This is a genomic window from Janibacter melonis, assembly GCF_020567375.1.
Classification (GTDB): domain Bacteria; phylum Actinomycetota; class Actinomycetes; order Actinomycetales; family Dermatophilaceae; genus Marihabitans; species Marihabitans melonis.
In genome coordinates this window covers 555,798-671,140 of record NZ_JAJBZM010000001.1, presented here as the reverse complement: position 1 = coordinate 671,140, position 115,343 = coordinate 555,798, and the positions used below count along the sequence as shown (strand labels likewise).

The following is a 115,343-nucleotide window of genomic DNA, read 5'->3' as shown; positions in this document are numbered from 1 at the left end:
CGAGCGCCCCGGGCGCCTCCTACGGCAGCTCCGGTCCCGGCGCCCCGCAGGGCAACCCCTACGGCAGCGCGCCGAACCAGTACGGCGCCCCGAAGTCCGGCAGCGACTCGACGAAGATCCTCGCCCTCGTCTCGATGGGCTTCGGCATCGTCGGTGTCGTCCTGTGCTGCTGCTGGGCCCTGCCGATCTTCCCGATCGTCGCGCTCGTCACGGGCTTCATCGCCCGTAACCAGACCAAGACCCACCCGCGCCCGGACCTCAAGACCTTCATCACCGTCGGTCTGGCCACCGGTGCCCTCGGCCTGGTCATCGCGGTCCTGTACTGGATCCTCGTCGCCGCCGGGGTCATCGACCTCAACGCCACGTACAACTACTGAGCGGCTGCCGCCACCTGCGGCTGCTCGTCGACGCGCCCCGTCCGCTCCCGCGGGCGGGGCGCGTCGTCACCTGAGACGGGGGAGCACATGACGACACCACCGCCGCCACCGCCCGGGCCGGGAGAGCCCGGCGGGGTCCCGGGCGACGGCCGACCGGCGCGCCCGGACGTGCCGTACCCGGAGGTGCCTCCCCGTGCGGCCCACCCACCGGTCCCGTACGGGGCGCAGCACGTGCCCGGCACCCCCTACGCCCAAGCCGGCGGCGCGCAGAGCCCGGGCACCCCGGCCCCGCAGATCCTCGGCATCGTCTCGATCGTCTTCGGCATCGTCGGCATCCCCGCGTCCTGCTGCTGCTGGTTCATCGGCTGGATCTTCCCCGTCGCGGCGCTCGTCGCCGCCGTCGTCGGCCTCACCCAGGCACGCGGGGCCGAGGACTCGCGCCACCGCCCGCTCCTCGTCGCGGGGGCCGTGCTCGGCGGCACCGGGCTGCTCCTCGTGGCGGCCGCCTTCGTCGCCGGCCTGCTCGGCACCATCCCGGGCCTCTACGACGTCCCGGGCGACTACTGACCGGTGCCCGTGCGGGACGCGCGATCGCATACCGTGTCCTCGTCCTGTCCCGACTCACGGAGGTGCCCTCATGGCTGACCCGGCCCGCGCCCGCAAGATCGCCGACCGCATCAAGGAGGTCATCGCCGGCAACCTCGAGTCGATCGTCAAGGACCCCGACCTCGGCTTCGTGACGATCACCGACGTCCGTGTCACCGGCGACCTCCAGCACGCCTCGGTCTTCTACACCGTCTTCGGCGACGACGCCCAGCGCGAGCGCAGCGGACGTGTCCTCGAGGCCAACCAGGGCAAGCTGCGCTCCTTCGTCGGCCGCCAGCTGGGCATCCGGCTCACCCCGACCCTCGAGCTCATCCCCGACGCGCTGCCCGAGACCGCGTCGCACCTCGACGACGTGCTGCGCCAGACCCGCGAGCGCGACGAGCAGCTCGCGCAGAGCGCGACCGGCGCGCAGTACGCGGGCGAGCCCGACCCGTACAAGAAGCCCCGCGAGGACGCGGACCAGAGCGAAGGGTGAGCCGCCCCGCCTCGCGCCCGCGTCGCCCCTTCGCCGGCGACGGTCTCGTCGTCCTCGACAAGCCGGCGGGCTGGACCAGCCATGACGTCGTCGCCCGCTGCCGCGGGCTGTACGGCACCCGCAAGGTCGGACACGCCGGCACGCTCGACCCCATGGCCACCGGCGTGCTCGTCATCGGCGTCGGGCGCGGGACGAAGCTGCTGACCTTCCTCGTCGGGTGCGACAAGGAGTACACGGCGACGATCCGGCTCGGGCAGCGCACGGTCACCGACGACGCCGAGGGCGAGGTCACCGCGAGCGTCGACGCCGCCGCGGTGACCGACGACGCGGTCGCGCAGGGGGTCGCGGCCCTCACCGGCGACATCGAGCAGGTGCCGAGCTCCGTGAGCGCGATCAAGGTCGACGGCGAGCGGTCCTACGCCCGGGTGCGCTCCGGCGAGCAGGTCGACCTGCCGGCTCGCCCGGTGACGGTCTCCGAGCTCGTCGTCCTCGACCGCCGTGCTGCGACCGCCGACAACGGCACCGCCGTCGTCGACCTCGACGTGCGCGCCGTCGTCTCCTCGGGCACCTACATCCGTGCGCTGGCCCGCGACCTCGGCGAGGCGCTCGGGGTCGGGGGCCACCTCACCGCCCTCACCCGCACCCGCGTCGGCGGCTACCACCTCGACGACGCGGAGGACCTCGCCGAGCTCACCGCGCGTGCCGAGGACCTCGAGGCGAGCATGCCCCTCGTCCCGCTCGCCGACGCGGCGGCCGCCTCGCTCGCCGTGCGGCGGCTCGACGAGGCCCAGGCCCGGGCCCTCGGGTACGGCCAGCGGATCGACTCGGAGCAGCCCGGGCGCACCGAGCCGGTCGCGGCCATCGGGCCCGACGGCACCCTCGTCGCGGTGCTCGACGAGTCCGGCGCGAGGGTGCGGGCGCACGTCGTCCTCGCCCCGGCCGGCAGCTGAGGGCGGGCGGGCGCGGCGTGCTGCCCCTCGACTTCGTAGAGTGTGCTGCTGTGCAGCGATGGACCACTCCCGAGGCCACCCCGGACGCCCTGCGTCCGTGCGTGGCGACCTTCGGCAACTTCGACGGCGTCCACCGCGGCCACCGCGCGATCCTCGACCGGCTCCTCGCGGAGGGTCGTGAGCGCGGTCTGCCGACCGTCACGGTGACCTTCGACCCCCACCCCGTCGAGGTCCTGCACCCCGAGCGGGCGCCCGAGCTCATCGCCCCCGGGGCGCTGCGCGACGAGCTGCTCGGCGAGCTGGGCGTCGACGGCGTCCTCGTCGTGCCCTTCACCTGGGAGTACGCCCAGACCACCGCCGAGGACTTCGTCGTCTCCACCTTCGTCGAGGGTCTCGGGGCCACCTGCCTCGTCGTCGGCGCGGACACGAAGGGGTACGGCCGGGGCTACACCGGCGACGTCGACCTGCTGCGCACCCTGGGCGAGCAGCACGGCTTCGAGGTCGTCGTCATCGACGACGTCGGCGACGGCGAGCGCTGGAGCTCCTCCGCGGTGCGCCGGCTCCTCGCCGAGGGCGACGTCGCGGCCGCCGGCGAGATCCTCGGCCGCCCGCACCGGGTCGTCGGCGAGGTCGTCCACGGCGAGCACCGGGGGCGCGAGCTGGGCTACCCGACGGCGAACATGAGCCAGGACAGCCTGGGCATCCTGCCCGCCGACGGCGTCTACGCCGGCTGGCTCGTGCGTCGCGGGCTGCCCGAGGGGCACCCCGACCGGCGCCTGCCCGCCGCCGTCTCGGTCGGCACCAACCCCACCTTCGACGGGGTCCGTCGTGTCCTCGAGTCCTACGTCCTCGACCGCACCGACCTCGACCTCTACGGCGAGCAGGTCGGCGTCGAGCTCGTCGAGCGGATCCGCCCGACGCTGCGCTTCTCGTCCGTCGACGAGCTGCTCGACGCGATGAGCACCGACGTCGAGCGCACCCGCGCCGTCCTCGGCGTCACCGCGCCCTGATCGTCGCGGCCGCGTGATGAGCCCGACCGCGACCGACCGGCGCCCGGGCGGGCGGGTGCGCGAGCTGCTTCTGCGCGGCGACGTCGTCCTCGTCGTCACCGCGCTCGTGCTCAGCCTCGTCGGCGCCCTGCTCGTGGGCTCGGCGACGCGCGCCGACGCGGGCTCCACCGTCTTCGTCAAGCACCTCGTCAACCTCGCCGTCGGGCTCGTCATGGCCGGGGCCCTCCTGCGGCTCGACCGGCACACGCTGCGCGCGCTGGCGCCGGTGCTCTACCTGCTGAGCGTCGCCGCGCTCGTCGTCGTCCTCGGCCCGCTCGGCTCGACGGTCAACGGCTCGCGGTCCTGGGTCGAGCTGCCGGTGGGGCTCTCCGTCCAGCCCTCCGAGCTGGCGAAGGTGGCGCTGTGCGTCGCCCTGCCGATGGTCCTCGCCGACGCCGCCGAGCGCGGCCGGGCGCCGACGACGCGCGACGTCCTCGTCTCCGGTGCCGTCGTCGGCGTGCCGGTCCTGCTCGTCCTCGCCCAGCCCGACCTCGGCTCCGCCCTCGTCCTGCTCGCGCTGTCCGTCGGGGTGCTCGTCGCCTCGGGGGCGAGGTGGCCCTGGCTCGCCGGTCTCGCGCTCGTCGCCGGCGGGGCCGTGCTCGCGGCCTTCACCACCCCGGTGCTCAGCGGCTACCAGCGCGACCGCCTCACGACCTTCCTCGACCCGAGCGCGGACCCGCTCGGCATCGGCTACCAGACCCAGCAGGTGCGCGAGGCGATCGGCTCGGGCGGGCTGCTCGGGTCGGGCCTGGGGGCGGGCGAGCTCACGCAGTCGGGCCGGATCCCCTTCCAGGAGACCGACTTCGTCTTCTCCGTCGCGGGGGAGGAGCTCGGCTTCCTCGGCGGGGCGGTGATCATCGCCCTCTACGGCCTGCTCGTCGCGCGGATCGGGCTCGCCGCCGCGCGGGCCGACCACTTCGGGCGGCTCGTGTGCGTCGGCGTCGCGACGTGGTTCGGCGTGCAGGTCGTCGAGAACGTCGGGATGAACCTCGGGGTGATGCCGGTCACCGGGCTGCCGCTGCCCTTCCTCAGCTACGGGGGCAGCTCGATGTTCGCCTGCTGGCTCGCGGTCGCGCTCGTCGTGTCGGCCGCACCGCGCGAGCGCTGAGCCCCGATCCGGCTGTCCCGGAGGCGGATCGGGTCACCTCGCGACAACTTTCGACCCCGAACCCGTGACAGGGGCGCCTCCAGATGCGAAGGTCGTGCACCACAGACCCCCGTCGACGGCGCCGGGGGCCGACTGCTATCGAGGAGCCCCCGTTGAGCGCGACCCACGTCAACCTGCCCAGTGACGAGACGTACGACGCCGCTGTGCTGGCGAACCCGGCCCCGAGCGTGGGCCACCTGCTGCGCGAGCGGATCGCCGCCACCCCCGACCGCGCCGCCTACAGCTACCCCGAGGGCGTCGCCTGGGGCGAGATGACGTGGGCCCAGCTCGGCGACCGCGTGTGGCGCCTCGCCGCCGGTCTCGTCGACCTCGGGGTCGAGGCCGAGGAGCGGGTCGCGATCGCGTGCAGCACCCGCATCGAGTGGGTGCTCGGCGACCTCGCGATCATGGCCGCCGGTGCGGCGACGACGACGATCTACCCGACGACCATCGCCGACGACGTCGCGTACATCCTCGACAACTCCGGCTCCGTCGTCGTCATCGCCGAGGACGCCGAGCAGGTGGCCAAGCTGCGCGAGGTCCGCGAGGTCATCCCCGACGTGCGCACGGTCGTCGTCGTCGACCCCGAGGGCGTCGAGCGCGACGACTGGGTCGTGACCCTCGACGAGCTCGAGGAGCGCGGGCAGGCCGTGCTCGAGGCCACCCCCGGCGTCGTCGACGAGCGCATCGAGGGCACCGGCCCGGACTCGCTCGCGACGATCATCTACACCTCCGGCACGACCGGCCGTCCGAAGGGCGTGCGCCTGCTGCACTCGGCGTGGACCTACCAGGGTGCGGCGACGACCGCGACGGGGATGATGACGCAGGACGACGTGCAGTACCTGTGGCTGCCGCTCGCCCACGTCTTCGGCAAGCAGCTGCTCATGCTCACGCTTGCCACCGGCATGTCGACCGCCGTCGACGGGCGGATCGACAAGATCGTCGACAACCTCGCGGTCGTCCGGCCGACCTTCATGGCTGCCGCCCCGCGCATCTTCGAGAAGGTCTACGCCCGGGTGAGCCTGGGCATGGAGGCCGAAGGGGGAGCCAAGCTCAAGCTTTTCCGCTGGGCCTCCGACCTCGGCCGGGCCCGGGCCGACGCCGAGCAGGAGGGGCGCTCGCTCAGCCCGGTGCAGAAGGCCCAGCTGGCCGTGGCCGACAAGCTCGTCCTGTCGAAGGTGCGGGACCGCTTCGGCGGGCGCATCCGCTTCTTCATCTCCGGCTCGGCGGCGCTCAACACCGACATCGCGCAGTGGTTCAACGGCGCCGGCCTGACCATCCTCGAGGGCTACGGCATGACGGAGACGAGCTCTGCGGCCACGGTCAACCGCCCGTACGCCCAGCGCACCGGCACCGTCGGCTGGCCGCTCATCGGCACCGAGGTGCGCATCGCCGAGGACGGCGAGGTGCTCATGCGCGGCCCGGGCGTCATGCAGGGCTACCACGACAACCCCGAGGCGACCGCCGAGACGCTCGACGCCGACGGCTGGCTGCACAGCGGTGACATCGGCGAGATCGACGAGCGGGGTTTCGTGCGGATCACCGACCGCAAGAAGGACCTCTTCAAGACGAGCAACGGCAAGTACGTCGCCCCCTCGCAGGTCGAGTCGACCTTCAAGGGCCTGTGCCCCTACGTCGGGCAGCTGCTCGTGCACGGCGAGGGGCGTCACTTCGTCACCGCGCTGGTCACGCTCGACGAGGAGGCGATCAAGCCGTGGGCGCAGGCCAACGGCCTCGGCGACGCGTCGTACGAGGAGATCGTCTCCTCGGCCCAGGCCCGCGACATGGTCCAGGGGTACGTCGACGAGCTGAACTCTGGTCTCAACAAGTGGGAGCGGATCGGCAAGTTCACCATCCTCGGCCGCGACCTCTCCGTCGAGGAGGGCGAGCTCACCCCGAGCCTGAAGCTGCGCCGCCGCGTCGTCGCCGACAAGTTCAAGGGCGACATCGACGGCATGTACGCCGGCTGACGCCCGCCCTCGCTGGTTCGAAGAAGGATCGTCACCTCGAGGTGACGATCCTTCTTCGACTCACGGGGAGGGAGGTACCGCGCCACCCTCCCCGCTCCCCGCCGCGCGAAGGGGGGACGACACCCCTTCGTCGGCGGCCGTTTGGGCTGGTGGCGGGCGGGACCTACCCTGGAACCCATGTCTGGACAGTCTCGTTTCGCCGACCTCGAGCCGCTGCTCGAGCGGGTCAGCAAGCCCATCCAGTACGTCGGGGGCGAGCTGAACTCCACGGTCAAGGACTGGGACTGCGGCGGACGCGGCCCCGGCGGCGAGGACCTCACGACCCGGTGGTGCCTCATGTACCCCGACGCCTACGAGGTGGGCGTGCCCAACCAGGGCGTCATGATCCTCTACGAGGTGCTCAACGAGCGCGACGACGCCCTCGCCGAGCGCACCTACGCGGTGTGGCCGGACATGGAGGCCCTCATGCGCGAGCACGAGGTGCCCCAGCTGAGCGTCGACGGCCACCGCGCGGTGCGCGACTTCGACGTCTTCGGGCTGTCCTTCTCGACCGAGCTCGGCTACACGAACATGCTCACCGCGCTCGACCTCGCGGGCATCCCGCTGCACGCGGCCGACCGCACCGACGACGACCCGATCGTCCTCATCGGCGGTCACGCGTCCTTCAACCCCGAGCCCGTGGCCGACTTCATCGACGCCGCCATCGTCGGCGACGGCGAGGAGGCCGTGCTCGCGGCGACCGACATCATCGGCGCGTGGAAGGCCCAGGGCTCGCCCGGCGGCCGGATGGAGCTGCTGCGCCGTCTCGCCGAGACCGGTGGCGTGTACGTGCCGGCCTTCTACGACGTGTCCTACCTGCCCGACGGGCGCATCCAGCGCGTCGCGCCGGCCGAGAGCGGCATCCCGTGGCGGGTCGCCAAGCACACGGTCATGGACCTCGACGAGTGGCCCTACCCGAAGAAGCCGCTCGTCCCGCTCGCCGAGTCCGTCCACGAGCGGATGTCGGTCGAGATCTTCCGCGGCTGCACCCGCGGCTGCCGCTTCTGCCAGGCCGGGATGATCACCCGCCCGGTGCGCGAGCGCTCCATCACCGGCATCGGCGAGATGGTCGAGGCGGGCCTGCAGGCCACCGGCTTCGAGGAGGTGGGCCTGCTCTCGCTGAGCTCGGCCGACCACTCCGAGATCGCCGAGGTGACCAAGGGCCTGGCCGACCGCTACGAGGGCACGAACACCGGCCTGTCGCTGCCGTCGACCCGCGTCGACGCCTTCAACATCGACCTCGCCAACGAGCTGACCCGCAACGGTCGTCGCTCCGGGCTCACCTTCGCGCCCGAAGGGGGGTCCGAGCGGATCCGCAAGGTCATCAACAAGATGGTCACCGAGGACGACCTCATCGCGACCGTCTCCGCTGCCTACGGCGCGGGCTGGCGCCAGGTGAAGCTGTACTTCATGTGCGGCCTGCCGACGGAGACCGACGAGGACGTCCTGCAGATCGCCGAGGTCGCCAAGCGCGTCATCGAGACCGGTCGTCAGGTCGCCGGGCACAACGACATCCGCTGCACCGTCTCCATCGGCGGCTTCGTGCCCAAGCCGCACACCCCCTTCCAGTGGGCCAGCCAGCTCTCCGCCGAGGAGACCGACGCCCGCCTGGCCAAGCTGCGCGAGGCGATCCGCTCGGACAAGCGCTACGGGCGCTCCATCGGCTTCCGCTACCACGACGGCAAGCCCGGCATCGTCGAAGGCCTGCTGAGCCGCGGCGACCGCCGCATCGGCCGGGTCATCGAGGAGGTGTGGCGCGACGGCGGTCGTTTCGACGGCTGGAGCGAGCACTTCTCCTACGAGCGGTGGATGGCAGGCGCCGAGCGCGGCCTGGCCGGCACGGGCGTCGACGTCGACTGGTACACCACCCGCGAGCGCGGCGAGAGCGAGGTCCTGCCCTGGGACCACATCGACTCCGGGCTCGACAAGGAGTGGCTGTGGCAGGACTGGCTCGACGCGGTCGACGAGACCGAGGTCGAGGACTGCCGCTGGACCCCGTGCTTCGACTGCGGCGTGTGCCCGCAGATGGGCACCGACATCGAGGTCGGCCCGACCGGCAAGACCCTCCTGCCGCTCACCGTCCTCGGCTCGGGCAAGGAGTCGATGGTCCGCGGGGCGTGACCACGCTGCGGGACCGGCTGGGGCCGGCCCCGCGGTCCGGGAGAGGATGGCGCGCATGAGCGTGAGCCTGGACGACCTCGGGGCCGAGCTGCGCCGTGCTGGCATCGCCGACGTGCGGACCGACCCGCTGTCGATCGGCATGTACGCGGCCGACGCCTCGATCTACCGCGTGCCCCCGCGCGCGGTGGTGCTGCCCCGCGACACCGACGAGGTCGCCGCGGCGCTCGCCGTCGCCCGCAGCACCGGCGTGCCCCTCACGGCACGCGGTGCGGGCACCTCGTGCGCCGGCAACGCGATCGGCCCGGGCATCGTCGTCGACACCAGCCGTCACCTCGGGCGGGTGCTCGAGGTCGACCCGGAGAGCCGGACCGCGCTCGTCGAGCCCGGCACCGTGCACGCCACGCTGCAGGCGAGCGCGCGCCAGCACGGCCTGCGCTTCGGCCCGGACCCGAGCAGCCACACCCGCTGCGTCATCGGCGGGATGATCGGCAACAACGCCTGCGGCAACCGCGCGCTCGGCTACGGACGCACGTCCGACAACATCGCCGCGATGAGCCTGCTGCTCGCCGACGGCCGCGCCGTCGAGACGACGACGGGGGTTGGGGGTACCCCTTCGCTCACCGGCGCCGACGACCTCGTCTCCCGGCTCACCGCTCTCACCGACGACCACCTCGCGACGATCCGCACCGAGCTCGGCCGCTTCGGCCGGCAGGTGAGCGGGTACGCCCTGGAGCACCTCCTGCCCGAGCACGGCCGCGACGTCGGGCGGATGCTCGTCGGCTCCGAGGGGACCCTCGCCGTCGTCACCCAGGCCCGGGTCCGCCTCGTCACCGACCCGTCGGCGACCTGCCTCGTCGCGCTCGGCTTCGAGGACATCTACGCCGCCGGCGACGTCGCCCACCTGCTGCGCGGGCTCGGCGCCGTGGCCGCCGAGGGCATCGACCGCCGCATCGTCGAGGTCACCGCCCGCCGTCGCGGGCCGGCCGCTGTCCCCGACCTGCCGAAGGGGGCCGCCTGGCTCTTCGTCGAGGTCACCGGGGCCGACGAGGGCGAGGCGATGGCCGCGGCCCGCCGCGTCGTCGCCGAGATCCCGGCCGTCGAGGCACGGGTGGTCACCGACCCGGCCGAGGTGCGGGCGCTGTGGCGCATCCGCGAGGACGGCGCCGGGCTGTCGAGCCGCTCGCCGCGCGACCGGCCGGCGCACGCCGGGTGGGAGGACGCCGCGGTGCCGCCCGAGCGCATGGGCGAGTACCTGCGCCGGCTCGACGCGCTGCTCGCCGAGCACGACGTCACCGGGCTGCCGTACGGCCACTTCGGCGACGGCTGCCTGCACATCCGCCTCGACGTCGACCTCGCCTCGCCGGGCGCCCCGGCCCGCTACCGCTCGCTCGTCGAGGACGCCGCGGACCTCGTCGCCTCGCTCGGGGGCTCGCTGTCCGGCGAGCACGGCGACGGGCGCGCCCGCAGCGCCCTGCTGCCGCGGATGTACTCGCCCGAGGTCATCTCGCTCTTCGGCGCGGTCAAGCACGCCTTCGACGAGCACGGGCTGCTCAACCCCGGTGTCCTCGTCGACCCCGACCCGGCCGAGGCCTCGCTGCGCATCCCGCGCGCCCGCCCGGTGACCCGGTCGCGCGACGGGCTCGCCTTCGCCTACCCCGAGGACGACGGCGACCTCAGCCAGGCGCTGCACCGCTGCACCGGGGTCGGCAAGTGCCGGGCCGCCGGCACGTCGAGCACCGTCATGTGCCCGAGCTACCTCGCCACCCGCGAGGAGAAGGACTCGACCCGCGGCCGCGCCCGCGCGCTGCAGGAGATGCTCGACGGCGGCACGATCAGCGGCGGCTGGAGCGACGCGGCGGTGCACGAGACCCTCGACCTGTGCCTGTCGTGCAAGGGCTGCGCGAGCGACTGCCCGACCGGCGTCGACATGGCGACGTACAAGGCCGAGGTGCTCCACCAGACCTACCGCGGGCGGCTGCGCCCGCGCTCGCACTACTCGCTGGGCCGGCTGCCGGAGCTCTCGCGGATCGCCTCGCGCATGCCCCGGGTCGTCAACGCCCTCACGTCGCTGCCGGGGGCCAAGCGGCTCACCCTGCCGCTCGCGGGCGTCGACCCCCGCCGCAACCTGCCGACCTTCGCGCGCCAGACCTTCCGGGCCTGGGCCGACGGCGAGGGCCTCGTCCGTCCGGCCGGCGACGCCGCCGGCCTCGACCACCCCGTCGCGATCTTCGTCGACTCCTTCACCGACCACTTCTCGCCACGGGTCGGCCAGGCCGCGGTGACGCTGCTGCGGCAGGCGGGGTACACCCCCTTCGTCCCGGCGGAGCGGGGCTGCTGCGGGCTCACCCTCATCTCGACCGGACAGCTCGACCGGGCGGCGAGCACCCTCGCGCAGGCGAGCGAGGCGCTGGCGCCGGCGGTCGCGGCCGGGGTCCCGGTCGTCGGTCTCGAGCCGAGCTGCACCGCAGCGCTGCGCCACGACCTGCCGCGTCTCGTCGACACGGACACGGCCCGCTCGGTCGCCGAGGGCGTGCGCACCGTCGCCGAGCTGCTCGTCGTGGCGCAGGACGAGGGCCGCTGGAGCGCGCCCGACCTCACCGGCACGACCGTCGTCGCGCAGCCGCACTGCCACCACCACGCGGTGATGACGTGGCAGGCCGACGAGGCGCTGCTCGCCCGGACCGGCGCCACCGTGCAGCGGCTCGGCGGGTGCTGCGGGCTCGCGGGCAACTTCGGAGTCGAGCTCGGCCACTACGAGGTGTCCGTCGAGGTGGCGCGCCAGCAGCTGCTGCCGGCGATGGAGGCCGCGCCCGACGCGGTCGTCCTCGCCGACGGCTTCTCCTGCCAGACCCAGGTCGCCGACCTCTCCGACCGCGAGGCGATCCACCTCGTGGAGCTCCTCACCCGCTGACCCGCCCCCACCCTCGCGAGGGATGGCGATCGGTCGCCGCACGAGGGCGATGACGACCGTTTGCCATACCTCGGCGAAGGGCGGCGAAGGGGGGAGTCAGCCGCGCAGGGCGGCGGTCACCTCCGCGAAGACCGCGGTGTGACCGGCGACGTCGGCCTCGCTCGTCGTCGGGCACATGAGCGCCATGTTGTGGAAGGGCGTCATGAGGTAGCCGCGGTTGACGAGCGCGAGGTGGAGGTAGGCGTCGAGCTCGTCGTCCGCCGCGGCCGCCGACTCCGCGCCGGTGCGCGGGGCTGGGGAGGCGAAGCGGTACTCGGCGCGCGCCCCGAGCCGGCTCACCGACCACGGCAGGTCCTGGGCGTCGATCGCGTCCTGCACCCCGGCGGTGAAGTCGGTCGCGAGCCGCTCCATCCGCTCGAAGGCCTCCCGCGTGAGGACCTCGCCGAGGGTGGCCCGCGCCGCGGCGAGGCTGAGGGCGTTGCCCGCGAGGGTGCCACCGACCCCGCCGACGTCGACGATGTCGGCGTCGCCGCTCTCGGTGCGCCGCATGACGTCCGCGGCCAGCTCCTCGCTCAGCCCGTAGGCACCGATCGGCACCCCGCCGCCGATGGACTTGCCGATGACGACGACGTCGGGCTGCAGCCCCCACGCGGTCGTCGCCCCGCCCCACCCGGCGGAGAAGGTGTGGGTCTCGTCGATCATGAGCAGGGCGCCGTACCGGGTGGCGAGCTCGCGCAGCCCGCTCATGAAGTCGTCCTCCGGCAGGACGATGCCGATGTTCGTCAGCGCCGGCTCGGTGAGCACCGCGGCGACGTCGCCGTGGCGCAGCTGCTCCTCGACGCTCGCCAGGTCGTTCCACGTCGCCGCACGCGTCGTGAGGTCGAGCGGCACCGGGGGAGCGACGTTGCCGGGCCGGCTCACGGTCGTGCCGTCGGGGCCGGGCAGGGCGAAGGTCTCGTCGACGCTGCCGTGGTAGCAGTGCCCGAAGACGAGGATCTTGCTGCGGCCGGTGACGAGCCGGGCGAGGCGCACCGCCCACCGGTTGGCGTCGGTGGCGGAGAGGGTGAAGCTCCAGCGCGGCACGGTGAAGCGCCGGGTCAGCTCGGCGGCGACCCACTGCGCGTCGGCGGTCGGCAGCATCGTCGTCAGCCCGCCGAGGTCCTGGGCCCGGCGCCGGATCGCTGCGAGGGTGGCGTCGGGGGAGTGCCCGGCCATCGCTCCCGTGTCGCCGAGGGCGAGGTCGACGAGCTCGTGCCCGTCGAGATCGGTGACGCGGTTCCCCTTCGCCGCCTCGAAGCCGAGCGGGAACCCTCCGGCCCACATCCGCATCCACGTCATCGGGACCTGCCCGAAGAGGTTCGTCCCCTCCTCGTGCAGCGCGCGGCTGCGGGGGTTGGCGGCGGCGTAGGCGGCGGTCTCGGTCTGCAGCAGCTGGCGCAGCCGGGTGCGGTCGACGGGTGTCATGAGCACACCGTAGGAGCAGCGAAGGGGGCGCGCGGCCCCCTTCGTCAGGTCGGCCGTGCCACGCTGGTGCGATGGCGCGCGACCTCGTCGTCCCTCTCGCCCCCGGCGTGTGGCGCATCCCGCTGCTCGGCGACTTCGTCAACGGCTTCGTGCTGCGCGACGACGACGGTCAGGTGACCCTGCTCGACATGGGGGTGGCGCGGTCGGGGCCGAAGGTCATGGCGGCGCTCGGGGCGATCGGCGCGGGTCCCTCGGACGTCACCCGGCTGCTCCTCACCCACGCGCACCCGGACCACGCCGGGGGAGCGGCGCACGTCGCACTCGAGACGGGGCGGTCCTTCGAGATCCACGAGGACGACGTCGAGCACGCCCGCACCGGCACCTCGCCGCCGCGGGACCGGACGCTGCGTCTCGGGCGGCTTCTCGACCGCCTCGCGAAGGGGTCCTTCGACCCGGTCCCGGTCGAGCGGGGCCTCGTCGACGGCGAGGTCCTCGACGTCGCGGGCGGGCTGCGGGTCATCCACACCCCAGGGCACTCGCCGGGGCACGCGTCCTTCCTCCACGAGCCGACCGGGACGCTCGTCACCGGCGACGCGATCTTCAACGTGCGCGGGGTGCGGTGGCCGGTCGCGTCCTTCTGCACGAGCTACGCGATGACGAAGGCGACGGCGCACCGCCTCGTCGAGGTCGACTACGCGCTCGCGGCCTTCACCCACGGGCCCGAGCTGCGCGACCGGCCGCGGCAGACGATCACCGACTTCCTCCACCGCGAGGGCCACCTCGAGGGGTGACGGCCGCCCCCTTCGCCCGCTGAGCATGACTTCCCCCGGCTCGGCATGAGTCTCGGACTCGTGCTCACCGGGGGTTTATCGGGTCACCCGAGAAACCTGTGGCTGGTGTGGCGCCCCACCCCCCGACCGGGGCTCGCGGGCCCGCGGTGCCCCCCCCCCCCCTTCGCCCGCTGAGCATGACTTACCCCGGCTCAGCACGAGTTTCATACTCGTGCTGAGCGGGGGTTTATCGGGTGACCCGAGAAACTCGTGGCTGGTGGGGCGTCCCCGGAGCGCCCCGTACCCTTGGTGGCCATGTCACCGCAGCGCACCCCGGACGGACCGCCCCCGCCCCCACCGGTCCAGAAGCTGCGGGTGCAGTACGCCCGGCGCGGGCGGCTGCGCTTCTCCTCGACGCGTGACTTCGCCCGGGCGCTCGAGCGGGCGCTGCGTCGCTCGGGGGTGCCGATGGCCTTCTCCGCCGGCTTCCACCCGCACCCGAAGATCTCCTACGCCAACGGCGCCCCGACGGGGATGGCCAGCGAGGCCGAGTACTTCGAGATCTCGGTGACCGAGCACGTCGACCCGGAGTCGGTGCGAGTCGCCCTCGACGAGGCGCTGCCGGAGGGCATCGACGTCATCCAGGTCGTCGACGCCACGCCCGGGGCGCTCGCCGACCGGCTGCAGGCGAGCCGCTGGCGGATGGTCTTCGCCGGCGTCGAGGTCGAGGAGCTCCAGCGCGTCGTCGACGCCTTCCTCGCGCAGGAGCGGGTCGAGGTGTCGCGCATGTTCAAGCGCGGTCGCAAGAGCTTCGACGCCCGCGAGCCCGTCCGCGAGACCCGTGTCGAGGCCGGTCCCGATGCTCCCTGTGCGATACTGACGATGGTCGTACGGCACACCACACCGGCCGTGCGCCCCGACGACGTGCTCACCGCGCTGTCGCTCGTCACGCCCTTCGCACCGCCGAGGCCACCGATGGTCACCCGGCTCGAGCAGGGGGTCTGGGACGAGGCGGACGCGACGGTCATCGATCCGCTGATGACCGACGAGGACACCGTCGGCCCGATGGGGTGACGCGCTCGGCGCGAGCCTTCACCGGGCAGCACTGACTTCCCGGGCGTGGCACGACCGCCACGCCGAGCCGCGACACGCGGCCGGACGGCCCCTCATCGGGGTTGGTCGTGGCGTCCGGCGGTGCCGCAGGAGGTGCCACCATGGCGACCGACGAGACCAGCACGACCGACGAGACCCTCGAAGAAGGCGTCGCGACGAGCCAGACCCCCCAGGACCCCGCCCCCGAGGCGGTCCAGGACGAGCTCATCGCGGACGACACCGCCGAGGACGACACCGAGGCGGACGACGAGCAGGACGAGCCCGAGGAGCCGGCCGCCAGCGTGCCGAGCTTCGGTCTGCTCTTCCAGGCCCCCGAGCCCGTCGCTCCCCGCCGCGCCCGCCGCGCGGCCTCTGCCCCGCAGGCCGCGCCCGAGCCCCGCCCGCAGGACGACGAGCCCGAGCCCGTCGTCGAGCCGGAGAGCTCGCAGGACGACCGCGCCGCCGACACCGCGGACGACGACGAGCAGTCCGACCAGCCCCGGCGCCGCCGCCGGCGCGGCGGTCGTGGCCGCAACAAGTCTGAGGACAGCGCGTCCGAGGACGAGGGCACCGAGGACACGAAGGGGGAGGCCCAGGCCTCCTCGGACGACGACGCGGCCGAGGCCGACGACTCCGGCAAGGGCAGCGGCAATGCCTCCGGTGGTGGCTCCGGCCGCGGCCGTGGCGGCCGCGGTGGTCGCGGGGGCGACAAGGCCCGCCAGGACGCGCAGGACAAGACCTCCGGTGGCTCCGACGACGCCGACGACGCAGCCCAGGACCACGAGGACGACGACTCCGAGGGCGGCGGCTCGAGCCGGCGCCGGCGTCGTCGCCGCCGCGGCTCCGGCTCGGGCGAGGGTCAGGAGGACCCGCCCGGCACCGTGACGAAGGTCCGCGAGGCCCGCAAGGAGCGCGACGAGCCGCAGGCCGTCAAGGGCAGCACGCGTCTCGAGGCGAAGAAGCAGCGCCGCCGCGAGGGCCGCGAGGCCGGCCGCCGCCGCACGATCATCACCGAGGCCGAGTTCCTCGCCCGTCGCGAGAGCGTCGAGCGCGTCATGGTCGTGCGCTCCACCGGCGAGCGCACGCAGATCGGCGTCCTCGAGGACGACGTGCTCGTCGAGCACTACGTCTCGCGCGAGACGACCTCGACGATGGTGGGCAACGTCTACCTCGGCCGGGTGCAGAACGTCCTGCCGAGCATGGAGGCCGCCTTCGTCGACATCGGCAAGGGCCGCAACGCCGTCCTCTACGCCGGCGAGGTCAACTGGGACGCCCACGGCATCGGCAACGGCCAGCCCCGCCGCATCGAGCAGGCGCTGTCCTCCGGCGACGCCGTCCTCGTCCAGGTGACGAAGGACCCGATCGGCCACAAGGGCGCGCGCCTCACCTCGCAGATCTCGCTGCCCGGCCGCTACCTCGTGTACGTGCCCGAGGGCAGCATGACCGGCATCTCGCGCAAGCTCCCCGACAAGGAGCGCGCCCGCCTCAAGTCCATCCTCAAGCAGGTCGTCCCCGACCGCGCCGGCGTCATCGTGCGCACGGCCGCCGAGGGCGCGAGCGAGGAAGAGCTCACCAAGGACGTCGAGCGGCTCACCACCGCGTGGGAGCGCATCAGCGAGAAGGCCGAGTCGAAGAAGGGCAAGAAGGGCGGCGCCCCGACGGTCCTGCACGCCGAGCCCGACATGACCGTCCGCGTCATCCGCGACATCTTCAACGAGGACTTCTCGAAGATGGTCGTCTCCGGCGAGGACGCGTGGCGCGAGATCAAGGGCTACGTCGACGACGTCGCGCCCGACCTCTCCGACCGCCTCGAGCGCTGGACCGGCCAGCAGGACGTCTTCGCCGGCCACCGCATCGACGAGCAGATCGCCAAGGCGATGGACCGCAAGGTGTGGCTGCCCTCCGGCGGCTCGCTCGTCATCGACCGCACCGAGGCGATGACCGTCGTCGACGTCAACACCGGCAAGTTCGTCGGCTCCGGGGGCAACCTCGAGGAGACGGTGACGAAGAACAACATCGAGGCGGCCGAGGAGATCGTGCGCCAGCTGCGGCTGCGCGACATCGGCGGCATCATCGTCATCGACTTCATCGACATGGTCCTCGAGGCCAACCGCGACCTCGTCGTGCGCCGCCTGCTCGAGTGCCTCGGCCGCGACCGCACGAAGCACCAGGTCGCCGAGGTCACCTCGCTCGGCCTGGTCCAGATGACCCGCAAGCGGGTCGGCTCGGGGCTCATCGAGGTCTTCTCGCAGGAGTGCGAGCACTGCCACGGCCGCGGCATCATCGTCTCCTCCGAGCCGGTCTCCGGCGACGGCGGTCACGACCACGGTCACGGCGGCAACGGCGGGCGTGGCACCGGCGGCTCCAAGGACGACGACCAGGGCGGCTCCGGCTCCCGGTCGCGCCGGGGCAAGGGCCGCGGGTCGAAGGGGGAGGAGCAGCGCTCCTCCGCCGAGCCCGAGCGCGAGCCGCAGGACAAGAACGGCCGGACCGCGGCCCAGATCGCCGCGGCCGCCCACGCCGCCGCGATCAAGAACGTCTCCGGCGAGTCCGCCGAGGACGACGTCGCCGAGCTCGACCTCACCGCGGGCGAGGACGAGGTGGCCTCGGTCGAGGTGCGCGACGACGCGTCGACCTCCGTGCAGGACGCGCCGGCCGAGGAGCCCGCCCCCCAGGTTGCTCCCGAGCCCGAGCCCGAGCCGGCCCCGCGCCGGCGTGGCGGCCGCCGTGCCGCCACCAGCGGCGCCCCGGTCACGCTCCAGGCCGTCGACCTCACCGCCTCCGCGCCGAGCGAGCCGATCACGGCCGTCGCCGGTGCCGTGGGCGGCGCGGCCGAGCCCACCCCTTCGCCCGAGGCCGAGCAGACCTCGACGCCCGCGCCGCGCCGCAAGCGCAAGCGGGTCACCTCCGAGGCCGGCCCGCCGACCGCGGGGGAGTGACCCGGCAGTGACCAGGCCCGCCCTGCCGGGGGCGGGTTTGGCCGGTGGTAGCCCCGCCGGTACTCTTGACCCTTGGTGCGTCCACCGAGCGGACGCCATCGGCCCTTCGCGGGGCGGGTGGACTGTCGGCCGGTCAGACAGAGAGAGCGCGCCACGCACACCGAAAGTGAGTTCCCACTGATGTACGCGATCGTTCGCGCGGGTGGCCGCCAGGAGAAGATCTCCGTCGGCGACACCATCCTCATCAACCGCGTCAAGGGCGAGGCCGGCGACGCCGTCGACCTCCAGCCGCTGCTCCTCGTCGACGGCTCCACCATCACCAGCGACGCCGACAAGCTCGCGAAGGTGACGATCAAGGCCGAGGTCGTCGGTCCCGCGAAGGGCCCGAAGATCACGATCATGAAGTACAAGAACAAGACCGGGTACAAGAAGCGTCAGGGCCACCGCCAGCCGCTCACCCAGGTCAAGATCACCGACATCACGGCCTGAGCGCCACCGAGTAGCGAAGGACTTCCTGACATGGCACACAAGAAGGGTGCATCCTCGACCCGCAACGGTCGTGACTCCAACGCCCAGTACCTCGGCGTCAAGCGCTTCGGCGGCCAGGTCGTCGGCACCGGCGAGATCATCGTCCGCCAGCGCGGCACGCACTTCCACCCGGGCGACAACGTCGGCCGCGGTGGCGACGACACGCTGTTCGCCCTCGCGGACGGCACCGTCCACTTCGGCACCAAGCGCGGCCGCAAGGTCGTCAACATCGTCCTCGCGGACAGCGCCAGCTGATCGCCCGCAGGCACCACGTCGAAGGGGGTGGGTCAGCGCCACGCTGACCCACCCCCTTCGTCTACCCCCAGGAGAAGAAGCAGATGACGAACTTCGTCGACCGGGTCGTCCTCCACGTCGAGGCCGGCAAGGGAGGCCACGGCGTGGCCTCGGTCCACCGCGAGAAGTTCAAGCCGCTCGGCGGCCCGGACGGCGGCAACGGCGGCAACGGCGGTGACGTCGTGCTCGTCGTCGACACGCAGAGCACGACCCTGCTCGACTACCACCGCAGCCCCCACCGGCGCGCCAAGAACGGCGCCCCGGGGGCCGGTGACGAGAAGGACGGCGCGGCCGGCGAGGACCTCGTCCTGCCCGTGCCCGAGGGCACGGTCGTCAAGACCCGCGCCGGTGACGTGCTCGCCGACCTCGTCGGCGAGGGCACCCGCTACGTCGCCGCCCAGGGCGGGCGCGGCGGCCTGGGCAACCGCGCCCTGGCCTCGCAGCGTCGCAAGGCCCCCGGCTTCGCGCTGCTCGGCGAGCCCGGCGAGAGCGCCGAGATCGTCCTGGAGCTGAAGTCGCTCGCCGACGTCGCGCTCGTCGGCTTCCCCTCCGCCGGCAAGTCCTCGCTCGTGTCCGTCCTGTCGGCGGCGCGACCGAAGATCGCCGACTACCCCTTCACCACCCTCGTCCCGAACCTCGGCGTCGTCACGGCCGGCTCGATGCGCTACACCATCGCCGACGTGCCCGGTCTCATCCCCGGCGCGAGCGAGGGCAAGGGCCTGGGCCTGGAGTTCCTGCGCCACGTCGAGCGCTGCTCGGTGCTCGTCCACGTCGTCGACTGCGCGACCCTCGAGCCCGACCGCGACCCGATGAGCGACCTCGACCTCATCGAGGCCGAGCTCGCCGCCTACGTCGGCGACGACGCCCTCGGCGGCATCCCGCTCTCGGAGCGCACCCGGGTCGTCGTGCTCAACAAGGCCGACGTGCCCGAGGCCCACGAGCTCGCCGAGATGGTCACCCCGATGCTCCAGGAGCGCGGGCTCGAGGTCTTCACGGTCTCGGCCGTCGCCCACACCGGCCTCAAGGAGCTCTCCTTCGCGCTGGCCCGCCACGTGCAGCAGGCGCGTGCCGACATCGAGCGAGAGGTCGTCCCGCAGCGGGTCGTCCTGCGCCCGAAGGGGGTCGACGACTCCGGCTTCGTCGTGCGGCGCGAGCGCACCTCCGACGGCGAGGTCTTCCGCGTCATCGGCGAGCGCCCGACTCGGTGGGTGCGCCAGACCGACTTCAGCAACGAGGAGGCGGTGGGCTACCTCGCCGACCGGCTCTCGCGCGCCGGTGTCGAGGACCAGCTCGTCAAGGCCGGCGCCGTCGCCGGCTCGACCGTGCTCATCGGCCCCGAGGACGACGCCGTCGTCTTCGACTGGGAGCCCACCCTCGTCGGCGGTGCCGAGCTGCTCGGCGGTCGTGGCACCGACGCGCGTCTCGACCCCAGCGACCGGCGCACCAACGCCGAGCGGCGCGAGGAGTTCCACGCCCGCAAGGACGCCCAGAGCGCGGCCCGCGAGGAGCTCGCGGCCGAGCGCCGTGCCGGTCACTGGACCGACGAGGACTGACGCGGCCACAGGCCGCAGACTGGGGCGCGTCCCCGACGCCCGGACCCGAGGAGCACCGTGACGCCGCTGGAGGTCACCGACGAGCAGGCCCGTGAGCGGGTCGCGTCCTCGCGACGGGTCGTCGTCAAGGTCGGCTCGTCCTCGCTCACCTCGGCCGACGGCGGGCACCTCGACCTCGACCGGCTCCGAGGCGTCGTCGACGCCCTGGCCGGCCGCGTCGCGCTCGGCGCGCAGGTCGTCCTCGTCTCCTCCGGGGCGATCGCGGCCGGTCTCGGGCCGCTCGGCCTGCCGTCGCGCCCGCGCGACCTCGCGACCCAGCAGGCGGCGGCCAGCGTCGGCCAGGGGGCGCTCGTCGCCGCGTACGACCAGGCCTTCCGCCGGCACGGGCTGACCGTCGGGCAGGTGCTGCTGACGGCCGACGACACGACCCGGCGCACCCACTACACGAACGCGCGGCGCACCCTCGACCGGCTGCTCACGCTGGGGATCCTGCCGGTCATCAACGAGAACGACACCGTCGCGACGAGCGAGATCCGCTTCGGCGACAACGACCGGCTCGCCGCCCTCGTCGCCCATCTCGTCGGCGCCGACGCGCTGCTCTTGCTCACCGACGTCGACGCGCTCTACACCGACAAGCCCGGGCGTCCGGGCGCTCGCCGCATCCCCGTCGTGCGCGGCCGCGAGGAGCTCGACGCCGTCGACGTCAGCGCGCGCGGCTCACGCGTGGGCACCGGCGGCATGCAGACGAAGGTCGAGGCCGCCTCGATCGCGGGCGCAGCCGGCATCACCGCGATGCTCGCCTCGGCCGCCGACGTCGCACCGGCCCTGGCCGGCGAGGACGTCGGCACCGTCTTCGTGCCCGCGCAGCGGCGCCGGGCCCCGCGCACGTGGTGGCTGCAGCACGCGACGACCTCGCGCGGCGAGCTCGTCGTCGACGCCGGCGCCGTCACGGCCCTCACCCAGCGCGGCAAGTCGCTGCTGCCCGCGGGCATCGTCGAGGTGCGGGGCAGCTTCGTCGACGGCGACCCCGTCGACGTCGTCGGCCCCGACGGCACGGTCCTCGGTCGCGGCCTGAGCAACTACGGCTCGGTCGAGCTGCCGCTCATGCTCGGGCGCTCGACGAAGGAGATCGCCGCCGACCTCGGGCCCGAGTACGAGCGCGAGGTCATCCACCGCGACCACCTGGCGCTCCACCCCCGCTGACCGGCGCGGGCACCCCTTCGCCCGTCGTGGCCGGGCAACCGGCCGGCGACCGGGACACCCGGCTCTGACCGGGACACGTCCCGGTCACCCCGAGGTGTCCCGGTCGGCCCGGGGTATCCCGGTCCTGGCCGCATCCCCTGGCCGTCATCGACCCATGACGAAGGGGGAGCCGGTCGGCTCCCCCTTCGCGCTGTCCTGCGGTGCGTCTCGCGGCTCAGCGCACGCGGGTGACCTCGAACTGCATCCGGGGCGCGGCGAGGTGCTCCTGGGCCTGGACGAGCTGGAGCTCGCGGCGGCCGGAGTCGAGGGTGGTCTTGACGAGGTCCCACACGCTCGAGGCGGTGCGGCCGAGGGCGAGGGCCGGGTCACCGGTCTGCAGCAGGTGGGTGGTGAAGAGGGCGGCGGTGACGTCGCCGGAGCCGTTGCACTTGATCGGCAGGTGCTCGGTGCGCACGACCCAGGCCCCGTCGCCGTGCACCGCGAGCATCTCGATGGTGTCGTCGGGGCGGTCGGGCTGGAGCACCGAGGTGACGAGCACCGTCGAGGGGCCCATCGCGCGGGCGGCGTCGACGGAGGCGAGCGTGCTCTCCATGTCGTCGGGCTCGGTGCCGGTGAGGAAGCCGAGCTCGAACTGGTTGGGCGTGATGAGGTCGGCCTGCGGCACGACGCGCTCGCGCAGGAGCACGGGGATGTCGGGGTGGACGAAGCAGCCCGACTTCGCGTTGCCCATCACGGGGTCGCACGCGTAGATCGCGTCGGGGTTGGCCGCCTTGACCTGGGCGACGGCGTCGAGGACGACGTCACCGATCTGGGTGCCGCCCTGGTAGCCGGACAGCACCGCGTCGACCTCGGGGAAGGCCTCGCGCTCGCCGACGCCGGTGATGACCTCGCGCACGTCGTCGGCCGGCAGCATCGGGCCGCGCCACTGGCCGTACCCGGTGTGGTTGCTGAAGACCACCGTCGAGACCGGCCACACCTCGACGCCGAGGCGCTGCATGGGGAAGACGGCGGCGGAGTTGCCGACGTGGCCGTAGGCGACCGAGGACTGGATGGACAGGATCGTCGTGCTCACCGGCCCATCTTGGCACTGCGAGGGCGCACCATGGACACCGTCCGCCCACGCGACCGTCCCCGAGGAGCCCCGATGTCCGCAGCCCTCGTCCTGCCGCTCCTCGCCGGCCTGCTCGTCGTGCTCGTGGCGGTCGTGGCCCTCGTCGTCCTCGTCGTGCGCTCACGGCGGCGCGCGGAGGAGGCGCGCCGGCAGGAGCACCGACCGCTCGACCCGAGCGTCATCGAGTGCTTCCCGACGGGCTACCAGCCGCCCGCGCGACCCGGTGCGGGGGGAGCGGGCGAGGCCGCCCCGGACCCGGCGGGACCCGCCCCGGACCCGGCGGGACCCGCCCCGGGCGCGTCGACCGGTCGCCGGTCGGACGACCCGACCGGCTGAGCGCCGTCGTCGCCTAGATTTGTCGTCATGACCGCCACGACCGCCGGACCGGCGCAGGCCAGCCCCGAGGACGTCGAGCTCGTCACCGCGCTCGCCACCCGCTCTCGCGTCGCCGCCCGCCGTCTCGCCCTGCTCACCCGCGCCGAGAAAGACGCCGCCCTCCACGCGCTCGCCGACGCCCTCGACGCGGCGAGCGAGCAGGTCGTCGCCGCCAACTCCGAGGACGTCGAGCGCGGCCGCTCGCAGGGCATGGCGCAGAGCCTGCAGGACCGCCTGCGTCTCGACCCGGAGCGGGTCGCCGCGGTCGCCCAGGCGCTGCGCGACGTCGCGGGGCTGCCCGACCCGGTCGGCGAGGTCGTGCGCGGCTCGACCCTGGCCAACGGGCTGCAGATCCGCGAGGTCCGCGTGCCGATGGGCGTCGTCGGGATGATCTACGAGGCCCGTCCCAACGTCACCGTCGACGCCGCCGGTCTCGGGCTGAAGTCCGGCAACGCCGTCATCCTGCGCGGCGGCAGCGCCGCGGCGAGCAGCAACCGCGTCCTCGTCGACGTCATGCGCTCGGCGCTGACGACGGTCGGGCTGCCCGCCGACGCCGTGCAGCTGCTCGAGGGCGGGCACGGGTCGGTCACAGCCCTCATGCGGGCCCGCGGGCTCGTCGACCTGCTCATCCCGCGCGGGGGAGCGGGCCTCATCCAGTCCGTCGTCCTCGGCTCGACCGTGCCGGTCATCGAGACCGGCATCGGCAACTGCCACGTCTACGTCGACGCGGCCGCCGACCTCGAGCAGGCGCGGGCGATCACGATCAACGCCAAGACCCACCGGCCGAGCGTGTGCAACGCCGCCGAGTCGCTCCTCGTCCACCGCGCCGTCGCCGCGGACTTCCTGCCGGTCGCCCTTCGTCAGCTGTGCGACGCCGGGGTGCGCCTGCACGTCGACCCCGCCACGGCGGCCCTCGCCGGCGACGTGCCGACGGAGCCGGCGACCGACGAGGACTACGCCACCGAGTACCACGGCCTCGAGATGAGCGTCGCCGTCGTCGACGACCTCGACGCGGCGCTCGAGCACGTGCGGCGCTTCGGCTCGGGTCACAGCGAGGCGATCGTCACCCAGGACCGCGGCGCGTCGCGCCGTTGGGTCGCCGAGGTCGACGCGGCCGCCGTGCTCGTCAACGCGAGCACCCGCTTCACCGACGGGGGCGAGTTCGGCTTCGGTGCCGAGATCGGCATCTCGACCCAGAAGCTGCACGCCCGGGGGCCGATGGCGCTGCCCGAGCTGACGACGACGAAGTGGGTCGTCGAGGGCGAGGGCCACGTGCGCTGACCCGCGCGGACGACGCGCCGAGGGCCCCTTCGATCGTCTCGAAGGGGCCCTCGCGCCGTCGGACCAGCCGGCCGGGTGGGCTCCGCGGTGACGTGCGGCGGCGCGGGGCGCCGGGCGATCCGAGTCGAGCCCCCGGGGTCCGTCCCTGCGGTCACCCGGCAGCCCGGAGGCCGTCGTCGCGCTCGCGCGCCGGTGCAGGTGCGTTATCCCTGGGACCCGTTGCCGCCCAGGCCCCCGGGCGAAGGGGGGCGCCGGGCTTGGGTGCACCCGCTTGTCTACTCCTGGGTACCGCGACGGGGCAACCGCGCCGGGCGCCCGGTCGACGAACGGTGGACGGACCCGGGTTGTCCCCAGCGAGAGGCCCATGACCTCGTCGCCGTGCACACCCCTGTGCACGACGACGGTGGACAAGTCGGGCCGACGACGCCGCGGGGCGGGCCGGGCGCGGGGCCCGGTAGGCTGGGGCCATGCTGAGCACCTTCGTCTCGTACGCCGCCGAGGCCGCCCCCGAGCACCACATCGAGCTGCCCTTCAGCCACTGGGGCTTCGGTGGCATCGCGCTCGCGGTCTTCGCCTTCATGCTCGGGTCGCTGTGGTCCTTCCGCAACACCGCGAACAAGGTGCCGCACACGACCGAGCACGCCCCCGGCGCGCACGACCACGACACCCCCCACGAGGGCCCGGGCCAGCACTGACCATGCGCCTCGGCGTCATGGGTGGGACCTTCGACCCCATCCACCACGGGCACCTCGTCGCGGCCTCGGAGGCGCAGTCGTTGCTCGACCTCGACGAGGTCGTCTTCGTCCCCACCGGGCAGCCCTGGCAGAAGGCGGAGCGCACGGTCAGCCCGCCCGAGCACCGCTACCTCATGACGGTCGTCGCCACCGCGAGCAACCCGCGCTTCACCGTGAGCCGGGTCGACATCGACCGCGACGGACCGACCTTCACCATCGACACCCTGCGCGACCTGCGCGCCGCACGACCGGACGACGAGCTCTTCTTCATCACCGGCGCCGATGCGCTCGCGCAGATCCTGTCGTGGAAGGATGCCGACGAGCTCTTCGAGCTCGCGCACTTCGTCGGCGTCACCCGCCCCGGCTACGAGCTCAGCGAGTCGGGGCTGCCGCAGGACCGGGTCACCCTCCAGGAGGTGCCCGCCATGTCGATCTCCTCGACGGACTGCCGTGACCGCGTCGCCGAGGGCGAGCCGGTCTGGTACCTCGTGCCGGACGGCGTCGTCCAGTACATCAACAAGTACGCCCTCTACACCCGACCCACTGATGGGGAGCCCACCACCTCGTGACTGCCAGCACCCGAGCCGTCGAGCTCGCCACCGTCGCCGCCCGTGCCGCCGAGGACAAGATCGCCGAGTCGGTCGTCGCCCTCGACGTCAGCGGGCAGATGCCCCTGACCGACATCTTCCTCATCGTCTCCGCGGACAACGAGCGCCAGGTCGCCTCCATCGTCGACGCCGTCGAGGACGCCCTGCGCGACGTCGGCGCGAAGCGCCTCCGCCGCGAGGGGGCCCGCGAGTCGCGCTGGGTCCTGCTCGACTTCGGCGACGTCGTCGTGCACGTCCAGCACGAGGAGGAGCGCGCCTACTACGAGCTCGAGCGGCTCTGGCGCGACTGCCCGGTCCTCGACCTGCAGACGGGGTCGCCGGCCGCCGGCGCCCCGGACGAGACCACCGACCCCTCGTGAGCCGGCCGCGTCGTCTCGTCGTGCTCCGGCACGGCGAGACCGACTCCAACGCGCGCGGGATCTGGCAGGGCCAGCTCGATCACGAGCTCTCCGAGCGGGGGCACGCGCAGGCCCGCGCGGCCGCGCAGGCGCTCGTCGCGCTGCAGCCCTCGCGGGTCGTCGCCTCGGACCTGCTCCGGGCTCAGGTGACCGGTCGTGACGTCGCGCAGGCGTGCGGCGTGCCGATCACCCTCGACGAGCGGCTGCGCGAGATCCACGCCGGCGACTGGCAGGGCCTCACCGGGGCCGAGGTGCGCGAGCGCTACCCCGAGGACGCCGAGCGCCTGCTGAGCGGCGAGGACTTCGTGCGCGGCGGCCACGGCGAGAGCGTCGCCGACGTCGCCGAGCGCTCCCGGGCCGCGGTCTCGGAGGTCGTCGCGACCATGGCGCCGGGCGAGTGCGTCGTCCTCGCGACCCACGGGGTCACCGGCCGCACCCTCGTCGTCGACCTCGTCGGCCTCGACCAGCAGCAGGCCTGGCTCGCGCTGGGCGGGCTGCGCAACTGCCACTGGGCGCTGCTCGAGGAGGGACGCGCCGGATGGCGCGTCGTCGAGTGGAACGTCGGGGCCCCACCGGACGCGACAGCGGCCGAGAGCGTCATCGCCTGACCGCTCGATTTGGTGGCGAAGGGGTAGGCATGGGTACTATTCCGCAGTCCCCACAGGGGGCGCGAGCATCACGCTCGGGGCTGTAGCGCAGTTGGTAGCGCACCTCCATGGCATGGAGGGGGTCAGGGGTTCGAATCCCCTCAGCTCCACCCGTGAGACGAAGACCCGGACCGGATCGGTCCGGGTCTTCGTGCGTCCGGCCGCACGACGACGTCGCCTCGTGGACACTGTGCGCATGCCACGTCGGCGAGCACGCGCTCGCAGCCCCCGCCTCGTCCCCCTCCTGCTCGTCGGTGCGCTCGCCGTGCCGGCTGCCCTCGCCACGCCCGCCGCGGCCGCGCCCGAGACCCGCGCGTCGTCGTCGGCCGCCGCCTCGAGCCCGCGGACGCCGGGATGGGGCGACGGCATGACCGTCGCCGGGCGCAGCTGCCTGGCTGCCACCCGGTGGAAGGAGGTGCTGCGCCCCTCCTCCGCCCAGCGGCTCGCGGTGCGTCTCTCCGACGCCGACGGCGACGCCGTCCGTGCCCGCCTGGAGATCTGGGACGCCTGGCCCCGGCAGCGGGTCTCGGCCCGGACGGTGCCCGGCGGGTCGACGCACGTCGCCAGCGGGTCCACCGTCTCGGCCGGGCTGTCGCCGACGCTCACCGACGGCCAGCACACCGCGCGATGGCGGGTGCAGGACGCGACGGGGGCGTGGTCGGGCTGGTCCCCGGAGTGCCCCTTCACCGTGCTGCGCTCGGCGAGCATCAGCGGGTCGGCGCGCCACGGCTCGGTCGTGCCCGTCCACTCCTCGCAGACGTGGACGATCACGGCGCCTCGCACCGATCGTGAGATCGCCTACCGCTGGCGCGTCAACGGCATCGTCGGCCCGTGGACGACGACGCCCTACCCGGGACGACCGATCACCCTGACGCGTCCTGTCGACGCCTCTCTCGTCGAGCTGCAGGCCCGGGCGGTCGACGCCGCCGGCGTCACGCACCCCGACACCGCGTGGTTCGCGCTGCACGGTCGGCTGAGCGACGTGTCCGCCGCCTACGCCATGCGGCCCGTGCGCACGACGACCGGCTACCGCGTCGACAACGAGGTCGAGGGTGGTCCGGCCCTGACGACCGCCGCCCGCGGCGACGGCAGCGCGCCGGTGGAGCGGGTCGTCCGGCCGGCGCGGGGGGTGCCCACCGACTCGCTCACCGACGCCCTCGCCCCGCGCGCGACGACGGGGGCGCGGGCCCGGACCGGTCTCGACGCCAGCACCGGCTTCACCGTCTCCGCCTGGCTGCGGGCCGCGGGTGCCGACGACCAGACGGCCCTGGTCGTGCCGGTGACGACCGCCGAGGGGGCGGGCACCCTCTCCGTGCGCCGCGACGCCGCGGCCGACCGCTTCGAGGCTGTGCTGCACGGAGCCGGCGGCTCCGAGCTCGCCCGGGTCGTCGACGACGCCCCGGCCCAGCCCTCCCGGGCCGGGCGGTGGTGGTCGGTCGGCATCACCTACCTGCCGGGCGCGACCGGCGGCCCCCAGCTGCGGCTCGACGTCATGCACGAGAGCGACGAGCGGTCGATCGGGTCGACCCTGCGGACGAGCTCGTCGCCCGTCCCGGTGCTGGCCGACGTCGGCGACCTCCTCGTCGGGGCCGGTCACGGCCACGCCGGCTGGGCCGGCCACGTCGACGACGTGCGCACCTGGGACGGCCCAGCGACCCAGGCCCAGGTCGTGAGCGCCGCTGGGTCGTCGTGGTGACCCCCCTTCGCCACGCCTCGCCGCACCTGACCCGGCCGCGGCCGGGCGCCCGCTAGCCTGCGGCCCATGAGCAGCACGGCGCTGGAGGTCATCGGCTGGCTCGGCTCCGCCGTGCTCGTCGTCTCGCTCCTGCAGACCAACCTGCACCGGCTGCGCTGGATCAACCTGCTCGGCTGCCTCGTGCTCATCGGGTACAACGCCGCGGTCGGCGTGTGGCCGATGGTCGGGCTCAACGTCGTCCTGGCCGTCATCAACGTCGTCTACCTCGTGCGGGGCTGGCGGGACCGCCACGACGAGCGGGCCTACCAGGTGCTCCAGGTCGACGGCGACGACGCCTACCTGCGCCACGTCCTGCGCGTCCACGAGGCCGACATCCGCCGCTTCACCCCTGGCTTCGTCCACGACCCCTTCGCCCACGACGCCGCCTACCTCGTGCTCACCGGCGACGAGACCGTCGGCGTCGTCGTCGTGCGCGACGAGGGCGACGGCGTGGCGCAGGTCCTGCTCGACTACGTCACGCTGCGCTACCGCGACCGCAGCCCGGGCGAGGTCGTCTTCGGGCCGCACGGCCCCTTCCGCACCGACGGCTACCGGCTCGTGCGCACGCCCGCCGGCATGGTCGAGCCCTACTACGACCGGCTCGGCTTCGTCCGGGTCGGTGACCACCACGAGCTGACCGTCGGCCCGCCGGGCTGAGGTCGGGCAAGGAGCAGACATGCACCAGATCGTCGACGGCACCCGTCGCCGGGGCTCGGGCGAGCAGATCGACCTCGTCGACCCCTCGACCGGCGAGGTGCTCGACGTCGTCGACCTCGCCTCGCCGCGGGACGTCGACCACGCGGTCGCGGCCGCCCGGAGCGCCTTCGCGACGTGGTCGCGCACGACGCCGGGCGAGCGCTCGGACCTGCTCGCCCGCACCGCGCGGGTGCTCGACGACCGCGCCGAGGAGCTCGCCCAGGCCGAGACGGCCCAGTGCGGCAAGCCGATCCGGCTCTCGCGCGAGTTCGACGTGCCGGGCACCGTCGACAACGTCGCCTTCTTCTCCGGCGCCGCGCGTCACCTCTCGGGCCTGGCGAGCGGCGAGTACAGCCCCGACCACACGTCGGCGATCCGCCGCGAGCCGATCGGCGTCGTCGGCTCGATCGCCCCGTGGAACTACCCGCTGCAGATGGCCGCGTGGAAGGTCCTGCCCGCCATCGCGGCCGGCAACACCATCGTCCTCAAGCCCTCCGAGCTCACCCCGACGACCTCGCTGCTCTTCGCCGAGGCCTTCCTCGAGGCCGGGGTGCCCGCCGGGGTGGTCAACGTCGTCACCGGGCGCGGCGCCGACGCCGGCTCGCACCTGCTGCGGCACCGTGACGTCGACATGGTGTCCTTCACCGGCTCGACCCGGGTCGGGCGCACCGTGCTCGAGGCGGCGGCGACGACCGCGAAGCGGGTCCACCTCGAGCTCGGGGGCAAGGCCCCCTTCGTCGTCCTCGAGGACGCCGACCTCGACGCCGCGATCCACGGCGCCGTCGCCGGGTCCCTCATCAACTCCGGGCAGGACTGCACGGCCGCGACGCGGGCGATCGTCCACGAGAGCCTCCACGACGCCTTCGTCGACGGGGTCGCCGAGCTCTACGAGCGGGTCGTCCTCGGGCCGACCCGGGACGAGGCGACCGACCTCGGATCCCTCGTCTCGGTGGAGCACCGCGACCGCGTGGCGGCGATGGTCGAGCGGGCGAAGGGGTACGCCCGGGTCGTCACCGGGGGAGAGGCCCCGACGTCCGGCGAGCTCGCCCGCGGCGCGTACTACCGGCCGACCCTGGTCACCGGGGCCCCGGCGGACAGCGAGATCGTGCGAGACGAGGTCTTCGGGCCCGTCCTCGCGGTGCTGCCGGCCGCCGACGACGACGAGGCGATCGCGCTGGCCAACGACTCGGTCTACGGGCTCGCGGCGTCGGTGTGGACGCGCGACGTCTACCGCGCCGGGCGGGCGACCCGCGAGATCTCGGCGGGCTGCGTGTGGGTCAACGACCACATCCCGATCATCAGCGAGATGCCGCACGGCGGCTTCCAGCAGTCCGGCTTCGGCAAGGACATGTCGCACTACTCCTTCGAGGAGTACACGCAGGTCAAGCACGTGATGACCGACATCACCGGGGCGGCGCACAAGGAGTGGCACCGCACGATCTTCCGCACGCCGTAGGGTGCGCGCCATGACCCGACCCAGCCGCCGTGCCGCGCTGTGGACGCTCACCGCGGGAGCCGTCGCCGCCGACTGGGTCGCCGTCGCCGCCCGGCACCGCCGCGCCGAGGTCGTCGCCAAGCCGGGCGCGATGCTGGCGCTCGGCTCGGCGGCCCTCGCCTCCGGTCTGCACGAGCGACCGTGGGGCCGCAGCGTGCTCGGCGGGCTGGGGCTCGGCCTCGTCGGCGACGTCGCCCTGCTGCGGGGCGAGCAGCGCGGGTACTTCCTCGGCGGGCTGACGAGCTTCTTGCTCGGCCACCTCGCCTACCTCGACGCGACCCGCCGGATGGGTCTGCACCGCACGGCCTGGGTCCTGCCGGGCGGTCTCGTGCTCGCCGGGTGCCTGTGGTCGAGCCGCGAGGTGCTGCCGGCGCTCGCAGCAGAGGGCGGGCTGCCCGCAGCCGCACCGGTCGCCGCGTACATGGCGGTCATCGGCGCGACGAGCCTGGCCGCGTGGTCGACGCAGGACGTCGTGCTCGGCACCGGCTCGTCGCTCTTCGTGCTCAGCGACACGGTGCTCGCGCGCGACGCCTTCGTCGCGCCCGTGCCGGCCGCCGGGGTCCGCGTCATGGTCCCGTACCTGCTGGCCCAGACCCTCGTCGTCGTCGGGGCCCTGCGCCACGCCCGGGGGCAGCGATGACCCGGCGACGGCTGCTGCTCGCCGCCGGCGGGCTCGTGCTCCTCGTCGCGCTCGTCGTCGGCGGGCCCAACCTCTGGGTGGCCCGCTCGTCCTCCGGGCACCTCTACACCGCGCAGGACGTGCCACGGCACCCCGTCGCGATCGTCCTCGGTGCCGGGCTGGCGCCGGACGGGTCGCCGAGCCCCTTCCTCCAGGCGCGGCTCGACATCGCGGCCGAGCTCGTCCGCGAGGACAAGGTCGAGGTCGTCCTCGTCAGCGGTGACAACCGCAGCCACGACTACGACGAGCCGAGCGCGATGCGCGACTACCTCGTCGACCGCGGGGTCGACCGAGACCGGGTTGTCCTCGACTACGCGGGGCTGGACAGCTACGACACGTGCGTGCGGGCCAAGCGGGTCTTCCAGGTGAGCAGCGCGACGGTCGTCTCGCAGGGCTACCACGTGCCCCGCGTCGTCGCGGTCTGCCGGGCAGTCGGGCTGCCCGTCGACGCCGTCGGCGACGAGACGGCCCGGCGGTGGGGCGGCACGTGGTCGGCCGGTCGCCAGCGCGAGGTGCTCGCGAACGTCAAGGCCGCCGCCGACGTCATCACCCGGCGCGACCCGGTCCTCGGGCCCGTCGAGCCCGGCGTCACCGACGCCCTCGAGCGGGCGCGGGACTGACCCCCCTTCGCCGCTCGTCGTCGTGGGCGCGGCGAAGGGGGCCGGCGCACGGCCGGTACCCTGACATGTCGGGCTCCCGTGCCCGCTGACGATCGCGAGAGACAAGGACCGATGAGCCAGACCCCGCACCGTTACACGGCCGCACTCGCCGACCAGATCGAGCTCTCCTGGCAGGACCGGTGGGAGCGCGAGGGCACCTTCCACGCGGCCAACCCCGCCGGCCCCTGGGCCGACCCGGAGGGCGTCGCCGCCCACCCGGAGGGTCATCTGCTCGTCCTCGACATGTTCCCCTACCCCAGCGGGGCGGGGCTGCACGTCGGCCACCCGCTGGGCTACATCGCCACCGACGTCGTCGCGCGCTACAACCGCATGCTCGGCAAGAACGTCCTGCACTGCCTGGGCTACGACGCCTTCGGGCTGCCGGCCGAGCAGTACGCGGTGCAGACCGGTCAGCACCCGCGCACGACGACCGAGGCGAACATCGCGATCATGGCGCGCCAGCTGCGCCGTCTCGGTCTCGGCCACGACGACCGTCGGGCGATCCGCACGATCGACCCCGACTACTACCGCTGGACGCAGTGGATCTTCCTGCAGATCTTCAACTCCTGGTACGACGCCGACGCCCCGCGCGAGGACGGCGGCACCGGGCGGGCCCGGCCGATCGCCGACCTCGTCGAGGAGTACCGCAGCGGGCGTCGCCCGCTCCCGGCCGACGACGGCCGCGGCTGGGACGACCTCTCGCACGTCGAGCGCGCCGACCTGCTCGACGCCCGGCGTCTCGTGCAGAGCGTCGAGGCCCAGGTCAACTGGTGCCCGGGGCTGGGCACCGTGCTCGCCAACGAGGAGGTCACGAACGAGGGCCGCTCGGACCGCGGCAACTTCCCGGTCTTCAAGCGCAACCTGCGCCAGTGGGTCATGCGGATCACCGAGTACGCCGACCGGCTCGCCGACGACCTCGACGGGGTCGACTGGCCCGAGAAGGTCAAGATCATGCAGCGCAACTGGATCGGGCGCAGCCAGGGCGCGCGGGTGACCTTCCCCGTCGACGGCGCCGCCGGCACCGGGATCGAGGTCTTCACGACCCGGCCCGACACCCTCTTCGGCGCGACCTTCATGGTCCTCGCCCCTGAGCACCCGCTCGTCGACGAGCTCGTCCCCGAGGGCGGCTGGCCCGAGGGCACGCGGGACGCGTGGACCGGGGGAGCGGGCAGCCCCGGCGAGGCGGTGGCCGCCTACCGCGCCCAGGCCGCGGCGAAGACCGATCTCGAGCGCCAGGCCGAGGGCAAGGAGAAGACCGGCGTCTTCACCGGTGGCTGGGCGACCAACCCCGTCACCGGCACGCGCGTGCCCGTCTTCGTCGCCGACTACGTCCTCATGGGCTACGGCACCGGCGCGATCATGGCCGTGCCCGCCCAGGACGAGCGCGACTGGGACTTCGCGACCGCCTTCGAGCTGCCGGTCGTGCGCACCGTGCAGCCCCCGGCCGACCACGACGAGTCGACCGCCTTCACCGGCGATGGCCCGGCCATCAACTCGAGCAACGACGAGATCTCCCTCGACGGGCTCGGCGTCGCCGAGGCCAAGGAGAGCATCACGACCTGGCTCGAGGGCAAGGGCCTGGGCGAGGGCGCGGTCACCTACAAGCTGCGCGACTGGCTCTTCGCCCGTCAGCGCTACTGGGGCGAGCCCTTCCCCGTCCTCTTCGACGAGGACGGCATCGCCTACGGGGTGCCCGAGGACCAGCTCCCCGTCGAGCTGCCGGACGTGCCGGACTACAGCCCGCGCACCTACGACCCCGACGACGCCGGCAGCGAGCCCGAGCCGCCCCTCGCCCGCGACGCCGACTGGGTGAGCGTCGAGCTCGACCTCGGCGACGGGCGCGGCCCGCGCCGCTTCCGCCGCGACACCAACGTCATGCCGCAGTGGGCCGGCTCGTGCTGGTACTACCTGCGCTACCTCGACCCGGCGAACGGCCAGGCCCTCGTCGACCCCGAGAACGAGCGGTACTGGATGGGCCCGCGGCCCGAGCCGGTCGCGGGCGCGCCCGCCGGCACCCGTGACCCCGGTGGCGTCGACCTCTACGTCGGCGGCGTCGAGCACGCGGTGCTGCACCTGCTCTACGCCCGCTTCTGGCACAAGGTGCTCCACGACCTCGGTCACGTCAGCTCCTCGGAGCCCTTCCGCACGTACTTCAGCCAGGGCTACATCCAGGCCGCCGCGTACCGCGACGCCCGGGACCAGCCGGTCGAGGCGCGCGAGGTCGAGGAGGGGCCCGACGGCACCTTCACCTGGCAGGGCCAGCCGGTGACCCGCGAGTTCGGCAAGATCGGCAAGTCGCTGAAGAACATGGTCAGCCCCGATGAGATGTACGAGACGTACGGCGCGGACACCTTCCGGCTCTACGAGATGGGTCTGGGCCCGCTCGAGCAGAGCAAGCCGTGGGACACCCGTGCCGTCGTCGGCCCGCAGCGCTTCCTGCAGCGGCTGTGGCGCAACGTCGTCGACGAGGAGAGCGGCGAGGTCACCGTCGTCGACGCCCCGCTGGACGACGCGACCGCGGCCGTCCTGCACCGCACGATCGACGCGGTGCGCGCCGACTACGCGGGGCTGGGCTTCAACACCGCGATCGCCCGGCTCACCGAGCTCAACAACGCGCTGACGAAGATCGAGGGCGGTGTGCCCCGCGAGGCGGCCGAGGCGATCGTGCTCATGGTCGCCCCGCTCGCGCCGCACATCGCCGAGGAGCTGTGGTCGCGCCTGGGTCACGAGGGCTCGCTCGCCCACGAGGCCTTCCCGCAGGCCGACCCGTCGCGCCTCGTCGAGGAGACCGTCACCTGCGTCGTGCAGGTGCGCGGCAAGGTCAAGGACCGTCTCGAGGTGCCCAGCGACATCGGCGAGGACGAGCTGCGCGAGCTGGCGCTCGCCAGCCCGAAGGTCGCGAGCCTGATCGAAGGGGGTGTGCGTACCGTCGTCGTGCGCGCCCCGAAGCTCGTCAACGTCGTGCCGGCCTGAGCCGATGACCCCGGTCGCCGGGGGGGCCCCCCCCCCCCCCCCGCCGGGGGGGGGGGGGGGGGGGGGGCCGGGGGGGCCGCCGCCCGGGGGGGGCGGGGGGGGGGGCCCCCCCCGGGCGCCCGGCCGTCTTGCGCGCCCCGAAGCTCGTCAACGTCGGGCGGGCCGGCCCCGATGCCCCCGGTCGCCGTCGTCACCGACTCCACCGCCGTCCTGGCGGGTCGTGGGTCGGTGACGACGGTGCCGCTCCAGGTCGTCGTCGACGGGGTGTCGCACACCGACGGCACGCTCGCCCCCGGGCTCCTCGCGCAGTCGATGCGCCGGCGCTCGCCGGTCTCGACGTCGCGGCCCACCCCCCACGTCTTCCTCGAGGCCTACGAGCGGCTCGTCGAGCAGGGGGCCGACGCGATCGTGTCGGTGCACCTCTCCTCGGCGCTGTCGGGGACCGTCGACGCGGCGGCGAGCGCCGCCGTCGACTCGCCCGTGCCCGTGCGTGTCGTCGACACCCAGACCATCGCCCGTCCGCTGGGGGTGGCGGCCGAGGAGGCCGCCGTCCTCGCCGCGGCGGGCGCCGACCTCGACGCGTGCGAGGCGGCGGCCCGCCGGGTCACCGCGGCCAGCGAGGTCGTCGTCTACGTCGACACCCTCGAGCACCTGCGCCGCGGCGGGCGGATCGGGGGCGCCCAGGCGCTGCTCGGGTCCGCGCTGGCGATCAAGCCGATCCTCGAGGTCCGTGACGGCGCGGTCCAGCCGCTGGAGCGCGTGCGCACCGCGGGGCGGGCACTGGGCCGGCTCGAGGCGATCTGCCTCGAGCGGGCGGGGCGCATCCGGGCGAGCGGGGCGACGCTCGACGTCGCCGTGCACCACCTCGACGCCGACGAGCGGGCCCAGACGCTGTGCGATCACCTCGCGGCGTCGCTCGAGGAGCAGCCCCGCGTCGTCGAGCTCGGCGCGGTCATCGGCGCGCACGTCGGGCCGGGCACCGTCGCGGTGACCCTCGCCCCCCGCTTCGAGAGCTGATCTCGCGGTCGGGAGGTCGCGGCGGGCTCTCGCTCGCGGTCCTGCCCTCACGGGAGCGAGGCCACCGCTGCGCCGTCGCCGTCGGGCACGACGACGAGCAGGCCGTCGACGTCGGTGCGCCAGACCCGCGTGCCGGTGCGGGCGAGGAGCGCGAGCAGGGGCGGGGCGGGGTGGCCGTAGTCGTTGTCCGCACCGACGCTGATGAGGGCGTCCGGTGCGGCCACGGCCGCCATGAGGTCCTCGTCGACGTTCGCCGAGCCGTGGTGGGCGACCTTGAGGACGTCGACGTCGGCCACCGCTGCGGACATCACGGGGTCTCGGCGCAGCGCGAGGAGGATCGCGTGCCCGGCCTCGCGCTCGATGTCGCCGAGCAGCAGCACGTCGACCTCGCCGATCCGCAGTCGCAGCACCAGCGAGGCGTTGTTGGGCACCGAGCCCTCGGTGATCCGGCGGGCCGGCCACCACACGCTGCCGGTCACCGGGCCGAGGCTCAGCCGGTCGCCGGCGACGACCTCGCTCACGGCGATGCCGCGGCGCCGTGCCTCCGCCCGCACCTCGCGGTCCGCGTCCTCGGGGTCGCGCACCGGCGACACGAGCAGCCGCTGGGTGGGCCGGTCGTCGAGCGCGCCGGTGAGACCGCCGACGTGGTCGGCGTGCAGGTGGGTCAGCACGACCGCGTCCAGCCGGCGCACGCCGAGCCGGGACAGGCAGCTGTCGACCGCGGCGGGGTCCGGGCCGACGTCGACGAGCACCGCGCGACCCGGCCCGGTGGCGAGGACCAGCGCGTCGCCCTGGCCGACGTCGCAGGCCGCCATCACCCAGTCGTCCGGCACGTCGACGAGCACCCGCCGGGGGACGGCGGCGCTGGCGAGGACGAGGACGACGCAGCACGCGAGCACCGGCGCCGCGCGGGCCCGGTGGCCGAGGTAGGGCGCGGCGAGGAGCCCGAGCACGGTGAGGCCGGCGAGCAGGAGCGCCCCCGGGGTGCCGTCCGGCCAGTCGACGGATCCTCCGGGCACGTCCGCGCTGACCCGGGCGACGCGGGCGATGCCCAGCGCCGGCAGGCCGGCCAGCCAGGCGGGCCACGACGCGAGGCTCGGGGAGAGCAGCGCGACGAGTGCGGTGAGGACGCCGGCGACCGTCGTCGGGGCGACGAGCGGGGCGGCGACGAGGTTGGCGAGCACGCTCACCGTGCTCACCGAGCCCTGGAGGAGGACGACGACCGGGGCGCACGCGAGATGCGCGGCGACGGGGATGGCGACGGCCGGGCCGACGACGTGCAGGCGCCGGGGGAGCCGGGCGTTGATCGCCCGCGCCCACGGCCGCACGAAGAGCAGGAGGCCGAGCGTCGCGAGCGTCGACAGCGCGAAGCCGTAGCTGCGGGCGAGCCACGGGTCGAGCAGGAGGAGGACGACGACCGCGGCGGACAGCGCCGGCGCGCCCGCGCCACGGCGCGACGCGCTCATGCCGAGCAGCGCGACGAGACCCATCGTCGCGGCACGCACGACGCTGGGCTCCGGACGGGCCAGCACGACGAACCATGCCAGTGCGAGAGCCGCCACCCACGGCCGGGCTCGTCGGGGGCAGCCGGCGAGGCGGCAGGCGCCGAGCACCGCGGCGAGGACGATCGCGACGTTGCTCCCGCTCACGGCCGACAGGTGCGACATCCCGGTGACGAGCATGTCGTCGGTGAGGTCGGGCGGGGTGGCGCTCGTGTCGCCGATGACGAGGGCGGGCACGAGCCCGCGTGCGTCGGCGGGCAGGTGGTCGGTCGCCTCGCGCAGCCGTGAGCGCATGTGGTCGGCGGCGGCGAGCAGCGGCCCTCGCTCGCCGACCTCGGGCGGTCCGCGGGGCCGGAGCACGGCGACGGTCGGCTCGTCGGGGCGGCCGGGCACGAGCGTGCCGGCGACGCGGATCTCGTCGTGCCAGCGCAGGTCGCGCCAGGCCGGGTCCGACGAGCGCACGACGACGGGGGCGTGCAGACGCCGGACCTGCCCGCGCACGCTCGTCTGGGTCAGCCGCACGCGTAGCATCACCGCGGGCTCCTCGGACCCGTGGCCCCGCACGAGCACCGGCTCGCCGAGGACGACGGCCGTGCCCGTCACGGACACGCGCTGCTCGGCCAGCTCGACGACCCCGCCGACCCGAGAGCGCGTGTCGTGCGCCGCGGAGGCGAGCAGGCAGGCCGCGCTCGTCAGGCACGACAGGCCCAGGAGCGCAGCGAGCCCGGAGCGCCAGGACGCTGGGCGGGTGCCGGACGAGCCGCGCACGGCCTGGCGTCGCATCGCCTGGTGTCCCGCGTCGTCGTGTCGCGCTGTCGGGCGGTGTGCGATCGGGCGGTGTGCGATCGGGCGGTGTGCGGGCGAGCGGGACGCGAGGACGACGCCACCGAGGAGGAGGCATGCGAGCGCGCACCCGACCCGCACCGGCACCGGCACACCCAGGGCGCCGACCGTGACGGCCCAGGCGGCGAGAGCGGGCACGAGCAGACGCAGGTCGACCCGGTCGGGCGCCCTCACCGGCGCGGTGCTCGTCGGCTCCCGCCGCGCCGGCCCGGGGCTCACACGGTGACCTTCGGGCTGATCTGGGCGTAGAGCTTCTCGCCGATGCCCGAGACCTCGTCGAGCTCCTCGACGGTGGTGAAGCCGCCGTTCGTCGTGCGCCACTCGACGATCCGTGCGGCGAGGACGGGTCCGACGCCGGGCAGGGTCTCCAGCGTGGCCTGGTCGGCGGTGTTGAGGTCGACCGGCGCCGACGGGGCCGCGGTGCCCGCCGGTCCGCCCGGAGCAGCAGCCGGTGCCGTGGGTCCGGCGGGTGCGGGGACCCCTCCGGCAACGGGGGTGGCGCCCCCTTCGCGCGGGACGACCACCTGCTCGCCGTCGACGACCGGTCGGGCGAGGTTGACCTGGGCGAGATCGGCACCCTCGCGCACGCCCCCGGCGCCCTTGATCGCCTCCTCGACGCGGGCGCCTGCGGGCACGGTGACCACCCCCGGGCTGCGCACCCGTCCCACGACGTGCACGTACACCTCCGCCGCCGGCGTGGCTCGAGCCGGTGCGGTGCCGCTGGGCACCGGCTCGGTGCCGACGCCCGTCTCGAAGCCGGAGCGGTCACCGGTCGCCACCACGGCCGGACCGCCCGACGTGGCCGGTGCGGCCTGCGGCAGCGCGTCGCGCTGGGCGAGGTGCAGCCGGACCCCGAGCACCGTGACGGCGACCGCGAGCAGCAGGGCCACCCCGACGACCGCGCGGGGACGGACCCGCCACCGGGCCGTCGCGATGCTCGACGGCAGGGTCAGCGGCCGGGGCGGCTGGGGCACCGGCCCGTCTCGCGTCCCCTCGTCGGGGAGATCGGGGCCGAGGTCGGGGTCGCCGTCCACGGGGTCGGTGGCGCGGGCGTCCTCGACGCCGTCGAGGATGCGTCGCAGGCGCTCGCTGGGCTCGTCCGGTCTGCGCATGGCGCGACGTTACGAACGCCGGGGGCTCGCAGCAGGCCACCACGGCAGGCTGTGGACGGCGGACCGCGCCGAGGGGCCCCTGTGGGTGAGGGGGACGAGACCCGCGGGGGCTACCCTCGCGGTGACATCAGTCCCGATCGAGCAGGAGCGTGATCCTCATGTGCCGACCCGTCCCGTGCGAGATCTGCGGCAAGACGACCTGGGCCGGCTGCGGCGAGCACGTCGACCAGGTGCGCGCGCAGGTCCCCGACGAGCAGTGGTGCGACGGCCAGCACGCCGAGGCCGGCGCGAGCAGCTAGGCCCTCAGCGGGCCGCGGCGTCGACGAGAGCGGTGACCGCGGCCTGCACGGCCGGCACGCGCTGGAGGTCCTCGGTCGTCACGACGTGGATGTGGCGCCGGGTCGGCGGGTTGAGCGGGCGCACGACGACGTCGTCGTTGGCCGTGGCCTCGCGGATGATGTCGGGGATGAGCGCGACGCCCAGCCCCGCGGCGACGAAGCCCTGCACCGCGACGTAGTCCTCGGTCTCGAAGGCGACGCGTGGGGCGAAGCCCGCGTCGTGCGAGATCTGCAGCAGGTGACCGCGACATCGCGGGCAGCCCGCGATCCACTCCTCCTCCGAGAGGTCGGAGAGGTCGACCCGCTCCTCCTCGGCGAGGCGGTGCCCCTTCGGCAGCGCGATGCCCACCTCCTCGGTGAGGAGGGGGTGGACGACGAAGCCCTCGAGGTCCTCGCCCCGCCCGAGGTCGGTGCCGTCGTAGCTGAAGGCGACCGCGAGGTCGCAGTCGCCGCCGCGCAGCGCCGCGAGCGACTCGGGCGGCTCGGCCTCGGTGAAGGTGACCTTGACGTCCGGGTGCGCGCGGCGCACCGCGGCGAGGGCGCGGGGCACGAGGGTGACCGACGAGCTCGGGAAGGCCATCAGCCGGACCCGACCGGCGCGCAGGCCGGCGATGGCTGCCACCTCTTCCTCGGCGGCGTCGAGCGCGGCGAGGACCGGTCCGGCGTGCCGGGCGAGCACCTCGCCCGCCTCGGTGAGGCGCACCGAGCGACCGACCTTCTCGACGAGCACCGTGCCGGTGCGCTGCTCGAGACGGCGCACCATCTGCGAGACCGCCGGCTGGGAGTACCCGAGCGCGAGCGCGGCGGCGGTGAAGCTGCCCTCGTCAGCGATGGCGCGCATCACCCGCAGCCCTGCAGCGTCGATCATGCGGTCACGATAGCCGCAGCCCCGGCGCGCTCCGAGCGGCGCCGGGAGCCTCGCGCGCAGGACGGGCGGGCGGGACCGGACGAAGGGGTGCCCACCACCACCGGGTGGGGGCACCCCCTTCGCCCGCCGTGCACGCGAGGTCCGGGCGGATACTGGTGCGGTGAGCACCCCCGAGACCTTCCGCGAGATCGCCGACGTGCTGAGCCGCGGGCCGGCGCTGGCCCTCACCGGCGCGGGGATGTCGACCGACTCGGGGATCCCCGACTACCGCGGTCCGGACGGCACGCGCCGGGTGACGCCGATGCACCTGTCGGAGTTCGTCGGCAGCAGCGCCGCCCGGCGGCGCTACTGGGCGCGCAGCTACGTGGGGTGGCGCCGCTTCAGCGCGGCCCGGCCCAACCGCGCCCACGAGCTCGTCACGCACCTGCAGGAGCGCGGTCAGGTCGGCAGCGTCATCACCCAGAACGTCGACGGCCTGCACCAGGCGGCCGGCAGCACCGGTGTCGTCGAGCTGCACGGGAGCCTGGCCGAGGTGGTCTGCCTCGCGTGCGGCGCCCGGGAGGCCCGGGCCGCGCTCGACGAGCGGATGGCGCAGCGCAACCCCGGCTTCGACGCGGACAGCGACGAGATCCGACCCGACGGCGACGTGCGCCTCGAGGAGGTCGAGGTCGAGGCCTTCGAGGCGCCGCTCTGCCTCGTGTGCGGGTCGGACATGCTCAAGCCCGACGTCGTCTTCTTCGGCGGCTCGGTCGACAAGCCGCTCGTCGAGCACTGCTTCGCGCTCACGGAGGCGGCGCCGAGCCTGCTCGTGCTCGGGTCGAGCCTGCAGGTGATGTCCGGCCTGCGCTTCGTGCGGCGGGCCGCCAAGCTCGGCACGCCGGTCGTCATCATCACGAGGGGACGCACGCGCGGTGACGACCTCGCGACCCACCGGGTCGACGGCTCGCTCGACACGAGCCTGGACGCGCTGGTCCGCGCCAGCGCACAGGTCGGCTGACCGGCCCCGCCACGCTGGACGGGCCCGCCCCGTGCAGGGGCGGGCCCGTCCGGCCGGGGCGGCGCGCCAGGCTCAGATGCGGCGCAGGACCGCGGTGACCTTGCCGAGGATCGTCGCGTGGTCGCCGTCGATCGGCTCGAAGGCGGGGTTGTGGGGGAGCAGCCACACCTTGCCGTCACGTCGCTTGAAGGTCTTGACCGTCGCCTCGTCGTCGAGCATCGCCGCGACGATGTCGCCGTTGTCGGCCGTCGGCTGCTGGCGCACGACGACCCAGTCGCCGTCGCAGATCGCGGCCTCGATCATCGAGTCGCCGACGACGCGCAGGAGGAAGAGGGAGCCCTCGCCGACGACCTGCTTCGGCAGCGGGAAGACCTCCTCGACGCTCTCCTCGGCGACGATCGGCACGCCCGCGGCGATCTGGCCGAGCACCGGCACGTACGTGGCGGCGGGGTGGGCGTCGCCGCTGCCCGTCGCGTCGGGGTCGTTGGGGCTGGCGCCACCGCGGTAGCCGGCGATGTCGTGGGTCTGCGCGTCGCCCTCGGGGGAGCGGGGCGCCTCGGGCGAGACGACCTCGATGGCGCGGGGCCGGTTGGGGTCACGGCGCAGGTAGCCCTTGCGCTCGAGCGCGGTCAGCTGGTGGGCCACCGAGCTCGGGCTCGTCAGCCCGACCGCGTCGCCGATCTCGCGCAGGCTCGGCGGGTAGCCCCGCGTCGCGACCGCGCTGCGGATCACCTCGAGGACCTTGACCTGCCGGGCGGTCAGCCCCTCGCCGTTGTCCCGCACCGGCAACGTGCGGATGTTGTCCTCGCTCATCGCGCCCCTCGCTGTCTCGCTCGCGCCGCGACCCGTGAGGGGGCGGCTGGTGGCCTGCTCCTGCGGGGGAGGACAGCGTTGTCGGTGCTCGCTGGTTGTCTCTCCCGTGTGGCCGACGGTAGTGCTCGGCCCGGTCTAGATCAAACACATGTTCGAGCGTGTCTTGTTCTCGCTCGAACACCTGTGCTAGACATCGTGCAGACGCCTCGTCGAACACCGGTTCGACCAGACGACTAGGAGGAGACCATGAGCGCACTCACCGTCCAGGCCCCGCAGCACGCTGCCCGGCCCTCGGCGCTGCGCGACCCGCGCCGGGCCGAGCGCCACCTCGTGTCCGTGCCGACGGGGACCGACGTCCCCACCGAGCTGCGGGTGACCCGTCGGGGTCGCCTCGCGCTCACGACGATCGCCGTCGCGGCCCTGCTCGCGCTCGGCACCGGCATCGCGACCGCGGGCGGCGAGGCCGCTGCGGCCACGACCGTCACCGTCGAGCAGGGGCAGACCCTCAGCGACGTCGCCGCCAGCCAGATGCCCGGCGTGCCCACGAGCGCGGCCGTCTCGGCGATCCGCTCGGAGAACGCGCTGAGCACCCCCTTCGTCCACGCCGGCCAGGAGCTCGTCATCCCGACGCGCTGACCGTCACGACGGATCACCAGACCACCCGGGTCCCTCGACCCGACCCGGGCGACGGCGACGGCCGCACCTCCACCGGGTGCGGCCGTCGTGCTGTCCCCGCCGGCTGTCGACGGGGCTCGCGTCGGCGTGTCGCCCGGTATCCCGGGACTTCTCGCCCGGGGGTTCGCCGGGTCTTGCGTGCGTGGTGGTGGGCGTGATGAAATGGCACTACATCTAGTGGTTACACCGATGTCATTCGTCCACATGTAGTGCACATGTGAGGCGGAGTTGTCCACCGGTTGTCGACAGATGTCCACAGCAGAACCGCCCTGATCCACACCCCGGTCCACAGCTGGCGACCCGCCTCGTGCTGGTGAGCCGGTGCCCGACCTGTGCCACCGTGCCCGAGAGGAGAGCATCGTGCACTGCCCCTTCTGCCGTCACACCGACTCTCGCGTCATCGACTCGCGCACGGCCGACGACGGGTCCTCGATCCGTCGCCGTCGGCAGTGCCCCGAGTGCAACCGGCGCTTCACCACGCTCGAGAGCGCGAGCCTGAGCGTGACGAAGCGCTCGGGTGCGGCGGAGCCCTTCAGCCGGGCCAAGGTCCTCGTCGGCGTCCGCAAGGCCTGCCAGGGCCGACCGGTCACCGAGGACCAGCTGGCCCTGCTCGCCCAGCGCGTCGAGGAGGCCGTACGGGCGCAGGGCAGCGCCGAGATCGACGCCCACGAGATCGGGATGGCGATCCTGGGTCCGCTGCGCGAGCTCGACGAGGTCGCCTACCTGCGCTTCGCGAGCGTCTACCAGGCCTTCGACTCGCTCGAGGACTTCGAGGCCGCCATCACCCTGCTGCGCGCCGAGCACACCGCTCTCGCGCAGGACGCCCCCTAGACCCCCGGGTACCGGCACGCGATCGGGCTGTCGGTACCCGGTGACACGCTTGATGCGAGGTCTTCCCTTGCACGCCGCCCGCACCACACAGCACCACATGAGCAGCACCACCTGCAGACCCGCACCACCGAGAGAGGGACCATGACCGAGACCGCCGGCAAGCCCAGCACCCGTCGATCCGCGAAGAACCGCGGCATCACGGTCGAGCGCATCTACACCACCGAGGGCGTCCACCCCTACGACGAGGTGACCTGGGAGAAGCGCGACGTCGTCCAGCAGAACTGGAAGACCGGCGCGACGATCTTCGAGCAGCGCGGCGTCGAGTTCCCCGACTTCTGGTCCGCCAACGCGAGCACCATCGTCACCACGAAGTACTTCCGCGGCGCCGTCGGCACGCCCGAGCGCGAGCAGGGTCTCAAGCAGCTCATCGACCGCGTCGTGCTCACCTACGTCAAGGCGGGCAAGGACCACGGCTACTTCGCGACCCCGGTCGACGCCGAGATCTTCGAGCACGAGCTGACCTACGCCCTGCTCCACCAGGTCTTCAGCTTCAACTCCCCGGTGTGGTTCAACGTCGGCACGAAGAGCCCCCAGCAGGTCTCGGCGTGCTTCATCCTCTCCGTCGACGACTCGATGGACTCGATCCTCAACTGGTACAAGGAAGAGGGCTTCATCTTCAAGGGCGGCTCCGGCGCCGGCCTCAACCTCTCCCGCATCCGCTCCAGCAAGGAGCTGCTCTCCTCCGGCGGCACCGCCTCCGGCCCCGTGAGCTTCATGCGCGGTGCCGACGCGTCGGCGGGCACCATCAAGTCCGGTGGCGCCACGCGTCGCGCGGCGAAGATGGTCGTCCTCGACGTCGACCACCCGGACATCGAGGAGTTCGTCGAGACCAAGGCCCGCGAGGAGGACAAGATCCGGGCCCTGCGCGACGCGGGCTTCGACATGGACCTCGGCGGCGCCGACATCGTCTCGGTCCAGTACCAGAACGCGAACAACTCGGTGCGCGTCAGCGACGAGTTCATGCGTGCGGTCGAGGACGGCACCGACTTCGGGCTCACCTCCCGCAAGGACGGCTCGGTCATCTCCACCGTCGACGCCCGTGAGCTCATGGGCAAGATCGCCAAGGCCGCGTGGGAGTGCGCCGACCCGGGCATCCAGTACGACGACACGATCAACGACTGGCACACCAACCCCGAGACGGGCCGGATCACCGCGTCCAACCCGTGCAGCGAGTACATGTCGCTCGACAACTCCAGCTGCAACCTCGCCTCGCTCAACCTGCTGAAGTTCCTGCGCGACGACGACACCTTCGACGTCGCGACCTTCCAGAAGGTCGCCGAGCTCGTCATCACCGCGATGGACATCTCGATCTGCTTCGCGGACTTCCCGACCGAGCCGATCGGCGAGACGACCCGTGACTACCGTCAGCTGGGCATCGGCTACGCCAACCTCGGTGCGCTGCTCATGGCGACCGGGCACGGCTACGACTCCGACGGCGGCCGCGCCCTCGCCGCGTCGATCACCTCGCTGCTCACCGGTGCCGCCTACAAGCGCTCCGCCGAGCTCGCCGCGGTCGTCGGCCCCTACGCCGGCTACGCCCGCAACGCTGACGCCCACAAGCGCGTCATGCGCAAGCACCAGGCGGCCAACGACCAGGTCCGCACGCTGCACACGATGGACAAGGACATCCACGCCGCCGCGACGAAGGCGTGGGACGCCGTCATCACGCTCGGCGAGAAGAACGGCTACCGCAACGCGCAGGCCTCGGTCCTCGCGCCCACCGGCACCATCGGCTTCATGATGGACTGCGACACCACCGGCATCGAGCCGGACTTCTCGCTCGTGAAGTTCAAGAAGCTCGTCGGCGGCGGCTCGATGCAGATCGTCAACCTCACCATCCCGCGCGCGCTGAAGAAGCTCGGCTACGCGCAGGAGACGGTCGAGGCGATCGTCGAGTACATCGCCGACAAGGGCCACGTCATCGACGCCCCCGGTCTGAAGACCGAGCACTACGAGGTCTTCGACACCGCGATGGGTGCGCGCTCGATCAGCCCGATGGGTCACGTGCGGATGATGGCGGCGACGCAGCCCTTCCTCTCCGGCGCGATCAGCAAGACGGTCAACCTGCCGGAGGACGCGACCGTCGAGGAGATCGAGGACGTCTACATCCAGGGCTGGAAGCTCGGGCTCAAGGCGCTCGCGGTCTACCGCGACAACTGCAAGGTCGGCCAGCCGCTCTCCGACGGCGGCTCGACCGCCAAGGACGCGAAGGACGCCAAGGACGCGAAGACCGAGGCCGCGGAGCCGGAGAAGGTCGTCGAGTACCGCCCGCTGCGTCGTCGTCTGCCCAAGCGCCGCACCTCGCAGACCACGTCCTTCGCCGTCGGCGGGGCCGAGGGCTACCTCACGTCGGGCACGTACGACGACGGCGAGCTGGGCGAGATCTTCCTCAAGTTCGGCAAGCAGGGCTCGACCCTCGCCGGTCTCATGGACGCCTTCTCCATCGCGATCTCCATCGCGCTGCAGCACGGCGTGCCGCTCGAGACCTACGTCGAGAAGTTCACCAACCTGCGCTTCGAGCCGGCCGGCATGACCGACGACCCGGACGTGCGGATGGCGCAGTCGATCATGGACTACGTCTTCCGTCGCCTGGCGCTGGACTACCTCGACTTCGAGACCCGCTCCTTCATGGGCATCCACACCGCCGAGGAGCGCGCCCGCCAGCTCGAGACGGGGTCCTACGCGGCCGCGCCGAACGAGGACGACGAGGACCTCGAGGACGAGCTGGAGACCTACAGCCAGTCCGCCGCCCCGTCCTCGAAGAAGGCCGACGCCCCGGTCGAGGAGCACGCGGCCGAGGTCACCTCGGGCGCTGGCGCCGCCTCCGCCCGTGAGGTCAGCGGCCAGATCCACAGCTCGGCCGAGCTGCTGGAGAAGTTCCAGGGCAAGACCGCCGACGCGCCGATGTGCATGACCTGCGGGACGAAGATGCGCCCCGCCGGCTCCTGCTACGTCTGCGAGGGCTGCGGCTCCACCAGCGGCTGCAGCTGATCACGAGCAGCGCACGACGGGCCCCGGCCGCAGCGATGCTGCGGCCGGGGCCCCGCGCTTTCCGCAGACATGCGCCGGGGGAGTGCTCCCCCGACATGACGACAACCCCGAGATACCGGGGCAGATCGCGGGTCGTCGCCGAAACGACACGAGATCGGTGCGCCTCGCACCCATCCGGCGCAGGTAGCCTTCGCCGCACAAGACACACCACCTGACAAGGGGAGCACGATGAGCGAGTGGGCAGCGGGCTGGTACCCGGACCCCGAGCAGTCCGGCCAGATCCGGTACTGGGACGGCAGCAGCTGGACGGATCACCGTCAGCCGACGCCCGAGGGCTTCGGCAACGACCAGCAGGGGGCTGCCGGTCAGGACGCCTCTGACGTCGACGAGGCGACCCGGATCCGTCCGAGCGCCGACAAGTCGCCGGAGACCGAGGCCATGCCGAGCGCGGGCTCGGGCTACGGGTCGGGTGACTCCTCATACGGGTCGAGCTCCTACGGCGCGAGCGGTGACAGCGGCTACGGCTCGAGCTCCTACGGGTCCTCGGGCGACAGCGGCTACGGCACGAGCTCCTACGGCGCCGGTGCCGGCGCGGGCGCCCCGGGCTACGGCCAGCAGGGCGGCTACGGCCAGCAGGGCCCCGGCGGTCCTTCGGGCTACAACCAGCAGGGCTACGGCCAGCAGGGCGGCTACCCCGGTCAGCCCGGCGGCCCGCAGAAGAGCAACAAGCTCCCGCTCATCATCGGCGGCGGCGTGCTCGGTGTGCTCCTGCTGTGCGTCCTCGGCTTCTTCGGCGTCCGCGCCCTCAGCGGTGGCGACGACCCGACGACGACTGCGAGCTCCTCGAGCACCGAGTCCTCGACCTCGGAGACCTCGAGCGACACCTCGAGCGACTCGCCGACGAGCGACGACTCCTCGACGAGCGACACGAGCACCGACTCCCCGACGACCGACGCCTCGCCGACGAGCGACTCCACCGGCGGTGGCAGCACGAAGATCGGCAGCGGCGTCACCAAGGGCGAGTACGGCAAGACCTACGAGGGCAGCGGCAACGCCGTCATCCAGGTCCCGCCGGGGGACGGCGCCGGTCTCATCGAGGCCGACTTCCTCGGTGACCCCAACTCGAGCTTCTCCAGCTTCCGGGTCAAGGGCGAGGACGCGAACGGCTCGTCCTCGGGTGACTACAGCATCTTCTCCTACTACGACAAGGCGAAGGGCACGAGCTCGTACAACCTCACCGGCTCCAGCGCCTCGACCAACCGCATCAAGGTCGAGTCCGAGGGCAAGTGGAAGATCACCTTCAAGCGGATCTCGACGGCCCCCGCCTTCGGCTCCTCGCAGAAGGGCAACGGCGGCGCGGTCTTCAAGTGGGACGGCAAGTCCTCCGACATCCGCGTGAAGTACACCTCGAGCAACGACTACGGCGGCCGCATCTCCATCCAGGCCGTCGGTGGCGAGGACTACCCGGACCGTCTCGTCAGCGAGTACAAGAAGACCTACGAGGGCACCTCGACGGTCCAGACCGGCACGAAGTACCTCGTCGTCGACTCCGACGGCGGCGACTGGGAGATCACCAAGCGCTGATCACCGCGCGCTGATCACCCAGCCGTGACGAAGGGGGTGCCCGGACCGATCGGTCCGGGCACCCCCTTCGTGCTGCTGCCGGCAGCTGACGGTCAGCACTCGATGACGTTGACCGCGAGACCCCCGCGGGCGGTCTCCTTGTACTTGACCTTCATGTCGCGCCCGGTGTCGCGCATCGTCTTGACGACCTTGTCGAGGGAGACGACGTGGCTGCCGTCGCCGCGCAGGGCGGTGCGGGCGGCGGTGATCGCCTTGACGGAGGCGACCGCGTTGCGCTCGATGCACGGGATCTGCACGAGCCCGCCGACGGGGTCGCAGGTGAGGCCGAGGTTGTGCTCCATGCCGATCTCGGCGGCGTTCTCGACCTGGGCGGGGGTGCCGCCGAGGACCGCGGCCATCGCCCCGGCCGCCATGGAGCAGGCCGAGCCGACCTCGCCCTGGCAGCCGACCTCGGCGCCGGAGATCGACGCGTTCTCCTTGTAGATGACACCGATGGCGGCCGCGGTGAGCAGGAATCGCACGACCCCGTCGTCGTCAGCACCGGGCACGAAGTCGAGGTAGTAGCGCAGCACCGCGGGGATGATCCCGGCCGCGCCGTTCGTCGGGGCGGTGACGACCCGCCCGCCGGCGGCGTTCTCCTCGTTGACGGCCAGCGCGTAGAGGGTGAGCCAGTCCATGCCGCGCAGGGGGTCGTCGCTGCTGCCCTCGACCTTGAGCCGGCGGTGCAGGTCGGGCGCACGGCGGCGGACCTTCAGCCCCCCCGGGAGCACGCCCTCGGTGCGCGCGCCGTTGTCGATGCACTCCGACATCACCTGCCAGATCGCGAGCAGCTCGGAGCGCACCTCCTCCTCGGTGCGCCACGACAGCTCGTTCTCGAGCATGACCTGGGCGATCGACAGCCCGGTCTCGGCGCAGATCTGCAGCAGGCGGTCACCGGTGGTGAAGGGATGGGCGACGGGGGTGGTGTCCTCGACGACCTTCGTCGAGCCGGAGGCGTCCTCGCCGATGACGAAGCCACCGCCGACGGAGTAGTACGTGCGCTGCGAGACCAGCTCGCCCGCGGCGTCCCACGCGTGGAAGGTCATGCCGTTGGGGTGCAGCGGCAGGGTGGCCCGACGGTGCAGGACGACGTCGTCGGCCTCGGCGAAGTCGATCTCGTGCTCGCCGAGCAGGCTCAGCCGACCGCTCTCACGGATCTGGGCGAGACGGCCCTGGACCTCGCGGGGCTGGCACAGCTCGGGCCGCTCGCCGGACAGGCCGAGCATGACGGCGGTGTTCGAGCCGTGGCCGTGGCCCGTCGCGCCGAGCGAGCCGAAGAGCTCGGCCTTGACCCGCGCCACGCGGGGCAGGTCGCCGCTGTCCCGCACGCCCTCGACGAAGAGCACCGCCGCCCGCATCGGTCCCACCGTGTGCGAGCTGGACGGCCCGATGCCGACGGAGAAGAGGTCGAAGACGCTGAGTGCCACGTGCGTCACAGTAACGGGCGCTGTGGAAAAGCTCGCGGCGATCGGCCCGTCCCGCGCAAGTCTTGCGGTCATGACCTTCTGCGACCTGCCACCTGGGTGGCCTGCCCTGTCCCTGCGCGACGAGCGCCTCGCCGCCGACGTCGTCGACCTCGTCGTCCGCGACGACGAGCGGGAGGGGCGCTGCATCAGCCTCCTCCTGTGCGACGCCGACGGCCGGATGATCCAGCCGGTCACCGTCGACGGCGTCGACCCCACGACCGACGAGGGGGAGCGACGTGCCCTCTTCGACGCCTTCTTCGGCCACCTGGGCGCGAGCCTGGCCGCTGTCGTCGTCGCGGTGGGGCGCCCGCGCGGCAGCGTGCCCGACGACGAGGTGCGGGCCTGGCACGAGAGCGCGCTGCGCGCCGCTCGCGAGGGCGGGGTCGAGCTGCTCGGCGCCTATCTCGCGACGCGCGACGGCGTGAGCCTGCTGCCCCGGTGGGACGAGCGGGCGCTCGCGAGCTAGCGGCTGCCCAGCGGTCGCGCGGTCCACAGGTGCAGCGCGGCATAGCTGCGCCACGGGCTCGCCGGGCGCAGGACGCCCGGCAGGTCGACCTCGCGCGTCAGCCGCTCGAGGGCGACGACGAGCGCCCGGTCGCCACGCAGGTCGACGTCCGCGGCGCCGTGCCCGCGCATGAGGGTGCTCGCGACCGTCCACGCCCCGACACCCCACACGGCGTGCAGCGCCGCGCCGGTCGCCTCGGGGTCGAGCCCCGGGTCGAGGCCGCCGTCCGCAGCCAGGTCGAGGACCCCCTCGAGCGCCCGTCGTCGTGACCGCGTCCCGTGGTACCACCCGGTGCCGAAGGGGTGCACCGCCGCGGGCCCGGGGAAGGGCTGCAGCGCGCCGACCTGCGCGCTCGGCGTGCCGACCTCGGCGACGAGCCGGTGCAGCTGGGTCAGCCCGGCGGCCACGCTCACCTGCTGACCGGTGACTGCACGCAGCACAGCCTCGAAGGGGGTGGGGGTGCCCGGCAGCCGGATGCCCGGGCGCCGCGCGACGAGGGGAGCGAGCACCGGGACCGTGCGCAGGTGCGCGTCGACCTCGGCGGGATCGGTGTCGAGGTCGAGCATCCGCCGCAGGACGGCGACGGCCGCGTCGTGGTCGGCGGCATCGGCGAGCTCGAGCCGGGCGTCGAGCCGGTCCTGGCCCGGGTCGTCGCGCAGCTCGACGAGCGCCGAGCCGTGGGGGAGCGCCAGCGCGAGCCGGTAGCGGTCGTCGTCGACGACCTCGACGCCGTCTAGCGCGTGGTAGCGGTACCAGTCGAGCAGCCCCTGCCAGTCCAGCGGCGGCTCGTAGCGCAGGGTCGTCTCGACCGTGACGGGGCCCCCGACGCGGTCAGGGGTGTCGCGGTCGGCGGGCATGGGTCGATCCTGCCCAGGAGCAGGCCCTACCCTTGGCTCTCGTGCTTGTGCCGTTGACCACGATCGTCCTGGTCGCCTCCCTCGTCCTCGCCGTGGTCGCCGGCGCCTACACGGCCCTCGACCGCGTCATCGACGACCGGCTGCTGCTCGTCGCCGCCGTCGTCGAGCTGCTCCTCGTCGTCCAGGCCGTCGTCGCCTGCGTCGTCGCGGGGCAGGTCCGCACCCCCGGCGAGGGGCCGACGATGGCGGCATACGCGGTCACCCTGCCGCTCGTGCCGCCGGCGCTCGCCTACCTCGCCATCAAGGAGAAGTCGCGCTGGGCGATGGGTGCCGTCCTCGGGGGCGCCCTCGTCGTCGCGGTGATGACCCTGCGCATCCAGCAGATCTGGACCGTCCATGCGTGAGGCGACGGGGGAGCGCACCGGCCGTCCGGTGCGCAGCGGCCCCGGTCTGCTCCTCGTCATCGCCTACGGCACCCTCGCGCTCGCGGCCACGGGCCGCTCGACCCTGCAGGTCATCGAGTACTTCGACCGCGCGCCGCTGGCCTACCTGCTGAGCGCGCTCGCCGCGCTCGTCTACGTCGTCGCGACGTGGGCCCTGCTCACCGACCGGCGCTCGGTCGCCTCCGCGACGATCACGGTCGAGGCCGTCGGCGTCCTGCTCGTCGGGGCGCTGTCCTACCTCGCACCGGACCTCTTCCCGGACAAGACGGTGTGGTCGCACTTCGGCTCCGGCTACGGCTTCCTGCCGCTCGTCCTCCCCTTCGTCGGGCTGTGGTGGCTGCGCCGCACGGCCCCGGCGGGCGCGCCCACCACATCCTGAGACGCGCCCTGTCGCGCCGCGAGGACGCGGGCTAGCCTGCCCGCAGGTCAAGAGCACCAGCGTCAAGCCCCGGCTCGCTGGTCGGCAACCCTCCATCCGCGGTGGGGTGCCCCGGGAGACGACCTGGTCCGTGAGCACCCGCCCACGGTCAAGCGCGATGACACCAGGAGAACCCTCATGTCCGACCCCACGACGTGGCACTTCGAGACGCAGCAGATCCACGCCGGGCAGAGCCCCGACCCGACGACCGGCGCCCGCGCGCTGCCGATCTACCAGACGACGAGCTACCAGTTCGACTCCACCGAGCACGCCGCGAACCTCTTCGGGCTCAAGGAGCTCGGCAACATCTACACCCGCCTGATGAACCCGACGACGGACGTCGTCGAGCAGCGCATCGCGGCGCTCGAAGGGGGAGTCGGCGCCCTCCTCGTCGCGTCCGGCCAGGCCGCGACGACCTTCGCCATCCTCAACGTCGCCGAGGCCGGCGACCACGTCGTGGCCAGCCCGGCGCTGTACGGCGGCACGTACAACCTCCTCGGCTCGACCCTGCCTCGCTACGGCATCGAGGTGACCTTCGTGCAGGACGCGGCGGACCTCCAGCAGTGGCGCGACGCGGCGAAGGAGAACACCAAGCTCTTCTTCGGCGAGACGATCTCCAACCCCAGCGGCGAGATCCTCGACGTCGAGGGGGTCGCCGGGGTCGCCCACGAGCTCGGGCTGCCGCTCGTCGTCGACAACACCGTCGCGACGCCCTACGTCCTGCGCCCGATCGAGCACGGCGCCGACGTCGTCGTGCACTCGGCGACGAAGTACCTCGGCGGGCACGGCACGACGATCGCCGGTGCGATCGTCGACGCCGGGACCTTCGACTACGCGCTGCACCCGCAGCGCTTCCCGTCCTACAACGAGCCGGACGAGAGCTACCACGGGCTGCGCTACGGACCGGACCTCGGCGTCGGCAGCGCCTTCGGGGCCAACCTGTCCTTCATCCTCAAGGCGCGGGTGCAGCTGCTGCGCGACCTCGGCTCGGCGGTCGCCCCCTTCAACGCCTTCCTCGTCGCGCAGGGCATCGAGACGCTCTCGCTGCGCATCGAGCGGCACCTGGAGAACACGCGCGCCGTCGCCGACTTCCTCGTCGGCCACCCGCAGGTCGAGCAGGTCACCTGGGCGTCCCTGCCCGACCACAAGCACCACGCCCTCGCGCAGAAGTACGCGCCGAAGGGTGCTGGCGCCGTGCTCACCTTCGAGATCGTCGGCGGCGAGGAGGCGGGTCGCCGCTTCGTCGAGGGGCTGACCCTGCACAGCCACGTCGCGAACATCGGCGACGTGCGCAGCCTGGCGATCCACCCGTGGTCGACGACGCACAGCCAGGGCAGCGACGAGGGTCGCTACGCGGCCGGTGTCTCGCCGGGCCTCGTGCGCCTGGCCGTCGGCATCGAGCACGTCGACGACATCGTCGCCGACCTCGAGCGGGGCTTCGCCGCGGCCGCGGGCGAGGCGCAGGAGCGCGCCGCGAGCTGACGACATGACGAAGGGGGGACCCACCCGGTGGTGGGTCCCCCTTCGTCGTCCTGCGGCGGGTGGTCTCGAGGCTCGGGCGCGGGGCGCCCTCGCACCTCGACCAGCACGACCCCGTGGTGGTCGAGGTGCGACGCAGGAGCGTCGAGACCACGCACCCGCACCTCGCTCGGGGCGGCCTGTGGACAACTCGGTCGGCCAGGGCGGCGGGTCGACCTAGCGTTCGGGGATGACACGGCTGACCATCAGCGCCGAGGCGATCGCCGCGCTCGGCGACCGGCTCGAGGAGATCGCGACTCACCTGGAGGAGCGGTCGGCGCAGACGCGGGGGGCGGGCGACGTCGACCACGGCTTCGTCGACCGGGTGGCCGAGGAGGCGGTCGACCGGGTCTACGGCGACTTCGAGCACGCACGGGTCACGCTGTGCGCGCAGCTCACCTCGCTCGCCCGCCTGGCCCGCTCCGCGGGTGCCTGCTACGTCGACACCGACGACATGGTGCGCCGCTCGGTGACACCGACCTTCGAGCGCGGGACGAAGGTCGGCACCCTGTGACCGGCTACGACTGGACCGCGCGCGACATCCTCGCGCTCGACCCCTACCGCGTCGACCTCGCCGCCACCGACGTCGTCGCCGCGCTCGGCAGCGACCTCACGACAGTCGAGGACAACGTCAGGCTCGTCGCCGAGCTCCTCGGGCAGGTGAGCACCCACGGGGTGTGGGAGTCGCCGTCGGGCGAGACCTTCGCCCGCGAGGTGGGCGACGTCCCGGTGACCCTGCGCCAGGTCGCCGCGCGCATGGGCGACGCGGGCGAGCGCATCACCCGCTACTCGCGGACGCTGCGCACCACCCAGGAGGAGATGGCGCGCACGGCCGCCGCGCACGAGCGCACGTGCGACACCCTCGCCGAGATCGACCGCCAGCTCGCCCTCTACGCACCCCACCCGGCCGAGGACGCGCTGCGGGCGCGGCGCGCCGAGGCCCACCGCGAGGTCCTCGCCCACGAGAGCGCCTACGCCGCCGCGAGCGAGGACGCCCGGCGCGACGAGGCCCTGCTCGCCGCGGACCTCGACGAGGTGTGCGCCGATATCGCCGACCCGCGCGGCTACGACGCGCTCGAGGGCACCCGAGACCTCGGGCGCAGCGCGCTCTTCACCGGGCCGTGGGCGGGCCTGCTCAAGCCGCTCGCCCTCGGGACCGCGCTCGACCCGCTCGGCCAGGCCGGCCTGCGGGTGGCCTACGGGCACGGCAGCTGGCGCCGGATCGCCTGGGACTCGAGGTACCTCGTCGCCGACGGCGTCATCAAGGGCAGCGGACGGGTCCTGCGGTCGGCGCGGGGCGTGAGCCCCGCCGCCACCTCCGTGGGCCGCACGACGCGGACGGCGAGCCCTGCCCGCGCCCCACGGGCCCTTGACCAGCCCTGGCACGTCACCGCCCGGCAGAGCACGACCCGGCTGGCCGCCCGCAGCCGCGAGCTCGCCGTGGCGAAGGGGACGCAGCTCGCCCGCGACCGGAGCGGCCTCGCCCTCGCCGACGAGCTCGCCGCCGACTGGCGCGCCGTCTCGGGTGCCTCCCGCCCGGTGAAGGTCGTCCAGGGCGTCGCGTCGAGCACGAAGGTCGCCCGGCACGTCGGGCGGACCGCCGACACCGTGGGCACGACGCGGGAGCGGCTGCGCCCGGTGACCGACGCCGACGCGCACGAGCGCGAGCGCCGCGACGCCCGGCGCGAGGACCGGCGCCGCGCCGCCAGCGCCCACCGGGTCGAGGAGCCGACGCGGCCCTAGCGCGGGGCCGGACGTATCCTGGCGCGCATGCCCGGACCCCTCGCTGCGCCCATGACGGCGGCGCAGCTGCACTACCCGGAGCAGCTGCCCGTCGTCGCCGTCAAGGACGAGATCGCGGCCGCGATCCGTGAGCACCAGGTCGTCGTCATCGCCGGCGAGACCGGCTCGGGCAAGACCACCCAGCTGCCGAAGATCGCGCTCGAGGTCGGCCGGGGGATGGGCGGCCAGATCGGTCACACCCAGCCGCGACGGATCGCCGCCCGTAGCGTCGCCGAGCGCATCGCCGAGGAGCTGCACGTCGAGCTCGGCGGCCTCGTCGGCTACCAGGTCCGCTTCTCCGACCACAGCAGCGACGCGACGGCGGTCAAGGTGATGACCGACGGCATCCTGCTCAACGAGATGCAGCGCGACCGCGACCTGCGCCGCTACGACACGCTCATCATCGACGAGGCGCACGAGCGCAGCCTCAACATCGACTTCATCCTCGGCTACCTCAAGCAGCTGCTGCCGCGCCGCCCCGACCTCAAGGTCATCATCACGTCGGCGACGATCGACCCGGACCGCTTCGCCGCCCACTTCGCCGACGCCGACGGCACCCCCGCCCCGGTCATCGAGGTCTCCGGGCGCACCTATCCCGTCGAGGTCCGCTACCGACCGCTCGTCGGTGAGGGCGAGGACGGCGAGGACGTCGACCAGATCACCGGCATCTGCCGGGCGGTCGAGGAGCTGTGGACCGAGCCCGACCCCGGCGGGGCGCGGGACATCCTCGTCTTCCTCTCCGGCGAGCGCGAGATCCGCGACGCCGCGGACGCGCTCGAGGGCATGCACCTGCCGGGCACCGAGGTCCTGCCCCTCTACGCCCGGCTCTCCTCCGCCGAGCAGCACCGTGTCTTCGGGCGCCACTCCGGCCGGCGCATCGTGCTCGCCACGAACGTCGCCGAGACCTCGCTCACCGTGCCCGGCATCCGCTACGTCATCGACACCGGCATGGCGCGCATCTCCCGCTTCAGCCAGCGTACGAAGGTCCAGCGCCTGCCCGTCGAGCCGGTGAGCCAGGCGAGCGCGGCGCAGCGCGCCGGCCGCTGCGGCCGGCTCTCCGACGGCATCTGCGTTCGCCTGTACTCGCAGGAGGACCACGACGCGCGCCCGGAGTTCACCGACCCCGAGATCCTGCGCACCTCCCTCGCCGCGGTCATCCTCCAGATGACCGCCCTCGGCCTGGGGGACGTGAGCCGTTTCCCCTTCGTCGAGCCGCCGGACTCCCGCCAGGTGAGCGACGGACTGCGTCTGCTCGAGGAGCTCGAGGCCGTCCACCCGGCCGAGCGGGGGGCGAAGGGGTCGGCCCGCCGCCTCACCCCCACCGGCAAGACCCTCGCCCGGCTGCCCGTCGACCCGCGGCTGGGCCGGATGCTCATCGAGGCCGACCGCCGCGGCTGCCTCACCGAGGTCCTCGTCGTCGTCTCCGCGCTGTCGATCCAGGACCCGCGGGAGCGTCCGCTCGAGCGCCAGGCGCAGGCCGACCAGCAGCACGCGCGCTTCCGTCACGAGACCTCCGACTTCGCGACGTGGTGGCAGCTGTGGGTCTACCTCAAGCAGCAGCAGCGCGAGCTGTCCTCGAGCGCCTTCCGCCGGATGTGCAAGCGCGAGTACCTCCACTACGTGCGCATCCGTGAGTGGCAGGACGTCCACGCGCAGCTGCGCCGCGCCGCCACCGACCGTCGTCTCGACACGCGCTCGCGGACAGCGGCGAAGGGGGCCGACCCGGACTGGGACACCGTGCACCAGGCGCTGCTGGCCGGGCTGCTCAGCCACGTCGGCGTCCGTGACGAGGACAAGCGCGACTACCTCGGCGCGCGCGGCGCGCGCTTCTCCATCCAGCCCGGCTCGACGCTCCACCGCCGCCAGCCGCCGGTCGTCATGGCCGGCGAGCTCGTCGAGACCACGCGCCTGTGGGCACGGACCAACGCCCGGATCGACCCCGAGTGGGCCGAGCGGGCCGGGGCGCACCTCGTGCGCCGCAGCTACTCCGAGCCGCGATGGTCCAAGCGTCAGGCGAGCGCGATCGCCACCGAGCGGGTGACCCTCTACGGCGTGCCGCTCGTCGCCGGTCGCACCGTGCAGCTCTCGCGCGTCGACCCCGTGCTCGCCCGCGAGCTCTTCATCCGCGAGGGGATCGTCTCGGGGGAGTGGGAGACCCACCACCAGGTCTTCCGGGACAACGCGCGGGCGATCGCCCGCGTCGAGGAGCTCGAGGCGCGCAGCCGGCGACGGATCGCCACCGACGAGGAGGACCTCGTCGCCTTCTACGACGAGCGGATCCCCGCCGAGGTCGTCTCCGGGACCCACTTCGACCGGTGGTGGAAGTCCGCGCGCCGCGAGCAGCCCGACCTGCTCACCCTCACCCCCGAGCACCTCGTGCGCGACGACGCCGAGGCCGTCGACGACGCGCAGTACCCGACGACCTGGCGCGACGGCGAGCACGACCTGCGCCTCACCTACCAGTTCGAGCCCGGCACCGAGGCCGACGGCGTGACCGTCCACCTCCCGGTGCACCTGCTCAACCAGATCGAGGGCACCGGCCTGGACTGGCAGGTCCCCGGGCTGCGCGAGGAGCTCGCGACCGCCCTCATCCGCGGGCTGCCGAAGGCGACCCGCCGCAGCTTCGCCCCCGCGCCGGACCACGCCGCCCGCGCCCTGCGGGCCATCCCGCCCGAGGAGGTGGGGCAGACCCCCTTCGTCGTCGCCCTCGGGCGCGCCCTGCGCAGCCTCACGGGGGTCGCCGTGCCGCTGGAGCAGTGGGACCCCTCGGCGGTGCCGGCCCACCTGCGGATGACCTTCCGGGTCGAAGGGGAGCGCGGTCGCCGGCTCGCCGAGGGCACCGATCTCGACGCCCTGCGCACCGAGGTCGCCGGCCACGTCCAGGCGCGGGTGCGCCAGGCGGGTGCGTCGGTCGAGCGCTCGGGCATGACGACGTGGGAGCTCGAGGAGCTGCCGCGCACGGTGACGTCCGGTCGCGGCTCCCGCCAGGTCGTCGGCTACCCGGCGCTCGTCGACGAGGGCGACACCGTCGCCGTCCGGGTGCTGCCCGACGCCGCGCAGGCCGAGGCGGCCCGTCGACGCGGTGTGCGCCGGCTGCTCGTGCTCGGCACCCCGGCCCCGTGGAAGCGCGTGCTCGCCGGCCTCTCCAACGCCGACAAGCTCGCGCTCGGCGACAACCCGCACGGGTCGGTCCCCGCCCTGCTCGAGGACTGCCTCGGCGCCGCCGTCGACGACGTCGTCGCCGAGCACGTGCCCGGGGAGGTGAGGGACCGCGCCGCCTTCGACGACGCACTGCGTGCCGTGCGCACCCATCTCGGCTCGCGCACCCTCTTCGTCGTGCGCGAGGTCCAGCCGGTCCTGCAGCAGCGCCGCGAGGTCCTGGGCACCCTCGAGCGGATCACCGCGCCCGCCCTCGCCCCGGCCGTCGCCGACATGCGCGCGCAGGTCGAGAGCATCGCCGGGCCCGGCTTCGTCACCGCGGCGGGCCTGGGCCGGCTGCGCGACCTCGCCCGTTACCTGCGCGGCGTCTCCGTGCGCATCGACCGGCTCGGCGAGCGTCCCGACCGCGACCAGGCGCAGCAGGAGGTCGTCGACGGCGTCGAGGGTGCCTACGCCGACCTGCTCGACGTCCTCGACCCGCTCGAGCGCGACCGCGAGGACGTCCGGGCGATCGGCTGGCTCGTCGAGGAGCTGCGGGTCTCGCTCTTCGCCCAGTCCGTCGGCGTGCCCGTGCCGGTCTCGGCCAAGCGGGTGCGCTCGGCCATCGCCGCCGTGCGCGCCGAGCTGCGCCCCCACGGCTGACCGCGACGCGCCACCCGCGCGGGGGAATCCCGTGCGGCCCGGCGTCGTTGGGGATGATGTACGCACCGATCACCAGGAGGACGACGTGACCGACCCGACCGAGCTCTACCGCTTCGAGGTCGACATCGACCCGAGCCGGCTCACGCCCGGGCCGATGATCGTGGCCTTCGACGGCTTCATCGACGCCGGGGGCACCCAGCGCATCCTCGTCGACCACCTGCTCGCGGCGGGCGAGGCCCGCGTCGTCGCGTCCTTCGACGTCGACAGCCTGCTCGACTACCGCGGCCGCCGCCCCGTCATCGTCTTCGAGGCGACCCGCTACGGCTCCTACGACGACCCGGCCCTGCTGCTCTACCAGCTGACCGACCGCGAGGGGCAGGCGTACTACGTGCTCACCGGTCCCGAGCCGGACTACCGCTGGGAGGCGGTCGTCCTGGCGGTGACCGACCTCGTGCGTCGGCTCGGCATCACCCTCGTCGTGCAGGCGCACGGCATCCCCATGGCCGTGCCGCACACCCGTCCGATCGGCATGACGGCGCACGCCACCGACGAGCGCCTCATCGGCGAGCGCAAGCCCGTCTTCGGCACCGTGCAGGTGCCGGGGAGCCTCGGCTCGCTGCTCGAGCTGCGTCTCGGCGAGGCCGGTCTCGACGCCATGGGCTTCGCGATCCACGTGCCGCACTACCTCGCGGGCTCGGCCTTCCACGACGGCGCGCTCACCGCGCTCAACGCGGTCGTCGACGCGACCGGGCTCAACCTGCCCAACGACGCCCTCGTCCAGGCGGCCGGCGAGAACCGCCTCGAGATCGAGCGCGAGATCGGTGAGAACGCCGAGGTCGCCGAGGCCGTCCACGGGCTCGAGCGCCAGTACGACGTGCACCTGCGCGGCATCGAGCGCCCCAGCCTCCTGGCCGGTGAGGACGACAAGCTGCCCTCGGCCGACGAGCTCGGTGCGGAGTTCGAGGACTTCCTGCGCACCGTCGACGACGGCGACAGCTGAGCGCTCGTCGCGACGCCGTCCACGCTGGTCCGGGGCCTACTTGGCCTCGGACCAGCGGCGTACGACGGAGGTGTCGGAGACGAAGCGCACGCGGTCATGACCGCACCACCGGCGGGCGCTGAGCCGCAACGACTCGTCGACGAGCCGGGCGACCTCCTCGCCGTGCTCGTGCGGCACGTGCACGAGCAGCTCGTCGTGCAGGCACAGGACGACCTGACCGCCGAGCGGCCGCACGGCCTCGCGCACCGTCACCGCCCACGCCTTGAAGAGCTCGGCGGCCGAGCCCTGGATGACGGCGTTGCGGGCGAAACGTCCCCGTGAGCGGATGAGCGGCCCCGGGTCCTCGCCGGGGCCGACGGCACCGAAGGCGGTGCGCACGAGCCGCCCGCCGAAGGTGCGCACGGGTCGTCCCCCTTCGCCCTCGCGCTGCGCGCGGTCGAGATGGCCCATGGCGACCGGGTAGGCGCGCTCGAGACCGCGCAGCGCCTCGCCGGCGGCCCCGCTGCGCTGGCCGTACATCGCGGCGAGCACGGCGATCTTCGCGACCGGGCGCTCCACCCCGAGGCGCTGGGCCACCGGCTCGTAGAGGTCGGCGGCCGTGCTCGCGGCGGCGAAGGCCTCGTCGCCGGAGACGACGGCGAGGACGCGAGGCTCGACCTGGCCGAGGTCGGCCCGCACGAGGACGTGCCCCGCAGCGGCCGCGACGCCGGGCCGCAGCTCCGCGGGCAGGTTGTGGAGCCCGGCCTGAGCCGTCATCCGCCCGGCCGCCCCGTCGCACGCCGTCCACGCCCCGCGCAGCCGGTCGTCCGCGCCGACGTGCTCGGCCAGCCAGCGCCACCCGTACGTCGTCGCGATCCGCTCGCGCCGACGCCACTCGAGCAGGGCGGGCACGACGGGGTGGCGATGCACGTGCTCGGCGAGCACGGACTTGCGGGTGCTCGGGACGTCGACGCCGGCCGTCGCCAGCAGGCTGCGGACGGCGGCGGGGTTGCGCAGGTCGACCCGGCCGATGCCCGGCACGCTGGCGAGGACCGGCGCGTCGCGCTCGGCACGGGCGCGAGCCTCGTCGGCCTCGCTGAGCGGGCGTGGCCCGGCGGCCTGCTGGACGAGCTCCTCGAGGGCCGCCCGGTCGACGGGCAGCCCGTCGCGCTCGAGCTCGACCGCGAGGACGGCAGCCGCCGACTCGGCGTGAGCGGTGACGACCGCTCGCGGGCCGAGCCGCTCGAGACGCTCCTGCTGCCAGCGGGCCACCTCCAGGGCCGCGCGCCCCCAGGCCAGACCGCGGGCCAGGGAGTCGCCCGCCCACACCGCTCCGGCGTCGGCGCGCAGGTAGCCGTCGGGTCGCACGAGGTCGTCCGGGTCCCCGTCCTCTGACAGAGCGGCGAAGAGGTCGTCGCCGACCGGCGCCGGCAGGGCGCCGGGGTCGAGGCCCCGGGCGTGCGCCCACGCCGTCGCGGGATCGGCACGCCACCCGCCGTGCAGGATCCGGTGGGCCTCGGCGACGTCCCACGTGCGGGGGAGCGCGGCCCCGGCCGCCAGGAGAGGGGCGAGATCGCGAGCCGACCAGGTGACCCACCGGGTGGGCCTCAGCGCCGCGAGCCCGTCGGCGACGTCCGGGCCCAGCACGACGTGGTCGTCCGCGCCGACGGCGAGCGCCACGCCAGGCGCGAGGACCAGGGCGCGCTCGGTGCCGGGGAGGGGTCTCGTGCTCACCGGGTCACGGTAGGCGGCTGCGGGGCCTCGGCGTGCGCACGATGGGGCAGGATGACCACGCGGCGGGCGACAGGGCCCGGCGCAGACAGACCAGGAGGACCCGTGGGACGCATCTCCGACGCGCTCGGCTTCGGCAAGGACGAGAAGGAGCAGGTGCAGCAGACGCGCACCGCTCTCGAGCAGGCGCAGGACCCGACGGACCAGGGCGCGCTCACCACGTCCGTCTCCCGGGTCGTCGAGAGCCTCCTCGACACCGGCATCGACGGGCGCGGCCCCTTCGACTCGGCCGCCCAGGTCGCCGACGCCGCGCTCGCCAAGCACGGCGGCAACGCCGAGAAGGCCGTCGACGAGGTCATGCGCGACCACCTCAAGCTCGTCGCGGCGAGCGGCTTCGTCACCAACCTCGGCGGCTTCATCACGCTGCCCGTGGCGCTCCCGGCGAACGTCCTGGGCTTCTACCTCCTCGCGACCCGGATGACCGCCGCGACCGCCCGCCTGCGCGGCCACGACATCAGCGACCAGCGCATCCGCAGCGCGGTCCTCCTCGCGCTCGTCGGGGCTGACGCCAACGACCTGCTCGCGAAGGCCGGGATGGCCGCCCCGTCCGGGCGCCTGGCGAACCTCGCCGCGCAGCGCCTCCCGGGGCCGGCCCTCATGGTGGTCAACAAGGCCGTCGGCTTCCGGATCCTGTCGACGGCGGGGCGCAAGTCCTTCTCCCGCTTCGGCAAGTCGGTGCCGGTCGTCGGCGGCGCCGTGGGCGCGGGCATGGACACCTGGCTGCTCAAGCAGCTCGCCGACCACGTGCGCACGGAGTTCCCGCCCGCCTCGTGACCATCGGGCGACCCGGGGGAATCCTCCGGGTCGCCCGCTCGTTCTACTCCTCGCGGCCGGCCCCAGACCGGCCCGACCTCGAGAAGGGGAGCCCGATGGCCCGACGACACCGCATGCACGCCGCCGCGAACCTCGCCGGCGCCGTGCGCAGCGCCACCCGTCCCGGCACGCCCAGCCTGATCCAGCGGGTGCTCGCGCTGCCGCGCCTCGTCCGCGCCGTGCGCAGCGGGCGCTACCAGGGGATGAGCAGCGGGCAGCTCACCCTCATGCTCCTCGGTCTCGGCTACGTCGTCTCCCCGATCGACGTCGTGCCGGAGGGCCTGCTCCTCGTCGTCGGCCTCGTCGACGACGCGGTCATCCTGTCCTGGCTCGCCGTCTCGCTCGTGCGCGAGACCGAGGACTTCATCGCCTGGGAGCGGGCAGGCTCGCCCGCCCCCGGTGCGTACGCCCACGCGTCGGGCCCGACGGCGGGCCCTGCATCCGCCTACGCGACGTCGACGACCGTGCCCTCCGAGGTCGTCCGCGACTGACGGCCCCGGGCGTCGTCCACAGGCGCGCCCGCCGCGCAGCCGTCGTCCACAGGGCGCCCCGACGGCCTGACGGCAGCCCGTGCCACCGGGCAGCGTGCGGTCATGGAGACCGTCCGAGCCCGCACCCCTGTCGACATCGCCGTCATGGCGCCCTATCTCCTCGGCTTCCACCCCGAGGACTCTCTCGTCCTGCTCGCCCTCGACGGGCGACGCGTCGGGCTGATCCAGCGCTGCGACATCGTCCCCGACGAGCACGCCGAGCGCGCCGTGCGCCAGATGGTCGGGCAGGTCGTGCAGACCCGCGCCCGGGCCGTCGTCGCCATCGCCTACGAGACCCGTCCCGGTGCGTCCGCCCGGATGCGCGCAGTCCTCGCGGGTCTCGTCGACCGAGGCGTCATCGGGTGCAGCCCGGTCGTCGTCGTGCGCGACGGGCGGTGGCACTCGCCGGACCGCGACGTCGAGGGGTGGGAGGAGGACGGCGTCGTGCTCCCCGAGGCGAGCAGGGTGCCCGGTGTCGCCGGGCTGGTCGCCCACGGACGAGCGCCCCTGCGGACGCGGTCGGACCTCGCGGAGCAGGTCGCACCTGGCACCCACCCGGGCAGCGCGCTCGTCGAGACGCTCCTCGCGCACCGGCCGACGGGGCCCCGGGGCCGGGCTGCGGCGACGGCCGCCTGGACGGCCGTCCTGCGCGCCCGGGAGCCGGTCGACGACCTCGACGACGACGTCGTCGCCGACCTCGTCGTGTCGTTGCGCGACCGGGCCTGGCGCGACGCCCTCCTCGCCGTCCTCACCCCCGGGCCGGACGCGGTGCCCGGCATCGACCCCGAGGACCTGCGCACCGCCGCCGCGGCGGCGCGCTGCTGCTCGTGGACCCATGAGGCGACGGGCAGCCGCGGGGGAGAGGTCGACGACCCGGCGGCGCTCGACGTCGAGGCCCTGCTCGACCGGCTGTGCGGCGTCGTGCACCGGGTGCCCGAGCCGCGCAGCGCGCCGCTGCTCACCGTCGTCGGGCAGGTGGCCTGGTGGTCCGGCAGCGGTGCCCTGGCCGGCGTCGCGCTCGAGGCGGCCCTGCGGGCCGACCCCCGCTACCGGCTCGCCGTGCTGCTCGACCAGCTCGTCACCCACGGCATCCGGCTGCCCGCCGCCTGAGGGTGAGACGCCCGTGGCCGGGCCCACGGCGCCTCGTTACACTTCGGGCAGGTCATGAGACCCAGCGTCAAGCGCCGGCTTGCTGGGCGGCAACCCTCCTCGCGATGGGGTGCCCCGGGTGATGACCTGGCCGCACCGACCCGGTGCGTGCAAGAGCGAGGCTGCAGGAGCGCATCCGTCATGAGCGTGACGTCATTCGTCCGACCCGGTGCAGATCGACCGGGCACCCCCACCCCCACCTCGGCGCCCGCCCGCGCGGCGGACCCGGCGCGCCCGAGCGCCGCCTGGCGCGAGGGCGACGACCCCGGCGGCCGGCTCTTCGCCGACGTCGGCCCCCTCGACCTCGAGCGCGGCACGAGGCTGCCGGCGGTCCGCGTCGCCTACGAGACGTGGGGCGAGCTCGCCCCGGACGGCTCCAACGCCGTCCTCGTCGAGCACGCCCTCACCGGCGACAGCCACGTCGTCGGGCCGAGCGGCCCCGGTCACCCGACGCCCGGGTGGTGGGAGGGCATGGTCGGTCCCGGCGCGCCGGTCGACACCGACCGCTACTTCGTCGTCGCGCCCAACGTGCTCGGCGGGTGCCAGGGCAGCACCGGCCCGAGCTCGCCGGCCCCGGACGGCGCCTCGTGGGGCTCGCGCTTCCCAGCGGTGACGATCCGCGACCAGGTCGCCGCGGAGGTCCTGCTCGCCGACGCCCTCGGCATCACCCGGTGGGCCGCGGTCGTCGGCGGCTCGATGGGCGGCATGCGCACCCTGGAGTGGGCGCTCTCGGAGCCCGACCGGGTCGAGCGCGCCGTCGTGCTCGCGAGCACCCCGTACGCGACGGCGGAGCAGATCGGGTGGTCGCAGGCCCAGGTCATGGCGATCCGCAACGACCCCCACTTCGCCGGGGGCGACTACTACGGGCAGCCCGAGGGCCCCGACGCCGGTCTGAGCATCGCGCGCCAGGTCGCCCACGTCACCTACCGCAGCGAGATCGAGCTGCACGACCGCTTCGGGCGGCGCGGGCAGGCCGAGGGGGCCGACGCCCCCTTCGCCGTCGAGAGCTATCTCGAGCACCACGGCACCAAGCTCGCCGGTCGCTTCGACGCCAACTCCTACGTCGTGCTCACCGAGGCGATGAACTCCCACGACGTCGGGCGTGACCGGGGCGGTCTCGAGTCGGCGCTGCGGGCCTACCCCGGGCGGCTCACGGTGGCGGCCGTCGACAGCGACCGGCTCTACCCCCCACGGCTCACCGACGAGGTCGCCGCGCTGCGCCCGGGCACGGTCCAGCGGCTCGTCACGAGCCGGTCGGGGCACGACGGCTTCCTCACCGAGATCGAGCAGGTCGCGACGATCGTGCGCGAGGCCCTCGACGGCTGACGCCGAGCCGCCGACGACGGCCTCGACCGGCACCGCTGACGCGTCCGGCGCGCCCCGTCCTCTTGCCCGTGCGGCACCGCGCTCGCGGTGTAGCGTCTGCGGCAACTACCAGCCATGGACAAGGAGTCGCAGATGACGATCGTCGTTGGTTACGTCTCGACCAAAGAGGGACGCGCCGCCCTCGACCGTGCGGTCGAGGAGGCGAAGCTGCGCGGGCGACGCCTCGTCGTCGTGCACTCCGACCGCGGCGGCTCGGGCTTCACCGGTGACAACGCCGCCTCCCAGGAGGCCACCCTCCAGGGGGTGCGCGACGACCTCGCCGGCAGCGGCGTCGACGTCGACGTGCGTGGTCTCGTGCGCGGCAAGGAGCCGGCCGAGGACCTCATCGCCGTCGCGGAGGAGACCGATGCCGAGCTCATCGTCATCGGGCTGCGCCGCCGCACCCCCGTCGGCAAGCTCATCCTCGGCTCCAACGCCCAGCGGGTGCTCCTCGACGCCCCGTGCCCCGTCCTCGCGGTGAAGGCCGACGCCTGACCCGAGAGGCTCTGCACCCCCGCCGAAGGGCCCACGCGCACGGTCGCGTGGGCCCTTCGCGTGCTCTCGACTTATAATGGTGATCAAGCCCGCGGCCGAGCGCCCAGGCGCCACCTGCTCCGGAGGCAGTCACCCTGCTCCGGATGCATCCTCGGTGGCGCGGGCTCAGCCCGCTCACACGCCACGGAAGGTGCCGGTAGACCCTTGTCGCCCCGCTCGACCACGTCAGACTCCCTGCCCCGCGACTTCGCCCACCCTGCCGTGCAGACCTTGCTCAGCAAGGGCAGCTCCACCGGCCACGTCACGGCAGAGGACGTCGCCGCCGCGGTGAGCGAGGCCGGGATTACCGCCCCTCGGATGCGCGTTGTGCTTCAGACGCTGAAGGAACAGGGAATCGAGGTCCACGTGCCACCGACCACCACCAAGAAGACCGCCACCAAGAAGGCAGCGTCCCCCGCCAAGAAGGCGGCGACGAAGTCGACGACGAAGAAGGCTACGGCCGACGGCGCCGTGACGACGAAGGTGGCGGCGAAGAAGGCCGGCACGACCAAGGCCGCCGCCGCGGGCGCCGCTGCTCCGGCGAAGAAGACTGCCGCGAAGAAGAGCACCGCGAAGAAGACGACGGCCAAGAAGGCTGCCGCCACCGCCGGTGCCACCGGTCCCGGTGAGGACGTCGAGCCCGATCCCGCCGACATCGCCGACGCCGCCGAGGAGGCCGGCGAGGACGGCGAGGAGACCACCGAGGCCGCGGTCGGCACCCCGGCCCCCGCGACGACCGCTCCCACGAGCGAGGCCGCCGGCTTCGTGCTGTCGAACCAGGACGAGGACGACGCCCCGGCCCAGCAGGTCGTCACCGCCGGCGCCACGGCCGACCCGGTCAAGGACTACCTCAAGCAGATCGGCAAGGTCGCCCTCCTCAACGCCGAGCAGGAGGTCGAGCTCGCCAAGCGGATCGAGGCCGGCCTCTTCGCCGAGGAGAAGCTCGCCTCGGGCGAGAAGATCGACACGAAGTTCAAGAACGAGCTGTGGTGGATCTCGCAGGACGGCAAGAACGCCAAGAACCACCTCCTCGAGGCCAACCTGCGTCTCGTCGTCTCGCTCGCCAAGCGCTACACCGGTCGCGGCATGCTCTTCCTCGACCTCATCCAGGAGGGCAACCTGGGCCTCATCCGTGCGGTCGAGAAGTTCGACTACACGAAGGGCTACAAGTTCTCCACGTACGCGACGTGGTGGATCCGCCAGGCGATCACCCGCGCGATGGCCGACCAGGCCCGCACCATCCGCATCCCGGTGCACATGGTCGAGGTCATCAACAAGCTCGCGCGCGTCCAGCGCCAGATGCTCCAGGACCTGGGCCGCGAGCCCACCCCGGAGGAGCTGGCCAAGGAGCTCGACATGACCCCCGAGAAGGTCGTCGAGGTGCAGAAGTACGGCCGCGAGCCGATCTCGCTGCACACCCCGCTCGGCGAGGACGGCGACTCCGAGTTCGGTGACCTCATCGAGGACTCCGAGGCGGTCGTGCCCTCCGACGCGGTCTCCTTCACCCTCCTGCAGGAGCAGCTGCACAGCGTCCTCGACACGCTCTCCGAGCGCGAGGCGGGCGTCGTGTCGATGCGCTTCGGCCTCACCGACGGCCAGCCCAAGACGCTCGACGAGATCGGCAAGGTCTACGGCGTGACCCGCGAGCGGATCCGCCAGATCGAGTCCAAGACGATGAGCAAGCTGCGTCACCCGTCGCGCTCGCAGGTCCTGCGCGACTACCTCGACTGAGCAACCCGCCCGACGCGAAGGGGGACCCACCGGACATCCGGTGGGTCCCCCTTCGTGCGTCCGGCGGCCGACCGACGCCGGCGGTGGCTCAGCGCCGGCGCGTCACGACGTCGACGACCCGGCCCGGCAGGGAGCCCCACCACCGGATCGCCGACGGCGGGGCGAGCGCGGCCCGGACCCGTCGCCCGGTGTCGCGCGAGCGTCGCACCCGCGCGAGGAGGTCGTCGACGTCACGCCCGACCTGCTCGACCTCGTCGGGCTCGGGGCGTCCGGGAGGGGCGTAGCGGGCCCCCTCGAGGGTGGTGACGACGCGATGCATCTGCTCGGTGCCGCGGCCGCCGACCCCGCTGCGCTGCACGAGGTGGTCGCCGGAGACCCGCGGCGTGGCACCGGGCGGCGCGTCGATGCCGAGATCGCCCAGACCCTCGACGAGCCGCTCCCACTCGCGCTCGACCTGCTCCTGGGGCGACCCGCGCCGCCGGCGGGCGCGCTCGCGCAGCAGCAGGGCGGTGAGGGGGAGCACGGCGAGCAGGGCGACGACGAGCAGGGTGAGGAGCAGCGGGCGCTGCCACTGGACCTCGGCGCCCGTGTCGGCCTCCTCGACGGGCGCCGCGTCCTGCGAGGTGCTCGTCGCCGAGCTCGTCGTGCTCGAGCTCGTCGTCGAGGTGGACGACGTCGTGTCCTGCTGCGGCAGCGAGTAGCCCGGCAGGCTCGCGGCACGGCCGCCGGGGGTGGGCTCGAAGCGCAGCCAGCCGACGCCGTCGATCCACAGCTCGGGCCACGCGTGGGCGTCCGACGCCCGCACGACGCGCTCCTGGGTGCTGCCGGTGCCGGGCAGGAAGCCGACGACGAAGCGCGCGGGGATGCCCTCGGCGCGGGCGAGGTGGACCATCGTCGCGGCGAACTGCTGGCAGTAGCCGCGCTTCGTGCGCAGGAACTGGCTGATGGGGTGCTCGCCCGGGAGGCGCTCGTCGAGCTCGAGGCTGTACGTGAAGTCGTTGCCGCGCAGGTAGGACTGGATCGCCTGAGCGCTCTCGAGCTGGCTGTCGCCGGGCTCGACGACCTCGTCGAGCACCTGGGCGAGCTCGCCGGCGATCTCGGGCTCGACCGCGAGGTACTCCTCGCGGTCCGGCAGGCCCGCCCCGGTGTCGCCGGCCGCCGCGAGGACCGCCTCGGTCTCGTCGAGCGGCTCGTCGTAGCTGATCGTGTAGCTCTGCGCGTCGTCGGCGACCCGCACGACGCCGTCGGAGTCCATGCTCCACGGCGCCCCGACCTGGACGTCACGGGCGACGAAGGGGGCCGGCAGCTGCGGTGCGCGGACCTTCGACTCCACGACGGTCGTCGTGCGGCGCTCCTGGTCGAAACGGGTGACCCCCACGGCGTCGTCGTCGCCGAGCGGGACGGTGCCGGAGATCTCCGAGCCGATCCGGGCCCGTCCGTCGACGAAGCGGGTCGCCACGCCGACCCGCAGCGGCGGGGGGCTGGGGTCGTCGGTCTGGTAGCGCAGGACGGGGGAGGGGTCGGGGTCCTGCAGCGAGCGCCGCAGGTCGATCTCGCTGGACAGGCTCACCCGGGAGCGACCGCCCTCCGACTGGCCCGTGCCGTCGCGCAGCCCGTCGCCGATGTAGGTGCTCGGCAGGTGGGGCACGACCGTCGGCACGGCGATCGCGAGCGCGATGCCGGCGGCGGCGAGGCCGACCCCCTGGGTCGTGAAGTCCCGGCGGGCCCGCTCCTCGCCGTCCTCGCCCGGGTGCCCCGGGACATGGCTGACCCACCGGCGCAGCTGGTCTCCGTCCTGGTGGGCGAGGACGAGCAGCCACAGCGCGGCGGGGGCGGCGAAGGCGTGCCACGGCAGGCTGGTCTGGGCGTTCGCGGCGCTGATCGCGTAGAGCGCGAGCACCGGCAGGCCCGCGATGGTCGGCGACTCGGCGGTCGCCGCGGCGAGGTCGGCCGTGAGGGCGACGAGCCCGACGATCGCCGTGAGCGAGAAGGTGACGCCGGCGTCGACCGGGGCCGGAGCGGCGTAGGAGGTGATCGTGTCCTGCGACTGCAGGACGAGCTCGACGGCCCGCTCGACGGTGCGCGTCGTCGGCAGCGCGAACCACAGGGTGTCGCGGGCGAAGAGCCAGGCGAGGGCCAGAGCCAGGCCGAGGGCCTGGACGGGCAGCAGGACGGTGACAGCCCGGGTGCGCGTGCGCAGGGCGACGCCGAGCCCGACGACGACGAGGACGACGAGCGCCGCGGGGCGCATGAAGGAGGAGTCGACGAAGAGGTAGCGCAACGAGGCCGCGGCCGCGAGGACGGCGAGGGCCGTGATGACGGAGGTGATCGCCTGGCGCATCAGGCGGCCCCCGCCCGGGCGGCGACGAGGTGGTCCCACACCTCGGCGATGCGCGACCCCGGCTGCACGTCGACCGCTCGCCAGCCGCCGGCCGTGAGCGCGGCCGCCGTCGTGCTCGGCCGCTCGCCGGCCTGCTCGAAGGAGTCGGGGTCGACGACGAAGGCGATGCCGTGGCCGGTGCGGGTGAGGCGCTGGGCCTGCTCGTGCTCGAGCGGCCCGACGACGGCGACGACCGTGCCCCCGCCGGTCGCCGCGACCTCGGTCGCGGCGTCGACGAGCCCGTCCGGCCCGGGTCGGGAGCAGGTGGCGACGACGGCGAGGGCCTCGAGCGCGTCGTCGACGCCGCCGAGCGGGGCCAGCGGCTCGCTCGTCTCGTCGGCGGTCGCGAGGTAGGTCTCGAGGCCGTGGGCCACGAGGTGGGTGGCGACGGAGGCCGTCGCGCTCACCGACCACTCGAGGGAGCCGCCGCCGCCGGTGCCGGCGTGCGAGCTCGCCCGGTTGTCGAGGAGGACGAGGGCCCGGCGCCGGCCGGGCTGCTCGTCCTGGCGCACCATCATCTGGCCGGTGCGCGCGGTCGACGGCCAGTGGATGCGGCGCAGCTCGTCACCGCTGCGGTACTCGCGCACGCCGACGTCGCTCTCGCCGTGCAGCGCGAGCTGGTGCGAGGAGGACTCGTCGCCCCCGGACCCGGCGCGCATGACGGGCGTGCCGCGCAGGGGCACGGTGCGCGGCAGGACGAGCACGCTGTCGGTGCCGGGGACGACGACCTCGCGATGGGCCATGCCGAAGGCGTCGGTGACCCGCACGCTCAGCGGGCCGACGGGGTGCCGCCCGCGCACGTGGGAGCGCACGCGGTACTGCACCTCGCGCTCCTCGCCGGGGGCCAGGCGGGCGACGAGCATGCGGGGCCGGTCGCCCAGGGCGTACGTCACCTGGTCCTCGGCGACGAGCAGGGGAGAGGTCGTGCGGCCGGTGTTGCGCAGCACGAGGTGGACCGAGGCGGGGGTGCCCGTCGTGACCTTCGGCGGGTCGACGGTGCGCGAGGTGACGAGCCCGAAGGGGCGGGAGACGAGCAGCCGGGCGAGGAGGGGCAGGACGAGCAGGAGCGCCCCGGCCCGGGTGAGGTCAGGCACCCCGAGCAGCACCCCGGCGGCGGCCAGCGAGATGCCCAGGCCGAGGACGACCGCGCCGCGCGAGGTCAGCCTGTTCAGCCGCGATCCCACGACCTAGCGCCTGCCGGGCACCCGCGTGCGGGCGATGACGTCCTCGACGACCCCGGCCGGGGTGAGCCGCGAGACGTGCGCCTCGCTCGTGAGGATGATGCGGTGGGCGAGCAGGGGGACCGCGAGGGCCTGCACGTCGTCGGGCAGCACGTGGTCGCGCCCGGCGAGGGCGGCGCGCGCCCGGGCCGCCCGCAGCACGTGGAGGGTGGCACGCGGCGAGGCGCCGAGCCGGATGGCGGAGTGGGAGCGGGTCGCGGCGGCGACGTCGACGACGTAGCGGCGGGCGGCCTCGGAGGCGTGCACGCGGCGCACGACCCGGATGAGCTCGGCGACCCCCTCGGCGTCGGTGACCGGCCGGACGTCGTCGAGGGGAGAGGTGGCGCCGTGGTGGTCGAGCATCTCGACCTCGGCGCGCGGGTCGGGGTAGCCGACGGACACCCGCGCCATGAAGCGGTCGCGCTGCGCCTCGGGCAGGGGGTAGGTGCCCTCCATCTCGACGGGGTTCTGGGTCGCCATGATCATGAAGGGGTGGGGCAGCGCGTGGGTCTGCCCGTCGACGGTGACCTGGTGCTCCTCCATGCACTCGAGCAGGGCCGACTGGGCCTTGGGCGAGGCGCGGTTGATCTCGTCACCGACGACGACGTTGGCGAAGACCGCCCCGGGCCGGAACTCGAAGACCCGGTTGTCCTGGTTGAAGACGCTCACGCCGGTGATGTCGCTCGGCAGCAGGTCGGGGGTGAACTGCACCCGTCGCACCGAGGCGTCGACCGAGCGGGCCAGGGTCTTGGCGAGCATCGTCTTGCCGACTCCCGGCACGTCCTCGACGAGCAGGTGGCCCTCGGCGAGCATGACGGTGATCGCGGTGCGCACGACCTCGGGCTTGCCCTCGATGACCGCGCTCATCGTCGCGGCGAGGCGTTCGCCCACCTCGACGAGGTGCTCCAGCTCTGATGTCGTCGGGGCGCTCGGACGGATGTCGTTGACCGGGATCACCCGGGCTCCTTCCCCCCGGCCGTGCCGACCGGGTCCTCGGTGAGGTCGAGGTCATCCCACCACGCCCCACTGTGCTCCCGACCCTATGGCGAAGGGGTGCCCTCGCGAGGCCTCGGGGGGCGACAGGCCCCGGGATCAGCGGGATCCGTCCCGAAGAGCCGCCCGGTCGAGCCGTCGGCGGGCCGCTCCCGGGCCCCGGTGCGCCAGATCTGCCCCACTTCGCACCACCCCTGAGAAATGGCGGATCTGAGGGCGAGAAATCACGGATACGTCACGGTTCTGGCTGTCTTTCGGGGGCTGGGTGGAGTAAAGTGGGGGACATCGGGACACGGTGGCGCCCGGAGGGTCGAGCAGAGCGGGAGGTGGGTCGTGTTCCTCGGTACCCACACGCCTCGTCTCGACGACAAGGGCCGCCTCTTCCTCCCCGCGAAGTTCCGCGACCGTCTGGCCACCGGCCTCGTCGTCACCCGTGGGCAGGAGCGCTGCCTCTACGTCTTCCCGCTCGAGACCTTCACGCAGATCGCCACCGACATGCAGAAGGCCCCGACGAGCAGCCGGGCCGCCCGCGACTACATGCGCGTCTTCCTCTCGGGCGCGTCCGACGAGATCCCCGACAAGCAGGGCCGGGTGACGATCCCGGCCGCCCTGCGCCAGTACGCGGGCCTGAGCAAGGACTGCACCGTCATCGGTGCCGGCAACCGGCTCGAGGTCTGGGACTCGCAGGCCTGGACCGACTACCTCGCGGCCACCGAGCAGGCCTTCTCCGACCAGTCCGACGAGGTGATCCCGGGCCTGATGTAGCTGCTGGGCCCTGGCCTCCAGCCGAGCCGATGCCGACGCGTCTTCCCCCGCGCCGGACCGGTCCGGATGGGGACCAGGACCCAGCAGCCCGAGCAGACGCAGCAGTTGCACGAGCACCGCACCACCCCGCACCACCACGACGAAAGAGCAGAGGAGGAGGAGCATGACGACGACGACCGGCCCCGGCGCCGCCGACCGGCACGTCCCCGTCATGCTCGAGCCGGTCCTGGACCTGCTCGGCCCCGTGCTCGTCCCCGGCGCCGTGCACGTCGACGGCACCCTCGGCATGGGCGGCCACGCCGAGGCCGTCCTCGCCCGTCACCCCGGGGTGCGCCTCGTCGCCATCGACCGCGACCCGCTCGCCCTCGACCTCGCACGGACCCGGCTGGCCCCCTTCGCCGACCGGGTCGACTACGCCCACGCGACGAACGACGAGATCGGCGACGTCCTCGACGACCTCGGCATCGAGTGCGCGCAGTCGATGTTCTTCGACCTCGGGGTGAGCAGCTTCCAGCTCGACGAGGCCGAGCGCGGCTTCGCCTACGCCCAGGACGCCCCGCTCGACATGCGGATGGACCCCGGCGCACCGACGACCGCCGCCGACGTGCTCAACACCTACGACGAGCGCGAGCTCACCCGGGTGCTCCAGGAGTACGGCGAGGAGCGCTTCGCCCGCCGGATCGCCCGGTCCGTCGTGCGCGAGCGCGAGGTCGCCCCCTTCGAGACCTCCGCCCGGCTCGTCGAGGTGCTCCGGGCGAGCATCCCGGCCGCCTCGCAGCGCACCGGGGGCCACCCGGCGAAGCGGACCTTCCAGGCCCTGCGCATCGAGGTCAACGCCGAGCTCACCGTCTGGGAGCGCGCGCTGCCCGAGGCGCTGCGCCGGCTCTGCGTCGGCGGACGGCTCGCCGTGCTGTCCTTCCACTCCCTCGAGGACCGCATCACCAAGCGCGCCCTCGCCGCCGGCGCGACCTCGACGACCCCGCCCGGGCTGCCGGTCGAGCTGCCCGAGCACGCCCCCGAGCTGCGCCTGCTCACCCGTGGCGCGGCGACCCCCGACGCGGCCGAGCTCGCCGCGAACCCCCGATCCGCCTCGGTCCGCCTCCGCGCGGCCGAGCGCACCCGACCCGTCCGCGCCCCCGAGAGGACCTCCCGATGAGCCAGCTGCAGACCGCGACCACCGTCGCCCGGCGCACCCCCGCGAAGGGGGGCCAGCAGCGCGAGCTGCGCGTGCTCACCGCCGCGGACGCGACCGGCTCGCCGCTCTTCCCGATGCTCGTCGTCGCGCTGCTCGTCGCCGGTCTGGCCGCCGTCCTCGCCCTCAACGCGAAGATGGCGCAGGACTCCTTCGAGGTCGGGCGCCTCGAGGCGCGCTCCGCCGAGCTCTCCGACACCCAGGAGGCCCTCGTGCACGCCGTCGACGCGCGCTCGGCACCGCAGAACCTCGCGACGAAGGCCCGCGAGCTCGGCATGGTCCCCGCCGACACCGCGGCCTTCGTCGACCTCGAGCGCGGGCGGGTCCTCGGCGTGGCGAAGGCGGCGAAGAAGCCCGAGGGATTTAGCGTGGACGCAGCGGCGCGGGCGACGCCCCGGGCGAGCACGACGAGCGCGCCGGCCTCGGGCGACCAGGACTGACGCCCGACGAGACCGACCGCACCCGACCAGGCAGGAGACGACGTGACGCAGCGCCGCACCCCCGCCTCGAGCACCCGCACGGCGAAGGGGTCGACCTCCGCCTCCTCGAGCACCTCGACCCGGTCGACGGCGAGCTCGTCGTCCGCCGCCCGGCGGGCCGCGGCGAAGAAGGCCGCGGCGTCCCGGACGGGCACGACGAAGCCCACCACCACGAGGGCCACCACCAGGGCCACGACGACGAGGGCGGGGTCCTCCACCCCGTCGTCGAGGACCTCTTCGCCGAGGACCTCCTCCACCACGGCGCCCACGTCGAAGGCCTCCTCGGCGAGGGCGTCATCCTCGAAGACCTCCTCGAAGGCCTCCTCGGGGCGGACCTCGTCGAGCGCCCGCACCCGCGCGACGGCAGCACCGTCCTCTGCCCGCCGCCCGGCCGCACGGACCGGCGCGAGCACGGGCTCCTCCACGCGCGGCGCCCGCACGAGCGCCGCCGGCGCGACCCGGCGCAGCACGACCGGACCGGGCGCGTCGCGCACCGGCACCCGGACCACCCGTCCGACGAGCTCGCGCCGCGGCGGCGGGTCGGCGCCCCCGCGCGGCCCGCGTCGTCGTGGTGGTGGCGGTGGAGGAGACGTGCCCCCGGCCGGCAACCCGCGGATGCGGATGCGCGGGCTCATGGTCGCCAGCCTCTTCGTCCTCAGCCTCTTCGCCGCCCAGCTCATGCGCATCCAGGGCTTCGACTCGGCCGAGGTCGCGGCCGACGCCCTCGCCCAGCGCACGACGACCGAGTCGATCCCGGCGCGCCGGGGCACGATCACCGACGCCCACGGCACGGTGCTCGCCAGCTCGGCCGAGCGGCGCATCGTCGTCGTCGACCAGACCGCGGTCCCCGCCTACGAGAAGGAGGTCGGCGGCACGCGCACCGAGGTCGGTGTCGCCGGCGCCGCCAAGGACCTCGCGCCGCTCCTGCGCCAGGACGAGGACGACCTCGTCGAGGCGATGACCGGCGAGCGTCGCTACGTCATCCTCGCCAAGAACCTCTCGCCGCTCACGTGGCGCAAGATCAGCGCCCTGGGCATCCCCGGCGTGTACAGCGAGCGCTCCTCGCAGCGCACCTACCCGCAGTCGACGACCGTCGCCAGCCTCGTCGGCTTCGTCCAGCCCCAGGACCAGACGGCCGGCGGCGGGCTCGAGCTCATGCTCGACGACACGCTCAAGGGCACGCCCGGTACCGCGACCTACGAGGTCGCCATGGACGGCAGCCGGCTGCCCAACGCCGGGTCCGACGTCAGCTCGGCCAAGCCGGGCAAGGACGTGCGCCTGACGATCGACAACGACGTGCAGTGGTACGCGCAGAACGCCCTGGCCGCGAAGGTCGAGGAGACCGACGCGCTCTCGGGGACCGTCGTCGTCCAGCGGGTCGACACGGGCGAGCTCGTCGCGCTCGCCTCGTACCCGACCTTCGACCCGAACGACATCGGCGACGGCAAGGGCGTCTTCGCCAACCTCGCCTTCAGCGACGCCTTCGAGCCCGGCTCGACGGCCAAGATCATGACGGTGGCCGCCGGTCTCGAGGAGGGCACGATCACGCCGTCGAGCCCGATGGTCCTGCCCGACCACCTCCAGCGCTACGACGCCACCCTGCGAGACAGCCACCCGCACCCCGTCGAGTACCGCACCGTCGGCGGCGCGCTCGCCGAGTCGAGCAACGTCGGCATGATGCTCATCGGCGAGACGATGAAGCCCAAGACGCTCGAGGAGTACTTCCGCAAGTTCGGGCTCGGCAGCAAGACCGGCTCGGGCTTCCCGGGCGAGTCCGAGGGGATCATGCCGCCGTCGGAGAAGTGGGACGGCGTGCAGCGCTACACCGTCACCTACGGCCAGGGCCTGTCGACGACGGCCGTGCAGGTCGCCGGCGTCTTCCAGACCATCGCCAACAAGGGTGTGCGCGTCGCCCCGAGCCTCGTCGCCGAGACCTCCGACGGCGAGGGCGGATGGACCCCGGCACCGGCCGCGAAGCGCGAGCGCGTCGTCTCGCAGAGCACCGCGACCTCGGTGAGCCGGATGCTCGAGGGCGTCGTCAGCGAGGAGGGCACCGCCCCCAAGGCCAAGATCGACGGCTACCGCGTCGCCGGCAAGACGGGCACCGCCGACCGCTACGACGACAAGACCGGTGGCTACTCGGGCAAGACGGCGAGCTTCATCGGCTACGCCCCCGCCCAGGACCCCCAGCTCGTCGTCGCCGTCATCCTCCAGCGCCCCGTCAAGGGCTACTTCGGCGGTCAGGTCGCCGCGCCGGTCTTCAAGGACGTCATGACCCACGCCCTGCAGACCCAGGAGGTCCCGCCGGCCGCGGACGACAAGGTCAAGCCCATCTCGACCCGGCTGAAGAAGGCCCCCGCAGAGGGCACGCCCGGTCTGCTGAAGGACCGGGGCAACCCGGGGGACAGGTAGGCTCGCTCGTCGTGCCATCGCCCCGCCCGCAGACCATCGACCCGGTCGCGCTCCAGGCGGTGTCGGAGGCTGCAGGACGCAGCAGCGACATCGTCGGGGACGCCGACCTCACCGTCACCGGTGTCACCCTGAGCACCTTCTCGGTCCGCCCCGGTGACCTCTACGCGGCCCTGCCGGGGGCCAACGCCCACGGCGCCTCGTACGCCGCCGCCGCCGTCCGTGAGGGTGCTCGCGCCCTGCTCACCGACGGGCGTGGCCTCGAGCTGGCCCGCGAGGCCGGCGTCGACGTGCCCGCCGTCGTCGTCGCCGACCCGCGCTCCGTCCTCGGCCGCGTCGCGGCCGCCGTCTACGGCACCGGGACGCCGGGCGGCCCGGGCGTGCGCTCCTTCGGCATCACCGGGACGAACGGCAAGACGACGACCGCCTACCTCCTCGCCGCCGCCCTCGAGGCCCTCGGGCGCAGCACCGGTCTCATCGGCACCGTCGAGACGCGGATCGGCCAAGAGCGGGTCCCGAGCGCGCGCACGACGCCCGAGAGCCCCGACCTGCACGCCCTGCTCGCGGTGATGCGCGAGCGCGGCGTCGACGACTGCGTCATGGAGGTGAGCAGCCACGCCCTCGTCCTCCACCGCGTCGACGAAGTCGTCTACGACGTCGCGCTCTTCACCAACCTCTCGCAGGACCACCTCGACTTCCACGACGGCATGGAGGACTACTTCGCCGCCAAGGCCAGCCTCTTCACCCCCGAGCGCTCCCGCGCGGGCGTCGTCTGCGTCGACGACGCGTGGGGCCGCCGCCTCGCCGCGCAGGCCGGCGTGCCCGTGCGCACCGTCTCCTCCGACCCCGCCGTCCCCGCGGACCTCGTCATCACCTCGGTCGACGGACCCGCCTTCGTCCTCGAGGGCGACGGGGTGAGCCTGGCCCTGCGCAGCCCGCTGCCGGGCGGCTTCAACCGCACGAACACCGCCGTCGCGGCGGCCGCCCTGCTCGTCGCCGGCCACGACCCCGCCGAGGTCGCCCGCGCCGTGAGCGCCGAGCCGCGCGTGCCGGGCCGGATGGAGGTCGTCGCGGCCCCCGAGGGTGCCGACGCCGCGCTCCTGCCCCGCGTCGTCGTCGACTTCGCGCACACCCCCGACGCCGTGGCCGCCGCGCTGGCCGCCCTGCGCGAGGGCACCACGGGCCGGCTCGTCGCCGTCCTCGGCGCCGGCGGGTCCCGAGACCCCGGCAAGCGACCCGGCATGGGCCGCGCCGCGGCCGACCACGCCGACCTCGTCGTCGTCACCGACGACAACCCCCGCTCCGAGGACCCCGCGGCGATCCGCGAGGCCGTCGCCTCGGGCGCCCGCCAGGGCGGTGCCGAGCTCGACGTCGTCGCCGACCGCCGGGCCGCCGTCGAGCACGCCGTACGCGCCGCCGGGCCCGGGGGAGTCGTCGCGCTCCTCGGCAAGGGGCACGAGAGCGGGCAGGAGGTCGAAGGGGTGGTCACCCCCTTCGACGACCGCGTCGTCGCCCTCGAGGCGCTCACCGCCCTCGCCACGGAGGTGGCCCGATGATCGCCCTCACCCTCGCCGAGCTCGCCCAGGTCACCGGGGGCACCGTCCACGGCGACCCCGCCGTCGTCGTCGACGGCCCGGTCGTCACCGACGCCCGTGAGGCCGCCGCCGGCAGCCTCTACGTCGCCCGCGTCGGCGAGCACGCCGACGGGCATGCCTACGTGCCCCAGGCCGCCGAGCGCGGCGCGAGCGCCGCCCTCACCACCCGACCCGTCGACGGGCTGCCGTGCGTCGTCGTCGAGGACACCCAGGCCGCCTTCGTCGCCCTGAGCCGGGCCCTGATCGACCGCCTGCCGCAGCTGCACGTCGTCGGGATCACCGGGTCCTCGGGCAAGACGAGCACGAAGGACCTCCTCGGCGCGGTCCTGGCCGCCGACGGCGAGACCGTCGCGCCGCAGGGCTCGTACAACTCCGAGGTCGGCGTCCCGCTCACGGTCTGCCGGGTCACCGAGCGCACCCGCCACCTCGTCGTCGAGATGGGCGCCCGCGGCGCCGGGCACATCGCCTACCTCACGACGATCGCGCCGCCCCAGGTCGGCGTCGTGCTCAACGTCGGGCACGCCCACGTCGGCGAGTTCGGCTCCGTCGACCACGTCGCCGTCGCGAAGTCCGAGCTCGTCGCCGCGCTGCCCGCGGACGGCGTCGCCGTCCTCAACGCCGACGACCACCGCGTCCGCGCCATGGCGGAGGTCACCTCCGCCCGCGTCGTCCTCGTCGGCGAGGCGCAGGACGCCGAGGTCCGCGCCACCGACGTCGTCCTCGACGAGGCCGGCCGTCCGCGCTTCACCGTCACCGCCCCCTTCGGCACCGCCCAGGTCGCGCTCCCGCTCGTCGGGCGTCACCACGTCGGCAACGCCCTGGCGGTCGTCGCCGCCGCGCATGCGTGCGGTCTGGCCCTCGACGACGTCGTCGTCGCGCTCGCGCAGGCCCGCCCGGCGAGCCGCTGGCGGATGGAGGTCACCGAGCGCCCCGACGGGGTGCGGGTGGTCAACGACGCCTACAACGCCAACCCCGACTCGATGGAGGCCGCCCTGCGCGCGCTCGCCGCGATGTCCTGCCGCGGCCGCCGGGTCGCGGTGCTCGGCTCGATGCTCGAGCTCGGCGAGGAGTCGCCCGCGCTCCACCGCGGCGTCGGCGAGCTCGCCGGCGCGCTCGGGGTCGACCTCGTGCTCGCCGTCGGCGACCTCGCCCGCGACATCGCGGACGGCGCCCGCGACAGCGGCGTCGCCACGGTCGAGTCCGTGGCCGACGTCGACGCCGCGCAGACCCTGCTGCACGAGCGACTCGCCCCCGGCGACGTCGTGCTGCTCAAGTCCAGCCGTGACGCCGGGCTACGGTGGCTCGGAGATCGGCTCAGCCACAGAGAGGACGCGCAGTGAAGGCGGTGCTCATCGCGGCAGTGGTCTCGCTCGTCGTGGCCCTGCTCGGGACGCCCATGCTCATCAAGGTGCTCGTGCGCCAGGGGTACGGCCAGTTCATCCGTGACGACGGCCCCACCTCGCACCACACGAAGCGCGGGACGCCGACGATGGGCGGGGCGGTGATCATCCTCGCCGCGGTGCTGGCCTACGCCGTCGCGCACCTCGCGACGTGGTCGCTGCCGACGGCCAGCGGGCTGCTCGTGCTCTTCCTCATGGGCGGCATGGGGCTCGTCGGCTTCGCCGACGACTACATCAAGATCAGCAAGCAGCGCAGCCTCGGGCTGCGCTCGCACGAGAAGCTCATCGGGCAGACCCTCGTCGGCGTGATCTTCGCGATCCTCGCCCTGCAGTTCCCCAACGACTCCTTGCGCACGCCGGCCTCGACGCACATCTCCTTCGTGCGCGACACCCCGCTCGACCTCGCCTTCGCCGGGCCGATGGTCGGCATCGTCCTCTTCGTCCTGTGGGCCAACCTCATGATCGCCGGGACGAGCAACGGCGTGAACCTCACCGACGGCCTCGACGGCCTGGCGACCGGGGCCTCGGTCATGGTCTTCGCCGCGTACGTGCTCATCTCCATCTGGCAGTTCAACCAGAACTGCCAGATCGAGCCCGGTCTCAAGTGCTACGACGTGCGCGACCCGCTCGACCTGGCCGTGGTCGCCGCGGCGGGCATGGGCGCCTGCTTCGGCTTCCTGTGGTGGAACGGCTCGCCGGCGAAGATCTTCATGGGCGACACGGGCTCGCTCGCGCTCGGCGGCGCGCTGGCCGGGCTGGCGATCACCACCCGCACCGAGCTCCTCATCGTCATCCTCGGCGGGCTCTTCGTGACGATCACCCTGTCGGTGATCATCCAGGTCGCCTCCTTCAAGTCCACCGGCAAGCGCGTCTTCCGGATGGCACCGCTGCAGCACCACTTCGAGCTGCTCGGCTGGCAGGAGGTGACGATCGTCATCCGCTTCTGGATCATCGCGGGGCTCTTCGTCGCCCTCGGCCTGGCGATCTTCTACGCCGAGTGGGTCGTCGGCGCGTGAGGGACCTCAGCACGCTGACGCACCGCGACGCGGACTGGTCGGGCCTGCGGGTCGTCGTCACCGGCCTCGGGGTCTCCGGCTTCGCCGCCGCCGACGCCCTGCTCGAGCGGGGCGCGCAGGTGAGCGTCGTCGACGGCACCGCCCCCGCGGAGGGCTCGCCGATGGCGCAGCGCTCGACGATCCTCGAGGTGCTCGGCGCCCGGATGCTCCTCGGCGACGCGGCCCCGGCGGGCCTGCTGGACGACGGGGTCGACCTCGTCGTCACCTCGCCCGGGTGGCCGCCGACCCAGCCCCTGCTCGCCGACGCCGCCGCCCGCGGCATCACCGTGTGGGGCGAGGTCGAGCTCGCCTGGCGGATGCGCCCCGAGCACGGCGGCGCGCCGTGGATCACGCTCACCGGCACCAACGGCAAGACGACGACGGTGCAGATGCTCACCTCGATCCTCACCGCGGCCGGGCTGCGCGCGTGCAGCGCGGGCAACGTCGGCACCCCGATCCTCGAGGCGGTCCTGCACCCCGACCCCTACGAGGTCATCGCCGTCGAGCTGTCGAGCTATCAGCTGCACTGGCAGGACTCGGTGCGCCCGCTCGCCTCCGCCTGCCTCAACATCGCCCCCGACCACCTCGACTGGCACGGCGGGTACGACGCCTACCTCGCGGCGAAGGGCAAGGTCTACGAGGGCACCGAGGTGGCCTGCGTCTACAACGAGGACGACCCGACGACCCGACGCCTCGTCGAGGCCGCCGACGTCGTCGAGGGCTGCCGGGCCGTCGGCTTCACCCGCTCCAGCCCGGGGCTGTCCATGCTCGGTCGCGTCGAGGACCTCCTCGTCGACCGCGCCTTCGTGCCCGACCGCGGCCGGCAGGCCGCCGAGCTCGCGAGCCTGGCCGACCTCGGCGACGAGGGCGACGGGGTGCCCGACCACGTCGTCGCCAACGCCCTGGCCGCCGCCGCCCTCGCCCGTGCCTGCGGCGTCCCGCCCTCGGCCGTGCGCGACGGGCTGCGCGCCTGGCGTCCCGAGCCCCACCGCATCGCCCACGTGCTCACCGTCGACGAGGTCCGGTGGGTCGACGACAGCAAGGCGACCAACCCGCACGCCGCCGCCGCGTCGCTCTCGGCCTACGAGCACGTCGTGTGGATCGCCGGAGGGCTGCTCAAGGGCGCCGAGGTCGACGACCTCGTCGCCGCGAACGCGCACCGCCTGCGCGCCGTCGTCCTCATCGGGCGTGACCGCGACCAGATCGCCGCGGCGATCGCGCGACACGCACCCGATGTCCCCGTCCTCGACATCGCCGCCACCGACACTGAGGCGATGGATCTCGTCGTGGGTCAGGCCGCGGCCGTCGCTCAGCCGGGCGACGTCGTGCTGCTCGCCCCCGCGGCGGCCTCCATGGACATGTTCGAGAGCTACGTGGCCCGCGGCGAGGCCTTCGCCACGGCCGTGCGGCGCCACCACGAGCAGGGATGAGCCGATGAGCAGCAACGCGACGAGCGGGGGGCGCCCGGTCGGTCGCACCACCCGTCTGCCCCGGGGCAGGGCCGGGTCCTGGACCCGCCTCGTCGACTCCCCGCTGACGACCTACTACGGGCTGCTCGGCATCGTCGGCATCCTCGTCACAGTCGGGCTCGTCATGGTCCTGTCGGCCTCGATGATCGTCTCGCTCAAGCAGAACGACTCGTCGCTGACGATCTTCTTGAAGCAGCTGGTCTTCGCGGTCCTCGGTCTCGCGGCGATGTGGTTCGCCGCGACCCGGTCCATCGCCTTCTGGCGGCGCAGCGCGATGCTCCTGCTCGCCGGCGGCGTCGGGCTGCTCGCCCTCGTGCCCCTCGTCGGCTACGGCTTCCAGGGCAACAAGAACTGGATCGGCGTCGGGCCCGTGAGCATCCAGCCCAGCGAGATCGCCAAGATCGGGCTCGTCCTCGGCGGTGCGCTCGTCCTCGAGCGCAAGCGGGCGGCCCTCGGCGACATCCGCCAGGCCGTCGTCCCCTTCGTCGCGCCCATCGGGCTGGGCATCCTCACCCTCGTGATGATCGGCCACGACCTCGGCACGGCGATGGTCATCGCCGCGATCGTCGTCGGGATGCTCTTCGCCGCGGGCGTGCGGATGCGGTGGTTCGGCCTGGCGCTCGGGGTCCTCGGCGTCCTCGTCGCGATCATGGCCTCGGTGAGCAGCAACCGCATGGAGCGGATCGCGATCTGGCTCGACCCGGCACGCTGCGCGCCCGGCACCGACCTCTACTACGCCATCTGCCGGCAGCCGATGCACGGGCGCTACGCCCTCGCCGACGGCGGCTGGTGGGGCGTCGGCCTCGGCGGGAGCCGCGAGAAGTGGGGCTGGCTCTCCGAGCCGTACAACGACTTCATCTTCGCGATCATCGGCGAGGAGCTCGGCCTCTTCGGCAGCCTCGGGGTCATCGCCCTCTTCGCCGGGCTCGCGGTCGTCGGGATGCGCCTCGTGAGCTCGACCGAGGACTTCTTCGTCCGGGTCGCCACGGCCGGCATCTGCACGTGGGTCCTCGTGCAGGCGATGATCAACATCGGCTCGGTCATCGGCATGCTCCCGGTCATCGGGGTGCCGCTGCCCTTCGTCTCCTCCGGCGGCTCTTCGCTCGTGACGACGATGCTCGCCGTCGGCATCCTGCTCTCCTTCGCCCGCGCCGAGCCGACGTGCGCGGCGGCCCTGGCCTCGCGCCCCTCCCGCCTGCACACCCTCATCCCCGCCCGCCTCACCCGACGGAGCAGCAGCGCATCATGAGCACCACCCCCACCAGCCCACGCAGCGTCCTGCTCGCCGGAGGGGGGACGGCCGGGCACGTCTCGCCGCTGCTCGCCCTCGCCGACTGCCTGCGGCGGCGCGACCCCGAGGTCGCGATCCTCGCGGTGGGCACCGAGCAGGGCCTGGAGTCACGGCTCGTGCCCGCGCGTGGGTACGAGCTCGCGACGATCCCCAAGGTGCCGCTGCCGCGTCGCCCCTCCGGTGACCTGCTGCGCCTGCCCGGCGCGCTGCGCCGCGCGGTCGCCCGCGCGGGCGAGCTCGTCGAGTCCAGCGGCGCCGAGGTCGTCGTCGGCTTCGGCGGCTACGTCTCGACCCCCGTCTACCTCGCCGCCCGGCGTCGCAGCGTCCCGGTCGTCGTGCACGAGCAGAACGCCCGGGCCGGTCTGGCCAACCGGGTCGGCGCCCGGATGACGCGCCACGTCGGCATCACCTTCCCCCAGACCGAGCTCGCGCACGCCACCGTCACCGGCATGCCCCTGCGCCGTGAGATCGCCGACCTCGACCGGGCCGCCCGCCGGGCCGAGGGCCGTGCGCACCTCGGCCTGCACCCCGACCTGCCCACCGTGCTCGTCACCGGCGGGTCGCTCGGGGCCAAGCGGCTCAACGACGCCTTCGCCGCGAGCGTGGCCGACCTCGGCGCCGCCGGCGTGCAGGTCCTGCACGTCACCGGGCGGGACAAGGACTTCGAGCCCGTCGGAGCGGTGCCCGGCGTCCCGTACGTCGTCGTGCCCTACCTCGACCGGATGGACCTCGCCTACGCCGCCGCCGACGTCGCCGTGTGCCGCTCCGGGGCCAACACCGTGTGCGAGCTGACGGCCGTCGGGCTGCCCGGTCTCTACGTGCCCCTGCCCATCGGCAACGGCGAGCAGCGGCTCAACGCCACGGGCGTCGTCGCCGCGGGCGGCGGCACCCTCACCGAGGACTCCGAGGTCACCCCGGCGTGGGTGCGTGACGTCGTCGTGCCCCTGCTCGGCGACCGCGAGCGGGTCGCGACGATGTCGCTCGCCGCCTCCGCCGTGGGCGAGCGCGACGGCGACGAGCTGCTCGCCGACCTCGTCGGCCGGGCCCTCGTGGCCGCGCGCGGGGCGGGGGAGGGCGCATGAGTGTGCGCGACCGCCTGCCCTTCCGTCTCGACGTCGACGCTCCGGTCCCGCCCCTGGCCGAGCTCGGCCGGGTGCACGTCCTGGCCGTCGGTGGCGCGGGCATGTCCGCCGTCGCCCGTCTGCTCCTCGACGCCGGCGCCCGCGTGAGCGGCAGCGACGCCAAGGACGGCCCCGTCCTGGACGAGCTGCGCCGTCGCGGCGCGCAGATCTGGGTCGGTCACGACCCGGCCCACGTCGACGGCGTCGACACCGTCGTCGTGTCCTCGGCGATCCGTGACAGCAACCCCGAGCTCGTCGCCGCCCGCGAGGCCGGCACACGCGTGCTGCACCGCAGCCAGGCCCTCGCGGCCGCGATGGGAGAGCAGCGCCGGGTCGCGGTCGCCGGGGCGAACGGCAAGACGACGACGTCGTCGATGCTCACCTCGGCCCTGCTGCACCTGGGCGCCCGGCCCTCCTTCGCCCTCGGCGGCGAGCTCGCGAGCCAGGGCACGAACGCCGCCCTCGGCGAGGGGCCCGACTTCGTGGCCGAGGCCGACGAGTCCGACGGCTCCTTCCTCGTCTACCACCCCGACGTCGCGGTCGTGACGAACGTGCAGGCCGACCACCTCGACTTCTACGGCGACCTCGCCACGGTCGAGCAGGCCTACGCCGAGTTCGCCCGGACCGTGCGCCCCGGCGGCCTCGTCGTCGCCTGCGCCGACGACCCGGGCTCGGCCCGGCTCGCCGACGCGGTCGGCGACGCCGGCGGTGCGCACCCCGACGGCGGGCAGGCGACGCGTGTCGTCACCTACGGCTTCTCGCCCGACGCCGACGTCCGGCTCGCCGACCCGGTGCTCGAGGGTCACGGCGCGCGGGCCCAGGTCGCGCTCGAGGGCGTCGTGCACGACCTCGTGCTGCGCGTCCCCGGGCGGCACAACCTGCTCAACGCCGCGGCGGCCCTCGCCGCGGCCGTGCTCGGCTGCGGGCACGACGCCCGCGCGGTGCTCGCCGGTCTCGCGGACTTCGCCGGCACCCGCCGCCGCTTCGAGGTGCGCGGCGAGGTCGACGGCATCACCGTCGTCGACGACTACGCGCACAACCCCGGCAAGGTGAGCGCCGTCGTCGCCACCGCCTCCGAGATCGCCCGGCCGGGCCGCCTGCTCGTCATCTTCCAGCCGCACCTGTACTCGCGCACCGCCGACTTCGCCACGGACTTCGCGGCCGGGCTCGCCCCGGCCGACGACGTCGTCCTGCTGCCGATCTACGGGGCGCGGGAGGACCCGGTGCCCGGGGTGACCTCCGAGGTCGTCGCGGAGCCGTTGCGCGCGGCCGGTCGGGTCGTCGCCGTGCTCGAGCCCGAGGCCGCCGTCGCGCACGTCGTCGCCCAGGCGCGCCCGGGCGACCTCGTCATGACGATCGGCGCGGGCGACGTCACCGCGCTCGGCGCGCCGGTCCTCCAGGGCCTGCAGCAGCGATGACGAGCACCCAGCACGCGCGCTTCGAGCAGCGCCAGGCCGATCTCGCGGCCGACCGCCGCCGCCGGTGGGCCTGGGGGAGCGGGGCGGTCGCCGTCCTCGCCGCGGGGGTCTACGTCGTCGGCTTCAGCCCCCTCCTCGCCGTCCAGGACGTCGACGTCGTCGGGGCCGAGCCGGGCGACACCGCGGCCATCGGCGAGCTCGCCGCCGGCGCCCACGGCCGGCCCCTGGCCCGGGTCGACGTCGGCGCCATCGTCGACGGCGCCGAGGCCCGGCCCGGGGTCGAGTCGGCGACCGTCGTGCGCGACTGGCCGCGCACCCTTCGCGTCGAGGTCGTGCCCCGCATCCCTGCCCTCGCCGTGAACCGGGGTAAAGGTCAGGTAGAGGTCTACGACATCGACGGCGTCCGCATCCGCTCGACGGGGTCGGTGCCGAAGGGGGTCCCGACGATCTCCGCGGACCGGGGGGCCGAGGTGAGCGGGCACGGCGTCACGGCCGCGCTGTCGATGCTCGAGGCCCTGCCGCAGGGCGTGCGCGACCGGGTCTCGGCGGTCACCGTCGACGCCGCCGACCGGGTGAGCTTCCGCATCGGGCGCACGACCGTCGTCTGGGGCGACGAGGCGCAACCTCAGCTCAAGGTGCAGGTCATCGACGTGCTCCTCAAGGGGCGTCCGAAGGTGCTCGACGTCTCGGCTCCGGACACCCCCGTCACCCGCTGATCACGCCCGCGCGCAGGGGCGTCCGGGCCCCGTCGAGAGCACAGTCCGGCCACGATCTGCAGACCCGTCCCGACACGCGGGGGACCTGCCTTGCGACGGGCGTCCGCGACGCATAACGTCAGCGGCACACCGGTCGTGATCAAAACGTAACTCTCAAGTTGACGTCGAGATTTCGTCTCGAGAAGTCCAGCACGTCACCCATCCAGGAGAACCCCCGTGGCATCTGCCCAGAACTACCTCGCCGTCATCAAGGTCGTCGGCATCGGCGGTGGAGGTGTCAATGCCATCAACCGGATGATCGAGGTCGGCCTCAAGGGCGTCGAGTTCATCGCCATCAACACCGATGCCCAGGCCCTCCTCATGAGCGACGCCGACGTCAAGCTCGCCGTGGGTCGCGAGCTCACCCGCGGTCTCGGCGCCGGCGCCGACCCCGAGGTCGGCCGCAAGGCCGCCGAGGACCACGCCGACGAGATCGAGGAGGTCCTCAAGGGGGCCGACATGGTCTTCGTCACCGCGGGCGAGGGCGGTGGCACCGGCACCGGTGGCGCGCCGGTCGTCGCGAAGATCGCCAAGTCGCTCGGTGCCCTGACGATCGGTGTCGTCACCCGCCCCTTCACCTTCGAGGGCCGCCGCCGCGCGACCCAGGCCGAGACCGGCATCCAGTCGCTGCGCGACGAGGTCGACACCCTCATCACGATCCCCAACGACCGGCTGCTCTCGATCAGCGACCGCGCCGTGTCGATGCTCGACGCCTTCCGCAGCGCTGACCAGGTGCTCCTCTCCGGTGTCCAGGGCATCACCGACCTCATCACCACCCCGGGCCTGATCAACCTCGACTTCGCCGACGTCAAGTCCGTCATGCAGGGGGCCGGTTCCGCCCTCATGGGCATCGGCTCGGCCCGCGGCGAGGACCGTGCGGTCCAGGCGGCCGAGCTGGCCATCAGCAGCCCGCTGCTCGAGGCGAGCATCGACGGCGCGCACGGCGTGCTCCTGTCGATCCAGGGTGGCTCCGACATCGGTCTCTTCGAGATCAACGAGGCCGCCCGCCTCGTCCAGGAGGGCGCGCACCCCGACGCCAACATCATCTTCGGCGCCGTCGTCGACGACGCGCTCGGCGACGAGGTGCGGGTGACGGTCATCGCCGCCGGCTTCGACGGCGGGGCGCCGAACGCTCGGCCCGACGAGCGGGCCCTCGGCACGATCCAGGGCTCGAGCCAGCAGGGCTCGGGCCAGCAGGGGTCGAGCCAGCGCGGCGCGCAGCAGGGCGGTCAGCAGCGCCCGCAGGGCGGGCAGCCCGTCTCGCAGGGTCAGCGTCCGGCGCCGGCGCAGCAGCCGGCCGCCCAGCCCCAGCAGCGCCCCCAGCCGCAGCCGGTCGGCGGCCAGGGCGGTCAGCGCGAGCAGGCCGCCCCCGCGCAGCCCGTCGCCGTGCCGGTGCAGGACGAGGCCCAGCAGGCCCCGGCCGCGCCGCAGGAGCGCCCGCAGGTGCAGCAGCCCCCGCGTCAGGTGACCTTCGACGAGGGCGACGACCTCGACGTCCCCGACTTCCTCAAGTGAGGGTGCGCTGAGCACCCTGCACGACGTGAGCGAGCACCCCTTCGCCCCCCTGCCGACGCAGCACTCGCTGCGCTGGCAGAGCCGGGACGAAGGGGTGCTGCGCGCTGTCACCCATCGGCTCGGCGGGGTGAGCGAGGGTCCCTACGCCGGGCTCAACCTCGGGGGCCACGTCGGTGACGACCTCACGGCGGTCGCCCGCAACCGCGCGCTCGTCGAGGAGGCGGTCGGCACCCCGGTCGCCTACATGGACCAGGTGCACGGCGCCGAGGTCGTCCACGTGCGCGCGGCCGGCGGGTCGCCGACGTGCGACGCGATGGTGAGCGACACCCGCGGCGTCACGCTCGCCGTGCTCGTCGCCGACTGCACCCCGGTGCTCCTGCACGACGCCCGGGCCGGGGTCGTCGGCGCGGCGCACGCGGGTCGGCCCGGCATGCTCGCCGGGGTCGTCCCCGCGACCGTGGCGGCCATGCGCGACCTCGGGGCCGAGCAGATCACCGCCACGCTCGGGCCGTCGGTGTGCGGCCGCTGCTACGAGGTGCCGGCCGCGATGCGCGAGGACGCCGCCGCCACCAGCCCGGCGTCCTACGCCATGACCTGGCAGGGCACCCCGGCGATCGACGTCGCGGCCGGTGTCGTCGAGCAGCTGGCCGCCCTCGACGTCGCCGTCCAGTGGCTGCCCGGCTGCACCCGCGAGGACCCGACCCTCTACTCCTACCGCCGCGACGGCACGACCGGCCGGCTCGCCGGGCTCGTGGGGCTGGCATGAGCGCCACCCCCGAGCGCGTCGCCGAGCTGCAGGAGCGGCTCGCCGCCGTCCACGCGCGGATCGACGCCGCGTGCGCGGCCACCGGTCGCCCGCGAGACGAGGTCCGGCTCGTCGTCGTCACGAAGTACTTCCCCCGCAGCGACCTCGACGCCCTCGTCGGGCTCGGGGTGCGCGACGTCGCGGAGTCCCGCGCCCAGGAGGCGACGGCCAAGCTCGCCGAGGGCGACGGCCCGCCGCCGGGCGTGCGCACCCACTTCGTCGGGCAGATCCAGAGCAACAAGGCCGGCGAGATCGCCCGCCTGGCCGACGTCGTGCACTCGCTGGACCGGGCGAAGGTCGTGCGTGCCCTCGCCCGGGGCGCCCAGGCCGCCGGGCGCGAGGTGACCGGCCTCGTCCAGGTCGACCTCGAGGGGTCCGACGCCGGGCGGGGCGGGGCGCAGCCGCAGGACGTGCCCGCCCTGGCCGATCTCGTCGTCGAGAGCGGGCTGCGCCTGGGCGGGGTGATGGCCGTCGCCCCCCGGGGTGCGGACCCGGCGCCCGCCTTCGCCCGGCTCGCCGAGCTCGCGGCGCAGGTGCGCGCCGTGCACCCGGGTGCGGTGATGATCTCGGCGGGCATGAGCGGCGACCTCGAGCAGGCCGTGGCCCACGGGGCGACACACCTGCGTGTCGGCAGCGCAATCCTCGGAGATCGGCAGTCCCACCGGTAACTTCGGTCACGACCGGCGAGTGGAGCGGCCCCGTGAGGCTGCAGGCAAGGAAGTGGAGACATGGGACTGCGTGACGCGATGGTGTACCTCGGCCTGGCCGAGGATCAGAAGCGCTACGACGACTACGAGGACCAGTACGTCGACGAGGCGGACGAGAGCTATGACGAGGTCGAGGAGGCGCCCCGCGCCGAGGTGACCCGGCTGCGCCCCGTCGAGCGCCACGACCACGCCGCTGCCGTCCGGGAGGTGCCTGTGGGCCAGCTCAACCGCATCACGACCATCCACCCGCGCACGTACAACGACGCCCGAGCCATCGGCGAGAGCTTCCGCGACGACGTGCCGGTCATCATGAACCTCAGCGACATGGACGACTCCGACGCCAAGCGTCTCGTCGACTTCGCCGCCGGGCTCGTCTTCGGCCTCCACGGCTCGATCGAGCGCGTGACGAACAAGGTCTTCCTGCTCTCGCCGGAGCACATCGAGGTCGCCGCGGAGGGGGCCGACGAGCCTGCCGCGCGCAACCTCTTCAACCAGAGCTGACCGCGCACCGCTCGCCGTCCCGCCCGACGCCCGGCCCCTCGTCCCACGAGGAGCCGGGCGTCGCGTGTCGTACCCGGTGCGGCGAGCTCGCAGGTCGGCAGGTTTAGATAGGGCCCATGGAGCTGATCCGGGCCGTCGTCCACCTCGTGCTGTACGCCTTCTTCCTCGTGCTCATCGGGCGGCTGATCTTCGACTGGATCCAGGTCTTCGCCCGCGAGTGGCGGCCCCGCGGGATCGTGCTCGTCGTCGCCGAGGTCGTCTACTCGATCACCGACCCGCCGCTCAAGGCCATCCGCAAGGTCATCCCGCCGCTGCGTCTCGGTGGCGTCCAGCTGGACCTCGCCTTCCTCGTGCTCATCCTCGGTGTCTCGATCCTGCTGCGTATCATCTAGGGTGACTCGATGCCTGCTCGCGGGAGCGACAGGCGTCTCACGTGTCCGTGCAACGAGGAGAAGAGATGGCGCTGACGCCTGAGGACGTCCTCAACAAGACGTTCACCCAGACCCAGTTCCGACGGGGTTACGACGAGCGCGAGGTGGACGACTTCCTCGACGAGGTGGTCGCCGAGATGCGCCGCATGGTCAAGGACGGCGAGGACCTGCGGGCCCGCGTCCAGGACGGCGACGCCCCGGCGACGACGTCCGCCGCGGCCGCGCCCGCCCCGGCCGGTGACTCCGGCCAGGCCGTCAAGGAGCGCGACGCGCTCATGCGGCGCAACGACGAGCTCAAGGCCCGTCTGGAGAAGGAGCAGAGCGCTCTCGCCGACGCGCAGAAGCGCGCGAGCGAGGCCGAGGCGCGCGTCAAGGCGCTCGAGGAGCAGCAGGGGCGCGAGTCCCAGTCGCGCGACGAGCAGGCCGCCGCCGCCCAGCGCGGCGCCGACGAGCGCGTCAGCACCGTCACCGCCCGCGCCGAGGAGGCCGAGAAGGCCGCCCAGGAGCGCATCGCCAAGGCCGAGGCCGACGCGAAGAAGGCGGAGGCCGACGCCAAGAAGGCCCAGGAGGACGCCCAGCGCCGCCGTGAGGCCGCCGAGCGCGCCGCCGCCGAGGCCGAGGCGAAGGCTCGGACCGCCCAGCAGGCGCCCGCGCCCGCCGCGGCGGCTCCCGGCCAGGGCGACCAGGCCGCTGCCTTCGCCGGTGGTGCCGCCACCGGTGGCGGGGCCAGCGGTCTCATCGCGCTCGCGCAGCGCCTGCACGACGAGCACGTCGCCGAGGGCCAGTCCCAGCACGACAAGCTCGTCGCCGAGGCGAAGGCGAAGTTCGAGGAGCTCGTCGGCCAGGGCCAGGCGCGTCACGACGAGCTCGTGACGAAGGGCCAGACCCAGCACGACGACCTGCTCTCGCGCGGCAAGGCCGAGAACGAGAAGCTCGTCGGCGAGGGCACCTCGCAGCGCGACAGGCTCATCGGCGACGCCACGAGCAAGAGCCAGGGCATGGTCGCGGAGGCCGAGGAGAAGAAGAAGCGCATCCTCGGCGACCTCGAGCAGCGCAAGACCGAGGTCGAGAAGCAGATCGCGGACCTCAAGTCCTTCGAGAAGGACTACCGCTCGCGGCTCAAGGACTACATCTCGGGCCAGCTCGCCGAGCTCGACACCGTCGGGACGACCGAGCGCCCGGCGCAGAAGCAGGGCTGACCCGGCGCCCGAGAGGGCACCACGGCTCCACGACGACGGGGGTGGGCGCGCAGGTCGCGCTCACCCCCGTCGTGCTGTCCTGCGCCGACCCCGGACAGGGCGGGCCCTGCGGTGGCCGCTGCGTCCCCGGGGCGTCTATCCTCAGGCCACCTTCGGCCCGCGATCGGCGGGCCGTGCCAGCTGAGGACGGACATGGCCAGGTCGAGCACCACCGCCGCGGCGAAGACCCCTGCGACGAAGAAGACCGCGAAGAAGAGCGCGGCGAAGAAGTCCGCCGAGGAGTCGGCGGCCACGACGACGAGCACCCGGACCCGCTCCAAGGCCGGCGACGTCGCCCCCACACTCGTCGTGCGCGACGACGAGGCCGCATGGACCAAGGCCGAGCTCAAGGCCGTGCGCAAGGAGATCGACGACGAGGTCGCCCGCCTGCGCACGGAGATCGAGACCGCCGAGCACGACCTCGTCGACCTCATGCGCGACCACGCCGACGGGTCGGGCGACGACCAGGCGGACGCGGGGGCGAAGACCTTCGAGCGTGAGCAGGAGGTCACCCTGGCCAACAACACCCGGGCGATGCTCATCCAGAACCTCCACGCCCTCGAGCGGATCGACGACGGGACCTACGGACGGTGCGAGTCCTGCGGGAACGCGATCGGCAAGCTTCGCCTCCAGGCCTACCCACGTGCGACCCTGTGCGTGACATGCAAGACGAAGCAGGAACGACGCTGACCCCTCCCACCGACCCCGCAGCCGACGGGGGCGCCGCTGACGGCGCTCCCGTCGACGCGAGCGGGGCACGACTGCGACCGCGGACCCGGGCGACCCTCGCCCCCTTCGCCCTGCTCGCCCTGGTGACCCTCGGGCTCGACCAGGCGAGCAAGGTGTGGGCGCTGGGCTCGCTCGACGACGGGCACGTCGTGCCCCTCGTCGGCGAGGTCCTCAGCCTGCGGCTCATCCGCAACCCCGGCGCGGCCTTCTCGATCGGTGACTCCTCGACGGTCGTCATGACCGCCCTGGCCGTCGCGATCACGATCGCCGTCGTCGTCGCCGCCTGGCGCGCGGCCAGCCCGCGCTGGACCGCCGCCCTCGGGCTGCTGCTCGGCGGCTCGCTGGGCAACCTCTACGACCGCTTCTTCCGCGAGCCCGGACCGGGCCGCGGCCACGTCATCGACTTCATCGACTACGGCGGGCTCTTCGTCGGCAACGTCGCCGACATCGCGATCGTGCTCGGCGCGGTCGTCGTCGTGTGGCTGACCTTCGCCGGGGTGGGCCTGGACGGCGTGCGCGCCGGCCGGCACGCCCGTGACGAGGACGTCGAGGGCACCGAGGACGAGGCGCAGGAGAGACCGGCCGCCGAGCCGGCCCAGGAGCAGACGAAGGGGGAGCGAGATGCCTGACGTGCGCAACGTCCTCGTGCCGGAGGGCCTGGCCGGCGAGCGGGTCGACGCCGCCGTGGCGCGTCTCTTCGGCGTGAGCCGGACCAAGGCCGCCGAGCTCGCCGCGGAGGGCCACGTCGTGCTCGACGGCTCCGCCGTCGGCAAGTCCGAGCGGGTCCACGACGGCAGCCACCTCGAGGTGAGCCTGCCGAGCCCGGAGGAGGTGCCGCGCGTCGAGGTCGTCGCCGAGCCCGTCCCGGGCATGCGCGTCGTCCACGACGACGACGACATCGTCGTCGTCGACAAGCCCGTCGGGGTCGCCGCCCACCCGAGCGTGGGCTGGACCGGCCCGACGGTGCTCGGCGGTCTGGCCGCGGCCGGCTACCGCATCACGACGAGCGGCGCGAGCGAGCGCCAGGGCATCGTCAGCCGTCTCGACGTCGGCACCTCGGGCCTGATGGTCGTGTGCAAGAGCGAGTACGCGTACTCGGTGCTCAAGCGGGCCTTCAAGGAGCGCACGGTCGACAAGACCTACCACGCGCTCGTCCAGGGCCTGCCCGACCCGCACGTCGGCACGGTCGACGCACCGATCGGCCGCCACCCCGGGCACGACTACAAGTTCGCCGTCATGGACTCCGGCAAGCACGCGATCACGCACTACGAGCTGCTCGAGGCCCACCGGCACGCGTCGCTCGTCGAGGTGCACCTCGAGACCGGCCGCACTCACCAGATCCGCGTCCACATGGCCGCGTTGCGCCACCCGTGCGTCGGCGACCCGCTGTACGGCGCCGACCCGACGCTCGGCCGCCGGCTCGGGCTCGAGCGCCAGTGGCTGCACGCGATGGGCCTGGGCTTCACCCACCCGGGGACCGGCGAGTACGTGCACTACGAGAGCACCTACCCCGAGGACCTCCAGGTGGCCCTCGACCGGCTCCGCGAGCTGCGCTGAGCCGGTCGGGCCCGCCCCGCCCGGTCGGGAGCAGAGGTCAGTTGACCTGGCGGTCGCGGCCCTGCCAGTACTGGGCGCGGAGCTTGAACTTCTGCAGCTTGCCGGTCGCCGTGCGGGCGAGCTCGTCGCGGAACTCCACCGACGTCGGGGCCTTGTAGCCCGCGGCCTTGCCCTTGCACCACGCGATGAGCTCGGCCTCGGTGACCTCCTCGTCGTGGTCGGGGTCGAGGACGACGAGGGCCTTGATCGTCTCGCCCCACCGCTCGTCGGGCACGCCGATGACGGCGACCTCGGTGACCGCGGGGTGGGCGAAGAGGACGTCCTCGACCTCGATCGAGGAGACGTTCTCGCCGCCGGTGATGATGACGTCCTTCTTGCGGTCGCTGATCGTCAGGTAGCCGTCCTCGAGCGTGCCGCCGTCGCCGGTGTGGAACCACCCGTCCTCGAGCGCCGCCGCGCTCTCCTGCGGCTGCTCCCAGTAGCCCTCCATGACCTGGTTGGCCCGGGCGAGGACCTCTCCCTCGGGGGAGACGTCGAGCTCGACGCCGAGGGCCGGCGCCCCGGCGCGCACGAGCCGCGCGGCGCGCTCCTGCGGGTCGAGGTCGTCCCACTCCGCGCGGGTGCGGTTGACGGTGAGCAGGGGAGAGGTCTCGGTGAGCCCGTAGATCTGGATGAGCTCCCAGCCCAGCTCGGTCTCGACGCGCGCCACGGTCGTCGTGGGCGGCGGGGCGCCGGCGACGACGATGCGCACCCGCCCGCGGCCGGGGATCTCGCCCTCCCAGTCCTGGGCGGCGGCGAGGACCGAGGCGACGACGGCCGGCGCGGCGCACATGACGCTCACCCCTTCGTCGCGGACCCGGCGCAGGATCTCGGCGCCGTCGATCTTGCGGATGACGACGTGGCGGGCGCCGACGCCCGTCATCGCGAAGGGCATGCCCCACCCGTTGGCGTGGAACATCGGCAGGGTGTGGAGGTAGACGTCGCGGTCGCCCGCCCCGATGTGCATGGCGAAGGTCACCGCGTTGGTCCAGATGTTGCGATGGGTGATCTGCACCCCCTTCGGGCGTGCCGTCGTGCCCGAGGTGTAGTTGATCGTCGCCGTCGCGTCCTCGTCGGGCTCCCAGGGGCGCGGCTGCGGCGGGTCGCCCTCGAGCGGCGCGTCTCCGAAGAGGTGCTCGTCCTCGCCGAGGACGAAGACGTGCTCGGCCTCGAGGTCGGCGAGCTGGTCGCGCAGCTCGGGGTCGACGTAGACGACCCGGGCCCCGCTGTGGCCGACGATGTACTGGACCTCCTCGAGCGCGAGGCGGAAGTTCACCGGCACGAGGACGCGGCCCGAGCCGCACACCCCGAAGAAGCTCGTGAGCAGGCGGGCGGAGTTGTGCGAGACGACGGCGACCCGGTCGCCGACCTCGAGGCCCAGCGAGTCGAGATGGGCCGCCTGGGCGTGCGCCAGGCGCCGCATCCGGGCGTAGGTGACGTCCTCGAGCGGGGGAGCGGGCTGGGCCGGCTCGTCGACGACCGCCACCCGGTCGCCGTAGACGAGGGCGGCCCGGTCGATGAAGTGGTTGACGCTGAAGGGGACGCGCATCGTGAGCCCTCCCGAAGGGGTGGTCGAGGTCACCGGGGTGCGGCGACGGGTGCCGTGGACACCCTGACGCTAGCCCCGCCGACCGCTCGCCGCACGGGATCGTGGCGGATGTCCGACGGACGGCTCGGGGCTGTCGGCGAGCGGCCGTAGGATCGACAGCGATGTCCGAGCTGCTGCCCCGCGAGAAGAACTTCGTCCACCTCCACAACCACACCGAGTACTCGATGCTCGACGGTGCGGCGCGGATCGACGAGATGTTCGAGGTGGCCGCCGAGATGGGCATGCCGGCTATCGCGACGACCGACCACGGCTACCTCTTCGGCGCCTACGAGTTCTGGAGCAAGGGCGTCAAGCACGGGGTCAAGCCGATCATCGGCCTCGAGGCCTATGTCGCGCCCGGCACGCACCGCACCGACAAGACCCGCGTCAAGTGGGGCAACGAGCGCACCCGGCCCGGCGACGACGTCTCCGGCGGCGGCGCGTACACCCACATGACGATCCTCGCCCGCAACAACCAGGGCCTGTCCAACCTCTTCCGGATGGGCTCCCAGGCCTCGCTGGACCAGGTCTACGCGAAGTGGCCCCGGCTCGACCGCGAGCTGCTCGGCCGGTACGGCGACGGGCTCGTCGCGACGACCGGCTGCCCGTCCGGCGAGGTCCAGACCCGGCTGCGCCTGGGCCAGTACGACAAGGCCGTCGAGGCCGCCTCGGAGTTCCGCGACATCTTCGGGCGCGAGCACTACTTCCTCGAGCTCATGGACCACGGGGTCGAGATCGAGCGCCGGGTGCGCGAGGACCTCCTGCGCCTGGCCAAGGACCTCGACCTGCCGCTCCTGGCGACCAACGACCTGCACTACGTGCGCCAGGGCGACTCCGTCGCGCACGACGCGCTGCTGTGCATCAACTCCGGGTCGACGCTGCTCGACCCGGGTCGCTTCTCCTTCGAGGGCGACGGCTACTACATCAAGTCGCCGGCCGAGATGCGTCACCTGTGGCGCGAGCTGCCCCAGGCCTGCGACAACACGATGCTCGTCGCCGACATGTGCGAGGTCTCCTTCACCGAGGGCGAGGGGCGCTACATGCCCCGCTTCGACTGCCCGCCCGGCGAGAGCGAGCAGAGCTGGTTCATCTCCGAGGTCGCGACCGGCCTGTCCCGTCGCTTCCCCGAGGGAGTGCCCGACTACGCCCGCCAGCAGGCCGACTACGAGATCGACGTCATCGCGGGCAAGGGCTACGCCGGCTACTTCCTCGTCGTCGCCGACTTCATCAACTGGGCCAAGCGCAACGGCATCCGGGTCGGCCCCGGCCGAGGCTCGGGCGCGGGCTCGATGTGCGCGTACGCGATGGGCATCACCGACCTCGACCCCATCCCGCACGGCCTGATCTTCGAGCGCTTCCTGAACCCCGAGCGCGCGTCGATGCCCGACTTCGACATCGACTTCGACGAGCGCCGGCGCGGCGAGGTCATCCGCTACGTCACCGAGAAGTACGGCGACGAGCGGGTCGCCCAGATCGTCACCTACGGCACGATCAAGGCCAAGCAGGCGGTCAAGGACGCCGCCCGGGTCATGGGCCACCCCTTCTCCGTCGGCGAGCAGCTGACGAAGGCGATGCCGGCCGACGTCATGGGCAAGGGCGTGCCGCTGTCGAAGATGTACGACGAGAGCCACGACCGCTACGCCGAGGGCCAGGAGTTCCGCGACCTCGTCGCCGGCGAGAAGCACCTCCAGGAGGTCGTCGAGACCGCCCGGGGCCTCGAGGGGCTGAAGCGCCAGTGGGGCGTGCACGCCGCCGGCGTCATCATGTCCAGCGAGCCGCTCATCGACGTCATCCCCATCATGCGCCGTCTCCAGGACGGCCAGGTCATCACGCAGTTCGACTACCCGAGCTGCGAGAACCTCGGCCTGGTCAAGATGGACTTCCTCGGCCTGCGCAACCTCACGATCCTCGACGACGCGCTCGAGAACGTGCAGATGAACCGCGGCGAGGTCATCGACCTCGACGCGCTGAGCAAGGACATGACCGACCCGGCGACGTACGCGCTGCTCTCGCGCGGCGACACCCTCGGCGTCTTCCAGCTCGACGGCGGGGGCATGCGCACCCTGCTGCGGCTCATGCAGCCGGACAACTTCGAGGACATCTCCGCCGCGCTCGCGCTCTACCGGCCGGGCCCGATGGGCGTCAACGCGCACACGAACTTCGCGCTGCGCAAGAACGGCAGGCAGGAGATCGTCCCGCTCGACCCCCAGCTCAAGGGCAAGCTCCAGCCCGAGATGGTCGAGGCGCTCGACCCGATCCTGTCGATGACCTACGGCCTGGTCATCTACCAGGAGCAGGTCATGGAGATCGCCCAGAAGCTCGCCGGCTACACGCTCGGCAACGCCGACCTGCTGCGCCGCGCGATGGGCAAGAAGAAGAAGGAGGTGCTCGACAAGGAGTACGTCCCCTTCTCCGAGGGCATGAAGGCCAACGGGTACAACGAGGCCTCCGTCGCCGCCCTGTGGGGCGTCCTCGTGCCCTTCTCCGACTACGCCTTCAACAAGGCGCACACCGCCGCCTACGGCCTCGTCTCGTACTGGACGGCATACCTCAAGGCCAACTACCCGGCCGAGTACATGGCCGGGCTGCTCACCTCGGTCGGCGACGACAAGGACAAGTCCGCGCTCTACCTCGGCGAGTGCCGCCGGATGGGCATCAAGGTCCTGCCGCCCTCGGTCAACGAGTCCGTCGGGCGCTTCGCCGCGGTCGGCGAGGACATCCGCTTCGGTCTCGACGCGATCCGCAACGTCGGGCGCAACGTCGTCGAGGCGATCATCACCGCGCGCGAGGAGAAGGGGCGCTTCACGTCCTTCGACGACTTCCTCGCCAAGTGCCCGGCCGTCGTGTGCAACAAGCGCACCATCGAGTCGCTCATCAAGGCGGGAGCCTTCGACGACCTCGGTCACCCCCGCCAGGGGCTCGTCATGGTCCACGAGGAGTACGTCGACGCCTTCGTCTCGGTCAAGCGCCAGGAGGCCGTCGGCCAGGACAGCCTGTGGGACCTCCTCGGCGGCGACGACGAGGGCGCGGCCGGCGGCATCGAGGGCATGGGTCTGCGTCCCGTGCCCGAGGTCGAGTGGGACAAGCAGGCGAAGCTGAGCAACGAGCGCGACATGCTCGGCCTCTACGTCAGCGACCACCCGCTCTTCGGCATCGAGCACGTGCTGCAGCGCGCCGCGGACACCTCGATCACCTCGCTCACGCAGTCCGAGTCCTCCGAGGAGCGCAAGGGCATGGTGACGATCGCCGGGCTCGTGACGAACCTGTCGGTCAAGCGCAACAAGCGCGGCGAGCTGTGGGCCGTCGCCCAGGTCGAGGACCTCGGCGGCTCGATCGAGTGCCTCTTCTTCCCTCGCACGTACATGACGGTGCAAACGATGCTCACGCAGGACGTCGTCGCCGTCGTGCGCGGCCGGGTCAACACCCGCGACGACTCGGTGTCGATCTTCGCCGAGGACCTCACCCTGCCCGAGCTCACCGACGGCCCCCGCGGCCCGGTGACGCTGACGATGGACCTGCGCCGGGCGACCTCGGCCCGGGTCGAGCAGATCAAGGAGGTCCTCGGCCAGCACCCCGGCTCGACCGAGGTCCACCTCAAGCTCGTCCAGCCCGGTCGGTCGGTGACGATGGCGGTCGACCCCGAGTGGCGCGTCGACGTCTCCGAGGCGCTGGTCGCCGACCTCAAGGTCCTCCTCGGCCCCCGGGCGGTGTCGGCATGAGCACCGTGCAGCCACCGGTCGCCCCGCACCGGCCGACGCGACGCGAGCACCACGGCGAGGTCTTCGAGGACCCCTTCGAGTGGCTCCGCGACGCGCAGGACCCGGCCGTCGTCGCCCACCTCGAGGCCGAGAACGCCTACGCCGAGGAGCGCACCGCGCACCTGGCCCCCCTTCGCTCGGCGCTCGTCGAGGAGATCCGCTCCCGCACGCTCGAGACCGACCTGTCCGTGCCCGTGGCCGCCGGCCCGTGGTGGTACTACACCCGCACCCGCGAGGGGCAGCAGTACGGCATCCACTGCCGCGCGCCGCTGGCCGACCGCGCGGTCGTGCCGGCGCTCGACCCCGAGCACCCGCTGCCCGGCGAGCAGGTGCTCCTCGACGACAACGCCCTCGCCGAGGGGCACGAGTACCTCGCCGTCGGCGCCTACGAGATCAGCGCCGACCACGACCGGCTCGCGTACTCCGTCGACGTCAGCGGCGACGAGCGCTTCGACCTCACGGTGCTCGACCTCACGACCGGCGCGGTGCTCGACGACTCCGTCCGGGGCATCGGCTACGGCGCCGTCTTCTCGCGCGACGGGGCCCATGTCTTCTACGTGCGCGTCGACGACGCGTGGCGTCCGCACGAGCTGTGGCGCCACGAGGTCGGCGGCGACCCCGCCGACGACGTGCTGCTGCACCGAGAGGACGACGAGCGCTTCTGGATGGGCGTCGACCGCAGCCGCGACGACCGGTGGGTGGTGCTCGGTCTCGGCAGCCGCACGACGAGCGAGGTGCACCTGCTCGACGCGACCGACGTCACCGCCTCGATGCGCTGCGTCGCGCCCCGGCGCGAGGGCGTCGAGTACGACGTCGAGCCCGCGGCCGACCACCTCCTTGTCCTGCACAACGAGCGCCAGCGCGAGTGGGATCTCGCCTGGGCGCCCCTCGACGCGACGAGCCACGAGCAGTGGAGCCCCCTGCTCGACCGCGCCGACGGCGAGCGCTTCCTCGGCGTCGACGCCTACGACGACTTCGCCGTGCTCACCCTGCGCCGCGACGGCGTCCCGGCCGCCCGCGTCCTGCCCCGGACCGGGCGCTCCGCCCCCTTCGCCGCCGTGGACTACGGCACCGGTCGCGACGTCGTCGTCGGCGACGACCCGATGGCCACCGTCTCTGCGCTCGGCGCGGCCGACCCCGACGCCGACCGCATCCGGGTCAGCCACGAGTCGTGGGTGAGCCCGCGCACGATCCTCGACGTCGTCGTCGCGACCGGCGAGCAGGTCGTGCACAAGCAGCACCCGGTGCTCGGCGTCGACCTCGCCGACTACGAGCAGCGCCGTGAGTGGGTCACCGCCCCCGACGGCACCCCGGTGCCGCTCTCGCTCGTCATGCGCCGCGGCACCCAGGCCGACGGCACCAACCCCGGCCTGCTCTACGGCTACGGCAGCTATGAGCTGTCGATGGACCCCTACTTCTCGACCGCGCGCCTGTCGTTGCTCGACCGCGGCGTCGTCTACGCCGTCGCCCACGTGCGCGGCGGCGGCGAGATGGGGCGCGCCTGGTACGAGGACGGGCGCCTGGCGACCAAGCGCAACACCTTCACCGACTTCGTCGCGTGCGCGGAGCACCTCCACGACCGCGGCTGGGTGGCCCGTGACCGGCTCGCGGCCGAAGGGGGGTCCGCCGGCGGTCTGCTCGTCGGGGCCGCCGCCAACCTCGCCCCCGAGCGCTTCCGCGCGGTGCTCGCCGCCGTCCCCTTCGTCGACGCGCTGACGACGATCCTGCGCCCGGACCTGCCGCTCACCGTGGGGGAGTGGGACGAGTGGGGCAACCCGCTCGATGACCCCGAGGTCTACGCCTACATGCGCTCGTACAGCCCGTACGAGGGCGTGCGCGCCGTCGAGTACCCGGCCGTCCTCGCGACGACCTCGCTCAACGACACCCGGGTCTCCTTCACCGAGCCCGCGAAGTGGGTCGCCCGGCTGCGCGAGGTCGTGACCAACGACCCGCAGGAGCGCCCGGTGCTGCTGCGCACCGAGATGGTCGCCGGTCACGGCGGGCGCTCGGGCCGTTACGCCGCGTGGGAGCAGACCGCGTGGGAGTGGGCGTGGGTGCTCGACCAGATCGGTGCGACGCAGCGTCGTCAGGGCCCGACGGCGGGGTGACCGGAGCGCGAACCTCGCTGGTCGAGGTGCGACGCAGGAGCCTCGAGACCATGACGATCCGCTGAACGGTCGGGGCATCTGCCCAGATCAGGCCCGGACCTCTTGACGGGGGCGACACAATGGCGACGGCTCTCGAGCCACGCCACCCCCATCTCCAGGAGACCTCTCGCATGAAGCACACGAAGCGTCTGGCCGTCGGCCGGCCTGCCACCCTCGCCCTGGCTCTGGCCGCCGGCCTGCCGACCGCCGCGGCCACCCCGTCGGCCGCCCCGGCTGCCCCCGCCGCCGCAGCCCCTGCTGCCGACACCACGGCCGCCGCCCCGAGCGCCTGGGGCGACCGCTGGCGCTACGTCAACATCTTCTCCTTCAGCGACTTCCACGGGCACCTCGAGGCCAACGACCCGGCGCTCGCGCCCGAGGTCGACCCGACCCAGACCCCGGTCGGCGGCGTCGCCCACCTCGCGGCGAACATCAAGGCGCGCAAGGGCAGCAACGGCATCACCGTCTCGGCCGGCGACAACATCGGCGGCTCGACCTTCCTGTCCGGTCTCTTCCACGACGAGCCGACCATCGAGGTCCTCGACGAGATGGACGTCAAGGCCTCGGCCGTGGGCAACCACGAGTTCGACGAGGGCACCAACGAGCTGCTGCGCATCCAGCACGGCGGGGCGCACCCCAAGGACGGCACGTACTTCCCCGGCAAGCCCTACCCGGGCGCCGACATGGAGTACCTCGCGAGCAACGTGACGAACACGAAGAACGGCCGCAAGATCCTGCCCGGCACGTCCGTGCAGACGGTCAACGGCGTCAAGGTCGGCTTCATCGGCGTCGTCACCCCCGAGACCCCGAGCCTCGTCTCGCCCGGCGGCGTCTCCTCGATCCGCTTCGACGAGATCGCGGCGAAGGTCAACTCCGCGGCGAGCTGGCTGAGCAGCACCAAGGACGTCGAGACCATCGTCGTGCTCATGCACGAGGGCGGCAGCCAGGACGGCACGATCGACCAGTGCGAGAACCTCTCGGGCCCGGTCGTCGAGCTCAACCGCCGGATCAACTCGCGCGTCGACGGCATCGTCACCGGCCACACCCACTCGTCCTTCAACTGCACGCTCACCGACTGGAAGGGCGGGCAGCGCCCGGTCGTCGCCTCCGGTGACTGGGGCCGCGCCTTCAACCAGATGCGTCTCCTCGTCGACCTCAAGACCGGCGACGTCGTGAAGAAGTCGAGCCGCGCGACGAACCACCTCAACGTCCGCAGCACCACCGCCGACCCCGGCGTCCAGGCGATCCTCGACAAGTGGATCGACCGCGCCGGCCCCGAGCGCGCGAAGGTCGTCGGCACCGTCGCCGAGGACATCACCGGCGACGCGAGCGGCAACCGCGGCATCGAGACCCCGATGGCCGACCTCGTCGCCGACTCGATCCTCTGGGGCACCCAGGCCCCCGAGCGCGGTGGCGCCCAGATCGCGATGATGAACGTCGGCGGCGTCCGCTCGTCCTTCGCCCGCAGCACGATCACCAACGGCGAGAAGGTCGGCGAGATCACCTACGAGGAGGCCTACAAGGTCGCCCCCTTCGGCAACCTGCTCGTCACGGTCGACATGACCGGCGCGCAGATCAAGGCGGTGCTCGAGCAGCAGTACGTGCCGACCCGCGGCCGCAAGTACCTCGCGCTCGGCGTCTCCGAGGGCTTCAGCTACACGTGGGACGACACCCAGGCCGAGGGCTCGAAGGTCTCCGGCATGGAGCTCGACGGCACGGCGATCGACCCGGCGAAGACCTACCGCGTCGCGACCTTGAGCTTCCTCGCCGAGGGCGGCGACGACTTCACCGCCTTCGAGGACTCGACCAACCTCACCGGTGGTCCCGAGGACCTCGAGAACCTCGTGCGCTACCTGCAGGCCAACCCCGGCCTCACCGCGCCGGAGGACCGCGTCGCCGGCCTCTGAGCCACGACGAGCGCGAAGGGGTGGGGCCCCCCCCCCGCGGGGCCCCCCCCCCCCCGGCCCCCCCCCCCCGGGGGGGGCCGCGCGCTGCGGGCCCCCCACCCACGCCCCCCGTGGTGGGGGGGGCCCCCCCCCGGGGGGCCCCACCCCTTCGTCGTCCTACGCTCCCTGAGGTGCGAGGAGCTCTGCGGTCAGCCGACCCTCGCTCCCTGAGGTGCGAGGAGCTCTGCGGTCAGCCGGATCTGGCTCCCTGAGGTGCGAGGAGCTCTGCGACGAGCCTCGAAGGGTGCGTCTCAGCCGGCCGGACGCCTCGAGCGGACGAGGGCGAGCGGCAGGGTGAGCGCGGTGATCGCGGCGGTGACGAGCAGCGCACGCTCGAAGTCCAGGCCCGCGGCGAGCGAGCCGACGAGGACCGAGCCGACCCCGGTGCCGAGGTCGAAGCCGACGTTCCACACGGCACTGGTCGTGCCGTAGTGCCGGCGGTGCACCGCGGCGAAGGACAGCACGAGGGTGAGGTTCTGCAGACCGCCGTACGCGATGCCGAGGGCCGCGGAGCCGAGGACGAGCAGGGGCACCGACGGGCCGTCGAGCGAGAGCGCGATGAGCAGGCTGCCGAGCGCGCCGACGACGACGAGCGGGGCGACGAAGCGTCGCGCGCCGTAGCGGTCGGCGAGCGCGCCGACGCGCCAACGGGCGAGCGCCGAGGTGGCGGTGACGACGACGAGCGCGAGGGTGACGAGGGCGGCCTCGTCGAGCATCTGCGGGGCGAAGGACAGCACGGCGCCGCCGGCGAGGGTGATGCCGGTGAGGACGAGCATGGGCGGCAGCAGCGGCAGGACGACCGTGCGCAGGTCGACGCGGGCGTGCTCCTCGCTCGCGGGCGCGCTGGGGCGTCCGTCGAGGTGGCGACCCAGGGCGAGCGCGGCGGGGATCGCGAGGACCGGCGCGGCGGCGAGGACGAAGACCGGCGCGAAGCCGACCCGGTCGGCCAGCCACGGCGACAGGGGGAGCAGGACGACCTGCGGCAGCGCGATGGCCAGGCCGTAGAGCCCGACCGCACGACCGCGGCGGGCGGCGTCGACGAGCTCGGCGACGGCCGCGCTGCCGGTGACGGTGAGCACGCCGAAGCCCGCGCCGCGCACGGCGGACAGGGCGAGGGTGGGCGCGAGCGCGTCGGAGGTGAGGTGGAGCAGCGACGGGACGCCCATGAGGAGCAGCCCGACGGCCAGGACCCGGCCCCACCCGAGACGGCGCAGGAGACGGGGGACGACGGGCTGGGTGAGGACGGTGCACAGCAGCGCGACGCCGTTGACGAGACCGGCGCCGCCGACGTCGGCCCCGCCGCGCACGGCCCACAGCGGGGCCGTGGGCAGCAGCACGGAGAAGCCGGCGAAGCCGAGCAGGGTGGCGACGAGCAGGGCGGGCATGCCGGGCAGGGTGGCGACGCGGGTCGCCGGTGCGGTGTCGGGCGTGGGCTCGCCGGCGTGCGCCGGGGCGTCGAGCATCGAAGGGGTCCTTCCGAGTGGGTGGGCAGCCGTCCATCATGCCCCGCCCCCGCCAAGACCGACGAATCGTGGCGCTCTGGCTCGTCCGGTCGAGGTGCGACGAGGCGCCGCAAGACCACGTGCTCGGCGGTCAGGGGAGGCGGAGGCGCACGAAGCGGGGGCGGTAGATGCTCGGGGTGGCGAAGAGCCGGTCGCTGTCGAAGGTGTTGACGTTGTACGAGACGAGCAGCTCGTCGGGGTCGGCGCCCGGCAGCCCGGGGTGAGCGTGCGCGTTGTACGCGAAGCGCTCGTCCTCGCCGGGCTCCGGCGCGGTGTAGACGAGCTGGGCATCGCCCCACGGGCCGGCGGGGGAGCACGCGGTGCGGGCGACGACGTCGGGGGAGAACAGCTCGCGGGTGTCGCTCGTGACGAGCAGGTACCCGCCGTCGTAGGGCTGGACCGACAGCTCGTTGGCGACGCCGTCGGTGATCCGCGCCGAGTCCTCCGGCCGCGTCGACCACCCGTCGGCGGTACGGTACGACCACTGCGACCGGTCGTGCACGGCACCCGGGGGTGCCTTCGCGAGGTGCAGGTGCTTGTCGGAGCCGCGGTCTTCCACCCCGTAGACGTAGGTCGCGTCCTCGCGCTCCATGACCGCCGCGCCCCACGCCACGTCGCCCGCGCTCGGCACGTCGGTGATGCTCAGCAGCCTGAGGTCGGGGAGCGAGACCCGCGCGACCGAGGTCCCGGCCCAGCGGAAGTCGCTGCCGCTGCCCGTCGTCCGGGCGAGGAAGACGGTGAGCTGCGAGCCCTCGACGGTGGCGTCCTGGACCCAGTGGTAGGTGCGCTCGTCGATGTCGGGGAAGAAGGCGCTGGGCTCCCCGTCGCGCGTCCCGGTGAGGGTGCGCGAGCTGCCGTCGGGCGACTGGACGACGAGGGCGTTGTGGACCATGACCGTGCCCGGCCCGGGCTGCCCGCGCAGCCCGAGCGAGCCGATGAAGGAGTCCGAGTACAGCCAGAGGACACGACCGTCCGGCAGCACGACCGAGTACGTCGAGTCGCCGGCGACCCACCCCGGTCCGGACATCGCGTCGACCCGGGCGTCCTCGTCGTGCGCGGGCTGGGCCGTCGGCAGCTCGGCATCGGCGGCACCGCACGTGCCGGGGGCGGGGGACGGGCTGTCGCAGGCTGCCGCGAGGGGCGCGAGCAGCAGGGCGCTCGCGACGAGCGCGGTGCGGGCTCGGGTCGTCGGCACTGCACCTCCTCGTCGGCGCGACGGCTCGAACCTAACCCGTCGCCACCTCCAGGATCGTGTCACCGGCGGGTACTGCCGGGTCACCAGCACGTCCAGCGGGGTGTGGACCTCGGCGCGGGCCCCGGCGAAGATGAGCAGATGGCCGCACCCCTCCACGACCACACCCGCTGATGCCGCAGGACCGCGCCGCGCTCGTCGTCGTCGACATGCAGAACTCCTACTTCGAGGACCCGGTGCTCGGCGAGCAGCGCGAGTGGCTCCTCCCGCGCGTCAACGACCTCGTCGCGGCCGCCCGCGACGCTGGCGCCGACGTCGTCCTCGTGCGCACCGAGCACGCCCGCGACCGCTCGACGTGGACGCTGAGCATGCGCCGCGACGACCAGGGCTTCGCCTTCCCCGGCACCGAGCAGGCCGCGCCCCTCGACGGCCTCGACACCGAGGGCGCGCTGGAGGTCGTCAAGGCCCGCGACAGCGCCTTCGTGCGCACCGACCTCGAGGACCTGCTGCGCGAGCGGGGCGTGGGCCGCATCCTCCTGTGCGGGGTGTCGACGCACTCGTGCATCGCCCAGACCGCGACGCACGGCTTCGCACTCGACCTCGACGTCGCCATCGCGCGCGAGGCGTGCGCGTCGGAGAACTTCGAGCTCGCCGAGGCCCTCCTGGCCTTCCTGCGCGACGAGGTCCGTCAGCCCCTGCTCCACCAGGACGAGTGCGCCGACTGGCTCTCCGGCCGCGGCACGCCGGGCAGCGGCGGCCCCCGATGACCGCGGCTCAGGACGAAGGCGCAGTCCTCGCCCGGCTGCTCGGCGACACCGGGCCGAGCGGGGTCCTCGAGCGCTACGGCGACGACCCCGACCAGGTCTACGAGATCTACGGCCCCGAGCGCGGGCCGCTCGTCGTCGTCGTCCACGGCGGCTACTTCCGCCCGAGCATCGACCGAGCCCACGCCCGTCCGCAGGCGCGGGCGCTCGCCGACGCCGGCTACCGGGTCGTGCTCGCCGAGTACCGCCGCGTCCCCGGCGACCCGGTCGTGAGCGTCACCGACCTCGAGGCCCTCGAGGACCATCTCGGCGAGCTCGGTACCTGGGTCGGTCATTCGGCCGGCGGGACGCTCGTCCTCCTGCGGGGGGCGACGCCGGACCGCCCTCGCGTCCCCGTCCTCGCGCTCGCGCCCGTCGCCGATCTCGTCGCGGCAGCGCGGGAGGACCTCGGCGACGGAGCCGTCGTCGACTGGGTCGGCGGCACCCCCGAGCAGCAGGTGCAGGCCTACGCGACCGTCGACCCGAGGCAGCGGTGGTCGGCCCCCTTCGCCACCGATGGCTACGGCCCCGACGCCCCGCGGGTGCTCCTCGCGCACGGTGACGCCGACGCGACCGTGCCGCTGCACCTGAGCACTGACTTCCCGGCGGAGTCGGTGACGCTGGCGGGAGCGCACCACTTCGACGTCGTCGACCCGCAGTCGCCGTACTGGCCGCGGGTCCTCGAGCTCGTCCGCGAGGTCAGCGGCTGAGCAGCTCCTCGATGCGCATCAGCGCGTGCGCGACCTCGGCGTACGAGGTCGACAGGGGAGCCAGCCCGAGCCGGATGCCGTCGGGCTCACGGAAGTCGGGGACGACCCCTTCGCTCCACAGCTGCTGGTAGATCTCGCGCGAGCGCGGGTGGGCGATCGTCACGTGGCCACCGCGCTGCTGGGCGTCCCGGGGCGAGACGACGCGCACGCCGTGGGCAGCGAGACGGGCGTCGACCGCGTCGACGACGAAGTCCCCGAGGGCGGCAGCCTTCGAGCGGATCGTGTCGAGACCGACGGACTCGACGAGGTCGACGGTGTCCTCGATGCCGACCATGCCGAGCACGGGCGGGGTGCCCGAGATCCACGAGCGCATCCCCGTGCCGGCCTCGTAGCCCGGCCCCATCTCGAAGACCCGCGCGTGCCCCATCCACCCCTGGATCGGCTGGCGCAGACGGCCCTGGTGGCGACGCGCGACGTAGGCGAAGGCGGGCGCGCCCGGCCCGCCGTTGAGGTACTTGTAGCTGCAGCCCACGGCGAGGTCGACCTCGTGCTCGTCGAGGTCGACGGGGACGACGCCCGCGGAGTGGCACAGGTCCCACAGGACGAGCGCGCCGGCGTCGTGCGCGGCCCGGGTGATGCCGGGCACGTCGGCGAGCCAGGCCGACTTGTAGGCGACCTGGCTGACGAGGACGACGGCGGTGCGGGGACCGACGACGGCGGCGACCTGCTCGGGCGTCACGCCCTCCTCGGGCGCGGGCTCGACCCACACGAGACGGGCGCCGGTCTCGGCGGCGATGCCCTCGGCGACGTAGCGGTCGGTGGGGAAGTTCTCGCTGTCGAGGACGATCTCGTCGCGCTCGCGGTCGGCGGCGACGGCGGCGCGCAGCAGCTTGTACAGCAGGACGGTCGTCGAGTCGGCGATCACGGTCTGCCCGGCGGCGGCGCCGAGGCAGACCTCGCCGAGGCGGTCGCCGAGCCGGGTCGGCAGCTCCATCCACCGCTCGTCCCACGACCGGATGAGCCGGGTGCCCCAGTCGCGGCGCACGAGGTCGTCGAGGCGCTGGGCGGTGGCGCGAAGGGGGCGTCCGAGCGAGTTGCCGTCGAGGTAGGCGGTGACGACGTCGTCGCCCCCGCCGGCGGGGACGAAGAGGTCGCGGGTCTCGCGCAGCGGGTCGCTCGCGTCCAGCTCGGCGGCGCGGGTGCGCAGGTCCATGGCTCTCCTTCGACGGGGCAGCGGTGCCGCGCCCACCCTAGGGGGATCGGCCGACGGCGGCGTCCATGGGTGACAATGACGCCCGTGACCCCCATCGTGCCCATCCGCAACGAGCCTCGCGACTACGCGTGGGGCCAGCGGGGCGGCATCTCACGGGTCCTCGGGTCGGGGGAGAGCGACGCGGTCGAGGCCGAGCTGTGGCTCGGGTCGCACCCGGGCTCGCCCAGCCGGTGCGTCGCCGCGCCGTGGGAGAGCCTGCTCGACTGGGAGCGCAGCACGGGCCAGGAGCTGCCCTACCTGCTCAAGGTCCTCGCCGCCGCGGAGCCGCTGAGCCTGCAGGCTCACCCCAGCGCCGAGCGGGCCCGCCGGGGCTTCGACGCCGAGGACGCCCGCGGCATCCCGCGCGACGCCCCGCACCGCAGCTACAAGGACCCCCAGGCCAAGCCCGAGCTCGTCGTCGCCGTCGAGGACGGCTTCGAGGCCCTGTGCGGCTTCGCCCCGCTGGCCCGCACGCGTGCGGAGGTCGAGGCCCTGCGCACGCTCGCCGACGACCCGGCCCCCTACGAGCGCTGGCTCGAGCTGCTCGACGGCGACGACGGCCTGCACTGCAGCGTCGAGTGGCTGCTCTCGGACGACCCGGTGGCGGCCGCGCTCGCCGCCGACCTCGGCGCGACCGCGGCTCGAGACCCCGAGCGCTTCGAGGTCGTCGGGCGGCTCGAGGAGCGGCACCCCGGCGACCCGGGCGTCGCGGTCGCCGTCATGCTCAACCACGTCGTGCTCGACGAGGGCGAGTCGCTGTGGCTGCCGGCGGGCAACATCCACGCCTACCTCTCCGGCGTCGCGATGGAGCTCATGGGACCCAGCGACAACGTGCTGCGCGGCGGGCTCACGGGCAAGCACGTCGACGTCCGCGAGCTGCTCGCCGTGCTCGACTTCGCCGACTGCGAGCCGCCCCGCCTCGTGCCCGAGCCCGAGGGCGACCACGTGCTCGTCCACCGGCCCGCGTCCGTCCCGTCCGGGGCCGACGTCCCCTTCGAGCTGCGGACGATCACCGGCGACGCGGTCGTCGAGACCGCCTCGCCCGCCGTCGCGATCGTCCTCGACGGGGGCTTCGCGCTCGAGGTCGACGGCGAACGCGCGTCGCTGGGCCGAGGCGACGCGGTCTTCGTGCCCGACCGGGGGAGCCTGCGCCTCACCGGCGCGGGCCGCATGTACCTCGCCTCGGCTCGCTGACGCGGCGAAGGGGGATGCCCCGCCGTCTCCCGAGAAGTTCGCGTCCGCCCGGGTTGCTACCCGGGCGCGCGCCGGCCTCTCTGGCGTACGGGGCTGCTCTTGCGGGTTCGACGAGATGTTGCGACGTCCGCCAACCGGTCACGGCCCTGCGGCGTCTCAGAAGACGTACCGCGGGACGGGGGTCCCGGGACACCAACAGGGAGGTCTCTCGATGTCACGCACGTCCGCCACGCTCACCCTCGCCGTTCTCACCCCGGCCCTCGGCCTGTCTCTCGCCGCGCCGGCGCAGGCCGCCGCCCCGACCGCGTGCACCGGGGTGGCGGCTTGCACGGTCGTCTCCCGTGCCGACGTCGACGGTGACGGCCGCCGGGACTCGGTCGGCATCTCGTGGAGCACGGGGTCCGACGGCGCGGACCGCAGCACCGTCCGGGTCCTCACGGCCGACGGCGAGCGGCTGAGCACGACGACGGCGGACTCGCACTGGCGTGGCGCCAACCCCTGGTGGGGTGCCGCAGCGATCAACCGGCGGGCCGGTCACGAGCTCGTCGTCGGCGACGACATGGGCAACCACGGGGCGAGCTTCCGCGTCATCACCTACCGGTCGGGCGCGCTCACGACCCAGCTCGCTCCCGGCGGCGAGTACCGCTGGACCATCGACTCCTCCAACTACGCGAACGCCGGCTACTGGCGCACGGCGAGCACGAACGGCACGATCCGTCTCACCCGCAAGGTCTCCTCGCTCGAGGGGGAGCTGTGGACGCTGTCCACCCGGACCTACTCGCCGACCTGGTCCGACGGCTGGACGAAGGTGTCCGGCAGCACGATCGCGACCACGGACATCCGGAAGGTGAAGGTCGGGGGCTGGCACGTCCCCTACCTCGACAGCTACTACGGCTGATCGACGCGAAGGGCGACCCGGCGGCAGGTGCCGCGGGTCGCCCTTCGTCATGTCTCAGGCGGCGTGGCGCCCGCCGCCCTGGCTGGACCGGATGACGAGGGCTGCGAGGGCGGTGGTGGCGGGGACCGCGAGGACCAGGCCGATGCCGCCGGCCATCGTGCGCACGATCTCCTCGGAGATGTCGGCGCTGGTGAGGATCCGCCCGATGGGCTGGTCGACGAGGCTGATGACGAGGAGCACCGGCAGGGCGGCGCCCGCGTACGCGAAGACGACGGTGTAGACGGTCGAGGCGATGTGGTCGCGCCCGATCCGCATCGCCTGGCGGTAGAGCTGCACTGGGGAGAGGTCTGGCGCCGCCTCGTGCAGCTCGTAGACCGCTGAGGCCTGGGTGATCGTCACGTCGTTGAGGATGCCCAGGCCGGCGAGGATGATCCCGCAGGTCAGCAGGTTGCGCAGGTCGATCTGCTGCGCGGCCTGCTGCAGGGCGGCGTTCTCGTCGCCGCTGACGCCCGTGAGCCGCGCCTGCGCCACCGCGAGCGCACCGATGCCGGCCGTCGCGGCGAGACCGGCGAAGGTCCCGAGCAGGGCGGTCGTCGTGCGCGCCGAGATCCCGTGCGCGAGGTAGAGGACGACGATCATGATCGCTGCCGAGCTGACGAGCCCGACCGCGACCGGGCTGCGCCCCTCGAGCAGCGCCGGCATGAGGTAGCCGACGACGACGGCCGCTGCGACGGCGAGACCGACGAGTGACCGCAGCCCTCGCCACCGGGCGACGAGGACGACGACGAGCGCGAAGGCGATCGACAGCAGGAGCAGCGGCTGGCCGCGCTGCATGTCGTAGTACGTGTACGGCGAGCCCGCGACCTGCCCGGGGATCTTCAGCAGGACCAGGGGAGCGCCGACCCCTTCGCGGACCGCGTCGGGCGGGATGTCGACCTGCACGCTCTCGCCCTGCTCGGCCCCGTCGGTGAGGCGCACGCTCGCCCGGCCGCACTCGGCGCCCGCGGGCGCCGCACCCCTCGTCGTCGACGGGTCGGTCCCGAAGGCTCCGCAGTCGAGCGGGGTGACCGACACGACCTCGCCCTCGAGGTAGGTCACGCCGCTCGCGCTGCTCTCGCGCACCTCCGGCCGGTCCTCGCCTGTGGGACGCAGCACCCACATGCCGACGACGGTGACGAGCGCGATGACGGCGACGGTGACGGCGAGCGCGATGCGGGTGCCGCGCGGCGTCGAGACCTGGGGCGCGTCGTGGGAGTGGCCGTGCCCACCTCCCATGCCGTCAGCCGCCGATCTCGGTGCGGACGGCGAAGAGCTCGGGGAAGAAGGTGAGGTCGAGCGCGCGCTGGAGGAAGCTCACGCCCGAGCTGCCACCGGTGCCGGTCTTCATGCCGATGGTGCGCTGGACGGTTTTGAGGTGGCGGAAGCGCCACAGCTGGAAGTTGTCCTCGAGGTCGACCATCTCCTCGCACGCCTCGTAGACGTCCCAGTGCTCGTCGGCGTGGGCGTAGATGTCGGTGAAGACCTTCGTGAGCTCGGGGTCGGTCGTGTGCGCCCGGGTGACGTCACGGGTGAGGACGTGCTCGGGGATCGCGTACCCGCGCCGGGCGAGGTAGCGCAGGAACTCGTCGTACAGGCTCGGGGCGTGCAGCAGCTCCTCGAGCACCTGGTGCGCCTGCGGGTCGGCCTCGTGGACCGTGAGCATCCCCGGGTGCTTGTTGCCGAGGGCGAACTCGACGGCGCGGTACTGCCAGGACTGGAAGCCCGACGAGTGCCCGAGGAAGGGCCGGAACTGCTGGTACTCCGTCGGCGTGAGCGTCGCGAGCACGGACCACTGGTCGGTGAGCGTGCGCTGGATGTGCTTGACCCGCGCGATCCGCTTGAGCGCCACCCGCATCTCGTCGGCGGCGAGCAGCTCCATCGCCGAGCGCGTCTCGTGCAGCACGAGCTTGAGCCAGAGCTCGGAGGTCTGGTGCTGGATGATGAAGAGCATCTCGTCGTGGTGCTCCGGCGAGCTCACCGGCCGTTGCGCGTCGAGCAGCGTGTCGAGCGCGAGGTAGGAGCCGTAGCTCATCTCCTCGCGGAAGTCCTCGTGGATCCCCTGCTCGAGGTCGCGGGTGTTGTCGGCCATGCGGCTCCTTCGTCGGTCGGTCGGGCGTCAGCCTAGGGCGAAGGGATGACCGCCCCCGACCCCGCAGCCGGTGGGTGCCGACGGACGTCAGGAGCCGTCCGCGCCGAGCGCGGTGCCGATGCGCAGCCGGTTGCCGTCGGGGTCGGCGATCTCGAAGTCCCGCCCCCAGGGCATGTCGTCGAGCTGCGTGACACCGACTGCGCGGGCGGCTGCGTCGACGTCGTCGACGTAGAGGTAGACCAGCGTCCCGGGCCTGGCGTCTCCGGAGTGCTCGGAGAGATGGATACGAAGACCTCCACGCGCGATGGCGACGTACAGCGGCAGCCCCGGCGCGAAGCGGTGCTCCCACTCCATGACGAAGCCGAGCTGCGCGTACCACCGCGTGGCGGCGCGTGCGTCACCGACGTGCAGCACTGGCGCGAGGTGCTCAGTCATCTGGGGAGTCTCCCGCATCCGCCGCCGCCTCGCTCAGAGCTGGGTGGTGAGGTAGCGCTGCAGCTGGGTGACGGTGCGCGAGTCCCAGCCCTTCGAGCCGGAGCGGGCGATGCCGAGGTAGTCCTGCAGCGCGCCGACGCTCGCGGCGTCCCACCGCCCCGTGGTCGCCGCGCCGACCCGGTACTGCAGCGAGCGGATCGTCGCGGCGTCCCAGGTCCGCGTCTGGGGCGTGGCGAGCCAGGCCTGCACGCGCCCGACGAGGTAGGGGGAGAAGCGGCCCGTCGGGGTGACCCGCGGGCCGAGCAGCCCGGCGTCCTCCTTGGCCCGGAGCACGCGAAGGGAGGCGGCGTCGACCTTGGCCGCGAAGTCCGGGTCGGATTCGGCCTTGCTGCGCACGGCCGCGACCATCTCGGGCAGGGTGTCGGTGCGGGCGGTGAGCACCATGTCGCCCCCGGCCCCGATGAAGGTCGTCGCCCGCTGCGCCGGCGTCCACGC

The 115,343-nt window shown here is 73.6% G+C and carries 97 protein-coding genes, 1 tRNA gene and 2 riboswitches (2 of these 100 cut by a window edge); of the genes, 78 read left to right on the top strand and 20 right to left on the bottom strand.

The window, feature by feature from the left end:
* The 9 genes from LIV55_RS03125 to LIV55_RS03085 all read left to right on the top strand — a co-directional run.
* Positions 1–377: the 3' portion of a DUF4190 domain-containing protein gene (locus tag LIV55_RS03125; protein WP_229299145.1), read on the top strand. The gene continues 193 nt to the left of window position 1, outside the view; the window shows 377 of its 570 coding nt (coding positions 194–570); its start codon lies off the left edge, out of view; its stop codon occupies positions 375–377.
* Between the two features lie 87 nt (positions 378–464).
* Positions 465–944, top strand: coding sequence for a hypothetical protein (locus tag LIV55_RS03120; protein WP_229299144.1), 480 nt, complete (start codon positions 465–467; stop codon positions 942–944).
* A 70-nt stretch (positions 945–1,014) separates the two neighbouring features.
* Positions 1,015–1,458, top strand: coding sequence for a 30S ribosome-binding factor RbfA (gene rbfA / locus LIV55_RS03115; protein WP_068274885.1), 444 nt, complete (start codon positions 1,015–1,017; stop codon positions 1,456–1,458).
* The gene (truB, locus tag LIV55_RS03110) at positions 1,455–2,408 is read left to right on the top strand and encodes a tRNA pseudouridine(55) synthase TruB (protein WP_229299143.1); all 954 of its coding nucleotides are present in this window, start codon (positions 1,455–1,457) and stop codon (positions 2,406–2,408) included. The genes rbfA and truB overlap by 4 nt, the downstream gene beginning before the upstream one ends.
* A gap of 50 nt (positions 2,409–2,458) precedes the next feature.
* Entirely contained in the window at positions 2,459–3,418 is a 960-nt protein-coding gene (locus LIV55_RS03105) for a bifunctional riboflavin kinase/FAD synthetase (RefSeq protein WP_123092813.1), read from the top strand.
* A 16-nt stretch (positions 3,419–3,434) separates the two neighbouring features.
* The gene (locus tag LIV55_RS03100) at positions 3,435–4,565 is read left to right on the top strand and encodes an FtsW/RodA/SpoVE family cell cycle protein (RefSeq protein ID WP_229299142.1); all 1,131 of its coding nucleotides are present in this window, start codon (positions 3,435–3,437) and stop codon (positions 4,563–4,565) included.
* A gap of 152 nt (positions 4,566–4,717) precedes the next feature.
* Entirely contained in the window at positions 4,718–6,574 is a 1,857-nt protein-coding gene (locus tag LIV55_RS03095) for an AMP-dependent synthetase/ligase (RefSeq protein ID WP_205473783.1), read from the top strand.
* A 177-nt stretch (positions 6,575–6,751) separates the two neighbouring features.
* Complete coding sequence (locus LIV55_RS03090; protein ID WP_229299141.1) at positions 6,752–8,734, top strand: TIGR03960 family B12-binding radical SAM protein; 1,983 nt, start codon at positions 6,752–6,754, stop codon at positions 8,732–8,734.
* A gap of 55 nt (positions 8,735–8,789) precedes the next feature.
* Positions 8,790–11,645, top strand: a complete 2,856-nt coding sequence (locus LIV55_RS03085) for an FAD-binding and (Fe-S)-binding domain-containing protein (protein ID WP_229299140.1) — start codon at positions 8,790–8,792, stop codon at positions 11,643–11,645.
* Positions 11,646–11,741: 96 nt separating this feature from the next.
* On the opposite strand, the gene LIV55_RS03080 is transcribed toward LIV55_RS03085, so the two are convergent.
* Complete coding sequence (locus tag LIV55_RS03080) at positions 11,742–13,109, bottom strand: transaminase (RefSeq protein ID WP_229299139.1); 1,368 nt, start codon at positions 13,107–13,109, stop codon at positions 11,742–11,744.
* Positions 13,110–13,180: 71 nt separating this feature from the next.
* Here LIV55_RS03080 and LIV55_RS03075 point away from each other — a divergent pair, with 71 nt between their 5' ends.
* From LIV55_RS03075 to proB, 7 genes are all read left to right on the top strand, one after another.
* A complete protein-coding gene (locus tag LIV55_RS03075) occupies positions 13,181–13,900 on the top strand; it encodes an MBL fold metallo-hydrolase (RefSeq protein ID WP_229299138.1) in 720 nt (239 codons plus the stop codon).
* 294 nt (positions 13,901–14,194) lie between these two features.
* Positions 14,195–14,953, top strand: coding sequence for a TIGR03936 family radical SAM-associated protein (locus LIV55_RS03070; protein WP_191563357.1), 759 nt, complete (start codon positions 14,195–14,197; stop codon positions 14,951–14,953).
* A 140-nt stretch (positions 14,954–15,093) separates the two neighbouring features.
* Complete coding sequence (locus LIV55_RS03065; RefSeq protein ID WP_229299137.1) at positions 15,094–17,910, top strand: Rne/Rng family ribonuclease; 2,817 nt, start codon at positions 15,094–15,096, stop codon at positions 17,908–17,910.
* Positions 17,911–18,090: 180 nt separating this feature from the next.
* The gene (rplU, locus tag LIV55_RS03060) at positions 18,091–18,399 is read left to right on the top strand and encodes a 50S ribosomal protein L21 (RefSeq protein WP_068274917.1); all 309 of its coding nucleotides are present in this window, start codon (positions 18,091–18,093) and stop codon (positions 18,397–18,399) included.
* 30 nt (positions 18,400–18,429) lie between these two features.
* On the top strand, positions 18,430–18,693 hold the full coding sequence (gene rpmA / locus LIV55_RS03055) for a 50S ribosomal protein L27 (RefSeq protein WP_068274920.1): 264 nt from the start codon (positions 18,430–18,432) through the stop codon (positions 18,691–18,693).
* An 83-nt stretch (positions 18,694–18,776) separates the two neighbouring features.
* Positions 18,777–20,285 carry a GTPase ObgE gene (obgE, locus tag LIV55_RS03050; RefSeq protein ID WP_123092821.1) on the top strand — a complete coding sequence of 503 codons (1,509 nt, stop codon included), beginning with the start codon at positions 18,777–18,779 and terminating at the stop codon, positions 20,283–20,285.
* Positions 20,286–20,342: 57 nt separating this feature from the next.
* Positions 20,343–21,488: a glutamate 5-kinase gene (proB, locus tag LIV55_RS03045; protein WP_232311846.1), complete on the top strand. Its 1,146-nt coding sequence runs from the start codon at positions 20,343–20,345 to the stop codon at positions 21,486–21,488.
* Positions 21,489–21,702: 214 nt separating this feature from the next.
* Here proB and pdxY read toward each other — a convergent pair whose 3' ends face one another.
* Positions 21,703–22,560 carry a pyridoxal kinase PdxY gene (gene pdxY, locus LIV55_RS03040; protein WP_191680908.1) on the bottom strand — a complete coding sequence of 286 codons (858 nt, stop codon included), beginning with the start codon at positions 22,558–22,560 and terminating at the stop codon, positions 21,703–21,705.
* A 72-nt stretch (positions 22,561–22,632) separates the two neighbouring features.
* On the opposite strand from pdxY, the gene LIV55_RS03035 reads away from it, so the two are divergent.
* The 14 genes from LIV55_RS03035 to LIV55_RS02970 all read left to right on the top strand — a co-directional run bounded on the left by LIV55_RS03035 (position 22,633) and on the right by LIV55_RS02970 (position 35,896).
* Positions 22,633–22,935 carry a hypothetical protein gene (locus LIV55_RS03035; protein ID WP_229299136.1) on the top strand — a complete coding sequence of 101 codons (303 nt, stop codon included), beginning with the start codon at positions 22,633–22,635 and terminating at the stop codon, positions 22,933–22,935.
* 27 nt (positions 22,936–22,962) lie between these two features.
* Positions 22,963–24,255: a glutamate-5-semialdehyde dehydrogenase gene (locus LIV55_RS03030; RefSeq protein ID WP_123092823.1), complete on the top strand. Its 1,293-nt coding sequence runs from the start codon at positions 22,963–22,965 to the stop codon at positions 24,253–24,255.
* A 467-nt stretch (positions 24,256–24,722) separates the two neighbouring features.
* Complete coding sequence (locus LIV55_RS03025; RefSeq protein ID WP_068274932.1) at positions 24,723–24,950, top strand: hypothetical protein; 228 nt, start codon at positions 24,723–24,725, stop codon at positions 24,948–24,950.
* Positions 24,951–24,952: 2 nt separating this feature from the next.
* A complete protein-coding gene (gene nadD / locus LIV55_RS03020) occupies positions 24,953–25,558 on the top strand; it encodes a nicotinate-nucleotide adenylyltransferase (protein WP_264156490.1) in 606 nt (201 codons plus the stop codon).
* Positions 25,555–25,956, top strand: coding sequence for a ribosome silencing factor (gene rsfS, locus LIV55_RS03015; RefSeq protein ID WP_123092824.1), 402 nt, complete (start codon positions 25,555–25,557; stop codon positions 25,954–25,956). Before nadD ends, rsfS begins: the two co-directional genes overlap by 4 nt.
* Positions 25,953–26,603 (top strand): histidine phosphatase family protein, encoded by a 651-nt coding sequence (locus LIV55_RS03010; protein ID WP_229299135.1) that lies wholly within the window; start codon positions 25,953–25,955, stop codon positions 26,601–26,603. Before rsfS ends, LIV55_RS03010 begins: the two co-directional genes overlap by 4 nt.
* A gap of 76 nt (positions 26,604–26,679) precedes the next feature.
* Positions 26,680–26,752 (top strand) — tRNA-Ala (locus tag LIV55_RS03005).
* Positions 26,753–26,838: 86 nt separating this feature from the next.
* The gene (locus LIV55_RS03000; RefSeq protein WP_229299134.1) at positions 26,839–28,338 is read left to right on the top strand and encodes a LamG-like jellyroll fold domain-containing protein; all 1,500 of its coding nucleotides are present in this window, start codon (positions 26,839–26,841) and stop codon (positions 28,336–28,338) included.
* A gap of 66 nt (positions 28,339–28,404) precedes the next feature.
* Positions 28,405–29,034: a YgjV family protein gene (locus tag LIV55_RS02995; RefSeq protein WP_229299133.1), complete on the top strand. Its 630-nt coding sequence runs from the start codon at positions 28,405–28,407 to the stop codon at positions 29,032–29,034.
* 19 nt (positions 29,035–29,053) lie between these two features.
* Positions 29,054–30,529, top strand: coding sequence for a gamma-aminobutyraldehyde dehydrogenase (locus LIV55_RS02990; protein WP_229299132.1), 1,476 nt, complete (start codon positions 29,054–29,056; stop codon positions 30,527–30,529).
* A gap of 10 nt (positions 30,530–30,539) precedes the next feature.
* On the top strand, positions 30,540–31,208 hold the full coding sequence (locus tag LIV55_RS02985) for a lysoplasmalogenase family protein (RefSeq protein WP_148041603.1): 669 nt from the start codon (positions 30,540–30,542) through the stop codon (positions 31,206–31,208).
* Positions 31,205–31,867, top strand: coding sequence for a SanA/YdcF family protein (locus LIV55_RS02980; protein WP_191563347.1), 663 nt, complete (start codon positions 31,205–31,207; stop codon positions 31,865–31,867). Before LIV55_RS02985 ends, LIV55_RS02980 begins: the two co-directional genes overlap by 4 nt.
* A 111-nt stretch (positions 31,868–31,978) precedes the next feature.
* Positions 31,979–34,879, top strand: coding sequence for a leucine--tRNA ligase (leuS, locus tag LIV55_RS02975; RefSeq protein ID WP_229299131.1), 2,901 nt, complete (start codon positions 31,979–31,981; stop codon positions 34,877–34,879).
* A 171-nt stretch (positions 34,880–35,050) separates the two neighbouring features.
* Positions 35,051–35,896 (top strand): DegV family protein, encoded by an 846-nt coding sequence (locus LIV55_RS02970; protein ID WP_229299130.1) that lies wholly within the window; start codon positions 35,051–35,053, stop codon positions 35,894–35,896.
* 47 nt (positions 35,897–35,943) lie between these two features.
* On the opposite strand, the gene LIV55_RS02965 is transcribed toward LIV55_RS02970, so the two are convergent.
* A complete protein-coding gene (locus LIV55_RS02965) occupies positions 35,944–38,460 on the bottom strand; it encodes a ComEC/Rec2 family competence protein (RefSeq protein ID WP_229299129.1) in 2,517 nt (838 codons plus the stop codon).
* On the bottom strand, positions 38,457–39,353 hold the full coding sequence (locus LIV55_RS02960) for a ComEA family DNA-binding protein (RefSeq protein WP_229299128.1): 897 nt from the start codon (positions 39,351–39,353) through the stop codon (positions 38,457–38,459). The genes LIV55_RS02965 and LIV55_RS02960 overlap by 4 nt, the downstream gene beginning before the upstream one ends.
* A 158-nt stretch (positions 39,354–39,511) precedes the next feature.
* Here LIV55_RS02960 and LIV55_RS02955 point away from each other — a divergent pair, with 158 nt between their 5' ends.
* Positions 39,512–39,652 (top strand): DUF8730 family Cys-rich protein, encoded by a 141-nt coding sequence (locus tag LIV55_RS02955; RefSeq protein ID WP_191563343.1) that lies wholly within the window; start codon positions 39,512–39,514, stop codon positions 39,650–39,652.
* 4 nt (positions 39,653–39,656) lie between these two features.
* On the opposite strand, the gene LIV55_RS02950 is transcribed toward LIV55_RS02955, so the two are convergent.
* Entirely contained in the window at positions 39,657–40,559 is a 903-nt protein-coding gene (locus LIV55_RS02950; protein WP_068274964.1) for a LysR family transcriptional regulator, read from the bottom strand.
* Positions 40,560–40,719: 160 nt separating this feature from the next.
* Between LIV55_RS02950 and LIV55_RS02945 the strand changes: the two genes are divergently transcribed.
* Positions 40,720–41,556 carry an NAD-dependent protein deacetylase gene (locus LIV55_RS02945; RefSeq protein ID WP_229299127.1) on the top strand — a complete coding sequence of 279 codons (837 nt, stop codon included), beginning with the start codon at positions 40,720–40,722 and terminating at the stop codon, positions 41,554–41,556.
* A gap of 72 nt (positions 41,557–41,628) precedes the next feature.
* Here the strand turns inward: LIV55_RS02945 and lexA are convergent, their stop codons facing one another.
* Entirely contained in the window at positions 41,629–42,369 is a 741-nt protein-coding gene (gene lexA / locus LIV55_RS02940) for a transcriptional repressor LexA (protein ID WP_191563341.1), read from the bottom strand.
* Between the two features lie 246 nt (positions 42,370–42,615).
* On the opposite strand from lexA, the gene LIV55_RS02935 reads away from it, so the two are divergent.
* The 4 genes from LIV55_RS02935 (at position 42,616) to LIV55_RS02920 (ending at position 48,510) form a co-directional block, all read left to right on the top strand.
* Positions 42,616–43,005: a LysM peptidoglycan-binding domain-containing protein gene (locus LIV55_RS02935; RefSeq protein WP_083968765.1), complete on the top strand. Its 390-nt coding sequence runs from the start codon at positions 42,616–42,618 to the stop codon at positions 43,003–43,005.
* A gap of 399 nt (positions 43,006–43,404) precedes the next feature.
* A complete protein-coding gene (gene nrdR / locus LIV55_RS02930) occupies positions 43,405–43,875 on the top strand; it encodes a transcriptional regulator NrdR (RefSeq protein WP_123092906.1) in 471 nt (156 codons plus the stop codon).
* A gap of 141 nt (positions 43,876–44,016) precedes the next feature.
* On the top strand, positions 44,017–46,926 hold the full coding sequence (locus LIV55_RS02925) for a vitamin B12-dependent ribonucleotide reductase (RefSeq protein WP_229299126.1): 2,910 nt from the start codon (positions 44,017–44,019) through the stop codon (positions 46,924–46,926).
* A 228-nt stretch (positions 46,927–47,154) separates the two neighbouring features.
* Positions 47,155–48,510 (top strand): DUF2510 domain-containing protein, encoded by a 1,356-nt coding sequence (locus LIV55_RS02920; protein ID WP_123092847.1) that lies wholly within the window; start codon positions 47,155–47,157, stop codon positions 48,508–48,510.
* A gap of 92 nt (positions 48,511–48,602) precedes the next feature.
* Here LIV55_RS02920 and LIV55_RS02915 read toward each other — a convergent pair whose 3' ends face one another.
* A complete protein-coding gene (locus tag LIV55_RS02915; RefSeq protein ID WP_201467255.1) occupies positions 48,603–49,976 on the bottom strand; it encodes an L-serine ammonia-lyase in 1,374 nt (457 codons plus the stop codon).
* A 70-nt stretch (positions 49,977–50,046) separates the two neighbouring features.
* On the opposite strand from LIV55_RS02915, the gene LIV55_RS02910 reads away from it, so the two are divergent.
* Complete coding sequence (locus tag LIV55_RS02910) at positions 50,047–50,481, top strand: hypothetical protein (RefSeq protein ID WP_229299125.1); 435 nt, start codon at positions 50,047–50,049, stop codon at positions 50,479–50,481.
* Here the strand turns inward: LIV55_RS02910 and LIV55_RS02905 are convergent.
* On the bottom strand, positions 50,478–51,377 hold the full coding sequence (locus LIV55_RS02905) for a DNA-3-methyladenine glycosylase family protein (RefSeq protein ID WP_229299124.1): 900 nt from the start codon (positions 51,375–51,377) through the stop codon (positions 50,478–50,480). The genes LIV55_RS02910 and LIV55_RS02905 overlap by 4 nt on opposite strands.
* Before the next feature lie 53 nt (positions 51,378–51,430).
* Here LIV55_RS02905 and LIV55_RS02900 point away from each other — a divergent pair, with 53 nt between their 5' ends.
* The 7 genes from LIV55_RS02900 to LIV55_RS02870 all read left to right on the top strand — a co-directional run bounded on the left by LIV55_RS02900 (position 51,431) and on the right by LIV55_RS02870 (position 60,339).
* A complete protein-coding gene (locus LIV55_RS02900; RefSeq protein ID WP_123092855.1) occupies positions 51,431–51,781 on the top strand; it encodes a hypothetical protein in 351 nt (116 codons plus the stop codon).
* Positions 51,774–52,199 (top strand): hypothetical protein, encoded by a 426-nt coding sequence (locus LIV55_RS02895; protein WP_229299123.1) that lies wholly within the window; start codon positions 51,774–51,776, stop codon positions 52,197–52,199. The genes LIV55_RS02900 and LIV55_RS02895 overlap by 8 nt, the downstream gene beginning before the upstream one ends.
* A 45-nt stretch (positions 52,200–52,244) precedes the next feature.
* Positions 52,245–52,360, top strand: a riboswitch (SAM riboswitch).
* Positions 52,361–52,376: 16 nt separating this feature from the next.
* Positions 52,377–53,720, top strand: a complete 1,344-nt coding sequence (locus tag LIV55_RS02890) for a bifunctional o-acetylhomoserine/o-acetylserine sulfhydrylase (RefSeq protein WP_229299122.1) — start codon at positions 52,377–52,379, stop codon at positions 53,718–53,720.
* A gap of 226 nt (positions 53,721–53,946) precedes the next feature.
* The gene (locus LIV55_RS02885; RefSeq protein ID WP_123092861.1) at positions 53,947–54,270 is read left to right on the top strand and encodes a hypothetical protein; all 324 of its coding nucleotides are present in this window, start codon (positions 53,947–53,949) and stop codon (positions 54,268–54,270) included.
* Complete coding sequence (locus LIV55_RS02880; protein ID WP_229299121.1) at positions 54,267–55,499, top strand: hypothetical protein; 1,233 nt, start codon at positions 54,267–54,269, stop codon at positions 55,497–55,499. The genes LIV55_RS02885 and LIV55_RS02880 overlap by 4 nt, the downstream gene beginning before the upstream one ends.
* A 27-nt stretch (positions 55,500–55,526) precedes the next feature.
* Positions 55,527–59,339 (top strand): ATP-dependent RNA helicase HrpA, encoded by a 3,813-nt coding sequence (hrpA, locus tag LIV55_RS02875; protein ID WP_229299120.1) that lies wholly within the window; start codon positions 55,527–55,529, stop codon positions 59,337–59,339.
* 85 nt (positions 59,340–59,424) lie between these two features.
* Positions 59,425–60,339 carry a PAC2 family protein gene (locus tag LIV55_RS02870; RefSeq protein WP_229299119.1) on the top strand — a complete coding sequence of 305 codons (915 nt, stop codon included), beginning with the start codon at positions 59,425–59,427 and terminating at the stop codon, positions 60,337–60,339.
* Positions 60,340–60,375: 36 nt separating this feature from the next.
* Here the strand turns inward: LIV55_RS02870 and LIV55_RS02865 are convergent, their stop codons facing one another.
* A complete protein-coding gene (locus LIV55_RS02865; RefSeq protein WP_229299118.1) occupies positions 60,376–62,052 on the bottom strand; it encodes a DNA polymerase in 1,677 nt (558 codons plus the stop codon).
* 102 nt (positions 62,053–62,154) lie between these two features.
* On the opposite strand from LIV55_RS02865, the gene LIV55_RS02860 reads away from it, so the two are divergent.
* The 6 genes from LIV55_RS02860 to LIV55_RS02835 all read left to right on the top strand — a co-directional run bounded on the left by LIV55_RS02860 (position 62,155) and on the right by LIV55_RS02835 (position 68,231).
* A complete protein-coding gene (locus LIV55_RS02860; protein WP_229299117.1) occupies positions 62,155–62,883 on the top strand; it encodes an EcsC family protein in 729 nt (242 codons plus the stop codon).
* Positions 62,884–62,978: 95 nt separating this feature from the next.
* Complete coding sequence (locus LIV55_RS02855; protein ID WP_123093804.1) at positions 62,979–63,413, top strand: YkvA family protein; 435 nt, start codon at positions 62,979–62,981, stop codon at positions 63,411–63,413.
* Between the two features lie 102 nt (positions 63,414–63,515).
* Positions 63,516–64,562: a DUF4192 domain-containing protein gene (locus LIV55_RS02850; RefSeq protein ID WP_123093803.1), complete on the top strand. Its 1,047-nt coding sequence runs from the start codon at positions 63,516–63,518 to the stop codon at positions 64,560–64,562.
* A gap of 50 nt (positions 64,563–64,612) precedes the next feature.
* Positions 64,613–64,724, top strand: a riboswitch (SAM riboswitch).
* Positions 64,725–64,742: 18 nt separating this feature from the next.
* Positions 64,743–65,927, top strand: coding sequence for a homoserine O-acetyltransferase MetX (gene metX, locus LIV55_RS02845; protein ID WP_229299116.1), 1,185 nt, complete (start codon positions 64,743–64,745; stop codon positions 65,925–65,927).
* A 132-nt stretch (positions 65,928–66,059) separates the two neighbouring features.
* On the top strand, positions 66,060–66,461 hold the full coding sequence (locus LIV55_RS02840) for a universal stress protein (protein ID WP_123093801.1): 402 nt from the start codon (positions 66,060–66,062) through the stop codon (positions 66,459–66,461).
* Between the two features lie 270 nt (positions 66,462–66,731).
* The gene (locus LIV55_RS02835; RefSeq protein ID WP_372456499.1) at positions 66,732–68,231 is read left to right on the top strand and encodes an RNA polymerase sigma factor; all 1,500 of its coding nucleotides are present in this window, start codon (positions 66,732–66,734) and stop codon (positions 68,229–68,231) included.
* A gap of 88 nt (positions 68,232–68,319) precedes the next feature.
* On the opposite strand, the gene LIV55_RS02830 is transcribed toward LIV55_RS02835, so the two are convergent.
* The 3 genes from LIV55_RS02830 to LIV55_RS02820 are packed head-to-tail and all read right to left on the bottom strand — an operon-like array spanning position 68,320 to position 72,788.
* Complete coding sequence (locus tag LIV55_RS02830) at positions 68,320–70,572, bottom strand: transglutaminase TgpA family protein (RefSeq protein ID WP_229299114.1); 2,253 nt, start codon at positions 70,570–70,572, stop codon at positions 68,320–68,322.
* A complete protein-coding gene (locus LIV55_RS17095; protein WP_123093798.1) occupies positions 70,572–71,795 on the bottom strand; it encodes a DUF58 domain-containing protein in 1,224 nt (407 codons plus the stop codon). Before LIV55_RS17095 ends, LIV55_RS02830 begins: the two co-directional genes overlap by 1 nt.
* A gap of 3 nt (positions 71,796–71,798) precedes the next feature.
* Positions 71,799–72,788, bottom strand: a complete 990-nt coding sequence (locus LIV55_RS02820) for an AAA family ATPase (protein WP_229299113.1) — start codon at positions 72,786–72,788, stop codon at positions 71,799–71,801.
* Positions 72,789–73,157: 369 nt separating this feature from the next.
* On the opposite strand from LIV55_RS02820, the gene mraZ reads away from it, so the two are divergent.
* From mraZ to LIV55_RS02715, 21 genes are all read left to right on the top strand, one after another.
* Complete coding sequence (gene mraZ, locus LIV55_RS02815) at positions 73,158–73,589, top strand: division/cell wall cluster transcriptional repressor MraZ (RefSeq protein WP_068275024.1); 432 nt, start codon at positions 73,158–73,160, stop codon at positions 73,587–73,589.
* A 163-nt stretch (positions 73,590–73,752) separates the two neighbouring features.
* Complete coding sequence (gene rsmH / locus LIV55_RS02810; protein ID WP_123093409.1) at positions 73,753–74,745, top strand: 16S rRNA (cytosine(1402)-N(4))-methyltransferase RsmH; 993 nt, start codon at positions 73,753–73,755, stop codon at positions 74,743–74,745.
* Positions 74,742–75,221 (top strand): cell division protein FtsL, encoded by a 480-nt coding sequence (ftsL, locus tag LIV55_RS02805; protein ID WP_123093408.1) that lies wholly within the window; start codon positions 74,742–74,744, stop codon positions 75,219–75,221. Before rsmH ends, ftsL begins: the two co-directional genes overlap by 4 nt.
* Positions 75,222–75,263: 42 nt before the next feature.
* Positions 75,264–77,672 (top strand): peptidoglycan D,D-transpeptidase FtsI family protein, encoded by a 2,409-nt coding sequence (locus LIV55_RS02800; RefSeq protein WP_229299112.1) that lies wholly within the window; start codon positions 75,264–75,266, stop codon positions 77,670–77,672.
* 11 nt (positions 77,673–77,683) lie between these two features.
* Positions 77,684–79,225: a UDP-N-acetylmuramoyl-L-alanyl-D-glutamate--2,6-diaminopimelate ligase gene (locus LIV55_RS02795; protein ID WP_229299111.1), complete on the top strand. Its 1,542-nt coding sequence runs from the start codon at positions 77,684–77,686 to the stop codon at positions 79,223–79,225.
* Positions 79,222–80,604, top strand: coding sequence for a UDP-N-acetylmuramoyl-tripeptide--D-alanyl-D-alanine ligase (locus LIV55_RS02790; RefSeq protein ID WP_229299110.1), 1,383 nt, complete (start codon positions 79,222–79,224; stop codon positions 80,602–80,604). Before LIV55_RS02795 ends, LIV55_RS02790 begins: the two co-directional genes overlap by 4 nt.
* Positions 80,601–81,680, top strand: coding sequence for a phospho-N-acetylmuramoyl-pentapeptide-transferase (mraY, locus tag LIV55_RS02785; protein WP_123093405.1), 1,080 nt, complete (start codon positions 80,601–80,603; stop codon positions 81,678–81,680). Before LIV55_RS02790 ends, mraY begins: the two co-directional genes overlap by 4 nt.
* Positions 81,677–83,149: a UDP-N-acetylmuramoyl-L-alanine--D-glutamate ligase gene (murD, locus tag LIV55_RS02780; protein ID WP_224766723.1), complete on the top strand. Its 1,473-nt coding sequence runs from the start codon at positions 81,677–81,679 to the stop codon at positions 83,147–83,149. Before mraY ends, murD begins: the two co-directional genes overlap by 4 nt.
* Before the next feature lie 4 nt (positions 83,150–83,153).
* Entirely contained in the window at positions 83,154–84,437 is a 1,284-nt protein-coding gene (gene ftsW, locus LIV55_RS02775; protein WP_123093403.1) for a putative lipid II flippase FtsW, read from the top strand.
* Positions 84,434–85,561 carry an undecaprenyldiphospho-muramoylpentapeptide beta-N-acetylglucosaminyltransferase gene (gene murG, locus LIV55_RS02770; RefSeq protein WP_229299109.1) on the top strand — a complete coding sequence of 376 codons (1,128 nt, stop codon included), beginning with the start codon at positions 84,434–84,436 and terminating at the stop codon, positions 85,559–85,561. Before ftsW ends, murG begins: the two co-directional genes overlap by 4 nt.
* Positions 85,558–87,018 (top strand): UDP-N-acetylmuramate--L-alanine ligase, encoded by a 1,461-nt coding sequence (murC, locus tag LIV55_RS02765; protein ID WP_229299108.1) that lies wholly within the window; start codon positions 85,558–85,560, stop codon positions 87,016–87,018. The genes murG and murC overlap by 4 nt, the downstream gene beginning before the upstream one ends.
* Positions 87,015–87,734: a cell division protein FtsQ/DivIB gene (locus LIV55_RS02760; protein WP_123093400.1), complete on the top strand. Its 720-nt coding sequence runs from the start codon at positions 87,015–87,017 to the stop codon at positions 87,732–87,734. Before murC ends, LIV55_RS02760 begins: the two co-directional genes overlap by 4 nt.
* Positions 87,735–87,950: 216 nt before the next feature.
* Positions 87,951–89,288, top strand: coding sequence for a cell division protein FtsZ (ftsZ, locus tag LIV55_RS02755; RefSeq protein ID WP_123093399.1), 1,338 nt, complete (start codon positions 87,951–87,953; stop codon positions 89,286–89,288).
* Positions 89,289–89,313: 25 nt separating this feature from the next.
* Complete coding sequence (pgeF, locus tag LIV55_RS02750) at positions 89,314–90,054, top strand: peptidoglycan editing factor PgeF (RefSeq protein WP_308012865.1); 741 nt, start codon at positions 89,314–89,316, stop codon at positions 90,052–90,054.
* Positions 90,051–90,761: a YggS family pyridoxal phosphate-dependent enzyme gene (locus tag LIV55_RS02745; RefSeq protein WP_191562853.1), complete on the top strand. Its 711-nt coding sequence runs from the start codon at positions 90,051–90,053 to the stop codon at positions 90,759–90,761. Before pgeF ends, LIV55_RS02745 begins: the two co-directional genes overlap by 4 nt.
* A 60-nt stretch (positions 90,762–90,821) precedes the next feature.
* Complete coding sequence (locus LIV55_RS02740) at positions 90,822–91,301, top strand: cell division protein SepF (protein WP_068275063.1); 480 nt, start codon at positions 90,822–90,824, stop codon at positions 91,299–91,301.
* A 116-nt stretch (positions 91,302–91,417) separates the two neighbouring features.
* Entirely contained in the window at positions 91,418–91,693 is a 276-nt protein-coding gene (locus LIV55_RS02735) for a YggT family protein (protein WP_068275066.1), read from the top strand.
* 65 nt (positions 91,694–91,758) lie between these two features.
* Complete coding sequence (locus LIV55_RS02730) at positions 91,759–92,931, top strand: DivIVA domain-containing protein (protein WP_229299107.1); 1,173 nt, start codon at positions 91,759–91,761, stop codon at positions 92,929–92,931.
* A gap of 192 nt (positions 92,932–93,123) precedes the next feature.
* Entirely contained in the window at positions 93,124–93,660 is a 537-nt protein-coding gene (locus LIV55_RS02725; protein WP_123093396.1) for a TraR/DksA family transcriptional regulator, read from the top strand.
* The gene (gene lspA / locus LIV55_RS02720; protein WP_123093420.1) at positions 93,633–94,328 is read left to right on the top strand and encodes a signal peptidase II; all 696 of its coding nucleotides are present in this window, start codon (positions 93,633–93,635) and stop codon (positions 94,326–94,328) included. Before LIV55_RS02725 ends, lspA begins: the two co-directional genes overlap by 28 nt.
* On the top strand, positions 94,321–95,256 hold the full coding sequence (locus LIV55_RS02715; protein ID WP_229299106.1) for an RluA family pseudouridine synthase: 936 nt from the start codon (positions 94,321–94,323) through the stop codon (positions 95,254–95,256). Before lspA ends, LIV55_RS02715 begins: the two co-directional genes overlap by 8 nt.
* 37 nt (positions 95,257–95,293) lie before the next feature.
* Here the strand turns inward: LIV55_RS02715 and LIV55_RS02710 are convergent, their stop codons facing one another.
* Positions 95,294–96,844 carry an AMP-binding protein gene (locus tag LIV55_RS02710; RefSeq protein WP_229299105.1) on the bottom strand — a complete coding sequence of 517 codons (1,551 nt, stop codon included), beginning with the start codon at positions 96,842–96,844 and terminating at the stop codon, positions 95,294–95,296.
* Between the two features lie 161 nt (positions 96,845–97,005).
* Between LIV55_RS02710 and dnaE the strand changes: the two genes are divergently transcribed.
* From dnaE to LIV55_RS02695, 3 genes are all read left to right on the top strand, one after another.
* A complete protein-coding gene (gene dnaE, locus LIV55_RS02705) occupies positions 97,006–100,602 on the top strand; it encodes a DNA polymerase III subunit alpha (protein ID WP_229299104.1) in 3,597 nt (1,198 codons plus the stop codon).
* Positions 100,599–102,749, top strand: coding sequence for a S9 family peptidase (locus LIV55_RS02700; RefSeq protein WP_229299103.1), 2,151 nt, complete (start codon positions 100,599–100,601; stop codon positions 102,747–102,749). The genes dnaE and LIV55_RS02700 overlap by 4 nt, the downstream gene beginning before the upstream one ends.
* 170 nt (positions 102,750–102,919) lie before the next feature.
* The gene (locus LIV55_RS02695; protein WP_229299102.1) at positions 102,920–104,695 is read left to right on the top strand and encodes a bifunctional metallophosphatase/5'-nucleotidase; all 1,776 of its coding nucleotides are present in this window, start codon (positions 102,920–102,922) and stop codon (positions 104,693–104,695) included.
* A 290-nt stretch (positions 104,696–104,985) separates the two neighbouring features.
* Here LIV55_RS02695 and LIV55_RS02690 read toward each other — a convergent pair whose 3' ends face one another.
* A complete protein-coding gene (locus tag LIV55_RS02690) occupies positions 104,986–106,197 on the bottom strand; it encodes an MFS transporter (protein ID WP_225985027.1) in 1,212 nt (403 codons plus the stop codon).
* A 130-nt stretch (positions 106,198–106,327) separates the two neighbouring features.
* Positions 106,328–107,431 carry a DUF5005 domain-containing protein gene (locus tag LIV55_RS17090; RefSeq protein ID WP_229299101.1) on the bottom strand — a complete coding sequence of 368 codons (1,104 nt, stop codon included), beginning with the start codon at positions 107,429–107,431 and terminating at the stop codon, positions 106,328–106,330.
* Between the two features lie 170 nt (positions 107,432–107,601).
* On the opposite strand from LIV55_RS17090, the gene LIV55_RS02680 reads away from it, so the two are divergent.
* Positions 107,602–108,195 carry a cysteine hydrolase family protein gene (locus LIV55_RS02680; RefSeq protein WP_229299100.1) on the top strand — a complete coding sequence of 198 codons (594 nt, stop codon included), beginning with the start codon at positions 107,602–107,604 and terminating at the stop codon, positions 108,193–108,195.
* Positions 108,192–108,941 carry an alpha/beta hydrolase family protein gene (locus LIV55_RS02675; RefSeq protein WP_229299099.1) on the top strand — a complete coding sequence of 250 codons (750 nt, stop codon included), beginning with the start codon at positions 108,192–108,194 and terminating at the stop codon, positions 108,939–108,941. The genes LIV55_RS02680 and LIV55_RS02675 overlap by 4 nt, the downstream gene beginning before the upstream one ends.
* Here LIV55_RS02675 and kynU read toward each other — a convergent pair.
* On the bottom strand, positions 108,931–110,154 hold the full coding sequence (gene kynU / locus LIV55_RS02670; RefSeq protein ID WP_229299098.1) for a kynureninase: 1,224 nt from the start codon (positions 110,152–110,154) through the stop codon (positions 108,931–108,933). The two genes, LIV55_RS02675 and kynU, sit on opposite strands and share 11 nt — an antisense overlap.
* An 84-nt stretch (positions 110,155–110,238) precedes the next feature.
* Here kynU and manA point away from each other — a divergent pair, with 84 nt between their 5' ends.
* Positions 110,239–111,387, top strand: a complete 1,149-nt coding sequence (gene manA, locus LIV55_RS02665; RefSeq protein WP_229299097.1) for a mannose-6-phosphate isomerase, class I — start codon at positions 110,239–110,241, stop codon at positions 111,385–111,387.
* A gap of 211 nt (positions 111,388–111,598) precedes the next feature.
* Complete coding sequence (locus LIV55_RS02660; protein ID WP_229299096.1) at positions 111,599–112,285, top strand: hypothetical protein; 687 nt, start codon at positions 111,599–111,601, stop codon at positions 112,283–112,285.
* A 54-nt stretch (positions 112,286–112,339) separates the two neighbouring features.
* Here LIV55_RS02660 and LIV55_RS02655 read toward each other — a convergent pair whose 3' ends face one another.
* The 4 genes from LIV55_RS02655 to LIV55_RS02640 all read right to left on the bottom strand — a co-directional run.
* Positions 112,340–113,560 carry a YibE/F family protein gene (locus LIV55_RS02655; protein ID WP_229299095.1) on the bottom strand — a complete coding sequence of 407 codons (1,221 nt, stop codon included), beginning with the start codon at positions 113,558–113,560 and terminating at the stop codon, positions 112,340–112,342.
* Between the two features lie 4 nt (positions 113,561–113,564).
* Positions 113,565–114,413, bottom strand: coding sequence for a tryptophan 2,3-dioxygenase (gene kynA, locus LIV55_RS02650; protein ID WP_229299094.1), 849 nt, complete (start codon positions 114,411–114,413; stop codon positions 113,565–113,567).
* Between the two features lie 87 nt (positions 114,414–114,500).
* A complete protein-coding gene (locus LIV55_RS02645; protein WP_229299093.1) occupies positions 114,501–114,848 on the bottom strand; it encodes a glyoxalase superfamily protein in 348 nt (115 codons plus the stop codon).
* Between the two features lie 33 nt (positions 114,849–114,881).
* Positions 114,882–115,343 carry the 3' portion of a glycoside hydrolase family 3 N-terminal domain-containing protein gene (locus LIV55_RS02640; RefSeq protein ID WP_229299092.1) on the bottom strand. The gene runs 975 nt beyond the window's last position, so only the last 462 of its 1,437 coding nucleotides appear in the window; its start codon lies off the right edge, out of view; its stop codon occupies positions 114,882–114,884.

Bases quoted from the DNA above. Each gene is read 5' to 3' on its own strand.
- LIV55_RS03120 (WP_229299144.1), top strand. From the start codon at position 465: ATGACGACACCACCGCCGCCACCGCCCGGGCCGGGAGAGCCCGGCGGG.
- rbfA (WP_068274885.1), top strand. From the start codon at position 1,015: ATGGCTGACCCGGCCCGCGCCCGCAAGATCGCCGACCGCATCAAGGAG.
- LIV55_RS03100 (WP_229299142.1), top strand. From the start codon at position 3,435: ATGAGCCCGACCGCGACCGACCGGCGCCCGGGCGGGCGGGTGCGCGAG.
- LIV55_RS03090 (WP_229299141.1), top strand. From the start codon at position 6,752: ATGTCTGGACAGTCTCGTTTCGCCGACCTCGAGCCGCTGCTCGAGCGG.
- LIV55_RS03085 (WP_229299140.1), top strand. From the start codon at position 8,790: ATGAGCGTGAGCCTGGACGACCTCGGGGCCGAGCTGCGCCGTGCTGGC.
- LIV55_RS03080 (WP_229299139.1), bottom strand. From the start codon at position 13,109: ATGACACCCGTCGACCGCACCCGGCTGCGCCAGCTGCTGCAGACCGAG.
- LIV55_RS03075 (WP_229299138.1), top strand. From the start codon at position 13,181: ATGGCGCGCGACCTCGTCGTCCCTCTCGCCCCCGGCGTGTGGCGCATC.
- LIV55_RS03070 (WP_191563357.1), top strand. From the start codon at position 14,195: ATGTCACCGCAGCGCACCCCGGACGGACCGCCCCCGCCCCCACCGGTC.
- LIV55_RS03065 (WP_229299137.1), top strand. From the start codon at position 15,094: ATGGCGACCGACGAGACCAGCACGACCGACGAGACCCTCGAAGAAGGC.
- rplU (WP_068274917.1), top strand. From the start codon at position 18,091: ATGTACGCGATCGTTCGCGCGGGTGGCCGCCAGGAGAAGATCTCCGTC.
- rpmA (WP_068274920.1), top strand. From the start codon at position 18,430: ATGGCACACAAGAAGGGTGCATCCTCGACCCGCAACGGTCGTGACTCC.
- obgE (WP_123092821.1), top strand. From the start codon at position 18,777: ATGACGAACTTCGTCGACCGGGTCGTCCTCCACGTCGAGGCCGGCAAG.
- LIV55_RS03035 (WP_229299136.1), top strand. From the start codon at position 22,633: ATGTCCGCAGCCCTCGTCCTGCCGCTCCTCGCCGGCCTGCTCGTCGTG.
- LIV55_RS03030 (WP_123092823.1), top strand. From the start codon at position 22,963: ATGACCGCCACGACCGCCGGACCGGCGCAGGCCAGCCCCGAGGACGTC.
- LIV55_RS03025 (WP_068274932.1), top strand. From the start codon at position 24,723: ATGCTGAGCACCTTCGTCTCGTACGCCGCCGAGGCCGCCCCCGAGCAC.
- nadD (WP_264156490.1), top strand. From the start codon at position 24,953: ATGCGCCTCGGCGTCATGGGTGGGACCTTCGACCCCATCCACCACGGG.
- LIV55_RS03000 (WP_229299134.1), top strand. From the start codon at position 26,839: ATGCCACGTCGGCGAGCACGCGCTCGCAGCCCCCGCCTCGTCCCCCTC.
- LIV55_RS02995 (WP_229299133.1), top strand. From the start codon at position 28,405: ATGAGCAGCACGGCGCTGGAGGTCATCGGCTGGCTCGGCTCCGCCGTG.
- LIV55_RS02990 (WP_229299132.1), top strand. From the start codon at position 29,054: ATGCACCAGATCGTCGACGGCACCCGTCGCCGGGGCTCGGGCGAGCAG.
- LIV55_RS02985 (WP_148041603.1), top strand. From the start codon at position 30,540: ATGACCCGACCCAGCCGCCGTGCCGCGCTGTGGACGCTCACCGCGGGA.
- LIV55_RS02980 (WP_191563347.1), top strand. From the start codon at position 31,205: ATGACCCGGCGACGGCTGCTGCTCGCCGCCGGCGGGCTCGTGCTCCTC.
- leuS (WP_229299131.1), top strand. From the start codon at position 31,979: ATGAGCCAGACCCCGCACCGTTACACGGCCGCACTCGCCGACCAGATC.
- LIV55_RS02970 (WP_229299130.1), top strand. From the start codon at position 35,051: ATGCCCCCGGTCGCCGTCGTCACCGACTCCACCGCCGTCCTGGCGGGT.
- LIV55_RS02960 (WP_229299128.1), bottom strand. From the start codon at position 39,353: ATGCGCAGACCGGACGAGCCCAGCGAGCGCCTGCGACGCATCCTCGAC.
- LIV55_RS02955 (WP_191563343.1), top strand. From the start codon at position 39,512: ATGTGCCGACCCGTCCCGTGCGAGATCTGCGGCAAGACGACCTGGGCC.
- LIV55_RS02950 (WP_068274964.1), bottom strand. From the start codon at position 40,559: ATGATCGACGCTGCAGGGCTGCGGGTGATGCGCGCCATCGCTGACGAG.
- lexA (WP_191563341.1), bottom strand. From the start codon at position 42,369: ATGAGCGAGGACAACATCCGCACGTTGCCGGTGCGGGACAACGGCGAG.
- LIV55_RS02935 (WP_083968765.1), top strand. From the start codon at position 42,616: ATGAGCGCACTCACCGTCCAGGCCCCGCAGCACGCTGCCCGGCCCTCG.
- LIV55_RS02925 (WP_229299126.1), top strand. From the start codon at position 44,017: ATGACCGAGACCGCCGGCAAGCCCAGCACCCGTCGATCCGCGAAGAAC.
- LIV55_RS02920 (WP_123092847.1), top strand. From the start codon at position 47,155: ATGAGCGAGTGGGCAGCGGGCTGGTACCCGGACCCCGAGCAGTCCGGC.
- LIV55_RS02910 (WP_229299125.1), top strand. From the start codon at position 50,047: ATGACCTTCTGCGACCTGCCACCTGGGTGGCCTGCCCTGTCCCTGCGC.
- LIV55_RS02905 (WP_229299124.1), bottom strand. From the start codon at position 51,377: ATGCCCGCCGACCGCGACACCCCTGACCGCGTCGGGGGCCCCGTCACG.
- LIV55_RS02895 (WP_229299123.1), top strand. From the start codon at position 51,774: ATGCGTGAGGCGACGGGGGAGCGCACCGGCCGTCCGGTGCGCAGCGGC.
- LIV55_RS02890 (WP_229299122.1), top strand. From the start codon at position 52,377: ATGTCCGACCCCACGACGTGGCACTTCGAGACGCAGCAGATCCACGCC.
- LIV55_RS02885 (WP_123092861.1), top strand. From the start codon at position 53,947: ATGACACGGCTGACCATCAGCGCCGAGGCGATCGCCGCGCTCGGCGAC.
- hrpA (WP_229299120.1), top strand. From the start codon at position 55,527: ATGCCCGGACCCCTCGCTGCGCCCATGACGGCGGCGCAGCTGCACTAC.
- LIV55_RS02855 (WP_123093804.1), top strand. From the start codon at position 62,979: ATGGCCCGACGACACCGCATGCACGCCGCCGCGAACCTCGCCGGCGCC.
- LIV55_RS02850 (WP_123093803.1), top strand. From the start codon at position 63,516: ATGGAGACCGTCCGAGCCCGCACCCCTGTCGACATCGCCGTCATGGCG.
- metX (WP_229299116.1), top strand. From the start codon at position 64,743: ATGAGCGTGACGTCATTCGTCCGACCCGGTGCAGATCGACCGGGCACC.
- LIV55_RS02840 (WP_123093801.1), top strand. From the start codon at position 66,060: ATGACGATCGTCGTTGGTTACGTCTCGACCAAAGAGGGACGCGCCGCC.
- LIV55_RS02830 (WP_229299114.1), bottom strand. From the start codon at position 70,572: ATGCGCCAGGCGATCACCTCCGTCATCACGGCCCTCGCCGTCCTCGCG.
- rsmH (WP_123093409.1), top strand. From the start codon at position 73,753: ATGACGACGACGACCGGCCCCGGCGCCGCCGACCGGCACGTCCCCGTC.
- ftsL (WP_123093408.1), top strand. From the start codon at position 74,742: ATGAGCCAGCTGCAGACCGCGACCACCGTCGCCCGGCGCACCCCCGCG.
- LIV55_RS02790 (WP_229299110.1), top strand. From the start codon at position 79,222: ATGATCGCCCTCACCCTCGCCGAGCTCGCCCAGGTCACCGGGGGCACC.
- ftsW (WP_123093403.1), top strand. From the start codon at position 83,154: ATGAGCAGCAACGCGACGAGCGGGGGGCGCCCGGTCGGTCGCACCACC.
- murG (WP_229299109.1), top strand. From the start codon at position 84,434: ATGAGCACCACCCCCACCAGCCCACGCAGCGTCCTGCTCGCCGGAGGG.
- murC (WP_229299108.1), top strand. From the start codon at position 85,558: ATGAGTGTGCGCGACCGCCTGCCCTTCCGTCTCGACGTCGACGCTCCG.
- LIV55_RS02760 (WP_123093400.1), top strand. From the start codon at position 87,015: ATGACGAGCACCCAGCACGCGCGCTTCGAGCAGCGCCAGGCCGATCTC.
- LIV55_RS02745 (WP_191562853.1), top strand. From the start codon at position 90,051: ATGAGCGCCACCCCCGAGCGCGTCGCCGAGCTGCAGGAGCGGCTCGCC.
- LIV55_RS02740 (WP_068275063.1), top strand. From the start codon at position 90,822: ATGGGACTGCGTGACGCGATGGTGTACCTCGGCCTGGCCGAGGATCAG.
- LIV55_RS02735 (WP_068275066.1), top strand. From the start codon at position 91,418: ATGGAGCTGATCCGGGCCGTCGTCCACCTCGTGCTGTACGCCTTCTTC.
- LIV55_RS02730 (WP_229299107.1), top strand. From the start codon at position 91,759: ATGGCGCTGACGCCTGAGGACGTCCTCAACAAGACGTTCACCCAGACC.
- LIV55_RS02725 (WP_123093396.1), top strand. From the start codon at position 93,124: ATGGCCAGGTCGAGCACCACCGCCGCGGCGAAGACCCCTGCGACGAAG.
- lspA (WP_123093420.1), top strand. From the start codon at position 93,633: ATGCAAGACGAAGCAGGAACGACGCTGACCCCTCCCACCGACCCCGCA.
- LIV55_RS02715 (WP_229299106.1), top strand. From the start codon at position 94,321: ATGCCTGACGTGCGCAACGTCCTCGTGCCGGAGGGCCTGGCCGGCGAG.
- LIV55_RS02710 (WP_229299105.1), bottom strand. From the start codon at position 96,844: ATGCGCGTCCCCTTCAGCGTCAACCACTTCATCGACCGGGCCGCCCTC.
- dnaE (WP_229299104.1), top strand. From the start codon at position 97,006: ATGTCCGAGCTGCTGCCCCGCGAGAAGAACTTCGTCCACCTCCACAAC.
- LIV55_RS02700 (WP_229299103.1), top strand. From the start codon at position 100,599: ATGAGCACCGTGCAGCCACCGGTCGCCCCGCACCGGCCGACGCGACGC.
- LIV55_RS02695 (WP_229299102.1), top strand. From the start codon at position 102,920: ATGAAGCACACGAAGCGTCTGGCCGTCGGCCGGCCTGCCACCCTCGCC.
- LIV55_RS02690 (WP_225985027.1), bottom strand. From the start codon at position 106,197: ATGCTCGACGCCCCGGCGCACGCCGGCGAGCCCACGCCCGACACCGCA.
- LIV55_RS02680 (WP_229299100.1), top strand. From the start codon at position 107,602: ATGCCGCAGGACCGCGCCGCGCTCGTCGTCGTCGACATGCAGAACTCC.
- LIV55_RS02675 (WP_229299099.1), top strand. From the start codon at position 108,192: ATGACCGCGGCTCAGGACGAAGGCGCAGTCCTCGCCCGGCTGCTCGGC.
- kynU (WP_229299098.1), bottom strand. From the start codon at position 110,154: ATGGACCTGCGCACCCGCGCCGCCGAGCTGGACGCGAGCGACCCGCTG.
- LIV55_RS02660 (WP_229299096.1), top strand. From the start codon at position 111,599: ATGTCACGCACGTCCGCCACGCTCACCCTCGCCGTTCTCACCCCGGCC.
- LIV55_RS02655 (WP_229299095.1), bottom strand. From the start codon at position 113,560: ATGGGAGGTGGGCACGGCCACTCCCACGACGCGCCCCAGGTCTCGACG.
- kynA (WP_229299094.1), bottom strand. From the start codon at position 114,413: ATGGCCGACAACACCCGCGACCTCGAGCAGGGGATCCACGAGGACTTC.
- LIV55_RS02645 (WP_229299093.1), bottom strand. From the start codon at position 114,848: ATGACTGAGCACCTCGCGCCAGTGCTGCACGTCGGTGACGCACGCGCC.